At 65.9% G+C, this 114,666-nt stretch carries 105 protein-coding genes, 1 tRNA gene and 1 pseudogene (1 of these 107 only partly in view); 46 read left to right on the top strand and 61 right to left on the bottom strand.

Annotation, left to right across the window (positions count from 1 at the left end; all coding sequences use genetic code 11):
• From ilvG to EGY25_RS02230, 8 genes are all read left to right on the top strand, one after another.
• Positions 1-1,233 carry the 3' portion of an acetolactate synthase 2 catalytic subunit gene (ilvG, locus tag EGY25_RS02265; RefSeq protein ID WP_135193448.1) on the top strand. Its footprint begins 480 nt before the window's first position, so the window shows 1,233 of its 1,713 coding nt (coding positions 481-1,713); its start codon lies off the left edge, out of view; it ends in the stop codon at positions 1,231-1,233.
• A 1-nt stretch (position 1,234) separates the two neighbouring features.
• On the top strand, positions 1,235-1,486 hold the full coding sequence (locus EGY25_RS02260; RefSeq protein WP_135193447.1) for an ACT domain-containing protein: 252 nt from the start codon (positions 1,235-1,237) through the stop codon (positions 1,484-1,486).
• On the top strand, positions 1,486-2,733 hold the full coding sequence (locus tag EGY25_RS02255) for a 2-isopropylmalate synthase (RefSeq protein ID WP_135193446.1): 1,248 nt from the start codon (positions 1,486-1,488) through the stop codon (positions 2,731-2,733). The genes EGY25_RS02260 and EGY25_RS02255 overlap by 1 nt, the downstream gene beginning before the upstream one ends.
• Positions 2,726-4,195, top strand: coding sequence for a 3-isopropylmalate dehydratase large subunit (leuC, locus tag EGY25_RS02250; protein WP_135193445.1), 1,470 nt, complete (start codon positions 2,726-2,728; stop codon positions 4,193-4,195). The genes EGY25_RS02255 and leuC overlap by 8 nt, the downstream gene beginning before the upstream one ends.
• The gene (leuD, locus tag EGY25_RS02245; protein ID WP_135193444.1) at positions 4,188-4,772 is read left to right on the top strand and encodes a 3-isopropylmalate dehydratase small subunit; all 585 of its coding nucleotides are present in this window, start codon (positions 4,188-4,190) and stop codon (positions 4,770-4,772) included. Before leuC ends, leuD begins: the two co-directional genes overlap by 8 nt.
• Positions 4,772-5,878 carry a 3-isopropylmalate dehydrogenase gene (gene leuB / locus EGY25_RS02240; RefSeq protein ID WP_135193443.1) on the top strand — a complete coding sequence of 369 codons (1,107 nt, stop codon included), beginning with the start codon at positions 4,772-4,774 and terminating at the stop codon, positions 5,876-5,878. The genes leuD and leuB overlap by 1 nt, the downstream gene beginning before the upstream one ends.
• Before the next feature lie 236 nt (positions 5,879-6,114).
• Positions 6,115-7,458 carry an ammonium transporter gene (locus tag EGY25_RS02235; protein WP_135193442.1) on the top strand — a complete coding sequence of 448 codons (1,344 nt, stop codon included), beginning with the start codon at positions 6,115-6,117 and terminating at the stop codon, positions 7,456-7,458.
• Positions 7,459-7,539: 81 nt separating this feature from the next.
• A complete protein-coding gene (locus EGY25_RS02230) occupies positions 7,540-8,235 on the top strand; it encodes a TorF family putative porin (RefSeq protein ID WP_135193441.1) in 696 nt (231 codons plus the stop codon).
• 57 nt (positions 8,236-8,292) lie between these two features.
• On the opposite strand, the gene EGY25_RS02225 is transcribed toward EGY25_RS02230, so the two are convergent.
• The 3 genes from EGY25_RS02225 to EGY25_RS02215 all read right to left on the bottom strand — a co-directional run bounded on the left by EGY25_RS02225 (position 8,293) and on the right by EGY25_RS02215 (position 14,418).
• Positions 8,293-10,662, bottom strand: coding sequence for a glucan 1,4-alpha-glucosidase (locus EGY25_RS02225; RefSeq protein WP_135193440.1), 2,370 nt, complete (start codon positions 10,660-10,662; stop codon positions 8,293-8,295).
• Between the two features lie 8 nt (positions 10,663-10,670).
• The gene (locus tag EGY25_RS02220) at positions 10,671-12,209 is read right to left on the bottom strand and encodes an MFS transporter (RefSeq protein WP_135193439.1); all 1,539 of its coding nucleotides are present in this window, start codon (positions 12,207-12,209) and stop codon (positions 10,671-10,673) included.
• A 148-nt stretch (positions 12,210-12,357) separates the two neighbouring features.
• Positions 12,358-14,418, bottom strand: a complete 2,061-nt coding sequence (locus EGY25_RS02215) for a glycoside hydrolase family 97 protein (protein WP_245159304.1) — start codon at positions 14,416-14,418, stop codon at positions 12,358-12,360.
• Positions 14,419-14,524: 106 nt separating this feature from the next.
• On the opposite strand from EGY25_RS02215, the gene EGY25_RS02210 reads away from it, so the two are divergent.
• Entirely contained in the window at positions 14,525-15,544 is a 1,020-nt protein-coding gene (locus EGY25_RS02210; protein ID WP_135193437.1) for a LacI family DNA-binding transcriptional regulator, read from the top strand.
• A gap of 8 nt (positions 15,545-15,552) precedes the next feature.
• Here the strand turns inward: EGY25_RS02210 and EGY25_RS02205 are convergent, their stop codons facing one another.
• Together EGY25_RS02205 and EGY25_RS02200 are read right to left on the bottom strand one after the other, a co-directional pair.
• Entirely contained in the window at positions 15,553-17,193 is a 1,641-nt protein-coding gene (locus EGY25_RS02205; protein WP_135193436.1) for an alpha-amylase family glycosyl hydrolase, read from the bottom strand.
• On the bottom strand, positions 17,190-18,983 hold the full coding sequence (locus tag EGY25_RS02200; RefSeq protein WP_167762457.1) for an alpha-amylase family glycosyl hydrolase: 1,794 nt from the start codon (positions 18,981-18,983) through the stop codon (positions 17,190-17,192). Before EGY25_RS02200 ends, EGY25_RS02205 begins: the two co-directional genes overlap by 4 nt.
• Positions 18,984-19,272: 289 nt before the next feature.
• Here EGY25_RS02200 and EGY25_RS02195 point away from each other — a divergent pair, with 289 nt between their 5' ends.
• Both EGY25_RS02195 and EGY25_RS02190 read left to right on the top strand, forming a co-directional pair.
• Complete coding sequence (locus EGY25_RS02195; RefSeq protein ID WP_209307946.1) at positions 19,273-22,173, top strand: TonB-dependent receptor; 2,901 nt, start codon at positions 19,273-19,275, stop codon at positions 22,171-22,173.
• A 196-nt stretch (positions 22,174-22,369) separates the two neighbouring features.
• Positions 22,370-23,644, top strand: coding sequence for a sugar MFS transporter (locus tag EGY25_RS02190; RefSeq protein WP_135193434.1), 1,275 nt, complete (start codon positions 22,370-22,372; stop codon positions 23,642-23,644).
• A gap of 69 nt (positions 23,645-23,713) precedes the next feature.
• Here the strand turns inward: EGY25_RS02190 and EGY25_RS02185 are convergent, their stop codons facing one another.
• A complete protein-coding gene (locus EGY25_RS02185; protein ID WP_280643900.1) occupies positions 23,714-24,283 on the bottom strand; it encodes a TetR/AcrR family transcriptional regulator in 570 nt (189 codons plus the stop codon).
• 171 nt (positions 24,284-24,454) lie between these two features.
• Here EGY25_RS02185 and EGY25_RS02180 point away from each other — a divergent pair, with 171 nt between their 5' ends.
• The 7 genes from EGY25_RS02180 to EGY25_RS16405 all read left to right on the top strand — a co-directional run bounded on the left by EGY25_RS02180 (position 24,455) and on the right by EGY25_RS16405 (position 34,134).
• Complete coding sequence (locus EGY25_RS02180) at positions 24,455-25,657, top strand: efflux RND transporter periplasmic adaptor subunit (protein ID WP_135193433.1); 1,203 nt, start codon at positions 24,455-24,457, stop codon at positions 25,655-25,657.
• A 3-nt stretch (positions 25,658-25,660) separates the two neighbouring features.
• Positions 25,661-28,945, top strand: coding sequence for an efflux RND transporter permease subunit (locus EGY25_RS02175; protein ID WP_135193432.1), 3,285 nt, complete (start codon positions 25,661-25,663; stop codon positions 28,943-28,945).
• Positions 28,945-30,378 (top strand): efflux transporter outer membrane subunit, encoded by a 1,434-nt coding sequence (locus EGY25_RS02170; protein WP_135193431.1) that lies wholly within the window; start codon positions 28,945-28,947, stop codon positions 30,376-30,378. Before EGY25_RS02175 ends, EGY25_RS02170 begins: the two co-directional genes overlap by 1 nt.
• A 122-nt stretch (positions 30,379-30,500) precedes the next feature.
• A complete protein-coding gene (locus tag EGY25_RS02165) occupies positions 30,501-31,076 on the top strand; it encodes a TetR/AcrR family transcriptional regulator (RefSeq protein WP_135193430.1) in 576 nt (191 codons plus the stop codon).
• Positions 31,076-32,788: an MFS transporter gene (locus EGY25_RS02160; protein WP_135193429.1), complete on the top strand. Its 1,713-nt coding sequence runs from the start codon at positions 31,076-31,078 to the stop codon at positions 32,786-32,788. The genes EGY25_RS02165 and EGY25_RS02160 overlap by 1 nt, the downstream gene beginning before the upstream one ends.
• A 13-nt stretch (positions 32,789-32,801) precedes the next feature.
• Positions 32,802-33,896 carry an HlyD family secretion protein gene (locus EGY25_RS02155; RefSeq protein WP_135193428.1) on the top strand — a complete coding sequence of 365 codons (1,095 nt, stop codon included), beginning with the start codon at positions 32,802-32,804 and terminating at the stop codon, positions 33,894-33,896.
• Positions 33,897-33,957: 61 nt separating this feature from the next.
• The gene (locus EGY25_RS16405) at positions 33,958-34,134 is read left to right on the top strand and encodes a hypothetical protein (RefSeq protein WP_167762456.1); all 177 of its coding nucleotides are present in this window, start codon (positions 33,958-33,960) and stop codon (positions 34,132-34,134) included.
• 3 nt (positions 34,135-34,137) lie between these two features.
• Here EGY25_RS16405 and EGY25_RS02150 read toward each other — a convergent pair whose 3' ends face one another.
• From EGY25_RS02150 to EGY25_RS02135, 4 genes are all read right to left on the bottom strand, one after another.
• A complete protein-coding gene (locus EGY25_RS02150; protein WP_245159301.1) occupies positions 34,138-34,341 on the bottom strand; it encodes a hypothetical protein in 204 nt (67 codons plus the stop codon).
• Positions 34,342-34,440: 99 nt separating this feature from the next.
• The gene (locus EGY25_RS02145; protein WP_135193426.1) at positions 34,441-34,950 is read right to left on the bottom strand and encodes a GNAT family N-acetyltransferase; all 510 of its coding nucleotides are present in this window, start codon (positions 34,948-34,950) and stop codon (positions 34,441-34,443) included.
• A complete protein-coding gene (locus tag EGY25_RS02140; protein WP_135193425.1) occupies positions 34,947-37,010 on the bottom strand; it encodes a S46 family peptidase in 2,064 nt (687 codons plus the stop codon). Before EGY25_RS02140 ends, EGY25_RS02145 begins: the two co-directional genes overlap by 4 nt.
• Positions 37,011-37,191: 181 nt before the next feature.
• Entirely contained in the window at positions 37,192-39,285 is a 2,094-nt protein-coding gene (locus EGY25_RS02135; protein WP_135193424.1) for a S46 family peptidase, read from the bottom strand.
• A gap of 214 nt (positions 39,286-39,499) precedes the next feature.
• Between EGY25_RS02135 and EGY25_RS02130 the strand changes: the two genes are divergently transcribed.
• From EGY25_RS02130 to EGY25_RS02120, 3 genes are read left to right on the top strand one after another with little or no spacing between them, the layout of a single operon-like run.
• Positions 39,500-40,672 (top strand): ABC transporter permease, encoded by a 1,173-nt coding sequence (locus EGY25_RS02130; RefSeq protein ID WP_135193423.1) that lies wholly within the window; start codon positions 39,500-39,502, stop codon positions 40,670-40,672.
• Positions 40,669-41,424: an ABC transporter ATP-binding protein gene (locus EGY25_RS02125; RefSeq protein ID WP_135193422.1), complete on the top strand. Its 756-nt coding sequence runs from the start codon at positions 40,669-40,671 to the stop codon at positions 41,422-41,424. Before EGY25_RS02130 ends, EGY25_RS02125 begins: the two co-directional genes overlap by 4 nt.
• A gap of 37 nt (positions 41,425-41,461) precedes the next feature.
• Positions 41,462-42,466, top strand: a complete 1,005-nt coding sequence (locus tag EGY25_RS02120) for an HlyD family secretion protein (RefSeq protein ID WP_135193421.1) — start codon at positions 41,462-41,464, stop codon at positions 42,464-42,466.
• A 22-nt stretch (positions 42,467-42,488) separates the two neighbouring features.
• Here EGY25_RS02120 and EGY25_RS02115 read toward each other — a convergent pair whose 3' ends face one another.
• Positions 42,489-43,286, bottom strand: a complete 798-nt coding sequence (locus EGY25_RS02115; protein ID WP_135193420.1) for a crotonase/enoyl-CoA hydratase family protein — start codon at positions 43,284-43,286, stop codon at positions 42,489-42,491.
• Between the two features lie 117 nt (positions 43,287-43,403).
• Entirely contained in the window at positions 43,404-43,556 is a 153-nt protein-coding gene (locus EGY25_RS16400; protein WP_167762455.1) for a hypothetical protein, read from the bottom strand.
• Positions 43,557-43,713: 157 nt separating this feature from the next.
• Between EGY25_RS16400 and EGY25_RS02110 the strand changes: the two genes are divergently transcribed.
• Positions 43,714-43,935: a DUF1289 domain-containing protein gene (locus EGY25_RS02110; protein WP_135193419.1), complete on the top strand. Its 222-nt coding sequence runs from the start codon at positions 43,714-43,716 to the stop codon at positions 43,933-43,935.
• 75 nt (positions 43,936-44,010) lie between these two features.
• Positions 44,011-44,529, top strand: a complete 519-nt coding sequence (locus EGY25_RS02105) for a retropepsin-like aspartic protease family protein (protein ID WP_135193418.1) — start codon at positions 44,011-44,013, stop codon at positions 44,527-44,529.
• Here the strand turns inward: EGY25_RS02105 and pgsA are convergent.
• Genes pgsA through EGY25_RS02085 form a run of 4 tightly spaced genes read right to left on the bottom strand, consistent with a single transcriptional unit; the run spans position 44,526 to position 46,522 of the window.
• The gene (gene pgsA / locus EGY25_RS02100) at positions 44,526-45,167 is read right to left on the bottom strand and encodes a CDP-diacylglycerol--glycerol-3-phosphate 3-phosphatidyltransferase (protein WP_135193417.1); all 642 of its coding nucleotides are present in this window, start codon (positions 45,165-45,167) and stop codon (positions 44,526-44,528) included. The genes EGY25_RS02105 and pgsA overlap by 4 nt on opposite strands.
• The gene (locus EGY25_RS02095; protein WP_135193416.1) at positions 45,164-45,619 is read right to left on the bottom strand and encodes a PIN domain-containing protein; all 456 of its coding nucleotides are present in this window, start codon (positions 45,617-45,619) and stop codon (positions 45,164-45,166) included. Before EGY25_RS02095 ends, pgsA begins: the two co-directional genes overlap by 4 nt.
• Positions 45,616-45,861, bottom strand: coding sequence for a type II toxin-antitoxin system Phd/YefM family antitoxin (locus EGY25_RS02090; protein WP_135193415.1), 246 nt, complete (start codon positions 45,859-45,861; stop codon positions 45,616-45,618). The genes EGY25_RS02095 and EGY25_RS02090 overlap by 4 nt, the downstream gene beginning before the upstream one ends.
• 37 nt (positions 45,862-45,898) lie before the next feature.
• Entirely contained in the window at positions 45,899-46,522 is a 624-nt protein-coding gene (locus EGY25_RS02085; RefSeq protein ID WP_135193414.1) for a carbonic anhydrase, read from the bottom strand.
• Positions 46,523-46,590: 68 nt separating this feature from the next.
• Here EGY25_RS02085 and EGY25_RS02080 point away from each other — a divergent pair, with 68 nt between their 5' ends.
• On the top strand, positions 46,591-46,827 hold the full coding sequence (locus EGY25_RS02080; RefSeq protein ID WP_135193413.1) for an antitoxin: 237 nt from the start codon (positions 46,591-46,593) through the stop codon (positions 46,825-46,827).
• A gap of 9 nt (positions 46,828-46,836) precedes the next feature.
• Positions 46,837-47,208 (top strand): PIN domain-containing protein, encoded by a 372-nt coding sequence (locus EGY25_RS02075; RefSeq protein ID WP_209307945.1) that lies wholly within the window; start codon positions 46,837-46,839, stop codon positions 47,206-47,208.
• Between the two features lie 4 nt (positions 47,209-47,212).
• On the opposite strand, the gene uvrC is transcribed toward EGY25_RS02075, so the two are convergent.
• The 6 genes from uvrC to EGY25_RS02045 all read right to left on the bottom strand — a co-directional run bounded on the left by uvrC (position 47,213) and on the right by EGY25_RS02045 (position 53,336).
• Positions 47,213-49,078 (bottom strand): excinuclease ABC subunit UvrC, encoded by a 1,866-nt coding sequence (gene uvrC / locus EGY25_RS02070; RefSeq protein WP_135193411.1) that lies wholly within the window; start codon positions 49,076-49,078, stop codon positions 47,213-47,215.
• A 16-nt stretch (positions 49,079-49,094) separates the two neighbouring features.
• Positions 49,095-49,541: a DMT family transporter gene (locus EGY25_RS02065; RefSeq protein WP_135193410.1), complete on the bottom strand. Its 447-nt coding sequence runs from the start codon at positions 49,539-49,541 to the stop codon at positions 49,095-49,097.
• The gene (locus EGY25_RS02060) at positions 49,538-50,119 is read right to left on the bottom strand and encodes a hypothetical protein (RefSeq protein ID WP_135193409.1); all 582 of its coding nucleotides are present in this window, start codon (positions 50,117-50,119) and stop codon (positions 49,538-49,540) included. Before EGY25_RS02060 ends, EGY25_RS02065 begins: the two co-directional genes overlap by 4 nt.
• A 204-nt stretch (positions 50,120-50,323) precedes the next feature.
• A complete protein-coding gene (locus EGY25_RS02055; protein ID WP_135193408.1) occupies positions 50,324-50,794 on the bottom strand; it encodes an NUDIX domain-containing protein in 471 nt (156 codons plus the stop codon).
• Positions 50,795-50,937: 143 nt separating this feature from the next.
• Positions 50,938-51,804, bottom strand: coding sequence for an HNH endonuclease (locus EGY25_RS02050; protein WP_135193407.1), 867 nt, complete (start codon positions 51,802-51,804; stop codon positions 50,938-50,940).
• Positions 51,801-53,336, bottom strand: a complete 1,536-nt coding sequence (locus EGY25_RS02045) for an AAA family ATPase (RefSeq protein ID WP_209307944.1) — start codon at positions 53,334-53,336, stop codon at positions 51,801-51,803. The genes EGY25_RS02050 and EGY25_RS02045 overlap by 4 nt, the downstream gene beginning before the upstream one ends.
• A gap of 448 nt (positions 53,337-53,784) precedes the next feature.
• Here EGY25_RS02045 and EGY25_RS02040 point away from each other — a divergent pair, with 448 nt between their 5' ends.
• The 5 genes from EGY25_RS02040 (at position 53,785) to EGY25_RS02020 (ending at position 56,466) form a co-directional block, all read left to right on the top strand.
• Positions 53,785-54,555 carry an SDR family oxidoreductase gene (locus tag EGY25_RS02040; RefSeq protein ID WP_245159300.1) on the top strand — a complete coding sequence of 257 codons (771 nt, stop codon included), beginning with the start codon at positions 53,785-53,787 and terminating at the stop codon, positions 54,553-54,555.
• 3 nt (positions 54,556-54,558) lie between these two features.
• On the top strand, positions 54,559-54,957 hold the full coding sequence (folB, locus tag EGY25_RS02035) for a dihydroneopterin aldolase (protein ID WP_135193405.1): 399 nt from the start codon (positions 54,559-54,561) through the stop codon (positions 54,955-54,957).
• 83 nt (positions 54,958-55,040) lie between these two features.
• Positions 55,041-55,733, top strand: a complete 693-nt coding sequence (locus tag EGY25_RS02030) for a hypothetical protein (RefSeq protein WP_209307943.1) — start codon at positions 55,041-55,043, stop codon at positions 55,731-55,733.
• Positions 55,734-55,743: 10 nt separating this feature from the next.
• Positions 55,744-56,127, top strand: coding sequence for a hypothetical protein (locus EGY25_RS02025; RefSeq protein ID WP_135193403.1), 384 nt, complete (start codon positions 55,744-55,746; stop codon positions 56,125-56,127).
• Positions 56,128-56,181: 54 nt separating this feature from the next.
• Entirely contained in the window at positions 56,182-56,466 is a 285-nt protein-coding gene (locus EGY25_RS02020; RefSeq protein ID WP_135193402.1) for a GNAT family N-acetyltransferase, read from the top strand.
• 42 nt (positions 56,467-56,508) lie between these two features.
• On the opposite strand, the gene EGY25_RS02015 is transcribed toward EGY25_RS02020, so the two are convergent.
• From EGY25_RS02015 to msrA, 8 genes are all read right to left on the bottom strand, one after another.
• A complete protein-coding gene (locus EGY25_RS02015; protein WP_135193401.1) occupies positions 56,509-57,495 on the bottom strand; it encodes an SDR family oxidoreductase in 987 nt (328 codons plus the stop codon).
• 74 nt (positions 57,496-57,569) lie between these two features.
• Positions 57,570-57,887, bottom strand: coding sequence for a hypothetical protein (locus EGY25_RS02010; protein ID WP_135193400.1), 318 nt, complete (start codon positions 57,885-57,887; stop codon positions 57,570-57,572).
• A gap of 111 nt (positions 57,888-57,998) precedes the next feature.
• Entirely contained in the window at positions 57,999-59,963 is a 1,965-nt protein-coding gene (gene mdoH / locus EGY25_RS02005; RefSeq protein WP_135193399.1) for a glucans biosynthesis glucosyltransferase MdoH, read from the bottom strand.
• A gap of 153 nt (positions 59,964-60,116) precedes the next feature.
• Positions 60,117-61,940, bottom strand: a complete 1,824-nt coding sequence (locus tag EGY25_RS02000) for an acyltransferase family protein (RefSeq protein ID WP_245159299.1) — start codon at positions 61,938-61,940, stop codon at positions 60,117-60,119.
• A gap of 88 nt (positions 61,941-62,028) precedes the next feature.
• Positions 62,029-62,397, bottom strand: coding sequence for a HigA family addiction module antitoxin (locus EGY25_RS01995; RefSeq protein ID WP_348521834.1), 369 nt, complete (start codon positions 62,395-62,397; stop codon positions 62,029-62,031).
• Complete coding sequence (locus EGY25_RS01990; RefSeq protein WP_135193396.1) at positions 62,328-62,615, bottom strand: type II toxin-antitoxin system RelE/ParE family toxin; 288 nt, start codon at positions 62,613-62,615, stop codon at positions 62,328-62,330. The genes EGY25_RS01995 and EGY25_RS01990 overlap by 70 nt, the downstream gene beginning before the upstream one ends.
• 53 nt (positions 62,616-62,668) lie before the next feature.
• Complete coding sequence (locus EGY25_RS01985; protein ID WP_135193395.1) at positions 62,669-63,991, bottom strand: VOC family protein; 1,323 nt, start codon at positions 63,989-63,991, stop codon at positions 62,669-62,671.
• A 71-nt stretch (positions 63,992-64,062) separates the two neighbouring features.
• A complete protein-coding gene (msrA, locus tag EGY25_RS01980; RefSeq protein WP_135193394.1) occupies positions 64,063-64,713 on the bottom strand; it encodes a peptide-methionine (S)-S-oxide reductase MsrA in 651 nt (216 codons plus the stop codon).
• Positions 64,714-64,852: 139 nt separating this feature from the next.
• Between msrA and EGY25_RS01975 the strand changes: the two genes are divergently transcribed.
• A tRNA-Ser gene (locus EGY25_RS01975) sits at positions 64,853-64,942 on the top strand.
• A 28-nt stretch (positions 64,943-64,970) separates the two neighbouring features.
• Here EGY25_RS01975 and EGY25_RS01970 read toward each other — a convergent pair.
• On the bottom strand, positions 64,971-66,065 hold the full coding sequence (locus EGY25_RS01970) for a tyrosine-type recombinase/integrase (protein ID WP_135193393.1): 1,095 nt from the start codon (positions 66,063-66,065) through the stop codon (positions 64,971-64,973).
• A 1,394-nt stretch (positions 66,066-67,459) separates the two neighbouring features.
• The gene (locus EGY25_RS16715) at positions 67,460-67,729 is read right to left on the bottom strand and encodes a hypothetical protein (protein WP_245159298.1); all 270 of its coding nucleotides are present in this window, start codon (positions 67,727-67,729) and stop codon (positions 67,460-67,462) included.
• Between EGY25_RS16715 and EGY25_RS16905 the strand changes: the two genes are divergently transcribed.
• Positions 67,628-67,846, top strand: a complete 219-nt coding sequence (locus EGY25_RS16905) for a DUF2293 domain-containing protein (RefSeq protein WP_432417365.1) — start codon at positions 67,628-67,630, stop codon at positions 67,844-67,846. The two genes, EGY25_RS16715 and EGY25_RS16905, sit on opposite strands and share 102 nt — an antisense overlap.
• 255 nt (positions 67,847-68,101) lie before the next feature.
• Here the strand turns inward: EGY25_RS16905 and EGY25_RS01960 are convergent, their stop codons facing one another.
• The 9 genes from EGY25_RS01960 to EGY25_RS01930 form a co-directional block, all read right to left on the bottom strand.
• Positions 68,102-69,055 carry a hypothetical protein gene (locus EGY25_RS01960; protein ID WP_135193391.1) on the bottom strand — a complete coding sequence of 318 codons (954 nt, stop codon included), beginning with the start codon at positions 69,053-69,055 and terminating at the stop codon, positions 68,102-68,104.
• A gap of 10 nt (positions 69,056-69,065) precedes the next feature.
• Positions 69,066-69,815, bottom strand: coding sequence for a hypothetical protein (locus EGY25_RS01955; protein WP_135193390.1), 750 nt, complete (start codon positions 69,813-69,815; stop codon positions 69,066-69,068).
• Positions 69,816-70,048: 233 nt separating this feature from the next.
• Positions 70,049-70,594, bottom strand: a complete 546-nt coding sequence (locus EGY25_RS01950; protein WP_135193389.1) for a hypothetical protein — start codon at positions 70,592-70,594, stop codon at positions 70,049-70,051.
• 9 nt (positions 70,595-70,603) lie between these two features.
• A complete protein-coding gene (locus tag EGY25_RS01945) occupies positions 70,604-70,804 on the bottom strand; it encodes a hypothetical protein (protein ID WP_135193388.1) in 201 nt (66 codons plus the stop codon).
• Positions 70,801-71,124: a type ISP restriction/modification enzyme gene (locus EGY25_RS01940; protein ID WP_135193387.1), complete on the bottom strand. Its 324-nt coding sequence runs from the start codon at positions 71,122-71,124 to the stop codon at positions 70,801-70,803. The genes EGY25_RS01945 and EGY25_RS01940 overlap by 4 nt, the downstream gene beginning before the upstream one ends.
• Before the next feature lie 183 nt (positions 71,125-71,307).
• Positions 71,308-71,625 (bottom strand): Fic family protein, encoded by a 318-nt coding sequence (locus EGY25_RS16710; protein WP_245159354.1) that lies wholly within the window; start codon positions 71,623-71,625, stop codon positions 71,308-71,310.
• Positions 71,532-71,936 (bottom strand): DUF4172 domain-containing protein, encoded by a 405-nt coding sequence (locus EGY25_RS01935; protein WP_280643899.1) that lies wholly within the window; start codon positions 71,934-71,936, stop codon positions 71,532-71,534. The genes EGY25_RS16710 and EGY25_RS01935 overlap by 94 nt, the downstream gene beginning before the upstream one ends.
• Positions 71,827-72,108, bottom strand: a complete 282-nt coding sequence (locus tag EGY25_RS16830) for a DUF4172 domain-containing protein (RefSeq protein WP_280643898.1) — start codon at positions 72,106-72,108, stop codon at positions 71,827-71,829. The genes EGY25_RS01935 and EGY25_RS16830 overlap by 110 nt, the downstream gene beginning before the upstream one ends.
• 104 nt (positions 72,109-72,212) lie before the next feature.
• Positions 72,213-72,953 (bottom strand): hypothetical protein, encoded by a 741-nt coding sequence (locus EGY25_RS01930; RefSeq protein WP_135193386.1) that lies wholly within the window; start codon positions 72,951-72,953, stop codon positions 72,213-72,215.
• A 394-nt stretch (positions 72,954-73,347) separates the two neighbouring features.
• Between EGY25_RS01930 and EGY25_RS01925 the strand changes: the two genes are divergently transcribed.
• Genes EGY25_RS01925 through EGY25_RS01915 form a run of 3 tightly spaced genes read left to right on the top strand, consistent with a single transcriptional unit; the run spans position 73,348 to position 76,507 of the window.
• Positions 73,348-75,843: a CHASE3 domain-containing protein gene (locus tag EGY25_RS01925; RefSeq protein ID WP_348521824.1), complete on the top strand. Its 2,496-nt coding sequence runs from the start codon at positions 73,348-73,350 to the stop codon at positions 75,841-75,843.
• Between the two features lie 14 nt (positions 75,844-75,857).
• Positions 75,858-76,241 (top strand): response regulator, encoded by a 384-nt coding sequence (locus EGY25_RS01920; protein ID WP_135193384.1) that lies wholly within the window; start codon positions 75,858-75,860, stop codon positions 76,239-76,241.
• Positions 76,238-76,507, top strand: coding sequence for an Hpt domain-containing protein (locus EGY25_RS01915; RefSeq protein ID WP_135193383.1), 270 nt, complete (start codon positions 76,238-76,240; stop codon positions 76,505-76,507). Before EGY25_RS01920 ends, EGY25_RS01915 begins: the two co-directional genes overlap by 4 nt.
• Here the strand turns inward: EGY25_RS01915 and EGY25_RS01910 are convergent, their stop codons facing one another.
• The 5 genes from EGY25_RS01910 to EGY25_RS01890 form a co-directional block, all read right to left on the bottom strand.
• Positions 76,508-76,969, bottom strand: a complete 462-nt coding sequence (locus tag EGY25_RS01910; RefSeq protein ID WP_135193382.1) for a hypothetical protein — start codon at positions 76,967-76,969, stop codon at positions 76,508-76,510.
• Complete coding sequence (locus EGY25_RS01905; protein ID WP_135193381.1) at positions 76,966-77,505, bottom strand: hypothetical protein; 540 nt, start codon at positions 77,503-77,505, stop codon at positions 76,966-76,968. Before EGY25_RS01905 ends, EGY25_RS01910 begins: the two co-directional genes overlap by 4 nt.
• A complete protein-coding gene (locus EGY25_RS01900; RefSeq protein WP_135193380.1) occupies positions 77,502-80,219 on the bottom strand; it encodes a hypothetical protein in 2,718 nt (905 codons plus the stop codon). Before EGY25_RS01900 ends, EGY25_RS01905 begins: the two co-directional genes overlap by 4 nt.
• The gene (locus EGY25_RS01895) at positions 80,216-81,037 is read right to left on the bottom strand and encodes a hypothetical protein (protein WP_135193379.1); all 822 of its coding nucleotides are present in this window, start codon (positions 81,035-81,037) and stop codon (positions 80,216-80,218) included. The genes EGY25_RS01900 and EGY25_RS01895 overlap by 4 nt, the downstream gene beginning before the upstream one ends.
• Before the next feature lie 113 nt (positions 81,038-81,150).
• Positions 81,151-81,678: a DUF4402 domain-containing protein gene (locus EGY25_RS01890; RefSeq protein ID WP_135193378.1), complete on the bottom strand. Its 528-nt coding sequence runs from the start codon at positions 81,676-81,678 to the stop codon at positions 81,151-81,153.
• A 255-nt stretch (positions 81,679-81,933) separates the two neighbouring features.
• Between EGY25_RS01890 and EGY25_RS01885 the strand changes: the two genes are divergently transcribed.
• Positions 81,934-82,563 (top strand): response regulator transcription factor, encoded by a 630-nt coding sequence (locus EGY25_RS01885; protein WP_135193377.1) that lies wholly within the window; start codon positions 81,934-81,936, stop codon positions 82,561-82,563.
• 518 nt (positions 82,564-83,081) lie between these two features.
• Here the strand turns inward: EGY25_RS01885 and EGY25_RS01880 are convergent.
• A complete protein-coding gene (locus EGY25_RS01880) occupies positions 83,082-83,489 on the bottom strand; it encodes an energy transducer TonB (RefSeq protein WP_135193376.1) in 408 nt (135 codons plus the stop codon).
• A gap of 158 nt (positions 83,490-83,647) precedes the next feature.
• On the opposite strand from EGY25_RS01880, the gene EGY25_RS01875 reads away from it, so the two are divergent.
• Positions 83,648-84,325, top strand: coding sequence for a hypothetical protein (locus tag EGY25_RS01875; RefSeq protein WP_135193375.1), 678 nt, complete (start codon positions 83,648-83,650; stop codon positions 84,323-84,325).
• Positions 84,322-85,899 (top strand): hypothetical protein, encoded by a 1,578-nt coding sequence (locus tag EGY25_RS01870; protein WP_135193374.1) that lies wholly within the window; start codon positions 84,322-84,324, stop codon positions 85,897-85,899. Before EGY25_RS01875 ends, EGY25_RS01870 begins: the two co-directional genes overlap by 4 nt.
• A 1-nt stretch (position 85,900) precedes the next feature.
• Here the strand turns inward: EGY25_RS01870 and EGY25_RS01865 are convergent, their stop codons facing one another.
• From EGY25_RS01865 to EGY25_RS01815, 11 genes are all read right to left on the bottom strand, one after another.
• Positions 85,901-86,869, bottom strand: coding sequence for a hypothetical protein (locus EGY25_RS01865; RefSeq protein ID WP_135193373.1), 969 nt, complete (start codon positions 86,867-86,869; stop codon positions 85,901-85,903).
• On the bottom strand, positions 86,866-87,990 hold the full coding sequence (locus EGY25_RS01860; RefSeq protein ID WP_135193372.1) for a GNAT family N-acetyltransferase: 1,125 nt from the start codon (positions 87,988-87,990) through the stop codon (positions 86,866-86,868). The genes EGY25_RS01865 and EGY25_RS01860 overlap by 4 nt, the downstream gene beginning before the upstream one ends.
• Positions 87,987-89,180, bottom strand: coding sequence for a hypothetical protein (locus tag EGY25_RS01855; RefSeq protein ID WP_135193371.1), 1,194 nt, complete (start codon positions 89,178-89,180; stop codon positions 87,987-87,989). The genes EGY25_RS01860 and EGY25_RS01855 overlap by 4 nt, the downstream gene beginning before the upstream one ends.
• Positions 89,177-90,067, bottom strand: a complete 891-nt coding sequence (locus EGY25_RS01850) for a HesA/MoeB/ThiF family protein (protein ID WP_135193370.1) — start codon at positions 90,065-90,067, stop codon at positions 89,177-89,179. The genes EGY25_RS01855 and EGY25_RS01850 overlap by 4 nt, the downstream gene beginning before the upstream one ends.
• Positions 90,055-90,990, bottom strand: coding sequence for a hypothetical protein (locus tag EGY25_RS01845; protein ID WP_135193369.1), 936 nt, complete (start codon positions 90,988-90,990; stop codon positions 90,055-90,057). Before EGY25_RS01845 ends, EGY25_RS01850 begins: the two co-directional genes overlap by 13 nt.
• A 110-nt stretch (positions 90,991-91,100) precedes the next feature.
• The gene (gene treF, locus EGY25_RS01840; protein ID WP_135193368.1) at positions 91,101-92,708 is read right to left on the bottom strand and encodes an alpha,alpha-trehalase TreF; all 1,608 of its coding nucleotides are present in this window, start codon (positions 92,706-92,708) and stop codon (positions 91,101-91,103) included.
• Between the two features lie 93 nt (positions 92,709-92,801).
• Entirely contained in the window at positions 92,802-93,890 is a 1,089-nt protein-coding gene (locus EGY25_RS01835) for an alpha/beta hydrolase (protein WP_135193367.1), read from the bottom strand.
• Between the two features lie 16 nt (positions 93,891-93,906).
• Positions 93,907-95,238 (bottom strand): glycoside hydrolase family 1 protein, encoded by a 1,332-nt coding sequence (locus EGY25_RS01830; RefSeq protein WP_245159297.1) that lies wholly within the window; start codon positions 95,236-95,238, stop codon positions 93,907-93,909.
• Entirely contained in the window at positions 95,238-96,884 is a 1,647-nt protein-coding gene (locus EGY25_RS01825; RefSeq protein ID WP_135193366.1) for a long-chain-fatty-acid--CoA ligase, read from the bottom strand. The genes EGY25_RS01830 and EGY25_RS01825 overlap by 1 nt, the downstream gene beginning before the upstream one ends.
• Positions 96,885-96,887: 3 nt before the next feature.
• Positions 96,888-98,270 carry an alpha/beta hydrolase family protein gene (locus tag EGY25_RS01820; protein WP_135193365.1) on the bottom strand — a complete coding sequence of 461 codons (1,383 nt, stop codon included), beginning with the start codon at positions 98,268-98,270 and terminating at the stop codon, positions 96,888-96,890.
• 11 nt (positions 98,271-98,281) lie between these two features.
• Complete coding sequence (locus EGY25_RS01815) at positions 98,282-100,519, bottom strand: TonB-dependent receptor (RefSeq protein WP_245159296.1); 2,238 nt, start codon at positions 100,517-100,519, stop codon at positions 98,282-98,284.
• Positions 100,520-100,713: 194 nt separating this feature from the next.
• Here EGY25_RS01815 and EGY25_RS01810 point away from each other — a divergent pair, with 194 nt between their 5' ends.
• Complete coding sequence (locus tag EGY25_RS01810; protein ID WP_167762452.1) at positions 100,714-101,439, top strand: TetR/AcrR family transcriptional regulator; 726 nt, start codon at positions 100,714-100,716, stop codon at positions 101,437-101,439.
• A gap of 86 nt (positions 101,440-101,525) precedes the next feature.
• On the opposite strand, the pseudogene EGY25_RS01805 reads toward EGY25_RS01810, so the two are convergent.
• Positions 101,526-102,218: pseudogene (locus EGY25_RS01805) on the bottom strand (IS6 family transposase).
• A gap of 462 nt (positions 102,219-102,680) precedes the next feature.
• Here EGY25_RS01805 and agaR point away from each other — a divergent pair.
• Entirely contained in the window at positions 102,681-103,475 is a 795-nt protein-coding gene (gene agaR, locus EGY25_RS01800) for a transcriptional repressor AgaR (RefSeq protein WP_135193363.1), read from the top strand.
• A gap of 43 nt (positions 103,476-103,518) precedes the next feature.
• Here the strand turns inward: agaR and EGY25_RS01795 are convergent, their stop codons facing one another.
• Entirely contained in the window at positions 103,519-105,426 is a 1,908-nt protein-coding gene (locus EGY25_RS01795) for an NPCBM/NEW2 domain-containing protein (RefSeq protein ID WP_135193362.1), read from the bottom strand.
• Positions 105,427-105,437: 11 nt separating this feature from the next.
• A complete protein-coding gene (locus tag EGY25_RS01790; protein ID WP_135193361.1) occupies positions 105,438-106,541 on the bottom strand; it encodes an amidohydrolase family protein in 1,104 nt (367 codons plus the stop codon).
• A gap of 135 nt (positions 106,542-106,676) precedes the next feature.
• Between EGY25_RS01790 and EGY25_RS01785 the strand changes: the two genes are divergently transcribed.
• The 6 genes from EGY25_RS01785 to EGY25_RS01760 all read left to right on the top strand — a co-directional run.
• The gene (locus EGY25_RS01785) at positions 106,677-108,761 is read left to right on the top strand and encodes a glycoside hydrolase family 36 protein (protein ID WP_135193360.1); all 2,085 of its coding nucleotides are present in this window, start codon (positions 106,677-106,679) and stop codon (positions 108,759-108,761) included.
• A complete protein-coding gene (locus tag EGY25_RS01780) occupies positions 108,758-109,666 on the top strand; it encodes an EamA family transporter (protein ID WP_135193359.1) in 909 nt (302 codons plus the stop codon). The genes EGY25_RS01785 and EGY25_RS01780 overlap by 4 nt, the downstream gene beginning before the upstream one ends.
• 145 nt (positions 109,667-109,811) lie before the next feature.
• Positions 109,812-111,101, top strand: a complete 1,290-nt coding sequence (locus tag EGY25_RS01775) for a D-tagatose-bisphosphate aldolase, class II, non-catalytic subunit (RefSeq protein ID WP_245159295.1) — start codon at positions 109,812-109,814, stop codon at positions 111,099-111,101.
• Complete coding sequence (locus tag EGY25_RS01770; protein WP_135193357.1) at positions 111,094-112,257, top strand: SIS domain-containing protein; 1,164 nt, start codon at positions 111,094-111,096, stop codon at positions 112,255-112,257. Before EGY25_RS01775 ends, EGY25_RS01770 begins: the two co-directional genes overlap by 8 nt.
• A 16-nt stretch (positions 112,258-112,273) precedes the next feature.
• Complete coding sequence (locus tag EGY25_RS01765; RefSeq protein WP_209307942.1) at positions 112,274-113,239, top strand: N-acetylglucosamine kinase; 966 nt, start codon at positions 112,274-112,276, stop codon at positions 113,237-113,239.
• A 343-nt stretch (positions 113,240-113,582) separates the two neighbouring features.
• Positions 113,583-114,666, top strand: a 1,084-nt coding sequence (locus EGY25_RS01760) for a TonB-dependent receptor plug domain-containing protein (RefSeq protein WP_167762451.1), incomplete at its 3' end; no start/stop codon positions are given.

Below are 114,666 nucleotides of genomic sequence, written 5' to 3'. Positions count from 1 at the left end.
ATCGCCGCCTCGGGTCGGCCCGGTCCGGTCCTGGTCGATCTGCCCAAGGACGTGCAGTTCGCCACGACCAGCGAAGATTACGGCTTCCATATTCCCAACGAGACGCCGCGCATCGATCACGACGCCATCGCCGCCGCCGAGGCCGCGATCCGCGCCGCCAAGAAGCCGCTGATCTATATCGGCGGCGGGGTGAAGATCGGCCGCGCGACCGAGGCCCTGCGCGCCTTCGTCGCCGCCACCGGCATCCCCCAGGTCTCGACCCTGAACGCCCTGGGCACCATCCCGACCGACGCGCCGGGCATGCTGGGCATGCTGGGCATGCACGGGACGCGCGCCGCCAATCATGCGGTGCAGGACAGCGATCTGCTGATCGTCGTCGGCGCCCGGTTCGACGACCGCGCCACGGGCAAGCTGGCCGAGTTCGCGCCAAACGCCCGGATCGTCCATTTCGACATCGACGCCTCGGAAGTCGGCAAGCTGCGGGCGGCCAATGTCGCCGTCGTCGGCGAGCTGAAGGACGGGGTCGAGGCCCTGACGGCGCGGATGGCCGGCGGCCCGGCTCTGGACATCCAGCCGTGGGTTGTCGAGTGCGCCCAGGCCGCCGCGACCCATGCCTATCGCTATGACGCGCCGGGCGAGGGGGTCTATGCCCCGGCCCTGCTGAAGGAAGTTTCCGAAGCGGCGGGCGATGATTTCGTCGCCGCCTGCGACGTCGGCCAGCACCAGATGTGGGCGGCTATGCACTGCCGCTTCTCCCGGCCCGAAGCCCACATCACCTCGGGCGGCCTGGGGGCCATGGGCTTCGGCCTGCCCGCCGGCATCGGCGCCAAGCTGGCCGATCCGTCGGCGACCGTCGTCACCATCGCCGGGGACGGCGGCTTCATGATGAACATCCAGGAGCTGGCGACGCTGAAGCGTTACGGCATCCCGCTGAAGATCGTGCTGATCGACAACTCCAGCCTGGGCCTGGTGCGCCAGTGGCAGGAGCTGTTCTTCGCCGAGAACTATTCCGAGATCGACCTGTCCGACAATCCGGACTTCGTGAAGGTGGCCGAGGCCTTTGGCATCGAGGCCTTCCGTATCGATCGCCGCGATCAGGTGTCCGACGGCATCCAGCGCCTGCTGGCCGCCGACGGCCCCTGCCTGGCCCATGTGGTCATCGATTCCCGAGACAATGTCTGGCCGCTGGTTCCGCCGGGCAAGAGCAACGCCGAAATGATGGAGGGCTCCTGAGATGAGCGACACGATCCACATCCAGATCGACCGTGCGGACGGTTCGCTTCAGCGTCTCATCGGCCTGGTGGAGCGCCGGGGCTTCCATATCGACGGCATCAATATGGCCGACGAAGGGGCGTTTCGCCACATCGCCCTGACCGTGCGCGGCCGCGACGCCGGGCGCTGCATGGACAATCTGGGCCGTCAGATTGACCGGCTGTTCGGCGTGCGCCGCATCGGCAACGACATTATTCAATCCGAGGCCGCGTAATGACCGCCGAAAAAGTACGAGTATCCGGCGTATCCCGAACGGCGCAGATCGCCGCCGATCCCAACCGCGTCATCGTGTTCGACACGACGATGCGGGACGGAGAACAGGCTCCGGGCTTCTCGATGAGCGCCCAGGCCAAGGTGAAGATGGCCCAGGTCCTGAAGGACCTGGGCGTCGATGTTATCGAGGCCGGCTTCGCCGCCGCCTCGCCGGGCGACGAGGACTGCATCCGCCGCGTGGCGGGCGAGATCGAGGGGCCGATCTTCTGCTCCCTGTCGCGCTCGAACGAGAAAGACATCGACGCCAGCTTCCGCGCGCTGGCGCCGGCGCCTAAGTCGCATCGCCGCTGCCATGTCTTCATCGGCACCAGCCCGATCCACCGCACCGCCAAGCTGAAGATGTCGACCAACGAAGTGCTGTCGACGGCCGTGCGCTCGGTGGAATACGCCGCCAGCCTGTTCGACGACGTCGAGTTCTCGGCTGAGGACGCCTTCCGCACCGAGCCGGAGTTCCTGGCCGATGTGATGGAGGCCGCCGCCGACGCCGGCGCCCGGACCCTGAACGTTCCCGACACCGTCGGTTACGCCACCCCGGAAGAGGTGCGCAAGACCTTCCGCGCCCTGGCGGCGCGCATTCACAAGCGCCATCCGCACGTGATCTTCTCGGCCCACTGCCACGACGACCTGGGCATGGCGGTCGCCAACTCCCTGGCCGCCATCGAGGGCGGGGCCCGTCAGGTCGAGGGGGCGATCAACGGCATCGGCGAACGGGCCGGCAACGCCTCGATCGAAGAGGTCATCATGGCTCTGAAGGTCCGCGAGGATCGTTACGGCGTCACGACCGGAGCCGACAGCCGCCACCTGGTGCGCGCCTCCAAGATCCTGTGCGAGATCACCGAGACGGTGATCGCCCGCAACAAGTCGGTGGTGGGCATCAACGCCTTCGCCCACGAGGCGGGCATTCACCAGCACGGCATGCTGGCCGACAGTCGCACCTATGAGATCATGCGGCCCCAGGACGTGGGCTTCGAGGGCAGTTGGTTCGTGCTGGGCAAACACTCGGGCCGTCACGCCATCGCCAAGCGCGCAGAGACCATCGGCCGGCCCATCGAGGGCGAACGCCTGGCGGCCGTGGTCGTCGGCTTCAAGCAGCGGGCCGACCAGATCGGCGAGATCAACGACGCCGAACTGATCGCCATCATCGACCGGGTCGACGGCGTGGCGGAGACGGTGGCCCAGTATGCGTGAGATCGGGCCGAACCCCCGGACCCTGTTCGACAAGGTCTGGGACGCCCACGTCGTGCGGTCGGAAACGGCCGATACGCCGGGCGTGCTGTATATCGACCTGCATCTGGTCCACGAAGTCACCAGCCCGCAGGCCTTCAGCGAGATCGAGGCGCGGGGGCTGAAGGTGCGCTGTCCCGACCGGACCTATGCGACCCTGGACCATTCGACCCCGACCCTGCCGGAAGGGCTGAACGGGCTGAAGCCCTATGTCACGCCCCAGGCCGAGGCCCAGGTGCATCGGCTGGAGAAGAACTGCGCCGCCCACCACGTGCCGCTGGCGGGCTGGGACTCCGACGACCGCGGCGTGGTTCATGTCATGGGGCCGGAACTGGGCTTGACCCAACCGGGCATGACGGTGGTCTGCGGCGACAGCCACACCGCCACCCATGGCGCGTTCGGGGCTTTGGCCTTCGGCATCGGCACCTCGGAGGTCGGCCATGTGCTGGCGACCCAGTGCCTGTTGCAGCGCAAGGCCAAGGCCATGCGGGTGACGGTGGACGGACAGCTGCAGCCCGGCGTCTCGGGCAAGGATGTCGCCCTGGCCGTCATCGCCGCCATCGGCTTCGGCGGCGGCACCGGCTATGTCATTGAATACGCCGGCGAGGCGGTGCGGTCGCTGGACATGGAAGGGCGGATGACCCTGTGCAACATGTCCATCGAGGCGGGCGCCCGCGCGGGCATGATCGCTCCGGACCAGACGACCATCGACTGGCTGCGCGGCAGAAAGCATGTCCCCGCCGACTATGAGGCGGCGACGGCCGAATGGCTGAAACTGTCCAGCGATCCGGGGGCGGTGTTCGACAACGAGGTGATGATCGACGGCGCTGCTATCCAGCCGATGGCGACCTGGGGCACGACGCCGGACGCCGGCGCCCCGATCGGTTCGCCGGTGCCGCAGCCGCAGTCGGACAGCGACCGCAAGGCCATCGCCTATATGGGCTTCACCGCCGGGGAGGCGACGACCAGCCAGCCGGTGGACGTGGTCTTCATCGGCTCGTGCACCAACGGCCGCCTGCCCGACCTGCGCGCCGCCGCCGAGGTGCTGCGCGGCCGCAAGGTCAAGCCCGGTCTGCGCATGCTGGTCGTTCCCGGTTCGGAAGCCGTGCGGCGCGACGCCGAGGCGGAAGGCCTGCACGAGGTCTTCATCGCCGCCGGAGCCGAATGGCGGATTCCCGGATGTTCGATGTGTATCGCCATGAACGGCGATTTCGTCGCGCCGGGCCAACTGGCCGTCTCGACCTCGAACCGCAATTTCGAAGGCCGCCAGGGCAAGGACGCCCGCACCATTCTGGCCAGTCCCGCGACGGCGGCGGCTACGGCGGTGGCCGGGGTGCTGACCGATCCGCGCGTCTATCTGAACGAGGCGGCCGCCCTCAAGCAGTCAAGCGCCGTGCGCGAGACGGTAGGAGCGCAAAATGTCTGAGCCCTTCCAAATCCTGACATCGAAAACGGTCACGCTCAGCCAAGCCAATATCGACACCGACCAGATCATTCCGGCGCGCTTCCTGACCACCACCTCGCGCGAGGGCTTGGGCAAGGCGGCCTTCTATGACTGGCGTTATGAGACGGACGGATCGGAAAAACCCGAGGCGATTCTGAACCGGATCGACCCGGCCGAGCACCGCATCCTGCTGGCGGGCAAGAATTTCGCCTGCGGTTCGTCGCGCGAACATGCGCCCTGGGCCTTGCTGGATTATGGGTTCAAAGCCGTGATCTCGACCGAGATCGCTGACATTTTTACATCGAATGCCCTGAAAAACGGCCTGCTGCCGGTCGTCGTCAGTCAGGCCGTGTGGGACGATCTGGCGTCGCAGCCAGATCAGCCGGTCACGATCGACCTCCAGGCCAATCAGATCCAGCGCGGCAATGCCGAACCCGTGTCGTTCGGGGTCGAATCCTTCGCCCGCCAATGCCTGCTGGACGGGGTGGACACCCTGGGCTGGCTGCAAGCAAACATGCCTGAGATCGAAGCCTACGAGCGATCGAGAGAGACTTTGTGATGACCAACGCCGCCCCCAAGACCTATAACATCGTCCTGCTGCCCGGCGACGGCGTCGGACCGGAAGTGACGCGGGCCGCACGCGATGTGCTTGCCGTCATCGGCGACTTCTACGGCCATGATTTCCAGTTCTCCGAACACCTGATCGGCGGCGCGGCCATCGACGAGACGGGCGAGCCTTTGCCCGAGGCCACGCGCGCCGCCTGCGTCGCGTCCGACGCGGTGTTGCTGGGCGCCGTCGGCGGACCGAAATGGGACGGCGGCAAGCGTCGGCCGGAAGAAGGCCTGCTGGCGATCCGCAAGGCCATGGGCCTGTTCGCCAATCTGCGTCCGCTACAGGTTTCGCCGGTGCTGGCGCATCGGTCGCCGCTGAAGAAGGAGATCGTCGAGGGCGTCGATCTGATCGTCTTCCGCGAACTGACCGGCGGGGTCTATTTCGGCGAGAAGACCCGCACCGCCGACCGCGCCACCGACCTGTGCGAATATACGGTGCCCGAGATCGAGCGCGTCACCCGCGCCGCCTTCCAGACCGCGCGACAGCGTCGCGGCAAGGTGACCTCGGTCGACAAGGCCAATGTCATGGAAACCAGCCGCCTGTGGCGCGAGGTCGTGACCCGCATCCACGCCGAGGAATTCCCCGAGATCGAGCTGGAGCACGCCCTGGTCGATTCCATGGCCATGCACCTGATCCGCAAGCCGCGCGAATACGACGTCATCCTGACCGAGAATATGTTCGGCGACATCCTGTCGGACGAAATCTCGGTGCTGGGCGGTTCTATCGGCCTGCTGCCGTCGGCGTCGCTGGGCGCGGGCGGTCCGGGACTGTTCGAGCCGATCCACGGCTCTGCGCCGGACATCGCCGGTCAGGACCTGGCCAACCCGGTCGGAACCATATTGTCGGCGGCGCTGCTGCTGCGTCACAGCCTGAAACTGGAGGATGAGGCCGATTCCATCGAGGCCGCTGTTGCGGCTGTCCTCGCCGCCGGCGCCATGACGGCGGATCTAGGCGGGGCGCTGGGCACCCGGGCCGCGACAGAGGCGGTGATCGACGCCATTCGCGCCATCCACTGGGCGGCGGCGCACCGGGTGCAGATGCACTGGGCCTGAAGCGCGTCGGGCGGAAACGGCCCTAAACGACCGGCGAATTTCCTGCCTCTCAACCTTGGCTGTGAAGACACGAAACTGATCTAAGAGGTGCATGAGCTGCATGGTTCATGCGCCTCATGCTTTTTAATGTGTAACCGTTGCAAGAAAGTTGCACCGACGGCGGTGAATCCCCTTGCGTGTTTCGCGATTGCAGTAAAACCTTCGCAACTGCGAGATTGCATAGGGGGTACTAGCTCATGTCGCGGACAACGAACCGACTTGTGGGGGCCGCAGGGCTCCTTCTTCCAACACTCTGCCTCATGGCCGCCGGAGCGGCCAATGCGCAGGACGCCGCGCCGGCCCTGCTGGGCCATCAGGCTGCGCTTGAGCTGGACAGCGCAGGCACGTCGTGGCTGGGCACGTCCACCGCCCTGGTTCTGCTGATGACCCTCCCCGGTCTGGCGCTGTTCTACGGCGGCATGGTGCGCAAGAAGAACGTCATCGCCACCATCACCCAGTCCGTCGGCGTGTTCGCCGTGGTGTCGCTGGTGTGGTTCATCGCCGGCTACAGCCTGGCCTTCGGCGCCAACGGCAATGCCGGGCTTCAGCCCTATATCGGCAGCCTGGATATGCTGTTCCTGAACGGCGTGTCGCTGCAAACCGCCAACGCTCTGCTGCCGGGCATTCCCGAGTTCCTGTTCATCTCCTTCCAGATGACCTTCGCCATCATCACGCCTGCGCTGGTGACCGGCGCCTTCGCCGAGCGGATGAAATATTCGGCGCTGCTGCTGTTCACCGCCCTGTGGTCGTTGCTGGTCTATGCGCCCATCTGCCACTGGGTCTGGGGCGGCGGTTTCCTGGGTAGCGCCGGCGTGCTGGACTTCGCCGGCGGCGCCGTCGTTCACGTCAACTCGGGCGTCGCGGGTCTGGTCTGCGCCATCTTCCTGGGTCGTCGCAAAGGCTATGGCATCGAGCCGATCCTGGCGCACAATCCCGTCCTGACCATGATCGGCGCCAGCCTGCTGCTGGTGGGCTGGATCGGTTTCAACGCCGGTTCGGCGGGCGCCGCCAACGACCTGATGGGCGTGGCGCTGCTGAACACCATCCTGGCCGCCGCTGCCGGCGCGCTGACCTGGAAGATCGTCGAATATATCGAGAAGAAGAAGGTCTCGCTGGTTGGCATGCTGTCGGGCGTCGTCGCGGGTCTGGTCGCCATCACGCCGGCGGCCGGCTTCGTCGATCCCAAGGGCGCTGTCATCATCGGCCTGATCGCCGGTCCGGTCTGCTACGCCTCGTCGGTGTGGATCAAGAAGCTGCTCCGCTACGACGACAGCCTGGACGCCTTCGGCATCCACGGCGCAGGCGGCCTGATCGGCGCCCTGCTGACCGGCGTGTTCGCCACGACCGCGATCAACAGCCTGTCGGAAGGCGCCAACGTCGGCGCCCAGGCGCTGGGCCTGCTGTGGACCATCGTCTACAGCGCCGTCGGCACCCTGATCATCCTGTTCATCTGCAAGTTCACCACGGGCCTGCGCGTGAGCGAGGCGGAAGAAGCCGCCGGTCTGGACACCTCGCTCCACGGCGAAGCGCTGGAACACTGAGCTGAGATCGGGCGCGGCTCCCGAACCCCGCGCCCGACTTTTCCGACCTCGAACAGAACAAGCACAACAAGGGGATAGATTATGAAGAAGACCACCATCCGCGCGGCCGCCGCCGCAACGCTCGCCATGGGTCTGATCGGCCTCGCCGCGCCGGCCTCGGCCCAGAGCACCGTCGATGTCGCCTGGAACGTCGGCGTCGTCAGCGACTACGTCTTCCGCGGCTTCAGCCAGACCGGCGAGGATCCCGCGATCCAGGGCGGCGTCGACCTGACGTCGGGCAGCTTCTACGGCGGCGCCTGGGCCTCGAACGTCGATTTCGGCGACGACACCGACGCGGAAGTCGATCTGTACGGCGGCTATCGCACCGAGGCCGGCGGCTTCGCGCTCGATTTCGGCGTGATCGGCTACCTCTACGTCGGCGAGCCGGACGGCGCCGACTATAACTATGCCGAGTTCAAGGCTGCAGCGTCGCGCGCGGTCGGCCCCGCCACCTTCGGCGCCGCCGTCTATTACTCGCCCGACTTCTTCGGCATCGACGACGAGGCGACCTATGCCGAGGTCAACGCCGCCTTCAGCCCGGCCGACAAGTGGACGATCTCGGGAGCCGTCGGCAAGCAATGGCTGAACGTCACCGACGACTACACCACCTGGAACGCCGGCGTGGGCTACGCCCTAACCGACAAGGTGGGTCTGGACGTCCGCTACTACGACACCGACGTCGATGGCGTGCCCGGCGCCGAAGACCGGATCGTGGGCGCCATCAAGCTCGCCTTCTGATCTAGCGCACAACTGAAATGGAAAGGCCCCGGAGAGCGCTCTCCGGGGCTTTTTGATTCAGCGGGCGTAGCGATCGTGGACCGGGTCGTAGCTGTCCCACACCTTGCCGTCGGCCAGCGACCGCAGCAGCTTCAGATATTCCGCGTGGGTCCAGGCCAGGGGGGTGGCCGAATCCGTGTTCTGACCCAGGGCGTAGGCCTTGGTCGTAGGATCGCCCACGCCGTCCCAGACCTGTTCGGCCAGCATCAGCCCGTCATTGGCGAACCGCTCCATACCGCGCACATAGGTCTGGCGGATGGCGGCGATGTCAGCGGCCGAGGGGGCGCCGTTCACGCTGACGCGGGCCAGCTCATAGTGACCGCGCTCGCCCGTGAAGAAGGGCCAGACCCGACCGCGCTGGCCAGGGCTCATTTCTCCGCCGACGCCGTAGTTGGCGCCGGTCAGATGATCCTCGCCATAGCCATCGACGCCGTAACGCCGCCAGCCCGGCGTCTTGTCGCCCTCGGGGCCGAAGTCGTAGCGAACGCGGTACAGCGGCTCCAGCGACTGGTCGTCATAGACGGGCAGGGTGGACAGGATGTGCGGATCGTCGGCCTTGCGCACGCCGTAGCGGACCAGTTCCAGGAAGCCGCCATCCACGACCCGGTCCTCGGCCGGAGCGATCTGGCCGTTGGCGGCGCCGATCGGGGCCTTGTCGTTCGGGTTCTCGTTCTGGGTGATGCGAATGTAATAGCGGCCGTCGCCGAAGTCGCCGTTGGTGGTGAACATCCGGTCTTCGATCTTGGACGCATAGCTGTCGGCGGCGATCTGATACCGCGTGGCGCCCGTCGCATCGCCCGAGGCGCGAGCCATTTCGGCCGCGACCGTCAGGCCGGCGACCAGGGCGGCGGTGCTGGACGGCGAATAGCCCTGCTGCTCTTCCCAGCGTTCCTGCTGGGTGAAGGGCGGCTTGATCTCGGAGTCGTTCCACAACAGGCCGATCTTACCGCCGTCCACCAGGAAGTCGGCGGCCGGCTTCAGCATGGACTGATAGTGTTCGGCCATCTGGGCGTCGGACAGCCAGCCCATCTTCCACAGACGATAGCCCAGCATGATCGGCATGGCCGTCTGGTCCAACTGGACCGCCACCCATTCCAGCTCGCCGTCAACGTGGGTCTTTTGCAGGAACCAGCCGCCGACGCCGGTATTGCCCGGCGTGTTCGGTCCAACCTGGACCTGGGGCAGATAGTTGAAGGCCGCCAGCGGCGTCTCCTTGTCGCCCAGCGCCGCCAGGGCCATGGCCACCTGATAGAAGTCGCGCGGCCAGACGGCCTTGTAACCGGTGGAGGACTTGGACGCGTCCACCGTGTCGCCCCAGGGGTTCGACAGCGACGCGATCAGGGCGCCGGCGTGGGTGCGGTCCTCCTGCACCTTCAGCATCAGGGCCGAGGCATAGGCCAGCTTGCCCCCGTCGGTCGCCTGTTGCGCAATGCGCGGCAGTTCGGTCAGGGAGGCCACATAGTCTTCCCAACCCGCACGCTCGCCCTCGCCGTTGAACCGGGCCAACACTTCGTCCAGCCCCGTTGCAAAGGTGCCGTCCGCCGCTGCCCGGGCCTCAGCCTCGCTGTCGCCGAAGCCGATGACGAAGTCGCGGCTGACGCTCTGGCCCATACGGAGGGTCGGCAGGACGCCGGTCATCATCGTGTTGCCGGCCGTCTCGCCGGTCGAGGCGTAGGTCCAGTCCAGCTTGCCGTCCTTCAGATCGGTCAGGCCGTCGGAGGCGCCGACGAAGCCGACGCTGGCGGCGACGAAGGCCTCGCTGGGCTTCAGCACCAGGTGGGTGTCGCCTTCCAAGGCGTGGAACCCCTGAGGCGTCACCGTCCCGCGATCCTCGACGCCGGTGTTGGCGATGTGCGGCTCCAGCAGCAGATAGGGCGTGGCCTCGCCGCTCAGGGCCGTGATGACGACCCGTAGCACCAGGGCGTTGCGGTCGGGGTCGGTGAAGATGCGCTTCTCGATCTCGAACCGGCCGGCCTTGTCGCGGGTCGTGACCTTGTAGGCGGGCGACAGGGGACGCCCCTGCGCGTCCACGTGCAGATATTCGGTCTTGGCCGTCGTGTCCTCACCCTCCAGCGCCAGGCCTTCCGGTGTGACGACGGCAAAGCGCAGCTGCTTGATCTGGGCCTCGTGGATCAGGCCGTACATGGTCTCGGTCAGGACGCCGTCGGCGATGGAGAACCAGACCTTGGACACCGCCCCGGTCGGGCCGCCGTCGCGGTACTGGCCGTCCACATAGGCTTCATAGGATGCGCCGGCGCCGGTCTTGGCGGCGCTGGACCAGACGGGCGGCGCGCCGGGTGCGCCAGGGGCTACGGACTGCGCGGAAGCGGCCGAGGCGAGGGCCAGGCCGGCGACGCCGGCGAGGCAGAGGGTCTTTGACATACGCATGGAGGTCCTCACGGATTGCGCGTGGGGGGAAGCGAGCGGGACTCGCGGACGAACAGCGCGCTGACCGCAGCCAGCACGAAGGAGACGGCGCCCAGCACCAGGGCCCAGATCGCCTGGCCGTCGAACAGGGTCTTCAGGATCAGGCCCAGGACGGTGGCGGCCAGCAACTGCGGCACGACGATGAAGATGTTGAAGACGCCCATATAGACGCCCATCTTCCGGTCCGGCACCGCCGCCGACAGGATGGCGTAGGGCATGGAGACGATCGAGGCCCAGGCGAAGCCGACGCCGATCATCGGCAGCCACAGCAGGGCTGGATCGCGGATTAAGAAGACCCCGAACAGGCCCGCCGCGCCCAGAAACAGCATCAGGGCGTGGGTCGTCTTGCGGCCGATGCGCTTGGCCAGAACCGGCAGGGTGAAGGCCGCCAGGGCCGCCACGCCGTTATAGACGCCGAACAGAACCCCGACCCAGTCGGCGCCGGTCGCATAGGCGGCCGAGGTCGTGTCGGTCGTGCCGTAATGGACGCGGGTCACGGCGGCGGTGGTGTAGATCCACATGGCGAACAGGGCGAACCAGCTGAAGAACTGGACGACCGCCAGGCCGCGCATCGTCTGCGGCATGCGGAAGATGTCGTTCAGGATCTCGGTTGCGGCGTTGACGATGCGGCGGCGTTGCATCACGCCGACCGCGATCTGCAGCAGGCCGAAACCGGCGAAGAAGCCGGCCAGGACCAGCAGCTCCTTTTCCAGATCCAGCACTGAAATCAGCACGAAGCCCAGCCCGCCCAGCACCGCGCAGACCAGGCCCGACGTCATCCAGCCTTGAACGCTGCGGGCCGGCGCCTCGGGGCCGTCATCGACGGATGCGCCCAGAGCCTCCTGCTTGGCGCGTTCGAAGGCGGCGATCTGTTCGGGGCTGTATTCCTTTGTGCTCAGCACGGTCCACAGCACGGCTGCGAACAGGCCCGCCGCGCCGACGTAGAAGGCGATCTTGACCGACAGGGGAACGACGCCAGCTTCGGCCGTCGAGGCGATGTTGAAGACGTTGGACAGAAGCCACGGCAGGGTCGAGGCGAACACCGCACCCGCGCCGATGAAGAAGCTCTGCATCGCATAGCCGGCGGTGCGCTGCTCCTCCGGCAGATTGTCGCCGACGAAGGCGCGGAACGGCTCCATGGTGATATTGATCGAGGCGTCCATGATCCACAGCATGGCCGCGGCGAACCACAGGCTGGGGCTGTTGGGCATGGCGATCAGGGCCAGGGTGGTCAGTATGGCCCCGACCAGGAAATAGGGGCGCCGACGCCCGAACCGGGTCCAGGTCTTGTCGCTGAAATGGCCGATGATCGGCTGGACCAGCAGGCCGGTCAGCGGGGCGGCGATCCACAGGATGGCCAGCGAATCCACCTCGGCGCCCAGGGTCTGGAAGATCCGGCTGGTGTTGGCGTTCTGCAGGCCGAAGCCGATCTGGATGCCGAAGAAGCCGACGCACATGTTCCAGATCGCCAGGCCGGACAGGCGCGGGCGGTGGGCGAGCAGGCTCATGCCTTGCCTCTCCTCATTGCCGTCATCCTAGGCCTTGCGCCTAGGATCCAGAGACTCCGTCGAGGACGTGACGCACCGGCGGACACCGGGAGTCTGGATCCTCGGGACAAGCCCGAGGATGACGGCTTTGGGGTCTGATGGCCGCTAATCACCGACGGCTCCGGCCCAGCGGCACGAAGCGGATCGCCTGGCCGCCGCCGGGGGCCAGGGCCAGGGTCAGGACGTCGGCCGAGGTCACCTCGCGCTGTTCGATGACGATGTCCTCGCGCTTGCCCTTATAGTCGGCGTCGGGGCCGTCGCGGTAGATCTCCGCGCGATAGCGACGGCCGGCGTCCAGGAAGTCCAGCGGCGCGGACAGGACGCGCGGATGTTCGTCGGTGACGGCCCCCAGAGCCCAGATGTCCGTGCCGCGTTCCTTGCGGGCGGTGACGACATAGTCGCCCATTTCGGCGGCCAGGGTGCGGCTCTCGTCCCAGTCGACAGGCACGTCCTTGATGAATTGGAACGGGCCGGGATTGTTCTCGTAATTGACCAGCAGGTCGGCGGCCATCTGGATCGGGCTGTAGATGACGACGTAATAGGCCAGCTGCTTGGCCCAGGTGGTCTGGATGCCCTGCGGGCTGCGCGTTTCCATGCCGAAGATGCCGGGCGTATAGTCCATCGGCCCGGCCAGAAGGCGGGTGAAGACCAGGTTCGGCACGTGCTCGGGCGGGTTCGACGGATTGCCCCAGGCCGAATATTCCATACCGCGCTGGCCCTCGCGGCTGATGATGTTCGGATAGGTCCGGCGCAGGCCGGTGTCCTTGAACGGCTCGTGGGCGTTGATCGCCACCTTGTGACGGGCGCCGGCCTCGACGACCTTCATATGGTGTTGGGCCATCGCCTGGCTTTCGTGCCAAGCCATGACCATCTGGCCGTCCGGCCCGGCGACGCGCGCGCCCTGCGCATCCGCGACATAGCCGGTCTTCACCGAATGGACGCCGAGGCGTTCATACAGGGCCATCGCCGGTTCCAGCTGCTGTTCATAGTGGAAGGCGTTGCCGCCGGTTTCGTGGTGGCCGATCAACTGCACGCCCTTGGACCGGGCGTGGGCGCAGACCGCCTCGATGTCGAAATCGGGATAGGCCTCGGTGAAGCTGAAGTCCGAACCATTGGCGAACCACTGGCCGTCCCAGCCCTTGTTCCAGCCCTCGACCAGGACGCCGCCAAAGCCGTGCTTGGCCGCGAAGTCGATGTGTTTGATCGTGTTTTCGGTGGTCGCGCCATGCTTGGGGCCAGCGTTCCAGCTCTTCAGCTCCAAGTGCATTTCCCACCAGACGCCGACGTATTTCATCGGCTTGAACCAGCTGACGTCGCCCAGCTTGTTGGGCTCGTTGAGGTTCAGGATCAGGCTGGAATCGATCAGACCCGCCGCGCTGTCCGAAATCTGCAGCGTGCGCCACGGGGTGTTGAACGGCGCCTGGCGCACCACGGCGGCGTTGGTCAGGCCAGGCGTCAGCTGGGCGCGGAAGTTGGTGCCTTCGGAGCGGCGCAGGTTCATGCCGGCGTAGTCGATGCAGGCGGCCTCGTGGATCGAGACGTGCAGGCCCGACTGGCCCTTGACCGTCATCGGGGTCTGGGCGCTGCCCACCGCGTCGATCGGCGTGCGGCTGTAGAGGTATTCCTCGCGGTTCCATTCCCAAGCCGGGCACCACAGGGCCTCGCCGTTTTCGGCCAGGTTGAACTCGGTGATTTCCGACCCGATGCGGACGGTTTTCAGCGCGGCCTGGTCCGGGAACTCGTAGCGGAAGCCCAGGCCGTCGTCGTACAGGCGGAACACCACGTCCACGCGGCGTTGCAGACCCGAACGCTCGGCATAGGACACGCGCCATTCGTTGTAGTGGTTGCGGATCAGGCGCCGCTCGCCCCACGGCTGCTGCCAGGTCTCTTCCACGGTGACCGGCTGACCGGCGGTGATGGCCAAGCCGCGCTCGATGGCGGGGGCGTCGGTCAGCAGGAAGCCCAGCTTGGACGGGGCCACCACGACCCGGCCCTGGCGCAGCACCGAATACATCGGCCGGCCGTCGTTGTCGGTGAAGGCCTCGACCGTCAGCATGCCGCCCGGCGAGCTGGCGCGGGCATGGGTCGGCGTGGTCTGGGCGCGCACGCCGGTCGCTCCGAAAGCCAGGATCGAAGCGCCGCCAAGGGCCAGGAAGGATCTGCGTTGCATCATGGGAACTCCGTTACGCCGCCTCTTGCCAACCGCCGCGAACGGTGGCTGAAATATTTGCAGAAAAATTTGCAGCGTCGCCATGCTGCTGTGAGGACCCGCGACCTTGAGCCGCAAGACTACCCGTCTGGAAGACATCGCTCGCTTGGCCGGCGTGTCCATCGCCACCGCCTCGCGCGCGCTCAATGACAGCCCCGCCGTCAACGACCGCACCAAACAGACGATCTGGAAGCTGGCCAAGGAGCACGACTATCCGTTCCGCCGCCACATGCCCGCCGGCCCCATCGGCGCCCAGGGCACCATCGCCCTGGTCGTGCCGCGTCCGCAGGGTCGGGAAGGGCGCCTCAGCGATCCCTTCTTCCTGGAACTGCTGGCCGGGGTGGGCGAGGCGGCGCGCGAGCGGGGTTGCGACCTGCTGATGAGCCATATCTCGCCCGCCAACTATGACGAGCTGTCGGGCGCCCTGAACACCAGCCGCGCGGACGGGGTGATCTTCCTGGGTCAGTCCAGCCTGCATTCGGCCTTCAACCGGCTGGTGGACGCCGACCATCGCTTCGTCGTCTGGGGCGCCGAACTGCCCGATCAGGACTATTGCTCCATCGGCTCGGACAATATCTCGGGCGGACGGCGCGCGACCCTGCATCTGGCGCGGCTGGGGCGAAAGCGCATCGTCTTCCTGGGCGACCTGGATCCGCCCGAGTCGATGCAGCGGCATCGCGGCTATCTGGACGCCCTGGCCCAGGCCGGACTGGCGGTCGAGCCGGACCTGATCGTATCGGCTCATTTCGAGGTCGAGTCGGCCGAGGCCACGGTGGACGCCCTGATCCGACGCGGCGTCGCCTTCGACGGGGTGGTGGCCGCCTCCGACCAGATCGCCCTGGGCGCCGTGCGCGCCCTGTTGCACGCCGGTATCGACGTGCCGGGCCAGGTCTCGGTCATCGGTTTCGACAATGTGCCGTTCAGCCGCTACTCGCGCCCGGCCCTGTCCACCATCGCCCAGGACACGATGAAGGCCGGACGGCTGATGGTGTCCAAACTGCTGGACCACGGCGGCGCCGACGTCGGCGCCGGCCGGTCGGAGCGGGTGCCCACCGAGCTGATCGTGCGCGAGACCTGCGGCGGCTGAACCCATCCTCAGACCGCGAACAACAGGCCGGCGAGGGGCGCCAGGGTCTGTCCGTCCGCCTCGGTCCAGTTGATGGCCTCAAGGCGACGCGCACCCGCAGGCGGCGACCACCCGATGGGGGCGTGGCTGAGGTTGAAGACGCACAACAGGCGTTCACCGCCGTCAACGCGTTCGAAGCGGTGGAAGACAAGCAGATCCTGCGGTCCTTCGACCAGCTCCAGCCCGCCGGTGCGCAGCGCAGGGTGCGCATGACGCAGGGCGATGATGCGGCGGGCGACGTGCAGAACCGAGGTCGGATCGGCCTCCTGCGCGTCCACCGCCAGCGGCAAATGGCGCGGATCGACCGGCAGCCAGGGCTCGACCGTCGAGAAGCCGGCGTTGGGCGCCGACGCCACCCAGGGGATCGGCGTGCGGGCGCCGTCGCGACCCAGGGTCAGGGGCCAGTTGGCGATGGCCTCGGGATCGACCAGCCGTTCGAACGGCACCTGGGCCTGGGGCAGGCCCAGTTCCTCCCCCTGATAAACGAAGACATTGCCGCGCAGGCTGATCAGCAGCAGCAGGGCCATTTCCGAAAAGGCCTTCTCGTCGCGGCCTTGCGCCCAACGGGACACCGCACGCGGCGCATCGTGGTTCGAGAAGGTCCAGGACGGCCAGCCTTCACCCTGCTGGTCCGGCCACATGCTGTCGCCCAGGCCGATCAGTTCGCTCTTCAGCGTGTCGGCGTAGAGGTAGAGGAAGCCGTAGGCCGAGTGCAGGCGGTCGTTTCCGGCGGTGAATTCCTTCATCTCGCGGTCGGCGTGATCGCCGCCGACCTCCGCCACCGTGAACCGGCCTTCGTAACTGTCGGTCAGGGCGCGAACGCGGTTCAGGAAGCCGATGATGTCCGGGTGGGACTGGTTGTAGATTTTGTCCTGGAAGTCGAACGGGCGGGTCCGCTTCTTGCCGTCGGCGATGGGCGGATTGTCGCGCAGGGACGGGTCGTGGATGGCGAAGTTGATGGCGTCAAGGCGGAAGCCGTCCACCCCCTTGTCCAGCCAGAAGCGGGCCGCCGCGATCAGGGCGTCCTGCACCGCCGGGTTCCTGACGTTCAGCTGAGGCTGGGAGGCCAGGAAGTTGTGCATGTAGTACTGGCCGCGCCGCGCATCCCAGGTCCAGGCCGGGCCGCCGAACACCGACTGCCAGTTCGACGGCGGCGAGCCGTCCGGCTTGGCGTCGGCCCAGACATACCAGTCGGCGTGTTCGCCGTTTCGGCTGGCGCGGCTGTCGATGAACCAGGGGTGTTCGTCGGAGGTGTGGGAAAAGACCTGATCGATGACGACCTTCAGGCCCAGGGCATGGGCGCGCGCGATCAGGGCGTCGAAGTCGGCGAGGTCGCCGAAGATCGGATCGACGTCGCAATAGTCCGAGACGTCATAGCCGAAGTCCTTCATCGGCGACGTGAAGAAGGGCGACAGCCAGACCCCGTCCACGCCCAGCGACGCGACATGATCCAGATGCTCGGTGATCCCCTTCAGGTCGCCGACGCCGTCGTCGTTGGAGTCGGCGAAGCTGCGCGGGTAGATCTGATACAGGACCGCCCCCCGCCACCAGTCGTGGGCAAGGGCAGGGGCGGCGTCAGCCGTGGAAAGATCGAGAGGCTGGGCAGTCACGGGACGCTCTTGCAGACGAGGTAATCGAGGGGAGGGACGCGGACGACGACACTGGCCGGAGCCGACGACTCGGCCGCGCAGTCGCCGCGCAGAGCCTGCCACCGAAGCGAGCGGGGCTCCACCTCGACCTGGGCGGCGACGGGCGTGGTCGAGGTGTTGAACAGGACCAGGATTTCACTCCCGTCCTCGCCCATACGCGAAATGGCGAACAGGCCCGGCTTGTCGCCATAGGCGCGCACCACCTGACGGCCGCGTCGCAGGGCCGGTTCGGCGGCGCGGATGCGGGCCATTTCAGCGATGGCCTGATACAGGGGCGCGTCGGTGGAATAGGCGGGCTGGCGACCGCCGACCGGCGTCTCGTTCGCATAGACCGGGGTCTGGCTGGGCCACATGTCCTGGCGCGAGTTTCCGTATCCGCCCGCGCCGGCGAAGCCCTGTTCGTCGCCGTAATAGAGGGTCGGCACGCCGCGGCTGAACATCATCAGGGCATGGGCCAGCGCGATGCGCGACTGCAGCTCTGCGTCGCCCGCGTTCGGATTGGCCTGTTTCACGAAGAAGCCGACCCGGCCCATGTCGTGATTGCCCAGGAAGGTCGGCAGGATGGCGGCCGTGTCGGCGCCCTTGTCGTAAATCGTGTCGGCGTCGAACAGCTTGGCCAGGGCGTCGGTGCCGACCTTGCCCGAGGCCGCGTCCACCGCCTGTTTCTGGAACGGGAAGTCCAGCACGGCGGGATAGCCGTCGACCCGCGTAAACCGCGCCGTCACGGCCGGATCGGGGTCATAGACCTCGCCGAAGATATGGAAGTTCGCAATGCCCTTGGCCTCGGCGCGGGCGATCATGGCGGGGATGAAGGCCTGCCAGAAGGCGGGGTTCACGTGGCGGGCCGTGTCGATGCGGAAGCCGTCGATGCCATATTTGTCGATCCAGCCGCCGAAGACGTCGATCATGCCCTGGATCACGACCGGATCCTCGGTCAGCAGGTCGTCCAGACCGGCGAAGTCGCCGTCCAGCGAGCTTTCGCCCGAAAACGTGCTCTCGCCCCGGTTATGATAATGGATCGGGTCGTTCAGCCAGGCCGGAACCTTGGCGTTCTCCTCGCCCGCCGGGACGTAGGGCGTGTAGGCGTAGTCGGGCCGGGTCAGGCGCGAGAAGTCGCGGCCGTCGAAGCCTTGGTTGATCGGCGCGCCATCGACGCCGCCGCGACGCGTGTAGGGATAGTCGGCGCGGCTGCGATAGGCGCAGCGCCCCTCGGGACATTCGCGGTACTGGATCACGTCGGCGGTGTGGTTGGCGACGATGTCCAGATAGACCTTCATGCCGCGCGCATGGGCCGCCTCGACCAGGGCGCGCATCGCCGCCTCGTCGCCGAAATGCGGGTCGACAGCCGTGAAGTCGGTGATCCAGTAACCGTGATGCGCCGCGCCGGTGTAGTTGCCGTGCGACTGGACCGGCTTGTTCTTGAAGACAGGCGCCAGCCAGACGGCGGTGGCGCCCAGACCCTGGATATAGTCCAGCCGCTGGGTCACGCCCGCCAGGTCGCCGCCATGATAGAAGTCGGTGTCGGCCGGGTCGAAGCCGCTCTTCAGTCGCTCGGCCGGATAGCCACCGTGGTCGTTCGATGGATCGCCGTTCGCGAACCGATCCGGAAGCAGGAAATAGATCACTTCGTCCTGAGGCAGGCGCTGGCGCAGGTCGGTGAGGCTGTCGGCGCTGGCGTTGGAGGCGACCAGCAGGCTCGCTGCGGCCGCCATGGCGTGCAGTCCGTTTCGGACGGCGGTCCTCTTCCTCATAACGCTGGCTCCCTGCTGTCTGGAAAGTGCAAAGCTTTCCAGATCGATTTGCAAGATTTTGCAGCAATGGCCGGGCCTGTCAACGCGGGTTTAATTTGCTGCAATGCAGCGTAAGCGTCGCCGTTCGTTGCTGCTTGTCCAGTATGTAAGGGCTTGAAGCGACGCCAGGGGAGGGCCGAAATCAGGCGCTCACATTAACTGCTTGCAACCTTGCCAAAGATTTGCATATTTTTGCGACGGTTTCAGATCGCGACGCTCAGAATCGCGATCAGCCCCAGGGAGGATGACCATGTTCCAACGTCTCAACCGGCGCGCGCGCCTGCTATCCGGCGTCGCCTTCGGCGCAGCCGCCATGATGTCGGTCGGCGCGGCGCAAGCCCAGACCGCCGCAGCCACGGCCCAGGCCGATGATCAGGCGACCGAGGTCGGCGAGATCGTCGTCACCGGCATCCGCCGCTCCATCGAGGCGTCGATCAACGCCAAGGCCAACAACACCTCGATCGTCGAGGTCATCTCGGCCGAAGACATCGGCAAGCTGCCGGATGTTTCGATCGCCGAATCCCTGGCTCGCCTGCCGGGCGTGACCTCGCAACGCCTCGACGGCCGCAGCCAGGCCATCTCGATCCGCGGCCTCGGCCCCGATTTCACCACCGCCCTGCTGAACGGCCGCGAGTTGGTCACGACCGGCGACAACCGCGGCGTCGAGTTCGACCAGTTTCCGTCGGAACTGCTGGGCGGCGTGACCGTCTACAAGACCCCTGACGCGGCCTTGGTGGGCCAGGGCCTGGCCGGCACCGTCGATCTGCGCACCGTGCGCCCTCTGGCCTACGGCCGTCAGGCCCTGGCGGTGAACTATCGCCACGAGTGGAACGACATCGGCGCCCTGAACTCGGGCACGACCGACAAGGGCGACCGCTACACCATCTCCTATATCGACCAGTTCCTGGACGGCACGCTGGGCGTCGCCCTGGGTTACGCCCACATGAGCTCGCCCTATCAGTCCGAGCGGTTCAACGCCTGGGGCTATCCGAACATCGACATCAATGACGACCGCTTCGGCCAGACGGTCGGCGGCGCGCGGGTGGCGCGTCCCGGCTATGAAGACGAAATCGGTCAGCTCGTTACGGGCGGCGTCAAGCCCTACGTCATGTCCTCGGAGCTTGAGCGCGACGGCTATATGGGCGTGCTGGAATGGCGTCCGAACGACCGCTTCCACACCACGCTGGACGCCTTCTATTCCGAGTTCAAGAACACCCAGATCCTGCGCGGCATCGAGTTCCCGCTCTATTGGGGCGGCCTTGCGGAAAGCCCCGGCCGCAGCGACACGGTTCTCGGCGGCTGCCAGATCACCAATAACGTCCCCACGCCAAACGTCTGCCGTCCCGCCCCCTCGCTGCGTCCCGACGCCACGATCGAGGACGGCCTGATCGTCGCCGGCACCTGGGACAACATCAAGGGCGTGGTCCGCAACGACCTGAACAAGCGCGACAGCAACATCACGGCCATCGGCTGGAACACCGAGTTCGTCGCCAGCGACGACTGGACCCTGGGTCTGGACGTCAACTACTCGAAGGTCGAGCGCAACGACATCATCCTGGAGACCAACGCCGGTACGGGCCGCAATATCAACGGCGCCTTGGACACCCTGGGCTTCGAACTGACCGACGACGGCGTGACGCGCTTCACCAGCCAGCTCAACTATGCCGATCCGACGCTGATCCGCCTCACCAGCCCGCAGGGCTGGGGCGGCGACGTGATCCCTGAGGGCCAGGTCGGCTATATGAACACCCCGTCCATCGAGGACGAGATCAAGGCCGTGCGCCTGACGGCCACCCGCGAACTGCATCAAACCCCGTTCAAGTCGATCGACTTCGGCTTCAACTATTCCGAACGCACCAAGACCTTCGTCAACGACCAGTATTATCTGGGCGTCCCCGGCGGCGGCGATCTGGCGGTGCCTTCCGAGTTCCTGCTGGACCCGACCGACCTGGGCTATCTCGGCATCTCGCAGGTGCTCAGCTATGACGCACTCGGCCTGGTCAACAGCGGCGCGCTGAACCTGATCCGCAACCCGAACGCTGACGTCATTTCCGGCAACTGGGGCGTCACCGAGAAGGTTTCGACCAGCTATGTGCGCGCCAATCTCGATCACAACCTGTTCGGCCGCCGTCTGACCGGCAACGTCGGCATGCAGTTTGTCTACACCGATCAGAGCTCGGACGGCTTCTCGGCCCGCCAGGTCGGTCCGGGCGTGTCCGAGACGGTCGCGGTGTCGGGCGGCGTGGACTATCTGGAAATCCTGCCCAGCTCGAACTTCATCCTGGAAGTCGGCGACGACCTGTTCGCCCGCTTCGCCGTGGCTCGCACCCTGGCGCGCCCGCGGATGGACGACATGCGCGCCTCGCAGAACTACTCGTTCAACATCGCCAACAACAACGACACGGCCCAGCCCGACAACGCCTCGCCCTGGAGCGCCAGCGGCGGCAACCCCGAACTGCGCCCCTACATCGCCGATGTGGTCGATCTGTCGTTCGAAAAATACTTCGCCAACCGCAAGGGCTACGTCTCGCTGGCGGCGTTCTACAAGCACCTGGAAAGCTACGTTTATACCCGTAACGAGATCGTTGATTTCACCGGCTATCCCACGGGCGGCGTGACGCCGGTGATCAACCAGGGCCTGTCGACCCGCGCCGACAACGGCGAAGGCGGCTGGATCAAGGGGCTGGAATTCTCGGTCTCGGCGCCGTTCGACATGTTCCATCCGGCGCTGGAAGGCTTCGGCGGTCTGTTCAGCGCGTCGCAGACGGACAGCGAGGTCCAGCCCGATCCGAACGTGGCCCCGACCACCATGCCCGGCCTGTCGGAAACCGTCATCAACGGCACGCTGTATTACGAGCGTTACGGCTTCCAGACCCGCGTCTCCGCCCGTCACCGGTCGGACTACCTGGGCGAGGTCGCCGGTTTCGGCAATGGCCGCACCCTGCGTTCCGTCGCGGCGGAGACCGTCGTCGACGCCCAGATCGGTTACGAGTTCCAGTCGGGTCCGCTGGAGGGTCTATCGATCCTGGCCCAGGTCAACAACCTGACGGACGAGCCGTTCAAGACCTTCGAGAACGGCGATGAGCGCCGGACCATCGACTATCAGAGCTACGGCCGGACCTTCGCGGTCGGCATGAACTACCGGTTCTGATTTCTCCCCTGAGCAAACTTGGGCCGCCGCGTTCGCGAGGCGGCCCTTTTCTTTGCTCGCGCCGTCGAATGACGGAAAAGTTTCGTTACAGAGCGTGCTTTTCGGCTGGACGCATGGTGCGCGATGTCGGAACCAAGCCCTGCGAGAACCGCGCGGGCACAGCGCGGCCGTTTTTGTTCACTGGGGGATCACATCCATGACCGTTCCGGACGCCGGAAAACGCCAGGGCGCGGGCCTGGCCTTCGCCTATGTCACCACGCTGTTCTTCGCCTGGGGCTTCGCCACCTCGCTGATCGATCCGCTGATCGCGGCGGTGAAGCGCGTGTTCGACCTGAACAACGCCGAGGCCTTCCTGACGACCTTCGCCTGGTTCATCGCCTATGGGCTGATGTCCCTGCCGGCCGCCTCGGTGCTGAGCAAGCTGGGGTATAGCCGTTCGATCATCGGCGCCCTGATCGTGATGGTCGCGGGCTGTCTGATCGTGCCGGCCGCCACGGCCGCCGACTGGTATCCGGGCGTGTTGATCGCCCTGTTCGTCATCGCCTCGGGCGTGACCCTCTTGCAGGTCGCGGCCAATCCGCTGGTCGCCGAACTGGGCAGCCCCAAGAACGCGTCCAGCCGTCTGAACCTGTCCCAGGCCTTCAACTCGCTGGGCACCACGATTGGTCCGTGGCTGGGTTCGCACGTCCTGCTGACGGGTGGCGTCTTCGCCGCCGGCGCGGTCGTCACCGTGGCCACGCGCACGGAATCTCTGCGCAGCATCGACATGGCCTTCCTGGGCATGGGCTCGTTCTTCGCCTTGGTCGCCGTCTTCATCTTCACGGCGCGCAAGAAGATCAACGCCGCCGCCCCCGCCACGACCAACGCCGTTTCGCCGCTGAAGGCGCTGTCGTCGCCCTGGGCCGTCTTCGGCGCCCTGGCCATCTTCCTTTATGTCGGATCGGAAGTCGCCATCGGCGGCATGCTGACCAACTTTCTGGAAAGCCCCGACGTCCTGAACGCCCCCATCGAGACGGCGGGCAAGATGGTCGCCCTCTACTGGGGCGGCGCGATGGTCGGTCGTTTCATCGGCTCGGCCATCCTGACCAAGGTTCGCCCTGGCGTCGTTCTGGCCTGCTGCACCGTTGCGGCGGCCGTCCTGTGCCTGATCGTGAGCCAGATCGGCGGCCCCACGGCGGCCTATGCCGTCCTGTCGATCGGTCTGTTCAACTCGATCATGTTCCCGACCATCTTCACCCTGACGCTGGAGCGTTCGACCGCGCCGACCTCGGCGACCTCGGGCCTGCTCGTCTTCGGCATCATCGGCGGCGCCCTGTTGCCCCAGGTCGCGGCGCACATCGCCGATGCGGCAGGCAGAATTCAGCCGGCCTTCATCGTGCCGATGCTGGGCTATGTCGGCCTGACGGTCTTCGCCATCGCCTGCATCCGCACCAAGCCGCGCGCTGAGGTGGTCTCGACCGCCTCGCACTGAGACCTGGTGTCAGGCAAGACAAAGGGCGCGGAGGTTTCCCTCCGCGCCCTTTTGCATTCCGCGTCTAGATCAGCCGTCGATCAAACCCTGGAGAATGGGGGCCAGCCGGTCGCGCATCCGTTCACATTCGGCGGGCTCCAGATCGAAACTGCCGCCGCCCAGCTCGCGGCTCACCGACATGCCCATCAGGAAGCCGGCCAGCACCCGGGCGCGCACGGTGGCGTCCGGTCCGGCGAGCCAGTCTTCCAACGGGCCGAAAAAGCGCTGGGTGCAGGTGTTCTGAACCATCTCCGACGCCTTGGCCGAGCCGATGGAGCGCAGCATGATCGACATGCCCTTCAGCTTTTCGGCCTTCTTGGGTTCGAAGACGATCTCGTGGGCCACGCGTCGGCCAAAATCGGCCTTCTCGCCGGACATGAGGGCGCTGCCGTCGCCGCAGCTGTCCAGCGCGGCCAGGAACAAGTCGTCCTTGGATCCGAAGTATCGGCTGATCAGCGCAGCATCGACGCCGACGTCGCGCGCGATGTCGCGCATCCCCACGTCGTCATAGCTCTCGGCCGCGAACCTTTCGCGTGCTGCATCGAGAATGGCCGTGCGCGTCGCGGCGGCGTTTCTCGGGCGTGGGCCGGGACATAACAAGGTGATGACACTCCACAGGTGAATAACCGTAGATCACATATGGCTTTGTCAACGCCTGTTGACAAGCGTCACGTCCCCGACCATTAAGTCACCACGCGTTGACAAGGCCGACTCCCCATCGGCCTCTGTCCGCACGACTGGGATTTTACCTCCGACAGGGAGATTGCGCAGATGCGCGGGCTGAAGATTGCGGCCGTATCCGTCATGGCGACGGGTGCGCTTTATGGTTGTTCCCCCAAGGCGGAAGCTCCGGCGCAAGGCGCGCCACCGGTGACGGTGGCGACGCCGCTGAAGCAACAGGTCAGGGACTGGGACGAGTTCACGGGCCGCTTCGAAGCGGTCGAGAGCGTTGAAGTGCGCGCCCGCGTCGGCGGCTATATCCAGGCGGTTCACTTCCGCGACGGTCAGATGGTCCAGCGCGGCCAGTTGCTGTTCACCCTGGACCCGCGTCCGGCCCAGGCCGCTCTGGCCCAGGCCCAGGCCCAGGTGACCCAGATGCAGTCGCAGGTCACGCTGAGCCGCGCCAACCTGGCCCGCAGCGAGACCTTGCTGGCTTCGCAGGCGGTGTCCAAGGCCGAGTATGATTCCAACAAGGCCGCCGTCGATGCGGCCCAGGCCAATCTGGCCGCCGCCAACGCCGCCGTCCGCACGGCGCGTCTGAATCTGGACTACACCCGCGTCACTGCGCCGACCTCGGGCCGCGTGTCCGACCGTCGCGTCGATCCGGGCAATGTCATCGCCGGCGGTTCGTCGGCAGGCGACGTCCTGACCACCATCATCTCGGGCGGCCCGATCCACTTCGTCTTCGACGGTTCGGAAGCGGTCCTGCTGAAGTATCTGCGTGAGGGCGGCGCCAATCAGGGCGCGACGGTCAACGTCCGCCTGCAGGACGAGAGCACCTACAAGCACACCGGCCGTCTCGACTTCTCGGACAACGCCGTGGACACCGCCTCGGGCGTCATCCGCCTGCGCGCCATCCTGCCCAACGCCGACGGCTTCCTGCGCCCCGGCATGTTCGGCAGCGCCCAGGTCGCCGGCGCCGGCGCCTACGACGCCCTGCTGGTGCCGGATTCGGCCATCGGCACGGATCAGGCGCGCCGCACCGTCGCCGTGGTCAACGCCGACGGCACCGTGACGAACAAGGCCGTCCAGCTGGGCCCGATCGTCCAGGGCCTGCGCGTCGTGCGTTCGGGCCTGGCTCCGACCGACCGCGTCATCATCGCCGGCCTGCAACGCGCGGCTCAGCCGGGTTCGAAGGTTACGCCCAAGAACGGTCAGATCCAGCCGGTCGCGGCCGATGCGTCGCAGGCCCCGGTCACCCAGTCGGCCCCGGCGTCCAGCGCCTCGTTCGCCAACTCCATTCCCGCCGGCTAAGCCATGAACATCTCCCGCTTCTTCATCGACCGGCCGATCTTCGCGGCCGTGATCGCGGTGGTGATCACGATCATCGGCGTCGCCGCCTATCCGCTGCTGCCCCTGTCGCAGTATCCGGAGATCGCGCCGCCGACGATCACCATCAACGCCGCCTATCCCGGCGCCTCGGCCGAGACCCTGGCCGAGACCGTCGCCGCCCCCATCGAGCAGGAGGTGAACGGCGTCGAGAACATGCTCTACATCACCTCCTCGTCCACCTCGGACGGGGCGGTGGCGATCACCGTGACCTTCCAGCCCGGAACGGACCTCGATTCCGCGCAGGTGCTGGTCCAGAACCGGGTGGCTCTTGCCGAACCCCGCCTTCCCGAGGCGGTTCGCCAGACGGGCGTCGTGGTCAACAAGGCCGAGAGCGGCTTCCTGATGATCCTGGGCCTGACGTCGCCCGACGGCACTCTGGATAACGACTATGTCGGCAACTACGCCAATTCGACGCTGCGGGACCGCCTGCTGCGCATCGAAGGCGTGGGCGCGGTTCAGGTGTTCGGCGGCGGCAACTATTCGATGCGCGTCTGGATCGACCCGGCCAAGGCGGCGGAGCGCGGTCTGACGGGTCCCGAAATCGTCTCCGCCCTGCGCGCCCAGAACGTCCAGGCCGCGGCCGGTTCCATCGGCCAGCCGCCCTTTGCCAACAACGCTTCCTCATTCCAGCTGCCGGTCCAGGTTCAGGGCCGTCTGAGCGATCCCGAAGAATTCTCCAAGGTCATCCTGAAGACCGACGCCGAAGGGCGCGTCACCTATCTGCGTGACGTGGCGCGGATCGAACTGGGCGCCCAGGACTACGGCATTCGCGGCTTCTTCGACGGTCAGCGCGGCGTCGGCGTCGCGATCGTTCAGCAGCCGGGCGCGAACGCGCTGGGCACCGCCGATCGGGTTCTGGCCGAGGTCGATGCCCTGAAGGCTGAACTGCCCGCCGGCATGAATATCTCCGTGCCTTACAATCCGACCGAATTCGTCGCCGCCTCGGTGGAGTCGGTCCAGCATACGCTGGTCGAAGCCGTCATCCTGGTCGTCATCGTGATCATGGTCTTCCTGCAGACCTGGCGCGCGGCGATCATCCCGATCATCGCCATTCCCGTCGCCCTGGTCGGCACCTTCGCGGTGCAGCTGGCGCTGGGATATTCGATCAACTCCCTGTCCCTGTTCGCTTTGGTCCTCGCGGTCGGCATCGTCGTCGATGACGCCATCGTCGTGGTCGAGAATGTGGAGCGTGCCATCAGCGAAGGGCTTACGCCCAAGGAGGCCGCCTATCGGTCGATGCAGGAAGTGTCCGGCGCTCTGATCGCCATCGGCCTGGTGCTGGTCTCGGTGTTCGTGCCGACCATGTTCGTGCCTGGCATCCCTGGCATCTTCTATCGCCAGTTCGCGGTGGTGATCGCCTCGGCCTCTGTCATCTCGCTGTTCGTGTCGCTGACGCTTTCGCCGGCCATGGCCGCTCTGCTGCTGAAGCCGCACAAGAAGGACCACGAACATGCCCGCAAGCCGGGCGTCCTGGGCACGGTCGTCTATTACGGCGGCTGGGCTGGGCGTAAGTTCAACGAAGGCTTCGACTGGCTGTCGGACCGTTACGGCCGTCTGACCGCGCGTCTGGTGCGCACGGTCGGCCTGGTGCTGATCATCTATGCCGGCCTGCTGGGCCTGACCGCCTGGCGTCTGATCGACACGCCCTCGGGATTCATTCCCGAGCAGGATCAGGGCTTCCTGATCGGCGTCATCCAACTGCCGGCCGGCGCCTCGCTGGACCGTACCGAAGCGGTGATGACCCGCGCCAGCGACATCATCCGCCAGACCCCGGGCGTCGACGGCGCCATCGCCTTCGCCGGCCTGGACGGCTCCAGCTTCTCGTTCGGCTCCAACGCCGCCACCATCTTCGTGCGCCTGAATCCGTTCGAGGATCGCACCAAGGAAGAGGCCGCCGCGGCCCTGGCCGGCGCAATCACCCAGGCCACGGGCCAGATCGAGGACGCGCAGATCTTCGTCATCGCTCCGCCTGCCGTCCAAGGTCTGGGCACCGGCAACGGCTTCTCGATGATGATCCAGGATCGTGAAGGCGCCGGTTACCGTCCGCTGGAAGGCGCGACCTTCGCCATGATGGGCGCGGCCGCCCAGGCGCCGACCGAGGTCAGCCAGGTCTTCTCGACCTACAACACCGCCTCGCCGCGCATCACCGCCGACGTCGATCGTGACAAGGCGCTGATGATGGGCGTCCAGCCCAGCGCCGTGTTCGACACGCTGGGGGTCTATCTCGGCTCATCCTACGTCAACGACTTCAACATGCTGGGTCGCACCTTCCGGGTGACCGCGCAGGCGGAGCCGACGGCGCGCGACGACATCGCCGACATCGCCAACCTGAAGACCAAGTCGTCGTCGGGGGCCATGGTGCCGATCGGCTCGGTGGCCAACCTGATGAACGATTCCGGTCCGGCGCGGATCGTGCGCTACAACCTGTTCCCGGCCGCCGAACTTCAGGGCAATGCCGCAGCAGGGGTGTCGTCGGGCGAGGCGCTGCAGATCATGGAGAACATGGCCGCGCAGACCCTGCCCCAGGGCTTCTCCTACGAATGGACGGGCCTGGCCTATCAGCAGAAGGCGGCCGGTTCGGGCGCGACGGTCATCTTCCTGATGGCGGTGGTGTTCGTCTTCCTGGTGCTGGCGGCTCAGTATGAGGCGTTCACGCTTCCGCTGGCGGTCATCCTGATCGTGCCGATGTGCCTGCTCGCCGCGATCATCGGGGTGAACCTGAGGGGGCTGGACAACAACATCCTGGTCCAGATCGGGCTTGTCGTTCTGATCGCCTTGGCGGCCAAGAACGCCATCCTGATCGTCGAGTTCGCCAAGCAGGCTGAAGAAGAGCAGGGCATGAACCGGTTCGATGCTGCGGTCGCCGCCGCCAAGACCCGTCTGCGTCCGATCCTGATGACCTCGTTCGCCTTCATCCTCGGCGTCGTGCCGCTGATGCTGGCGACGGGGCCGGGCGCGGAGATGAGGCAATCGCTGGGCACGTCCGTCTTCTCGGGCATGCTGGGCGTGACCTTCTTCGGCCTGATCTTCACGCCGGTCTTCTATGTGGTCAGCCGCTGGCTGTCCTCGAAGCTGCCGCAAGGCAAAAAGCCCAAGCCGACCACAACACCCGACAACGCTTCTGATCGGGCCGTGCGTTACGACGAAACCAGCGACCTGACCGATCCGAACGCTCCGGCGCCCGCGACCGGCCGGGGAGGGGACATCTGATGACCCGCAACAAGACCCTCAGCTTCCTGACCGCTGCGGCATCGAGCGCCCTGCTCGCCGCCTGCGCGGTCGGGCCCAAGGCGCCGCCCGCCGACCTGCCTGTCGCCGGCACGGGCGCCTTCGTCGGCTCGGCCAGCCCCACCGTCTCGACCGCTGCGGCGCGCGACGACTGGTGGCGGCTGTATGAAGACCCGACGCTGGACGCCCTGATCCAGCAGGCCTTCGCCGAGAACAATGAGCTCGAAGCCGCCTTCGCCAACCTGCGCGCCGTTCGGGCGTCGCTGTCGGAGGCCCGTGTGGGTCGTTTCCCGACGACGACGACCAGCGCCCAGGCCCAGCGCAGCCGCGCCTCGGCCGCCACGGTCCAGGGCCTGCCCGCCGGTCAGGATGCGCCCGAGATCGACACCTATGACGTTGGTCTTCAGGCGTCGTACGAGATCGACCTGTTCGGCCGGGTGGAATCCACTATCCGCGCCGCCCGCGCCGACGCCCGCGCCGCCGAGGCCGCCCTGGCCACGGTTCAGGTGACGGTCGCGGCCGAGACGACCCGCGCCTATGCCGACACCTGCTCGGCCAATGCGCAGATCGCGGTGGCCGAACGGACGCTGGAGCTGCAACGCAACACCGCTGAGCTGACCCAGACCCTGCTCGACGGCGGGGCCGGCACCGGGCTGGACGTGGCCAGCGCCCGCGCGGCCCTGGCCCAGACGGCGGCGACCCTGCCGACCCTGCGCGCGGCCCGCAACGAGGCGCTGTTCCGCCTGGCCACCTTGACCGGGGTCACCCCCGCCGCGGCCAGCCAGGCCGCCGCCGCTTGCGTGCGTCCGCCGGAACTGACCCAGCCGATTCCGGTCGGCGACGGCGCGGCGCTTCTGGCGCGTCGTCCCGACGTGCGGGAAGCGGAGGCCAATCTGGCCGCCGCCGCCGCCCGCGTGAACGTCGCCACCGCCAACCTCTTCCCGCAGATCAGCCTGGGGGGCTCCATCGGCTCCACGGCGCTGGAATCGGGCGAGCTCAGCGATGACCAGAATTTCCGCTTCAGCTTCGGTCCGCTGATCAGTTGGTCGTTCCCCAACGTCTTCGCCGCCCGCGCCCAGATCAAGGCCGCCGGCGCCCGTTCGGATGCGGCGCTCGCCACCTTCGACCAGACGGTGCTGACGGCCCTGCAGGAGACGGAAACGGCCCTGTCCAACTACGCCAACGAACTGGACCGCCGTGCGGCCCTGACCGAGGCGCGCGACCAGGCGGCCCGCGCCGCCGACCTGTCGCGCCTGCGCTTCAACGCCGGCGCCGACAGCTTCCTGTTGGTGCTGGACGCCGAACGCACCCAGGCGGCGGCAGACGCAGCCCTGGCCCAGTCCGACGCCCTGGTCACAACCTACCAGATCGCCCTGTTCCGCGCCCTGGCCGGCGGCTGGCAAGCCGACAGCTGATCGGTTGGTCCTAGCGACAAGACCGAAGGGCCGGGCGACGCATCGCCCGGCCCATTTTCTTTGATTCCGTCGTAACGGATGACTTGAAAAACGGACACCGCTGTCCATTTAAGCGCGTCACCATGTCGCGCCTCGCCCCCAAACCTGTCCGCAAGGACGCCGTCCACAACCGTGCCGCCGTGCTGGACGCCGCGCGCGCGGTGTTCGGCGCGCACGGTCTGGACGCCCCGCTGGACCTGATCGCCGAAAAGGCCGGGGTCGGGCGCGGCACGCTTTATCGCCATTTCGCCGACCGCACCGAACTGGCCCTGGCGGTGCTGGAGGCCGATGTCGCGGACCTGGGTCGGCGCACCGCCGAACAGGGGGACGATCCGTCGGTCTTCTTCTGGTTCCTGGACCGGCTGGCCGAGGACATGGTTCGCAACGCCGGCCTGGCGGGGGTCGTGCGGAACGTGCGGTCGCCGGATGCGCTTACCTCCTTGCGGCAGAGCTTGATGGAGGCGGGGGCCGCACCGCTGGCGCGGGCCCAGGCCGCCGGTCTGGTGCGAGAGGATCTGCGGCCGATGGACATCCGTCTGATCGCCACCCTGCTGGGCGCCGGCTTTCAGGGCGCCGACGCGGCCGAGCGTCAGGCCGTATCGCTGCGCACACGGGCGGTCATCCTCGACGGACTGAAACCTCGTGGGGGACCGCTCTGATGGCCCGCAACAACTGGCACCTGCCCTGGGAACAGTATGTCGAGACGCTGAAGCCGCACGAGCGGCCGATGATGCCCGGCTCGCCAGCCACCCCCGACCATTCCTGGCCGATGCGGATCCAGTACGCCCTGACCGGCCTGCTGGTCGCCATGGTCGGGTCGCTGGGCAATGCCGCCGTCACCGCCAACATCCAGAACCTTCAAGGGTCGCTGGGGATCACCATCACCGAGGCCGCCTGGCTGCCGGTCGTCTTCGTCATGACCAACGCCTGCATGAACCTGATCCTGGTCAAGTTCAGGATGCAGTATGGGCTGCGGCTGTTCACCCAGATCTTCCTGGGCGCCTTCGTTCTGGTCTGCGCGGCCCACCTGTTCGTCGACAACTATCAGTCGACCCTGCTGGTGCGGGCCATCGCCGGCATGGCGGGCGCGGGTCTCAGCAGCCTGGGCTTCCTCTATATCATCCAGGCCTTTCCGGCGGCGCACCGGCTGAAGGGGCTGATCATCGGCATCGGCCTGGCCAGTTTCGCCGTGCCGATCGCGCGCCTGATCATGCCCAGCCTGCTTCAGCTCGGCGACTGGCGCGCCTTCTACCTGTACGAACTGGGCATGTGCCTGGTCGCCTGGGGCGCGGTACAGGTGGTCAAGCTCCCGCCGTCCGAGCGGATGCGGGTGTTCGACCGTCTGGACTTCCTGACCTTCGCCCTGTTCGCGCCGGGGGTGGCCCTGCTGTGCGCCGCCCTGGGCCTGGGACGGATCGTGTGGTGGACGCAAGCGGCCTGGATAGGCTGGGCCCTGATCGGCTCCATCGTCCTGCTGACCGCCGCCTTTCTGGTCGAGCACAACCGGAAAAATCCGCTGATCAACACCCGCTGGCTGACGGGGCCGGACCTGCTGCGCCTGTTCGGGGCCATCCTGCTGATCCGCATGGTGCTGACCGAACAGACCTCGGGCGCGGTGGGCTTTCTGACGGTCGTGGGGCTGGGGCCGGACCAGCTGCATGGGTTGTTCGTCGTGATCCTGCTGTCGATGATCGCCGGCACCCTGGTCAGCGCCTTCAGCCTGAACATGGGAAAGCTGAACAAGCCGATCGCCATCGCCCTGGCCCTGATCGCCCTGGGCGCCTGGATCGACAGCCATTCGACCGTTCTGACCCGCCCGGCCCAGCTCTATTTCAGCCAGGCCCTGATCGCCTTCGCCTCGGCCATGTTCATCGGCCCGGCCCTGATGATCGGCATCGCCAAGGTGCTGACCCAGGGCAAGCAGAACCTGATCAGCTTCATCGTCATGTTCAGCGTGCTTCAGAACGTGGGCGGTTTAGCCGGCGGCGCCCTGACCGGCACGCTGCAGATCGTCCGCGAGAAATACCATTCCAACCAGCTGGCGGCCGGCATCTCAGCCCTGGACCCGCAGGTGGCGCTGCGCCTGCGCCAGCTCTCGGGCGCCTATGCGTCCACCATCACCGATCCAGCCCTGCTGAACGCCGAGGGCGCGGCCCTGCTGGGCCGACAGGTGACGCAACAGGCCAATGTCCTAGCCTATAACGACGTCTTCCTGGTCATCGCCGTGATCGCGGCCCTGGGCTGCGCCTGGGTGACCGTCACCCATCTTCGCCCGCGCTGGAAGGCGCGCCGCGACGCCAAGAACAACACGACCGACGCTGCGGCCCAAAATACTGCAACTCAGGCCGCCGCCGTCGCCGCCGCCGATTGAACCGAGACCCGCCATGACCGACGCCGCCCCGCCCGCCACCGCACCGCAACCGGCCCCCGCCGCGCCTGCTCCTGCGCCCAAGAAGAACGTGCTGTGGGCCGTCATCGCCGCCGGGGTCGCCCTGCTGGGCGTGCTGATGGTGCTCTATGCGTGGCAGCTTCCGCCATTCAAGGGCGCGGTCCAGCGCACCGACAACGCCTATGTTCGCGGCCAGGTGACCATCATCAGCCCGCAGGTGAATGGCTATGTGGTCCAGGTGCCGGTCCAGGATTTCCAGACCGTTCAACAGGGTCAACTGTTGGCCCAGGTCGACGACCGCATCTATCGCCAGCGGCTGGAGCAGGCCGAGGCCAGTCTGCACTCCGCTCAAGCGGCTTTGTCCAACTCGACCCAGACCCAGGCGTCCGCGCGCGGTTCGGTGGCCCAGCAGCGCGCCTCTATCGCCGCCGCCGAGGCGACCCTGACCCGCGCCCAGGCCGACGCCAACCGCGCCCGCACCCTGAAGGCCGGCGGTTGGGTGGCCCAGGCCAATGTCGACATCGCCGAGGCCGCCCTGCGCAGCGCCCAGGCCCAGGTCGCCCAGGCCCGCGCCGCCGAGGGCATCGCCGAAACCGGCGTCACCTCGGCCGTGGTCGGCCGCGACAGTCTGGCCGCCGCCGTCGAAAACGCCCAGGCCGCCGTGCGCCTGGCCCAGATCGACCTGGCCAACACCCGCATCGTCGCCCCCCGCCCAGGCCGCCTGGGCGAGATCGGCGTGCGCCAGGGCCAGTATGTCACCGCCGGCACCCAGCTGATGGGTCTGGTCCCCGACGTGGTCTGGGTGACCGCCAACATGAAGGAGACGCAGATGAAGAACATCCGCGTCGGCCAGCCGGTCGAGATCACCGTGGACGCCTTGGGCGGCCAGACCCTGCGCGGCCATGTCGAACGCATCGCGCCCGCCGCCGGCAGCGAGTTCAGCGTCATCCGCCCCGACAACGCCACCGGCAACTTCACCAAGATCGCCCAGCGGATTCCCGTCCGCATCCGCATCGATCCGGGTCAGGAAGGGATGGACCGGCTGGCGCCGGGCATGTCGGTGGTGGCGAAGGTGAATACGGCTGGCTAGGCGCCCGTTTCGGAACGCCTCGGTCGCCTTCGCGCTTCCTCTCCCATCAAGGGAGATCATCATGGATCGCGAACAGACTGAAGGCCGGGAGAAGAACGGCGCCGACCCCGCAGGCAAGCCGGACGCCCTGACCTCCGACAAGGATACGAAGAAGGTCGGTCAGGCCGAGCGTCAGAGTGCGGGACCGGATGGGCCGGACGCGACGGAGATCGGCGACACTTTCAAGAAGAAGCCCTGAACTTCAGGCTCTGCGGGGCGACAGGCTGGCGGCGAGCAGATGCACATCATGCGCCCGCATCCGCTCGAAATTGCCCAGCCCCAAGGCCAGGGCGCGCATGATCTCGGTCTGGCGCGTGTGTTCGGGATGGGCGGGCAGAGACGATTCAGCCCGCGCCAGTTCCACATCCAGCTCGGCCATCATATGGGCCAGTATTCCGTCGTTCATCCGATCCTCCATCGTGCCGCCGACCGCCGAGGACGGTTAGAGCATGTACGGAACAAAAGAGGAACATTCTTGGTCGTTCGCCTGTGGACGAAAGACGGCTTAGAGCCCCTTCTCCAGCACCATGAAGTCCAGTTCCGGCCGGGGCGGATCGACGGGGAAGGGGCGGGTTTCGCCGGTGGGGGCGTAGCCGCGCCGTTCGTACCAGGCGATCAATTCGGCCCGGCGGCGGATGACCGTCATCTCCATGCGATGCGCGCCGAACCGGGCGACGGCCTCGACCTCTGCGGCGGTCAGCAGACGACGGCCCAAACCGGACGCCTGCAGGGTAGGCTCGACCGTCAGCATGCCGAGATAGGCCAGTTCCTCGCCGGCGCGGGCGACCTGGACGCAGCCGATCAGGGCGCCGTCCTGATGCGCCAGCAGGACGACCCGGTCGGGATCGGCGATCAGGTCCGACAGCTCCTGGGCGCTGGTGCGGGTATCGAACAGCAGGTCCGCCTCGTGCGTCCAGCCGGCCTTGGCCGTGTCGCCGCGATAGGCGCGTTCGATCAGAGGATGAAGCGCGGCGACATCGTCAGGCGTCGCCGCGCGGAAGACGACCTCGCTCACCTGGAAACGCCCAGCTCCTGGATCAGATGGTCCATGCCATAGACGTCGCGCAGGGCTACGGTGACCGCCTGGGTGGTGACGATGACGCTGCGGTTCACGGCGCGGTCGTAGCCATAGGCGTTGCGCTGGGTCAGGACGGTGGAGTCGAAGTTGGCGCCGATGATCTCGCCTTTCGCATTGATGGCGGGCGAACCGGACGAGCCGCCGATGGTGTCGGTCGAGACGGCCATGTCCATGACGGCGGTGGGATCGATTCGGTCCTTGGCCGCCAGCAGTTTGGGCGCGACGGCGAAGGGCTCGGCGCCGGTGGCGCGGTCCCACAGGCCTGCGAAGGTGGTGAAGGCGGCGAACCGCTGGCCCGGAACGTCGGAGCCTTCGACCTGGCCATAGGTCAGGCGAAGCGTGCCGGTGGCGTCGGGATAGACGGCGTCGCCATAGGCGGCGAAGCGGGCAGCGGCCAGCTGTTCAGAGGCGCGATCGGTCGGGGACTGGACCTGCGTCTCCCAGGCGTCGCGGACGGCGCGGGCGTCGGCGTCTATGGCCAGGGCGTATTGGATCATCGGATCGGTCGAGGCCTGGACGGCGGCGAGACCGCCGGTCCACAGGGCGCGGCGCACGGCCGGATCGGCCAGGGTCGTGCCGGCGACAACGCGGGCCGACAAGGTCTCGGGGCTTTCCTTGCCCAGCAGGGTGCGGACGGAAGGGTTGTCGACCGTCAGCCATTCGCGGGTCTTGGACAGCCACCACTCCAGCCGGATCTGTTCCAGCTCGGGATAGGTGGGGCGTTCGGCGAACAGGCGGGATTCGACGCCCGAAAGGCGGCTGTCGGCGAACTCGGGCAGGCGCTGATCCGACGGCTTGGCCCGCTCCTGGGCGCCGCGCACCAGGGTGCGGGCATAGGCGAACAGCTGCGATCCGCCGGCGACCGAGGTGGTGCCTAGGCCCGTGCCGCCCTCCAGCAGGGCCATGGACGGATAGAGTTCGCGGGCGATGGGCTGGACCGTGCTGAGGCTGGTCCAGGGATCGACGCCGGACGAGGCGGCGCGGGCGCGGAAGTCAGCCTCCTGCTCGGCCTTGCGGGCCATGAAGGCCGGATCGATCAGGGCCGCCATCCGCCCGCGCCCGCGCTTGTAGGTGTTCTCAAGGCCCACGATGGGGTCCATGGCGATGAAGGCCTGGTCCTCGCCCTCTTCCGAATAGCGGATCAGCCGGCCGCGCAGCTCGGACGCGATCAGCTGGTCCAGCGGCAGGACGACGTCGCGGATGGTGGTCAGCTGGTCCATCGTCAGCAGGCGCTGGGTCGAGCCGGGATTGCCGGAGATGAAGACGGCCTCGCCTTCGGTCGGCTTGTTCGGGTTCCAGGCGAAATGGGTCGGGCTCTCCACCGGCTTGCCGTCCTCGTACAGGCGGATGAAGGCCGCATCAATGGCGAAGCGGGGGAAGGAGAAGTTGTCCAGGTCGCCGCCGAAGGTGGCGGCGCGATCCTCCGGCGCCCAGGCCAGACGGACGTCGGAATATTTGCGGTAGGTGTAGAGCTTGAACTGGCCGCCCCGGTACAGGCTGACGACCTGACAGCGAATCTTGGGGTCGTTTCCGCAGGCTTCGCTTTCGATCCGGCCGGCCTCGGCGTCGCGGGCCTGGGTGAAGGCCTGGCCCTCAAGCCCTTCGCCCGCCTTCTGCATCCGCTCGGTCACATCGCTGATGTCGGTCAGGATCTCGGCGGTGGCGCCGGGGCATTTCAGCTCTTCCTCGCGCGACTTCGGCGTGAAGCCGGTCTCGGCGTAGTTGACCTGGGTTGTGGACAGGTTGGCGACGCAGGTGGCGACGCAGTGGTTGTTGGTCATCACCAGACCCTGGCCCGAGACCACGCCCGCCGAACAGCCGCCGAACTTCACCGATGACAACCGCACCCGATCCAGAAACGCCTGGTCGATGTTGGTCCCCAGCGTCTGGTTGGCGCGGGCGATGGGGAAGTTGTCGTAGGTCCACATGCCTTCTTCAGCGCTGGCCGAGGAGGCAAAGGCGAGGACGGCGGTGGAGGCGAGGAGGGCGAGACGCATGGTGACGATCCTATGTCTCCTCCCCATCCGCGCAGCGGATGGGGAGGTGGCGCGGCGCGACTTCGCGCCGTGACGGAGGGGCTCTGCGATACATGACAGGCGCCGGTGCGGTGGTGAAGAGCCCCTCCACCGCTTCGCGGTCCCCCTCCCCGCAAAGCGGGGAGGAGACTTTGGCGTCGTCCTAGCGCCGCACGCCCAGTTCGCGCAGCAGGCGCGGCTGGTTGTAGACGTTGCGCAGGGCTTCAGTGATGGCGGCCGTCGAGACCGTCACCGTGCGGTTCAGCTCGGGGTCGTAACCGAAGCTGCCGCCCAGCGAGTGGATGTTGCCGTCGAAGGCGGCGCCGATGACTTCGCCCTTGGCGTTGATCACGGGCGAGCCCGAGTTGCCGCCGATGATGTCGTTGGTCGAGACGAAGTCATAGACGGTCGACTTGTTCACCTTGTCCTCGGCCGCCATCCAGTCCTCGGCCGCATTGAACGGCTCGGCGCCGGTGTTGCGCTCGTACAGGCCGCCGATCTCGGTGAAGGGCGTCACGGTCACGCCGCGATAGGTCCAGCCCTTCACCTGACCATAGGACAGGCGCAGGCTGAAGGTGGCGTCGGGATACAGGTTGGTGCCGTAAACGGCGAACCGGGCCTGGGCGATCTTTTCGCCGGCGCGGCTGGTCGGGCCGGACACGGCCGATTCCCACTGGGTGCGCACGGCCTGGGCCGCGTCGTCATTGGCCAGGACGAAGGCGATCAGCGGATCGCCCGAGGCGGCCAGCTGTTCCGGCGTCATGGCCAGGGCCTGGGCGCGGAAGGCCGGATCGGCCAGACGCGTGCCCTCGATCAGGCGCTCGGCCACCTGTTCGGGGCTTTCCTTGCCCAGCAGCGCCTTCACATTGGCGTTGTCCACGGTCAGGTATTCGCGGGTCTTGGACAGCCAGAAATCGACGAAGACCTTTTCCAGATCGGTCGAGATCGGCGTCTCGGTCGCCAGGCGGCGGCCCAGGGCGGCGATGTCGGCGTCCGAATAACCGGCACGACGTTCGGCGACCGGCTTGGCCCGCTCCTTGGACGCACGGACGATGGCCTTGGCGTAGCTGTAGAGCGACGACCGCTGGCCGGCGGCCGATTCCAGCTGGCGGTAGGGCAGGTAGAGATCGCGCTGGGCGGTCGAGACGCGCTCCAGATCGGCCCACGGATCGCCGATGCGCTGGGCCAAGGCCGGGTCGGCGGCGACGCGCTGACGCAGTTCCTGTTCTTCCGACCGCTTGGTGGCCATGAAGGCCGGGTCGGTCAGGGCGCCCTGCTGGCCGTAGAAGACCTTGAAGCTGTTCTCCAGGCCGAACAGGGGATCGACGGTGACGCGCTTGGCCTCTTCGCCGGTGGTCGAATATTCGAGCAGGCGCCCACGCAGTTCCGACGACTGGATCAGGGTCAGCGGCATCTGCTGGTCGCGCAGGACCTCCAGCTGGGCCATGGTCAGCAGGCGCTGGGTCGAGCCGGGGTTGCCGGCGACGAAGGTGACGTCGCCTTCCTTGGGCGCATTGGCGTTCCAGGTCAGGTGGTTCGGCGTGGCGACCGGCTTGCCGTCCTCGTAGATGCGCAGGAAACCGGCATCCAGGGCGTAGCGGGGGAAGTTGAAGTTGTCGGGGTCGCCGCCGAAGAAGGCCGCCTGGAACTCGGGCGCGAAGACCAGGCGCACGTCGTCATACTTGCGGAACTTGTAGAGTTTGTACTGGCCGCCGCGGTAGAAACTGATGACCTGGCAGGTCAGCTTTTGGTCGTCGCCGCAGGTCTCCTTCTGGATCTTGTCGATCTCGGCGGCGCGGGCCTGGACGAAGGCGGCGCCTTCAAGCCCGGCGCCGGCGCCGGTGACGCGGTCGGTGACATCGACGATGTCGGTCAGGATTTCGGCCGTCTGGCCGGGGCATTTCTTCTCTTCCTCGCGGGTGGCGGGCATCCAGCCGTTCTTGACGTAGTCGTTCTCGGCCGTGGACAGGTCCTGGATGCAGGACACGACGCAGTGGTGGTTGGTCAGCACCAGGCCTTCGTTCGACACCAGCGAGGCCGAGCAGCCCTGAAGACGAACGGCGGCGTTGCGCACGCGGTCCAGCCAGGCCTGGTCGATGTTAGTGCCGTATTTCTCGTTCACCGTCGCGATGGGGAAGTTGTCGAAGGTCCACATGCCCTCGTCGGCGCGGGCGGAGGTGGCGGGGGCCGACAGGACGGCGGTCGCGGCGCCGAGCGCGGCCAGCGAGGCGGTGAGACGAAGCGAGGGCAGAGACATGGAGGCGTGTTTCCCGGAGCGTGGGACGGCCTGTCCCATCTGTTATGTTGTAACTAACGCCGATAGAGGGCCGGCGCCAAGAGGCTGCACCGCCCTTAATCCCCTGATTTCGAACCCGCAATGTCTGGGAGGCGGAACCCTTACCCCGATTTAACTTGGCGGTGAGGCGGCTCACGCTCAGATAGGCGGACGTACCGGGGGTTTATCGACGACCATGTCGCTTGCGCTTTCAACACTGCTGTTCGAGTGGCGCCGCTATATGGCGGCGGTCATGGCCCTGGCCCTGTCGGGTCTGCTGGTCCTGGCGATGACCGGTGTCTTCATCGGCATCGGCAAGGGGTTCACCGCGACCATTGAACGGTCGAACGCCGACGTCTTCATCATGCAACCCGGCGCCAAGAGCCTGATCGGCGGACCGTCGGGCGTGCCGCGTCGCTTCATTCCCCTTGCCTACAACCATCCCGAGGTGGTCGAGGTCATGCCGCTGGACGGCGCCGGCGGCACCTTCCAGAACATCAAGAGCGTCGATCCGACCAAGAGCCAGGCCGACAACGCCAACCAGGGCGCGCCGCGCCAGAAGTTCGTCCAGGCCAGCATCATCGACACCCGACCGGGTTCGGTGACGATCCCGACCGACTATTCCCAGGAACTGGTCGATGCGCTTCGCCAGCCCTACACCGTCGCGGTGGACGAGACGGCCCTGACGACGCTTGGCGTCAAGCTGGGCGACAAGGCGCTGTACAACGGCCAGACCGTCACCGTCGTCGGCGTCACGCGCGGCTATCCCAACATGATGCAGCCGGGCGTGGTCATGTCGCGCGACACCCTGCGGATGCTGGGCCAGGCCGACACCGGCGCGCGCGTCGGGCCGCTGATGGTCAAGCTGCGCGATCCGGCCCGTGCGCCCGTCGTGGTGGCTCAGCTGAACGCCATGGGCAATGGCCAGTGGAAGGCCTGGACCAAGCAGCAACTGGCCGACGCCAACGCCGGCGCCATGTTCGAGGAAGGCATACTGGTCATCATCATCGGCGGCTGCGTCGTGCTGGGGATCATCATCGGCGTGGCCATCACCTGGCAGACGCTGCGTGGGGCCATCATGGCCAATATCAAGGAGTTCGCCTCGTTGCGGGCCCTTGGCGTCAGCATGGGGTCTTTGCGCCGGATCGTGGTCGAACTCAGCTTCTGGGTCGGCGTCGTGGGCGTGATCGCGGCCATCGTACTGACGTGGCTGGTGTCGTTGCTGGCGATGATGGGGGCGGTGATCATCGCCCTGCCGCTGTCGTTGCTGATCGTGGTGGGGATCGGCCTGATCGCCATCGCCATGGTGTCGGGCCTGCTGTCGCTGGGCATCCTCAAGAACAGCCAACCGGCGGACCTGCTGCGATGAACATTCATACAAAGGTTCACGGCAAGCACGGCGACTTCGCCATCGAGGCCAACGGCCTGGTCAAGCGGTTCAAGTCCGGCAAGGCCTGGGTCGAGGTGCTGAAGGGCGTAGATTTCGATGCGCGCCACGGCGACCTGACCATGGTCATGGGACCGTCCGGCTCGGGCAAATCCACCCTGATCGCGGCCCTGTCCGGCCTGCTGAAACCCGAAGAGGGTCGGGTCGATGTGCTGGACGTCGATGACCTGTGGAAACTGTCCTCGGGTCGGATCGACAAGTTCCGGCTGGATAACTGCGGCTTCATCTTCCAGGGCTTCAACCTGTTCCCCGCGCTGACGGCGCTGCAGCAGGTCGAGACCGTGCTGAAGTTCCAGGGGCTGACGACGGGTCAGGCCAGGAAGCGCGCCACGACGGCGCTGGAAGAAGTCGGCCTGGGCCATCGCCTGCACCAGCGGCCGGCGGCCCTGTCCGGCGGCGAGAAGCAGCGCGTCGCCATCGCCCGCGCCCTGGCCAAGGACCCCAAAATCCTGTTCGCCGACGAACCGACCTCTGCATTGGACGGCGAGAACGGCCAGGTGGTGATCAAGCTGCTGCGTCGGGCCGCCACCGAGCACGGCGCCGCCGTGATCTGCGTGACCCACGACCCGCGCCTGGAGGCCTGGGCCGACCGGGTCATCCATATCGAGGACGGCAAGATCCTGGACGACCAGCGCCGCATTCCCGATCCGAACGCCATCCTGGCGTCCCACTAACCGACACGACGAATTCTCCTCTTAGGACGACACGCCAATGCCCGGCTTTCTGAAGAAAAAACGCACCTGGATCGGCCTGCTGCTGGTGATCGTGCTGGTGGTCGGCTTCATGCTGTTCCAGTCCGCCGCCAAGACCAAGAAGGTCGAGCAGGAGAAGGCGGCGGCCACCAAGGTCGAAAGCCCCTATGCGGCCATCGCCAACGGCAAGGTCGACGTCGAGGGTGGCATCATCCAGATCGCGGCCCGTCGCGGCGGCATCGTACGCGACGTGCTGGTGCAGGAAGGCGACCGCGTCGTCGCCGGCCAGATCCTGGCCCGTCAGGAGGACGACGAGGCCCGCCTCGCCGTCCAGAGCGCCCAGGCCGCCGTGTCCCAGGCCGAGAGCCAGCTGGCCCAGATCCGCGTCGACATCCGCACCGCCCAGCGCGAACGCGATCGTCTGCAACGGCTGGTCGCCACCAACTTCGTCGCCGCCCAGCGGATGGACCAGGCCGAAGACCAGATCGCCACCGCCCAGGCCCGCCTCGGCTCTCAGACCGCCGCCGTCCAGACCGCCCGCGCCCAGTTGAACCAGGCGCGTTACGATCAGGAACTGACGATCATCCGCGCGCCCAGCGACGGCCGGATCGTGCGTCGCTACGCCAACCCCGGCGCCGGCGCCTCGACCCTGAACGTGTCGAACATGTTCGACCTGGAGCCCGACGCCCCACGCATCGTCCGCGCCGAGGTGGTCGAGAGCGACCTGCCCAACCTGACCGACGGCCAGGCGGTCGAGATCAGCCCTGAAGGCGACGCAACCAAGGTCTATATCGGCGCGGTGATGCGTCGGGCGGCGGTGTTCGGCGCCCGCAAACTGGCCTCCGACGATCCGTCGCAACGCACCGACGAGCGGGTGGTGGAAGTGGTCGCCTCGGCGGGCGACGCACCCCTGCTGATCGGCCAGCGGGTGTTGGTCAAGTTCATGAAGCCGGGCGAGACCGCCGGCGCCAAGCGCGTCGCCACGACCGGCGTCGGTCCCAACCAGGCGATGCGCGCTCAGTAGCGCCGAGGATTAGCGGCCCCGCCTAGTTTCCGGTGAAATCGCCCGGCCGCTTTTCCAGCACGGCGGCGACGCCTTCCTGATGATCCTCGGTCAGGTGGGCCAGGGCCTGCATGGCCGCCGACATCTCCAGCATTTGATCGAAGGTCGTGTCGCGCCCCTGGCGCAACAGGGTCTTGGCCATGCGAAGCGCCTGGGGCGGCTGGGCCGCGACCTGGGCGGCGGTGGTCAGGGCCTCGTCCATCAGACTGTCATGGGCGACCACGCGATTGACCAGCCCCCACTCGGCGGCCGTCGCGGCGTCGATGGAGCGCGCGGTGAACAGCATCTCGGCGGCGCGGGCATAGCCGAGATTGCGCGGCAGCAGCCAGGACCCGCCGTCGCCGGGGATGATGCCCAGCTTCAGGAACGGCACGCCGAAGCTGGCGCGATCCGAGGCGATGCGGATATCCGCCAGACCGGCGATGTCGCAGCCCAGCCCCATGGCCGGCCCGTTGACGGCGGCGATCAGCGGAACCTCCAGCCCGTACAGCGACCGCACGATCCGGTGGACGACACGACGATAGCGTTCGCGGATGGCGGCGCCCGACCCCTCGAACAGGTCGCGACGGTCACGCATGGCGGTCAGGTCGCCGCCGGCCGAAAACGCCCGCCCGGCGCCGGTCAGGACCACGCAGCGGATCGACGGATCGGCGTTGACCCGTTCGCACGCCGCCGCAACCTCGTCGCCGTCCGTCAGGTCGGGCAGGGCGTTAAGCCGGGCCTCGCGGTCCAGCGTCCAGATCAGAATCGCTTCCCGTCTGTCTTCGGCGATCAGGCCCATGCGTCGTCTCCGTGTTCGCGTCCGTCATCGGCTGCGAACGCCGCGTCAGGCAAGTCCGGAATTGCAAAAGCCCCGGCCAAGACCGGGGCTTTTTCAGGCTTGGGCCGAAAAGGGCCGTCAGCGTTTCTTGATCGTATAGGGTACGAAGTTCGACGGATGGCTGACCACCCTGCTCGAATTAGACGGCATATGCCGACTGTTGACCAGCATCCCGCCCCAAAGGGCGAAGGACATCATGGCGTGTTGGAGGTTACGCTCCTTATCGTTCATCTTGGCGTCTCCTTTCGCAGAACGAAGAAAAGAGACGCGTCGTACCAATGGGGATTCCACCCTCAGTCGTTTCGCGTCATCTGGCAATATAAGACAGTTTGGTGAATTTGCAAATTTATTCGTCAGGAGTCGGAGTGTATTTCGCTTCGGTGTCACAATGATCGTCCCGACCCCGAGCAGGCCAGGACCGCCCAAGGCCATCGCCACCCCATGCGTCATGGTCTGCGCCGTCGACGGCGAGAGCGGCCTGTGCCTCGGCTGTTTTCGAACGTTGAAGGAGATCGCCGGCTGGCGTGCGTTGAGCGACGCCGAACGCGCGGCGGTCATGGCCGACCTGCCCACACGGCGGTCCCAAGTCGATCCGGCCAAGCTGGGCTAGCGCGGTTCGGGGTTTAAGCTTTCGTCAGCCACGTCGTTTCACGGCATCCAAACGCTGGCGCCTTAGACCGGCGACATGGCTCGTATCGATTTCCAGTCCGTCATCGTGCTCGGCGTCGCCCTCATGGCCTCGTTCGGAACGGCGCTGACGATCCGGCATCTGGAGGGCGACGGCGCCGCCCAGGCGGCGACGCCCGTGGTCGCGGCTTCGACCGCCCCGGCCTCAGGCACGGACGCCCAGGTGGTCAAGGGTGCGGACGGTCACTATTGGGCCCAGGCCAGGATCGAAGGTCGGGCTGTGCGGGTGCTGGTGGACACCGGCGCCAGCGTCGTGGCCCTGACGCGCGCGGACGCCCTGCGCCTGGGCGTCGATCCCGAACCGGCGGACTTCACCGGCCGCGTCCAGACCGCCTCGGGCGTGGTGCGCGCCGCCCCGGTTCAGCTGAAATCGGTCTCGGTCGCCGGGGCGCGAGTGGACGAGGTCGAGGCCCTGGTCGTCGAACAGGGCCTCGAATACTCCCTGCTGGGCATGAGCTATCTGGGCCGGCTGTCGGCCTTCGAGGCCACGCCGGTCGGTCTGACGCTGCGGCCCTAGAGGTCCTTCATCTGGCGACGGGCTTCGCTGAAATACTGCCAGCCCGTCCACAGGGTGATGATGGCGGCGAACCAGATCAGGAAGATGGCGAAGGATTCGAACGCCGGCTGCCAGGCCAGCGGCGAGCCGTCGGGGTTCTGCAGGCCCAGGGCGCTCCACAACAGGGTCAGCTGAAGGGCGGCCAGAGCGACCATCTGCACCGTGGTCTTCCACTTGGCCGCCAGGGTGACGGGCAGCTCGATCCGCCCGGCCATGGTCTCGCGCAGGGCCGAAACGGCGAACTCGCGGAACAGGATCAGACCGCAGGGCAGGGCGATGCCCGGCAGCGAGCCCGAGGCCAGAACGCCCAGGATGGCGCCCGTCACCAGCACCTTGTCGGCGATCGGATCGAGGATGGCCCCCCAGCGCGTGGTGGAATTCCAGCGTCTGGCCAGGAAGCCGTCGACCCAGTCGGTGGACGCGGCGATGACGAAGATCCAGAAGGCCCAGACGCTGAACCTGCCCTGGGTTTCCGGCGAAAGCCAGGCCTCCAGCGCGCCCGGCGCCGCGCCGGCCATCATGGCGAACATCACCACCCCGGCCACAAGGCGCAGACCGGTCAGGATGTTGGGGATGGGATTGGCGCGGTGGGCGGTCATGACGGGGTCTCCAGCAGGGACGCGAGCAGGGGATGCAGCGTCTGCGCGAACGGATTGGCGACGGTGACGCCTCGATAGACGAAGCCGTCCTGCATGTCTTCGGAAAGCAGAAGGCTGCAGCCGGCTTCGGCGGCGATGGTCAGGATCAAGGCGTCCCAGATTTGAAGATTGAAGAAGGCGGCGCCTTCCAGAGCGGTCGTCATCGTCCCAGCCGAATGGGCGGTGAGGCCCACGCCCGCACTCCAATCCTCGACGATCCTGCGCGCGACCTTCGGCGGATGGCCTCCCTTGCGGGTCAGGACGTTGTAGAACTCGCCGGCGACCTGGGTGGGAATGATCACATCCTGCCAAGCCGCCGCCTTCAGGATCTGGACCGCCCGGCGGCGTTTCGGCTCGTCGTCGCCGACGCCGGCCGCATAGCCCAGCACATTGGTGTCGAGCGCCAGCTTCAAGCGTAGCCGTCCTCGCGCGTGATCCGTCCGGGCGCGCTGGCGGGGAGGGCGGCGAGTTCGTCGATCAGGGCGTGAAGACGGGCGACCCGTTCGTCCTGGGGTTCAATCACCGCATTGGCAGGCTCTATCCGCACCAGGGGCTTGCCCCAAGCAGTGACGACATAGGAACCGCCTGCCGCCACTTCTCGGAAGATACGAGAGAAGTCACGATTGGCTTCGGTTGCAGTGATCGTGCGTTCCATCCGAAAGATAGTAGTGATTTCACTACTATTCTGCAAGTCACGCCAACGGTTCGAACCGCGGCTTGTCCGTCATGACCGTCAGGGCGCCCTCGGAGATGCCGAAATGCAGGCCGCTGAGCTTCAGGTCGCCTCTGGCTTCGCGCTCGGCGATCCAGGGGAAGGTGCGCAGATTTCGGATCGACAGGCGAACGATGGCTTCTTCGGCCGCACGTTCCAACTGGTCGTGGGCCACGGTCTCGGCGACGTGCTGGACCACGGGCGTGCCTTGGGCGATCCACGGGCCCACGAAGTCGGCGACGATGTCCGGCGCGCCGTTGATCATGGCGTTGACCCCGCCGCAGTGGGCATGGCCCATGACCACGATGCGCTTGACGCCCAGCACCTTGACGCCGAACTCCAGCGCGGCCGAAACGCCGTGCAGCTTGCCGTCCGGCTCATAGGGCGGAACCAGATTGGCGACGTTGCGCACCACGAACAGCTCGCCCGGCTTGGCGTCGAAGATCAGCGCCGGATCGGCGCGGCTGTCCGAGCAGGCCACGATCAGTGTGTGCGGCTTCTGGCCCTTCGTCGCCAAGGCCTCATATTCGGCATGGGCCGTCGGCCAATGCTCGGCCCGGAAGCGGCGGTAGCCGGCGGTCAGTTCGTCTTCGATGTCGCTCATACTGCGCCTGTAGCGCTTTGAGCGCCGCCAATAAATCGTGTATACGTGTCTATACGAAGGAGCTCGCCATGGCCGTCATCAGTCGAACATTCCGAAGCGGCAACAGCGACGCCGTGCGCCTGCCCAAGGAAATCTCGTTCGGACCCGGCGTCGAGGTCGAGATCGAGCGCAAGGGGGATGTCGTGACCCTGACGCCCAAGCGACCGTCGGTGAAAGAAATGCTGGCCAAGCTGGATGCGCTGCCAAAGCCTTCCAGCATTGGAAAGCGACCGCCTTTCATCGCGCCCATCCGCAAGGGGCTTTGATCGTTGTTGATGCTGGACACCAGCGTCGCCATCCACCTGCGGGATGGCGATCCGACCATACGTGCGCAGATGGAGGACGTCGACGACACGCTGGCTTTCTCCGTCATCACCGTGGTCGAGCTGGAAGCCGGTTTTCTGGACGGGCAGGCGGAAGTCAGGCGCGCTCGACTGTCTGCGCTGCTTGAGACGATCGGTTACAGGGCGTTCGACAGTCGCGACGCCGCCGCATACGGACGGATCATAGCGCGCACCGGATATTCGCGCCGCAAGGTGCTGGACCGGATGATCGCCGCCCAGGCCTTGGTCGATGAAGCGACCCTGGTGACCTGCAATGGCGACGACTTTCGCGACATTCCCGGTCTGACCCTGCTGGAATGGTGAGCGGCTACGCCTTCCTGAAGAAGGCGTGGATGCGTTCGGCCAGCGGCTGGTTGATGCCGTCCACCTTGATCAGGTCCGACACTGATGCGCGGCCGACGCCCTTGGCGGAGCCGAAGGCGTGGAGCAGGGCCTTCTTGCGGCCGGGGCCGACGCCTTCGATCTCGTCCAGCGGGTTCCTCTTGATGTCCATCGAGCGGCGCTTGGCGTGGGCGCCGTTGGCGAAACGGTGGGCCTCGTCGCGCAGCCGCTGGAGATAGTAGAGGGCCGGCGACTTCAGCGGCAGCATGAAGGGCGGCTTGCCGGGCATGAAGAACTTCTCCATCCCCGCATCGCGGTCCGGCCCCTTGGCGACCCCGACCACGGCGATGTCGTCCAGACCCAGATCAGCCAAGACGGCCAACACCTCGGCCAGCTGACCCGCGCCGCCGTCGATCAGCAGCAGGTCGGGGCGGACGGCGTCCTCGCCCTCTTCCTCGTCCTTGACCAGGCGGGCGAAGCGGCGGCGCATCACCTCGCGCATCATGCCGTAGTCGTCGCCGGGCGTCAGGTCTTCGCCCCGGATGTTGAACTTGCGATACTGCGACTTCTGGAAGCCGTCGGGGCCGGCCACGACCATGCCGCCCACCGCATTGGTGCCCTGGATATGGGCGTTGTCGTAGATCTCGATCCGTTCGGGCCGGGTCTCCAGACCAAAGGCCTCGCAGACCTCGTCCAGGATCTTGCCCTGGGCCGAGCTTTCGGCAAGGCGGCGGCCCAGGGCCTCGCGGGCGTTGGTCAGGGCGTGATCGACCAGGGCAAGTTTCTCGCCGCGCTGGGGCCGGACGATCTCGATCTTGCGGTCAGCCTTCATCGAAAAGGCCTCTTCCAGCAGTTCTAGCTCGTGCGGGCGGACGTTGGACAGGATCAGGCGCGGGATCGGCTTGTCCTCGTAGAACTGACCCAGGAAGGCGGCCAATATCTCCGGGTCAGTGTCGGTCTTGTCCACGCGCGGGAAATAGGCGCGGCCGCCCCAGTTCTGGCCGGCGCGATAGAAGAAGACCTGGACGCAGGCCTGGCCGCCGTCGGAGTGCAGGGCGAAGACGTCGCCCTCGGCCACGCTGTCGGCGCTGACGGAGTTCTCCATCGAGATGGCCGACAGGGCGCGGATACGGTCGCGGACGCGGGCGGCCTGTTCGAAGTCCATCTCGTCCGACGCGGCCTGCATCTCCTGCGACAGGCGGCCGATGACGGCGCGCGACTTGCCGCGCAGGAACTGCTCGGCCTCGGTGACCAGTTCGCTGTAGTCCTCAAGGCTGATCAGACCGGTGCAGGGCGCCGAGCAGCGCTTGATCTGGTGCAGCATACAGGGGCGGGTTCGGGTCTCGTAGACGCTGTCGGAACAGGACCGCAGCAGGAAGGCCTTCTGCAGCGTGTTCAGCGTCCGGTTCACCGCCCAGGTCGAGGCGAAGGGGCCGAAGTAGTGGCCGGGGGTGACATGGGCGCCGCGATGCTTCCTGACCTGGGGGGCGCGGTGGTCGCTGCGGATCATCAGTTCGGCGAAGGACTTGTCGTCGCGCAGCAGGACGTTGAAGCGCGGCTTCAGCTTCTTGATGAAGTTGGATTCCAGCAGCAGGGCCTCGGTCTCGGACGCGGTGACCACTAGCTCCATCGACCGGGTCTGAGCCACCATCAGGCCGATCCGCTGGGTGTGGAACCGGCCCTGGGCATACTGGACGATGCGCTTCTTCAGCGACTTGGCCTTGCCGACGTACAGGCACGAGCCGTCCTCGCCATACATGCGATAGACGCCCGGCTTGTCCGGCGCCCGACGCGCCTCGTCGGCGATCAGGGCGGCGGCCGTCAGGTTCGAATCGAGCGTCTCCTCGGTCATCCGGGTGGATATAGGCTCACGACCGGCGAACCAGAAGGACGCCCGCCAGAACAAGCCCGACGCCGGCGATGCGGCCGATGTTCAGCGGCTGGCGCGGCACGCCCAGGGCGCCGAAATGGTCGAGGATCAGGCTGAGCAGCAGCTGGCCGCCGACCATCAGGGTGATGGTCATGGCCACGCCCAGGCGCGGCACGCCCCAGGCGGCGGCGACCACGAAACAGGCGCCGTAAACCCCGCCCAGCCAGGCGTACCAAGGCAGGGCGCGCGTGGCGGCGAAGTCGGGGCGAGTGTGCATCAGGGCGGCGACGATCCCCAGCACCGTCGTGCCGACGGCGAAGGAGATGAAGGCGGCGTTGACCGGAGAGGCGACGGCCGTGGCCAGCTTGGCGTTGGTCGGCGCCTGGAGGGCGGTGGCGCCGCCGGCCAGGATGACGACGAGGATGGCGAGCAGGGACGGGTTCATGGCCCCTGGCTAGCACGGCTTTCGCCGGATGCGGAGGGCGGCTTGAGGCGACCGGCGCGACGCAGGCGACGGCGCTCGGCGCGGTTCAGGGGTTGAGGGGCGGGCGGCGTCGAAACAGGGTGCAATCTGTGCACTTCGTCCAGATCGTCCAGATCGGACGCGGCGGGCGAAAAATCAGAGTGCAATCTGTGCACATTCTGGGTTTCGGCGGGCGGGGTTTCGGCGGGCGTTTCGGGCGCCATGGACGACAGGGTCTCGAAGATCTTGAGCCAGCGCAGGGCCTCGGTCGCCTCGCCGTCCATCAGCGACAGTTGCAGGCGACGGCGCGCCGACAGGGCCATGGCCGACAGGTCGATGTCCTCGATGTCCTCAAGCTCGACGGCGGGATCATACATATCGGGATCGTCCTGATCCTGTAGTCGCCAGCCCGCCTTGCGGGCGCGAACGCGAAAGGCCGAGAGGCCCAGATCGTAGCGGCGGCAGACGACCCGCGCCGGCTCGCCCGCCAGATAGTCGTCGCGGGCCAGGTCCCAGACTTGCTGCGAACGGACGCGATAGGCGGGGGCGGCTTGGGTCATGGGCGAACGCTGGCACGCGCCTGCGTCAGATGCGGACGCACGCGTCTCCTCCCCACGCAGTGGGGAGGGGGACCGCGCGAAGCGTGGTGGAGGGGTTCTTGAAGTCCCACATGCGCCGGTGATGTGGTGAAGAGCCCCTCCGTCACGGCGCGAAGACGCGCCGCGCCACCTCCCCATGAAATGGGGAGGAGACGGCAGCGGGCCTCACCAGTCGGGATCGACCGGGGCGCCGTCGAAGATCTCGGCCAGACGCGCGCGACAGCCCCGGTTGGTGTCGGCGGGCAGGTCGGAGGGAGAGAACCAGCCGACCTCGGCGATCTCGCCATGGCTGGTGCGCGCGCCCCGGTCGAAGTCATCCAGGCGGAAGACCACGACATGGTCGCCGGGAAAGAAGCGGTCGTTGGAATGGATCGAGACCAGGCGCGGCGCCGCCCGCGCGATCAGCCCGGCCTCTTCGTGCAGTTCACGCACCACGGCGGCCTGCGTCGTCTCGCCCCGATCCACCCCGCCGCCCGGCAACCACCAGCCGGCCAGATAGGTGTGCCGCACCATCAGCACCCGCCCCTGCGAATCCACCGCCACCGCCCGCACGCCCAGCGTCTTGCCGCGCGTCAGCCGCGACCAGGCGAAAAAGAGGGGGCGGGTGAAGGGTTCGACGTGGATGCGCCAGGTCATGGGTGTGTGCGCCCCAGGTTTGGTGTGGCGGGATTTTCGATCATCTCTGAGGAGTAGGAGGAAAGGGACAGCACCAACAAAACGGCTAGGCTGCTGTTTGCCAGAGCCGCAAATTTGCTTAGGCGTCTCATCCGAAGTCATGGCTACGTTTGTAGAAAGGTTTGGCTGCAGAACCAGACGTCCCGCGCTAGTGCGGCGAACATCACGCGTCGCCAATGATTGACCGGTAGAGCCAGTGTCTCACTCTTTTCGGAAAGATAGCTGGAAAAGGCCTCAGGCGTGCTTGCTGCCATCGTGGTAACTCGCGTCTGGATGGTTTCGGGCAGATCCGCTGCCGCTTCTACCGAGAATTTCGCAGCGAGACCGTAAGCGTCAAAATGCGCCTTGGCGCGGGATACCTCGATGTCTGACCAGTTCGACGGTGGCGCTGCAAAGAACTCGATCACGGGAATCTTACCAACAATGACGATTGCGTCGACCCACCGCTCTGTGAAGTATCGATCGGCGTCGAAATATGGATGCAACGTTTGCTTATCGGCCGTGAGAGCGAAACTGTTGAGTTTCTCTGTGTTGCAGTCCCGGCAACACGGCACCAGGTTCTTGGGCAGGACTGAATAGAGAGGAAAGTTCGCCTTGGGGAGGTAGTGGTCTAGGGTGCGAACGTGACCGACCCCACCGCACAAGGGACATTTTCCGTTCGCCGTAACCTTGAGTGCTTCGTAGAGCCGTCGCGCAGGTTTTTCGGCTGGCACAAAATACTTGCTATAAAGGGCGGTGAGGTCAGATTTGTGCAGACCACCTAGGACGACTGGATCCGCGGGGCCGGATGCAACGCGCGACATGGCATGAAGCGAACCCGCAACTGCGTTGTCGCAATACGCCTTTTCTAGCTGTGCGAAGTCCGCAAAGGCGGAGAAATGTAGGTCCCTACGGTTCTCGTCGGCTATGCCCTGAAAGGCCGCCTCTAAGGCTGTTCGGAACTCTATCATCGGCAGAGGCAACCTGTTCATTCTGCCTTCCCAGCCCGGTGCATAATGGACTGAAGGATTGCCCTCCCCTCAAACCCGAGTTGGCCGCCGAAACTCGCCAAGACCTCCTCGTAGGATTTGGCGCGCGCCGCCTCGCTAGATAGCAGGCTGTTGAAGCCGGACTTGGCGACCTCAAGGCCAAACACCTCCTTGGTAAGCAGGCCAACGTTCTCGCCAAAGGTTTCGATCTCTGGCCTTTGGGTATTCGACGCAAGCCCCGAGCGAGTAATTTTCCAAACGCACGAACGCGGGATTTCCTGAAGAACCACTGGAGAGTGGGTCGCGATAATGGCGATAGCATTTCTGTTCGAGAGCAGCCGGCTCAGGCTTCTTATCAGGGCAGACAATAACGGCGGGTGCAAATGGCTTTCCGGCTCATCGAACAGCACTAGAGTCTTTTCGTCGACGCGCGCCACTAGCTTGGTGATCGTCAAAAGAACGATCGCATGGCCCGAGCTCATGCGCTTCAGCAATCCCTGCGCCCGCTCAACGAGCGCGCGACCTTCCAGCGAAGCTAGCTGCCCCAGATTCATCTCGGCAAAGTTATCGTCCGTCTCCAAGTTCTGGATTGCTTCCAACCAGCGGCCGCGCCGCGCCTCCTCGCTGAGACAAATGGTCAGACTTTCGATCAACTCGCCGTCGAGTTCCGTCTGCGACTTGAGAATCGCACCGGACTCATCGGCTAGGCTCTTCAGGCCAACGTAGAAATAGCAGGTTCCTAGAGAAGGGTCAGGCTGTTCCTTTGGGGGATTGAAGGGATCGAACGCACTGAATGAAACCGAGACGAGGGCGCTGAAATAATCCGAGTCAATCGGCCCAAAATCCGGCCCCCATTTCGGCTTTTCGAATCTGCTGCCACCTTGTCCGCTATTGAGTACGGCAGAGGTCATGTTGTTTAAGAGTGTCGTCTTGCCGACACCGTTGCGACCTATGATCGCGTGGATATTCGTTGAAGGCGCTGACGAAGCGACTATGCGGAAATCAAGCTTGTATCCCGCTAAACGCTCGCTTTGGTCTTGTGTAAATCTGAAAGTGTAATCGGTGAGGGGCACGCCCCCATCCAGCACGCGACGGAACTGATCAGTTATGGTGCTGACATTGAGGCTGCGTAGATGAGAAGTCTGAAAAACGCTCTCGGGTAGCGCGATATCTAGAGCATCTTGGCTATGCGCCACATCGCGAAGCGCGGCCAAATAGGCCCGCCTAAAGGGCTGAGAAATGTCCCGAGCGAGCCGGACATAGTACTCAACGTCAATGCCAGCCGAAAAATAATTGGGCGGCAAAATCTCGAAACCGTCGCCTAGTGTAGAATAGGTCGATTGCGTCTCCACCTGCCCAACGAAGCCGATCTTGACGTTCCCAAGCTCATGACGCCGGCCCTTTTCATCGAACGCCACTACCTGAAACATTGTGACGAAGGAGTAGTCGTTCCAATGATCAACGCACAGGAAAATTGTTCTCACCGCCTGGGCAGGCACAACGCCCATACGGGAGATTACAACGAATTTCAGCAAGCCGCCCCTCACAGATCTTCTGCCGTACGAGGCAGATGTCTAGGGCACTGGTAGGTGTCTTCGCAACCCGGCGTTAGATTTGATCGCAGCGGCGCGTCTGATGTTCTACCCAATGGTTCAGCGTAGCAGGCATAGGCATGGCGGATTGGGATCGATCCTCCAACTCTTGGCCCAGTGCCCGTGACCCCTGTAGTCAGCACGGACAGTCTGGGACCAACGTCAGTTTCATTGCAGCCAGTGGTTGGATGTTGACAGGGAGCAGCCGGCTTCAACGTCGCGTGAGAGTCATCTTCCGCATCCCGTCGTTCTGCACTGCTCCCCGCTTGAACCCCGCCCCGGTCCGCTCTAATCGAAGACCAACAACAGGAGCATCCCATGCTGGCTCTCGGCATCATCTTCGGCTTCGTCGCCGTCATCGCGGCTTTCAATGCGTTCGAGTTCGGTCGGGTTGACTGAGACGAGCACGTCCGCGTCCCATCCGGCGAGGGGCGTCGCCCTGGTCACGGGCGGGGCGCGGCGGATCGGGCGGGCCATCTGTCTGAAGCTGGCCCAGGCCGGGTTCGACGTAGCGATCCATCATCATGCGTCGGGCGAGGACGCCCGGACCCTGGCCGACGAGATCGCGGGCCTGGGGCGGCGCGCGTGCCTGTTGCAGGCGGACCTGACGGACGAGGCCAAGGTGCGGGCGCTGGTTCCGGCGGCGGTCGAGGCGCTGGGGCCGGTCGGCGTGCTGGTCAACAACGCCTCGGTGTTCGAGGACGACCGGGTCGGCGGGCTGACGCGCGACAGCTGGGACCGGCATATCGAGACCAATCTGAGGGCGCCCCTCGTGCTGGCCGAGGCGTTCGCCGCCCAGGCCGTCGAGGGGGCCATCGTCAACCTGCTGGACCAGAAGGTGCTGAAGCCGGATCCGCGCTTCTTTTCCTACAGCCTGTCGCGCAACGGCCTGTGGTGGGCGACGCAGACCCTGGCCCAGGCGCTGGCGCCGGGCATCCGGGTCAATGGGGTGGGGCCGGGGCCGACCCTGCCGTCCATCCATCAGACGCCCGAGGAGTTCGCCGCCGAGGCGCGCGCCACCCTGTTGCAGACGCCCGGCAGCCCGGAGGCGGTGGCGCAGGCGGTGCTGTGGCTGATTGACGCCCGCATGGTGACGGGCCAGATGATCGCTGTCGACGGGGGCCAGCACCTGGCCTGGCGCACCCCCGACATCCAGGAGTAGCGCGTGGTTGCATCCTCTCACGTGACGCCGTTTCCGGCGGAAGAGCCGCTGCGTTTCGAGCGGCTGAGCGTGTTCGTGCGCGGGCTGGAGGTCGAGGCCGGGATCGGGGTCTATGACCACGAACAGGGGCGGCTGCAGCGGCTGGTGATCGACGTGACGCTGGAGCTGGAGCCCCGACCCATCGAGCGGCTGGGCGACACCATCAACTACGAGACCGTGGCCAATGCGGCGCGCGCCATCGCGGCCGAGGGGCATGTCGGCCTGGTCGAGACCTTCGCCGAACGGCTGGCGCGGGCGTGCCTGGAAGACCGGCGGGTGCAGCGGGCGACGGTGCGGATCGAAAAGCCGGGCGCCTTGCAGGGCGTGATCGCGCCGGGGTGCGAGATCGTGCTGGGGCGGTAAGGGCGGTTGCGTCGAAACTGACGGACGGCCATTGTCGCGACCTTGAGTCCAGCCGGGCGTCCGGCGTGTGAGAAGCGATGTTCATGGCCGAGCCCGGCGATCCGAAAGACCCTGCGGTCCCCACCGACGATCACGATCACGACGCGCATATCGGCTTCGTCTCGCCGGCGTCGCTGGCCGGACGGGCGCGGGCCCCGGAGCCGGAGTCGGAGCCGGTCGCTGAGGATGCACGCGAGCCGGGCCTGTTCGATCCGCCTGAGCTGGAGCCGGGGCCGTTCGACCTGTCGGGACAGGTGACGCGGCCGACGGCGCCGTTCGCCCCAAGGCCAGAGTTGAGGCCCGAGCCGACGTCTGAGCCGAGCGTGGAGACGCCCGTCGCGCCGACGCCCGTGACCCGCGCCATGCGCGAGCAGATGACCTCCGACGCTGCGCCGCGCCGCGAGGGGCCGGCCGTGCCGATGCGGCTGTATGCGATCTATGTGCTGATCCTGTTGGCGGTGCCGACGCTGGGCGTGTCGTGCCTGGTCGCCTTGCTGGCGGTGATGCGGCGCGACGGGGCGACGGATGCGCTGGAGCACAGCCATGCCGTCTATCAGCAGCGGACCCTGTTCGGGACGTTCGGGGCGGCGGTCGTCGGGGCGGTTCTGATCGTGGTCAATATCGGCGTGCTGGTGCTGTTCGCCCTGGCGATCTGGGTCCTGGCGCGCGGCGCGTTCGGGGTGCTGAAACTGAAGAGCGGTCAGGCCGTTCCCAATCCTCGCAGCTGGCTGTTCTGAAGGACCGACGATGACCAACGAACCCAATTTCATCGCCGGACGCGAGTCCGAGGGCAAGGTCGGGGCGCTGATCGCCTGGGCGCTGTTCATCCTGTCGATCCCCAGCGCGAACGTGCTGGTCCTGGTCGGGCTGGTGGTGTCCTATGTGACGCGCGGGACGGCGACGGGCGTGGCGCGCCAGCATATCGACGCGCAGATCGCGCTGTTCTGGTCGGTGTTCTGGTGGACCATCGCCGCCTGGGTCGGGATCGCGATCAGCGCCGTGGCTTCGGTCGTGCTGATCGGCATTCCGTTCCTGCTGCTGTTCCTGCTGGCGTGGTTCCTGCTGAGCGTCTGGTTCACGATCAAGAGCGTGATCGGCCTGCTGAACCTGCTGAACAACAAGCCCATCTGAGCCTTACGGAACGTCCTCGCAGCCTTGGCGGTTGATCCGTCAAAGGAGAGACGCATGGGACAGTTCAAAGACCTCGAAGGCGACAACCGGTTCGAGCAGGCGTTCGACGACGACAAGGGATCGGGCCTGGTCTGGGCCGACTATGCCGTGAAGGGCGACGCGCGGATGATCCTGCACGTCGAGGCGGAACAGTCGTTGCGCGGATCGGGCGCGGCGGGGCGGTTCATGCAGGCGATGGCCGAACATGCGCGCGAGACGGGGCTGAAGCTGTTTCCGCGCTGCAGCTACGCCGTCGCCTGGCACAAGCGTCATCCCGATTACGACGACGTTCTGGCCTGAGATAACGCCGCCGCCCTGTGACTGCAGGGCGGCGGTCTCGTTTCAACCGCCCGAATAGCCGCCGATGATGGGCAGGATCTCGCCGGTGATGAAGCTCGACATCTGGGGCGAGGCCAGGAAGACGTAGGCGGGGGCGATCTCCTCGGGCTGGGCCGGGCGTTTCATCACCGTCTGGGCGCCGAACTGCGAGGTGTCTTCGGCGTCCTTGTCGGCGGGGTTCAGCGGGGTCCAGACCGGGCCGGGGGCGACGACGTTCACACGAATGCCGCGCGGCGCCAGATGCGTGCCCAGCGAACGGGCGTAGGCGTGGATGCCGCCCTTGGTCAGGGAATAGTCCAGCAAATCCTTGTTGCCCTGAAGCCCCGTCACCGAGCCGGTCATGACGATGGCGCCGCCGGTCTTCATGTGCGGGACGGCCGCCTTGGTCATGTTGAAATAGCCGTAGAGGTTGGTCTTCAGCGTGCGGTCGAAATGTTCGTAGGTCAGATCCTCGAAGGCGCTGACGTGTTCCTGGAAGGCGGCGTTTGGCACCAGGACGTCCAGGCGGCCGAAGGCGTCCAGCGTGGCCTTGACCGCCATCTGGGCGAAGGCGGGATCGGCGACGTCGCCTTTCAGCACCACGGCGCGGCGACCCTCGGCCTCGACGGCGGCCTTGGTGGTTTCGGCGTCGGCGTCCTCGTCCAGGTGGCAGATGACGACATCGCAGCCTTCGCGCGCGAACAGGACGGCGACCGAGCGGCCGATGCCGGAATCGGCGCCGGTGATCAGGGCGGCGAACCCGTCCAGCTTGCCCGAACCCTTCCAGAAGGGGGCGTCGTACATCGGGGCGGGATCGAGCGCGGCCTCGTCGCCGGGCTTGGTCTGATGCTGTTTGGGGAAGGGCGGCACGGGATAGGGACGGGCGCCGGCCTGGACCGCGCCGGACGGCTTGTCGTCGCCGGCCGCCTGATCCTTGGCGTCGATGTCGCGCTGGATGGCGCGTTCGTGTTCGGCGACATCGTCAGCGCGCGCGTGGGTTTGGTCGTCCATGGGGTGTCTCCTGAAGGCGGGGTCTTCAGGAAGCGGACGAGGGCGCCGGTCGTTCCGACGGCTCAGGTTCGGTTTTAGCCGACGCGGTGGACGATGGTCTTGATGGTCTCGGCCTTGGTCGGAAGATCGGCGGCGAGACGCGAGGCGATCTCGCGGGCGCCGACGGGATAGGCGTCGCCGCCGTCGGCGATGGCCTTGGCCTTGGCGGCGGCTTCGAGCAGCAGCTTCTCCAGCGCCTCGATCTCTTCCAGCGCCAGGGAATGCGCCTCCATCTGAAGGCGTTTGACGCGGTCGGCGGTGGTCTCTGGCGCGCGCATCAGATCATAGACGGCGGATTCGCTCTCGACGATCCGCAGGTCGGGTTTGGTGTCGGCGCTGGTCTTCTTGGTCATGGAATCGGGTCCACAGCAGGAGCTGAAAGTCGAGGGTGGACGCGATCCCGTCACACGTCGAGCTTGGCCGTAACGGTTGTGGCGACACTGTGGCCGCCACGCATCGGTGGCTTAAAGCTCGGGCGCGCGGGCCGGGACCATGGCCGGGGCGGCGACGGGGGCCAGGACGCCGCCGGCGACCGCACGCAGCGGCGAGCGGGGCGTGTGCAGGACGGCGGGATTGACGCTGACGCCTTCCTGGACCGGGGTGACCAGATAGCCCTTGGCGGCCAGGGCGTCGCCCGAACGGACGCGCGAGGTCCAGACGACGATGGGCGCGGCCAGCAGCAGCGGCAGGACGATCGGGGCGAACCAGGTGGCCAGGTCGGGGCGGACGCACAGCGGGATCATGAAGCCGACGCCGACGATCATCTGCCAGCGCATGGCGCGGAACGCGTCGGACCAGGCCAGGCCGTCGGCCTCGCGCTGCTGGGTCGACCAGCCGGTGTCGTGGCCAGAGACGATCTGGATGAAGGCCTTGGTGTTGGCGACCATCAGGATGGGGGCCAGGATGGCCGACAGGGCGATCTCGGCCGCCATGCCCTTGGCGATGGCGCGACGGCCGCCGAAGGCGCGCAGCTCGGCCGGACGGCTGAGGACCAGGGCGGCGCCCATGAACTTGGGCCCGATCAGCAGCACGCCCGACAGGAAGGAGGCCAGCATGAAGGGCGTGAACTGGGGGTTCAGGATGTAGAAGAAGCTGGACCAGTCGACCGGATAGAACATCTGGATGAACAGGCCGACCATTAGCGACGCCAGCCACAGGGGCGAGGACAGATAGGCCATGCAGCCCATGGCCAGCTGCAGGCGGCTCATGGGCGACAGGCCCTTGGCGCCGATCAGGCCCAGGTGTTGCAGGTTGCCCTGGAACCAGCGGTGGTCGCGGCGGATGAAGTCGGTGATCGACGGCGGGGTCTCTTCCCAGGATCCGTCCAGGGCGGCGGTGACGTGGACGGCCCAGCCGGCGCGGCGCATCAGGGCGGCCTCGACGACGTCATGGCTCATGACGTGACCGCCGAAGGGCTTGCGGCCCTTCAGGTGCGGCAGGCCGCAGCAGGCGGCGAAGGCGCGGGTGCGCAGGATGGCGTTGTGGCCCCAGTAGCTCGATTCCGAACCGGTCCAGTAAGCGAGACCCGCTGCGGCGACGCGGCCGTACAGGCGCACCGAATACTGGGACACGCGGGCGAAGATGGTGCGGGCCTTGATGATGACCGGGGCGGTCTGGATCAGGCCGACGCCCGGATTGCGTTCCATGGCGTCGACCATGCGCAGCAGGGTCTCGCCGGCCATGGTGCTGTCGGCGTCCAGAACGATCATGTTCTCATAGGCGCCGCCGAAACGACGGACCCATTCGGCCAGGTTGCCGGCCTTGCGCTCGGCATTGTCGGTGCGGCGGCGATAGAAGGCCTTGGAGTTGGCGGCCATGCGGAACGACTGGAACACCGAACGCTCGTCGGCGGCGGCGTCTTCCTTGGTCGAATCGCTGAGCACGAAGATGTCGAAGGCCGAGGACGCGCCCAGGCGGGCCAGCGAGCCGTCGATCATCGCCAGGCGAGCGAAGGAGGCGCGGGCATCTTCGTTATACAGCGGCATCAACAGGGCCGTGCGGGTGCGCGGCAGGGGCGGGTGCGGCGAGAAGGCCAGGTCCGCCTGGTCCTTGCCGCGCAGCATGACGAACAGACCCATCAGGCCGCTGATGAACCAGCAGGAGATGGCGGTGATCAGCACCATGAAGATGCTGAAGGCCAGGATCTCGGTCCCGTCCCAGCCCTTGCGGGCATACAGGTAGAAGGGCGTGATGGCCGACAGGCTGGTCAGGGCGATGGTGCCGGCCAGCAGCATCATGCGGCGCATGGCGACGGTGCGCGGCGAGGTCGCGGGCGTCACGTCGGCGACGGCGTCGGGCGCGCTCAGAGACTGAACCGGCATGGCCAGCGGCGCCTCGTCGGGCAGCCACGACCAGCTTGGCGTGTGAGCGCCGTGGATCGTCGTCTCGATATCAGCCTGTTCGACAGGCCGGATCGCCAGCTTGTTCATGCCGCTCTGGACGCCCCCGTGTGAACCGGATGTCCTCCCGAGGGCTGGGGAAGACGCGGAGTGCTGCACTGCAACACGAAATGCATAATCGATCACATTCGCGCGATTTTCAATCACGCAATGTTGATGAGGGCAAAAAAAGAGGGGGAAAATTTACAGCGGAGCGTCGAACGCGGCGGAAGACGGGCGCGGGGCCGGCGATTCCGAGGCGACCGACAGCAGTTTACGATCCAGAGCCCAGGCTGCAACCCCGACCCAGCACACCAGGACGATGGCGTAGATTCGCTCCCACCAGCCGACATTGGCGTCGTTGACCGTGCCGGGGAAGACCAGATGCTTGGTCAGGACCGTCAGGATCGCCATGACGACGAAGATGACGGCCAGGAAGATCTTGAGCCGCGGCAGGTCCCGACGCTTGGACAGGCCCCATAGCAGCAGAACCGGGGCCAGCTGGATCCCGAGCGCCAGGTTGATGACCATGTGGCGCGGGTCGGGCCAGGGCCACAGGGTCGAGGCCGACATGCCCGCACCCGCCAGGACGAACACCACGGCGATGACGACCCCGGCGACGCGCGCCCCGGTCAGGGCGTAGACCGCCAGGCCGAAACCGATGCCCGCCAGCGCCGCCATGACCCCGGCGACGAAGACCCCGCCGTTGAAGATCACCGGCGCACGCGCGGTCGCCCCGCCCAGTTCGCTGAGATACTGGGTCGCATTGTTGAAGCCGGGGTAGGCCAGGATTGCGGCGGCCACGACGGTCAGGGCCAGGATCGGCGCGGCGACGCCCACGCCCAGCAGACGACGACGGCGGTGATAGCGCAGCCGGGGCTTGAGCAGGGCCTGGAGGTCCAGCGGCCAGGGCCGGTCGTCCAGCGGCTTCAGCCCCCACAGCGGCCGGATGGCGGGAATGCGCCGCACGACCTCATAGACCGCCAGGCTGCCAACGAAGGTGATGGCGATCAGGGACAGCAGTTCGATCGGCGCCGGGAGATTGGCCGGGCGGATGATCCAGACCGCCGCGACAAGCACCGTCTGGTGCGCCAGATAGAAGGGGAAGGTGGCTTGGGTCAGGTAGTTCAGCGCGCGCCCGCCCCGGTCGCGCAGGTGTTTGCTACCGAAGCCCAGGATGGCGACGATCACCGCCCACTGGTCGATTCCATAGACGACGGCCTTGGGCACGCCCCAGAAAGCGCGGCCGCCCGGATGCCAGACCTGGACCATCATGATCGGCAGGGCGACCGCCGCCAGGGCCAGGGCGATCCAGCGATAACGCTCCATCATGCGCCACAGGCTTTCGCGCCTGACGATGCTGAAACCGAACAGGAAGGCGACCAGCGACAGGGCGTGATTGTACCAGTCGTTGTGCAGGGTGTTGGTCAGGCCGAACCAGGGGAACAGGCCGATGCGGATGGCGATCAGATACAGGATCGGCAGGATCAGCAGCCACGGCCCCCTGAGCGTCTTCTCCAGTCCGTCGCCCAGCCGCTCGATCAGGCCCGGCACGCGCCACAGCAGGACGGCGACGAGGCTGTAGACCGCGATATAGACGATGAACCACAAATGGTTGACCGGGACGCCGTCGGCGAGGCCGCTCCAGCTGAACTCATGCCCCAGCCAGGCGACATAGCCCGCGACCCCGCCCGGCCAGCCGCCCTTGTCCATCGACTCGATCCAGGACTGGATCGGCACTAGGACCAGCGCGCCGAAGATCAGGGGCGGGACCAGGCGCGCGAACCGGGTGCGGGCGACCTGGCGCGGGGTGCGCCGGAAGGTCATGAACCGCAGCGCCGCGCCCGACACCAGAAACAGCAGGGTCAGCCGCCAGGGATTGGTGATCAATATCGCTTCGCGCATCCACTCGAAGGTGTGGGCGCTGTGGATGTGCCAGTCGTAGACGCCGTAGACCAGGCCGACATGATACAGGATCAGCAGGCCGAACGCGCCGATCCGGATCCAGTCCAGATCATAACGGCGCACGGACGGGGATACGGACGGGTTCACGGCCGCGTCTATGATCCGGGGACGCGGATCAGGCAAGACGCCGGATGGACGCGGGCGAGACGGATCAGGCGGCGGCCAGCGGCCGGACCGTGATGTCCTGTTCGTGGGCGCGGGCCTTGGACAGGTCGTGCCGGGCCTGCATGCGCATCAGGGTGTCGGCGCTGACGCCGAACAGCTTCTCGAACCGGATGGCCATTTCGGCCGACACGCCTGCCTTGCCGTTCAGCAGATTGCTGGCCGCCTGACGCGTCACGCCCAGCGCCTCGGCCAGAGCGGTGACGCTGAGATCCTTTGGGGTGACCAGTTCGTCCCGCAGCCACGCGCCGGGATGAACCGCGAAGGTGGAATGAAGTTGGATGGCCATCAGTGATAATCCTCCAGGTCCATATCTTCGACGCCGAGCGCCGCGTTGATGCGGAAGGTGAGCCGCCAGTTCCGGGTGAGCGTCAAAGACCAGGTTCCAGCACGATCCCCCATCAGTTTGTGAGCGCCGAAGTTAGGCGGAACGAGCAGTTCGTCCTCCGTTGCGATCACGTCGATATAGGCCAGAATATTGGTGATGCGACCGATCAGGGCGCCGGGTAGACCCTTGGCCCGCCCGGTCTCCGCAAACTGCCGCAGCGCCTTGTGTCTGATGCTCTCGATTTGCACGAGGCAATGTCACTTTAAAAAGTGACGTGTGTCAAGTGACGGTTGATGGCGACTCAGGCTGGGGCGGTCAATCCCAGCGCCTTCAGCGTCGCGGCGATGGAGGCGTTCTGTTCGGCGCGGTAAAGGGCCATTTCGTCCTGCACCGGCCGGCCCAGAGCCTGTTCGAAATCGGTCTTGGCCGGGTCGGCGGCATAGGCGGCGGCGCGGGCTTCGGCGCCCAGGTTGGACTGGAAGATGCCGGCGGCGCTGACGGGCAGGAAGTCTTCGTAGGTGATCGGCTCGGCGACGACGTGGCCCAAGGCGATCAGATCCTCCAGGTCGGCGGTCTCCGCCCGCGCCGCCAGGCCCTGCGGCGTCGCGCGATAGCGGAACCAGGCCAGGTCTCCGCGTCGCAGGGCGTCCCAGTCGTCGGGCAGGGCGGAGAAGTCCTTTGACGCCAGGGCCGCGTCATAGAGGGCGCGCCCGGCGGGGGTCAGGGCGCAGCCGCGCTGTTCGATCTCGCCGAAGCGGGCGGTGTGGGTGCCGGCGGTGGTCCCATCGGCATCGGGGAAGGCGATGGCCTCCTCCAGCGCCTTGAAGCTGGTCTGGCGCAGCAGGATGGGACAGGCGCGGGCGGGCGGGCCCTCGATGGTTTCCTTGGGCGTGATGCCGCGTTCGGGCATGGCCGCCTGGGCTGCGTCGATGTCGAGCGTGCGCGGCGTCAGGTGGTTGATGTGCGGCCCCTTGAAGCTGACCACGTCCGCGATCAGGCGGTGGGCGGCGACCAGCCGTTCATAGGTCTGTGCGCTGACCGTCGCCTGGGCGTGCCAGCGGAAGGTCTCCAGCAGTTCGGCCACGAACCGGTCGGCCTGATCCTCGTCCAGGCCGCCGGCGGTCTCGGCCGTTTCGATCAGCGCCCGCGCGCCGGGGGTGAAGATGTCGCGGCGGGCCAAGGTCGAAGCAGCCTCCTCGCGCAGGGCTTCGTCCTCGATCAACTCCAGCCGCAGCAGAGAGGTGAAGACCCGGAACGGATTGCGCGCCAATGCCGCCGGATCGACAGGACGGAAGGCGGTCGAATGGACCGGCACTCCGGCGGGAGCCAGGTTGTAATAGCTGACCGGCTCCATCCCCATGACCGCAAAGGCGCGGGCGATGGTGGCCAGTTCGTCGGCCGTGCCGACGCGGATGGCGCCGTGGCGTTCCTCCGACAGGCGCGCCAGTTCGCCCGACGCCGCCAGCCGGTCCGCGCCGCTCGCATCGGCCTTGATCGCCTGGGCGTTGATGTCGGCCACCAGCGTCAGAAGGTCGCCATATTGCGGCACCTCGGCCCGGTACATGGCGGACAGGGCGGCCGAGAACCGGCTGCGAATCTCGTCAGGATGGACGACGGCGGACATGATCGCTCCCACTTTTTCGTCGCTCATAAGCCGGTCGGCCGCCGGTTGGAACCCGGCGGCCGTGTCGAACGTCAGGCGTCGACGCCGACCCCGATCGGGCAGACCACGCCGGTCCCCCCGATGCCGCAGTATCCGGCCGGGTTCTTGGCCAGATAGCCCTGATGGTACTCCTCGGCGTAGAAATATTCGCCGGCCGGTTCGATCTCGGTCGTGATCGTCCCGCGCCCGGCCTTAGTCAGGGCCGCCTGATAGGCGTCACGCGAAACTTCCGCCTCGGCCTGCTGTTCGGCGTTCAGAGTGTAGATGGCCGAGCGATAGGTGGTGCCGATATCGTTGCCCTGGCGCATGCCCTGGGTCGGGTCGTGGTTCTCCCAGAAGGCCTTCAGCAGTTCGGCGTAGGTGATGACCTTGGGGTCGAACACGACCTTGACCACCTCGGTGTGGCCTGTGCGGCCGGTGCAGGTCTCTTCATAGGTCGGGTTGGGCGTGATCCCGCCGGAATAGCCGGCCGAGGTCACCCACACGCCCGGCAAGGACCAGAAGATTCGCTCAACGCCCCAGAAGCAGCCCATGCCGAAGATCGCCGTCTGGAACCCCTCGGGATAGGGGCCTTTCAGCGGCTTGCCGCTGACAAAATGGTTTTCGTCGGTCGCCAGGGCCTCAGCGCGGCCGGGCAGGGCGGTCTCGGCCGTGGGCAGTTCGGCGCTTTTCTTGAACAACATGGGGGGCTCCTCGGACGAAAAATGACTTCAACGCCTATATGGGGACGTCAGAGGCGCTTGCCGAGGGGGCGAGTGTGTTCTATCAGGCCCGCCTCCCGCCGGATCGACCTCTGGCGGCGCGCAAGACGTGGCGTGAAACGGACAGGTGGCGGAGTGGTCGATCGCGCACGCTTGGAAAGCGTGTGTAGGTGAAAGCCTACCGAGGGTTCGAATCCCTCTCTGTCCGCCACCCACATGACAATCTCCATTGATTTCAGTTAGTTGTTGGCCTGTTTGGCTAACTTCTCGGTTGGGGTAGCCAAATTCTGTTCGCCTTGCGTGCCGCCGATCAGGGCGAAGGCGTCTTTCGCGAGCCGCTTCTGATCCCGCGCCTTGGTGTACCGTTCGACCTCCTTGGAAGTCTGGTGACCGGTGACGGCCTTGATCTGCGCCTCAGTGCATCCCGCATCGGCAAGTCGCGTCGCCGCCGATTTTCTCAAGCCATGCGCCGACCGCTCGGCGATGCCGGCGGCGCGGCAGGCGTCTCGGAACCAGTTGCCGAAACCGCCCGCCGTGAAGCCTGACCCGCCCTGAGTAACGAGGAACAGCATCTGGCCACTGGGCACCGTCTCCAGCGAGGCCTTGAGGCGCGGGTGGATGGGCAGTTCCAGGAAGGCCTTGGTCTTCTCCTGCCGAACTAGGATGGCAGCGCCCTGGACGTGCTGACGCCCCATCTGACGCACGTCGCCGGAACGCTGGGCGGTATAGAGCAGAAGGTCGAACGCCAGGCGTTCCCGTGTGCTGACGGGCCAGTGAGTTTCGAACTGGGCGATGTCCGCCTCGGACCAGACTGGGAAGCCAGCGGAGACGATTTTGAGCGGCTTGATGCCTACAGCGGGATTGTCCGCCCGCCATTGCCGAGCGACGGCGAAGGCGAGCATCCAGCGGAGAACCTTGACTAGGTTGTTGGCGGCCGTAGGCGCGTCCGCCTTGCGATCGCGCATTTTGAGGATGTGCTGCGCCTGGAGCGCCCGCACGGACCCGTCGCCATGATTGGCCCGCAGGCGCTCGATGATGCCGCGATAAGTGCCCTGAGTGGACTTGGACAGCAGACGCCACTCGGCCGAAGCGTAGATGGCTACGGCGAGAGCGTTGATGGTGCCGGGCGCCGTGCGACTGGCGCCGGGGATCAGTGCAGTCGTTCGTCCGGAACAGGCGGCATCGTATTCGGCGGCGAAGTCGGGCGAGCCCGGTGTGCCGTGCAGATAGACCGGCTTCTGCCCTGCTCGGCGGTATCGATAGCGAACCTTCCCATGCCGGTCCTTAAAGGCGCTGACATGGGGAAAGCCGATCAGCTTAAGGCCTCGTCCCATGAGCTTATTTCCAGGTTGATTTCGCTGGGGATGGCTTGGTTTGAGGAGCCGAGGTGAAGTCGAACCTCGCCATTAGGCAAGAGATCGAGGGTGCCCAGAGGGACGCCACGCTCCTGCAAGGTGTCGATCACCCGGCGGAGATCGGCTTTGCGAACTATGGTCTGCCTGCGCGCCATTGAAACCACCATGACTAAACTAACGTCCTAAGTTAGCCATTTGATCGGCGGAACTGCAAGTCGAAATGAGAGTATATCTATAAATATCAGCTACTTGTATCGGATCCGGTATAGACTTGTATCGGATCCGATATAGGTCTGAGTTCCAATCTTATAGAAAAGCTGACAAATAACCGGCTCTTTTCAGAGAGCTTTCTTCGTAGAAAAAGCGCGTGTTACGGATGCAAGAGGCTAAACTTCGTCTGCCCAAGGAGTTGCTACGCTGGTCAAGCAGTCACGTTGGGCAGGCAAGCGCGCTCGTCTGCGTGGCTAAACGGGCCGGACAGGATGATACGCCCGACACTTCGATCCGCCTCTCGATTCGCAATCGTCCGAGTAGGAGGTCCAGGGCAGACAAGCTTCAGCTTCGTTGGCGACCGTCAATCCGAATGATCTCGATCCAGGATAAGCGAGGCGTCCAGCGTCAGCGCTGGATTGACAGTTGATTTCGTGTCCCAAGGACCGACAATCGCCGGCAAAGGATCGAGCGCCTGCCTGCAACCATGTGATGATGACCCCGGCCTCGGTCCTTCAGACACGTTTCGGTCCTTTCGCGACGTTCTCGCTGATTTGTCCGGCAGCAAACCTGCAATAGCTGGCCCCAACGCTTGCTTCAAAAGTTGTCGGCTTTGCCAGTTCGCTATGCCGCTAGTCATGAACCATGTTGAAAGCCTTCACCTAATGACGGCAGTCGTCGGGCGTCGAACGAAGAGAGTAAGAAGCATTGTTGGCCAACAATGCATATCCTGCCTCGGAACGGCAGGCAAATAGACGCAAAAAGACGCGATACTTCCTAAAGGTGTATCCGGTTTTCCTTGTTTTTCCTTGATTTGCCTTAAATCGCATCTAATCGCATCTGTTCGCCTCTTCCAAATGCATCGGAATGAAGCCATACATTCTTGAGTTGTGGTTGTGATTGTGGGTCTTCTGGTGCCTGTTCGACGTGGCGGGTTGCACGCGTCAGGGGGTGGCTTGGGCGGAAAGGCGGGAAGCATGTCTGGTCCTGACTTTTGCCATTTGGATGAGCCGCATCATCAGTTGAGCGCGACGCGACAGGACGCGGCGTGGTTTGGATTTGGAGCGAGAAGGAGGGAAAGATCGATGGACCAACAGACTGTCCGCCCTATCTCACGCGGCCGATCCGGCCCTGAACTAGGTTTGTGAGGCGCCATGGGACGATCACGTCGCGCCAAGAAGGCCGCTCAATTCTCGATTGAGCGCGTCCTTTCGCACATCGATCAAAAGCACCCAGGCCTTCCAGCGGAACTGCGCCAGCATTTCGGCAGCCAGATCGCTGATAGGACTTGGCAGCCGCCGGTAAGCCTGGGAAAGGCCGTAGGGATCGTGATGTCTACGTACGCCCGGCATGAGCAGACCGACTACGACACCCTCTTGCGACGCCATAAGCTCACTCGGGATGAAGCCCGGCAGGTGGTGAAGGTGGAGCACGACGAGATGCTGCGCTCGTGGGCGAAGCCCGTCGACGGCGGCTCAACGACGAGCCCTGATCGCAAATCGCAATGGCCACCTTGTTCCCCCGGACGTCTGACTGAGCCTGCAACATAGACACTTCCTGGGGGGCCCCGGTTCGGCTGCACGGTCTGCGGATGTAGCGGCACCGCTTGACATTCCGGACCACACTGGCCATTTCTCGCCTCACATGGGTGGATAGCTGGTCAGTCCGGATCTCGATTTGGACTGCCTGTGGGTCGCTCTGTGGTGCGTATCAGCCGTTTTGTCGGTGTAGGGCGCATACGCGGAGGTCGTACTGTGCAGGCGCAGGTTTGAAGCTCTTCTCAGTCCTTCACGAAGGACCCCTCTTCATACCAGTCGATCGCATGGCGTGGCGTTGAGATGTTTCTCCGCCAGGTCGCTGCTTTTCCGGGCCAAGGCGTCCGAAAGGGCCAGGCCGATCGCCCCTCCATCCTTAGCCATCACATCGAAATGAAACCCAGGGTCGTTCGCGACGCCGTACGTATGATAGGCGTTAAGCAGGTGGAACCCATCCTTACGGCTCTCGGGACCTATGATTTGCACTGTCGTGTGCAAGCGGTCTCCCTGGAAGGCGACTCGGGCGTCAAGCATGTAGGCTCCATGGAGGAACCGCTTTTCCGGGTTGCGGAAACCCGCGTCGTAGAGGTTGTCGTGGTAGCGGCGTAGCACGCCCTCTATGGCGGCTGGGTCGGCTTGGATATCTCGGGCGATCGGATGTCCGCCAAGCCGCTGGAAATTGTGGTCCGGCGCGACTGGCGCGAACATGGACCTAGGCCGGTTTCGGATGGACAGTTCGACCAATGCCGCCGTCGGCTCGAAGTCGTCGAGGATTTGCTTCAGCTCGTCTAGCGACGGAAGACGATTACCGGGCATGCGGAGCATCAGCACGCCGCGGCCGAGCTTTTCGAAAACCTCGTCGAACATTTGCGACGCACACACTGCGACCACGAGCCGGGGCCGGGCGCGGCCGCAAGCGATCGAACTTGTTTGCCGGGCACCACACGTCTTCCCGACGCCCTTGGGCGTAGAGGGATCCCGGGCGCATGGCTGGTCAAGCCGGCGGCAGAAGTTAACGGCGGTGCCGACGCCGAAGATCTCGTCGTTTGTCTTGGCCACGAGGTCGGACAAATACGTGGCTCGCTTGGCGGGATTGGCCGGATACTGGCGTGTGACGAAACGAACATCGCCGGACACATACCGGCCCTGGAGTGTCGTTACCTGCCTTGTGACGTCGGCGTCGTCGAACCCGGCGACCATGAACAGTCGCTTGAGCGGTATCATGCGACCGCCATTACCTGGCTGCCCGGAGATGCTTCAATACGCTGGCCGGGATAGACCAGTCCATTGCGATTTCCGGTGGGAGCAGGTCGATGAGGTCGAGGAGCTGGGTTAGCCGGTCGGACGATGTCCGGGTCGGCGCCGAGGTCCGCAACAGCTTGGAAACTTGGACGCCCTCCTTGCTAGCCCAGGCTTCGATCCGATGCTGCAGGTCGGCATCGTCGATGGTCGTGTCGGCCGACACCCCCAGGACGAAATCCGGATTGATTTCCTTCCAGGATCCACTGGAGGGCGGCGCGTCGGCGTCAGTGAAGCCGATTTGGTCGAGGTTGAGGAAACGGCGCTTGCCATCGAGGGGGCGGATGAAGGCGGCCCAGACGGCGCGGTGGAAGCGGAGCGTCGTCACCTCGGCGTGCCGGAGCGGCTGCCCGGCATCTGGTCCGACCGTTTGCTTGGGGACCACGAAGTAGTTCCCCGGGGGATTGGCTGACAGGGACAGGAAGTCAGTGCTGTAGTACTCGATGAAGGGTGCGAGCTTGCGGCGGGACTTGGGGATGGATAGCAGCCCTTGGTCGACGAGCGTGGTCAGGTGCCTGTCGAAGGTCGTGCCAGATGAGCGGACGAACTCGCCGCCCACGAACGTAAGGATCACGGGTTCGCCGGCGCGAGCGTCGGACGCGGTGCGCACGACCCCGACCAGGAATGCATTGATCGCCTCGATCGAGCAAAGCGTTGCAAGGAACTCGGATTGCGATGCAGTCATGGTTGCTTGCTAGCGCAACACACGGCGCAAGCAATCTGATTCTGCTCGGGCGCGTGCGCGACCCTAGGATGGACTGGACCATTGCCCTGCCGGCCACGTAGGTACGTCAAAAACGGCCGCAGGCTTGCTTTGTGCGGGCATTGCCGCTTGCCTGCGCCTCGATAGAGGCCTGCTCCGTGGATATCGGTGGCGATCTGTGCGGTCTGCATCAGTGTTCCATCAAAGCTGAACCTTCACCCGCCGAAGCGGGAGACGCCCGGAATACGAGCGAACACGATTTCGGCCGCATCCCATTTCCCGCTGAAGAATTCGCCGCCAACGCTGCGGAGTTCCTTAGCCGCGATGTCCTTGAAGGCCTTCTCGGCCACCTCGGCCGCCCCGCGATTCTCATACGGTTCGGACACCATCGGAATGGTCCAGCGACCAATGGCGGCCGGAGGGATGCCGGAATTCAGCTCCTGAACCCGCCGCCGTGGATCGTTGGAGACGCCGATTTTCAACAGTACGGACTTATCGCCGCAACGCGGCGTTTCACCCAGCAAGGCGAAACCGTCACCCTCGAAGCGGGCCATATACATGCGCGTCGGCCCATCCTCGTAGAAGCTTGTGCGAGCGCCAAAGCTGCCTGGAAAGGCGCGAGACGGGGTGAAGGCCTGAGCCAGTGGCGCGCGAGAAAGGCTGCCGCCGGACACGGGCAGTTCCCCGAAAACATTGACCTCCGTCAGCCTGATCTTCAGCGCCTGCTCGATCTCTTCGGGCAGAAGCGGCGGGCTCCACACAGCGATCGCCTAGCCCGCTTCGGGGCGATAGGTCTTGGGCGCGATGCGCTCCAGCAGGATCGGCTCATCCACCCGCCAGGCGCGCACGACTGGGATGGCGTTCGTCCAGCGATCGCTCCAGCCCTTCTGGCGCTTGCGTTCCATGCCGGCGGGTGACGCCTTGTCTATATCCTGTATGGGGCGCGCCTCGATCTGGAGGAAGCCGATCACCCTGTTGCGTTCAGTGCGGGCCGTCTCGGCGCTCGAGCGTCGGCCTTGCGGCCGTCGAGCCGGGCCTCAACGCCGTTCGGATTGACGAAGCGCACTGCCGGATCGGCCAGGATCGAGGCGGCGACTGGGTCGAGCAGGTGCAGCGCGATCAGCTCCGCGCCCAGCGAGATCAGAGCGGCAAACAGGGCGCGGTCGCGCGGCAATGGAACGCGCGCGAAGTTGGACTTGAGGAACTCTGCATAGCGCTCGCGATATGCCGGCGAATGCAGCACCGCATAAATCCAGTCGAATGCGTCACGCACGCCGAAGGTGGTGTTCAACCTTCCCGTGAAGAATATCGGTCGCACCCAAGCTTCTGGGTGTCCAGACCGCACCAGCGCTCTTGGGCCACTTGTGCGCCAGAAGCGGTCGCAAAGGCTACCTGCCAATAGGAGTGCGCAGCCTTTTCAATGGCCCCTGATCCTTAAAGCAATTTGCGGCCCTGAACCGCGCTTGCAGCGCTGTCAGGTTAAATCATGGCGGCCCCCAACTGTCCCAACCCGACGAAATCTTATGCGCCGGCCGTCACACACGCCGCCTCGGCTCCGGCGCGAAAGCGTTGGAGGTTCTAGCGGGTGATGAGATGTCGTGCTTTCGGCGCGGGCCAAGGCGAGGTCGGCGATGGCGCGGGCGATGCCGTCGTCGAAGGGGTGGTTAGCGACGAACCACAAGTGGGCGACGCCAGCCTTCAGCACCGGGTCGGGCGTGGCGGTCTCGAACCATTGCAGAAAGGCCGCCATTTCGGCGTTGAGACGGTTGGCAGCCGGGGCCTCGTAGTGAATGTGTTCGCGGCCGATCGGCCTGAGACGACCTGCATCGGGTCACCGTCCGGGGTGCGCCACGCACCGACGGGGATCTTGGTCATGCCGCTGCGTCCGGTCGGGAAGAGGGCGGCGTGCCAGGCACCCAGGCGCTCGGCGGTGAGCGGCGCGGCATAGTTCTGGGTGGCGTCGAGCATCATTTCGACGACGCCCTCGACGTTGCTATCCGCCGGGACCAGGCCAACGACGTCCATACCCAGGCGGCCGGTAATGGAGGAGCGGACCTGGTCTCTGTCCAGGACTTCGCCCTCGATCTCGCTGGACTTCAGCACTTCCTCGGCCAGGGTTGCGGAGGACGGCTGCCTCGCGCAGCGGAAAGCGCAGGGCCTCCATCCGTCCGATCAGCCGGCCCTCGCGATGGCGCATGGCGGCAAGCGGTTGGGCGAGGGCCCTGTCATCCCAGGTCAGGTTCGGCCAGTCGGCTAGATCGTGGATGCAAGTCATATTGGCCGCACTTTCTGCGGTGAATGTTTAGGCTATTCGCCGCAAGGAAAAGTCCTAATCGCCGCGACTAATGCGGTGACGGCGGTTTTGCCGCGCCCATTCGATCAGGCCGCCAGCTGCTGGGTTTCTCGGGGCTGGAGCGCGATAGATATGCCGCTTGCCGCCAGCGGCTGGCCAACGCGTTCCTTTAGTCGGGTAAAGGCCATAGGGCTGGTGCAAAGGATGCGCCGTTGGTCGGGCTCCCACATCGCGCGATCGAGGTAGCTTACCGCCGCGTCTTCCCCTGCGATCTGCACGACCGCTTGGCGGACGTCGGCTTGCGCGAACGGGGTGACACACGCCGGGGGCCGGGCACCGCCGCTCGGTTGTCGGTTTTCGGCGGCGCGAATTTTATTAATGGGTTCGTAAAGGGATTGTCGGACGCCCATGTCCGGTTTTCGTGACGCAGGAGTCCGGTTTTTCGGCGTTTGAACGGCCGCCGATGTCCGCTTTTCTTCGATTTGATCGGTCGCGGATGTCCGCTTTTGAAGCGCGTCGGCCGCTTCGTCGGGCAGGGTGGCGCGGTAGATGTTGGTTCGGCTGCGTCCCTTACGGACTTCGATCTGCAAATAGGCGGCGGCTTCGAGTTGCTTAAGCAGACGTCGAACGTGCCTGTCGCTTAAGCCGAGACTGGCGGCCATGCTGTCCTGACCTCGCCACGAGCCGCCAACGCAAGGGTTTAGATCGTGCATGAGTAGACCCACGATCGATTTGGCGGCCGGGGAGACGGCGGGGTCATGCGAGATCCGCTGATGCCAGGCGAACTTCTCGGCGACGAAGTTCTCGGGATCGAGGAGGCGGCTCATCGGCGAATGTCCGCTTTCCGACCATGGAGCCACGGCCCCGCTGGATCGGCCCAACGCGGACCCTCCTGTCGCCGAATGAGGCGAGTGTGTTGACGCGAGACCATGTGCTGGCGTCCGCTGGACAGTGAACGCCACGGCCGAAAATGGACAGTCATTGCGCCAACTGCTTTTGGGATGGTCAGCGGCTTTCGATCGTTCCTGATCGCCCGATATCGCGCATAGACCAGCGGGGTGTCATCCATGCCCAGCTGGCCGAGTGGAACCCCTGGCAGGCAACCTCTCCTGGAAGGTTGTCCCGCGGCTCAGATCGTGGGAGCCTGACTGCATCGTTCGGCGCAAAAGACGCGCGTCGTGATCGGGTAGGGTACCGTCCGACCTGAACCGGAGACATCGCGTGCCGAACCCGAAGCGCCCCGCAATCCCCCGGCGGTTTCAACATCTCCTACTAGCCGCAGTGGGCATCGCCGTCTTGCTGGGGCTGGCCTTTGTCGGAATAGAGCTTCGGCTTGAGTTTGATCGCGCGCGCGCATTGCGAGCCGAGGTCGAGCGATCCCACGTGGCCCGCGCCCAGTTGCTGCAAATCTTCTCGTCGATGCAGGACGCCGAGACGGGCCAGCGGGGCTATGTGATCACGGGGCGGGTCAGCTATCTGGAGCCCTATGACAGCGCGGCTCGTGCGCTGGGGGCCGAACTGCCGCGCCTGAAGGCGCTCTATCGCGACAATCCCGAACAGGCGGCCAATCTGGCCTGGCTGGAGACCCTGATCGCCCGCAAACAGGCGACGATGCGGGCGGGGATCCTGGCGCACGACACCCAGGGTCGCGAGGCCGGGCTCGACGCGGTCTCCAACGGTGCGGGCAAGGCGGCGATGGACGATATTCGCGTCGCCGTCGACCGGATGGTGGCTGTCGACGCCCAAGCGCTTTCTGATGTGACGCGGCGCGCAGATGCCCGCAGCCGTATGACCGAACGTTTGGTAGCAGGCGTGTTTCTGCTGCTGATCGCGGTGGTCGCGTCGAGCGGTTTTCTGGTCTGGCGTTATGTCCGGACGCGCCGCGTGCTGCTCGACGCGGTGCAAGCGACGGCCGCGCGTCAGACGGCTATTTTCGACAGCGCCATCGACGCCATCCTGACGTTGAATCCCAGCGGCAGCATCGAAACGCTGAACACAGCGGCGACGCGCATGTTCGGCTGGACCGCGCCGGAACTGGGGCGTCGCGATGTTTCGGTTTTGATGGACTTGGCCGGCGATGGAGAAACAGCCTTTCTGACCCGCATCGGCGCCAATCGCGAAGATTTCGAGCAGGGCGTGGTGCGTGAGCTCACCGCCCGCCGGCGTGATGGCACGACCTTCCCCGTGGATGTGGCCTTGAGCCCGATGACCCTGCCGACGGGCGTGCATCTGGTGGCGGTGATCCGCGATATTTCGGAACGCCGTCGCGTGGAGGAGATGAAGCAGCAGTTCGTTTCTACCGTCAGTCACGAGCTGAGGACGCCCTTGACCTCGATCGCGGGGTCTTTGGGCTTGCTGGTCGGGGGGGCGGGAGGCGTGCTGCCTGAGAAGGCGGGTCGGTTGATCGGCATCGCTCATTCCAACAGCCAGCGGCTGGTTCGGCTTATCAACGACATCCTGGATGTGGAGAAGATCGAGTCGGGTCAGATGACACTGGATCTGGCGTCGCTGGACCTGCGCGACATTGCGCTGCTCTCGCTGGACAGCGTGCGGGGCCTCGCCGACAGTCTGGGGGTCAGCCTGACGCTAAGCGAGGGGGCCGAGGCGCCGGTCAGCGGTGACGCCGATCGGCTGGTGCAGGTGGTGGTCAATCTGCTGTCCAATGCAGCCAAGTTCTCGCCCTCGGGCGGGGTGGTCGAGGTCAGCGTCGTGCCCGAGGCGCGGATTGCACGGCTGAGCGTGCGCGACCATGGGCCGGGCATCCCCGACGCCTTCCGCGCGCGCATCTTCACCAAATTCGCTCAGGCCGATGGGTCAGACACCCGCCAGCGTGGCGGGACCGGGCTGGGCCTGGCCATCGCCCGCGAGATCGCGGAACGACACGGAGGGCGGCTGTGGTTCGAATCGACACCCGGCGAGGGAGCGACCTTCCATCTGGACCTCCCGTTGGCCATGGGGGTTTCCGATTCAGTCCCCGGAACTGGCCCTAGACTGCTGATCGTCGAGGATGATCCCGACGCCGCCGAGGTGCTCCGCGTCATGCTGGAGCAGGATGGGTTCGAGGCCCATGTCGTCGCCACGGCGCGCGGGGCGCTCGACGTGGTTCGGCAGGAGCGTTACGCGGCCGTTCTGGTCGATCTGCAACTGCCCGATGCGGACGGGATCGGTCTGATTCGCGCCTTGCGGGGCCATGCGGCGACACGGGATCTGCCGGTCGTCGTGGTGTCGGCGGACGTGGCGGGCGGCAAGGCGCGTGGACGTTTGTTGGAGGTGCTGGACTGGCTGGAGAAGCCGTTCGATCAGAGCCGGCTGAGATCGGCCGTCGCTTCGATCCTGGATCGGCTGGAGACGCGCCGCCCCTCGATCCTTCATGTGGACGACGATCCGGATATCCTCCAGGTGACGGCTTCGACCCTGGCGGGGGTGGCGGAAATGTCGGGGGCGGGCAGCCTGGCCGATGCGCGCCGCGCCTTGGCCATCGCGCGTCCCGATCTGGTGATCCTGGACCTCGGCCTGCCGGACGGGTCGGGTCTGGAGCTTCTGAAAGAGTTGGGAGACGATGCGGGCGGATCGATTCCCGTCGTCGTCTATTCTGCCCAGGAGATGGACGCCGCGCTGGGCGAAAGGGTCGAAGCCGTGCTGGTGAAATCGCGCACCTCGCTGGCGCACCTGGCCCGCACGGTTCGGCGTCTCACCCACAAGGACGTTCGCAACTGAGCACTGGAGCCGCCATGCCGATCACCCTGATGCACGTCGATGATGAGCCCGACATCCGCGAGGTGGCGGCCATGGCGCTGGAGCTCGACCCCGATATCAGCCTGACCAGCATGGCGTCCGGCGAAGCCGCGCTGGAGCAGCTGTCGGCGGGCGCACGTCCCGACGTCATCCTGCTGGATGTCATGATGCCGCAGCTTGATGGACCCGGCGTACTGGCGGCGCTGCGCCGGATGGAGGGGCTGGACGCAACGCCGGTCATCTTCATGACTGCGCGCGCACAGTCCGGAGAGATCGATCGTTTCAAGGCCCTGGGGGCGATCGGCGTCATCACCAAGCCGTTCGACCCAATGACCCTGGCCAGTCAGGTCCGGGATCTTCTGGCCGAAGCCCGCGCTTGACCGTCGATCCTCTGGCCAAACTGCGCGACCAATTTCGCAAGAAGGCGAAAGAAGAGGCGTTGGCCATCCGTCTGGCCTGGGCAAAAGGCGCGGAAGGGCTTCAGGACGTCGAGCATCTGGCCCACGGCCTGGCGGGCGCCGCGGGCATCTTTGGCTTCGTCGAAATCGGAGCAGCGGCCTTGGCGGTGGATGGGCGCTTCGCCGCAGGTGAGGTTCCCCGCGAGGAAGAGGTCGATGCGCTGGTGTCCGCCATCGACGGAATCTGACTATTCGTAGTCGATGGTCAGGGGCAGGGCGGTCAGGACGGCGCCATCCGAAGCCGGCCCCTGTTGTCGCAGCCGCCCCGTAATACGCAACAGATCGCGACCGTCCGCATCCATGTGGGACACGCGCACGGTCGAGACATCGCCGGTATTGGCGCTCCAGATCTGGACATCCTCCACGATCGAAACACCCTGATCCGAGATCAGGGTTTCCGGTACGCGGATGCGATAGACGCGCCCCGGATCGCCACGGACCATCACGACCGACGGCGCATCGGGGCGGCTCGCATCAGACACGACCGATAGCGACGCCGACAAGGTGTCCGGCTGAATCGACCTGACGTGGACGGCCGCGACGCTCAGGCTGCGCTGCACCTCCAGCGAGCCCCGCGCTGTCTGGGCGAAGGCCGGCGCCGCGACCAAAGGGGCGATCAGAGATGCGATCAAGGCGAGACGAGCGATCATTGAACCAGGGCCACGGTGACGATGTAGTCGTAGCTGTGGTTTCCGCTGGCTGCGTTGGCGGCCAGGGTCACGTCCATGCCCAACCGCAGGGTGGCGCTGCTGAGCAGGCCCAGCGGATTCAGGTCGAACACCAAGCTGGCTCCTTCGGATGGTGCAGAACCGCTGCGATAGCTGGCGCCCGACAGAGAGCCGACGCGCAGTTTCGATATGGTGGCGGGTCCTGACCCGGCGACCGGCGTGATCGTGACCCGCACATAGCGCACGGCGCACAGGCCCGACAGGTTCAGCAGACCGCAGTTGATGGTCAGGGTCGGCGTTGTCACCGACGCACTGGACAGGCGGATGGCGTTGCCGGAGATGCGGGTCACAGTTCCTGTGGCCGAGATGCCGAAGACCGTCGTCGCAGCGCCCCGGATTGTCGTACCCAGGGCGGGCGCGGTAGCGGGCGACCGCGTGACCGTCGCCTGGGCCTGCGCCGCCAGAGGCGCGGCCATCAGGATGCCGATCGCGACCAAGGCGGTCAGGATACGGTTCATGGCTGACCGTCCTGGCCTAGGCGCACACGCACCTCGCCGCCGCGAACAAAGCCGCCGTCAGCCGGCACAAACAGGGTCACCGGCGCCGCCAGGCTCATGCCCTGCGTTCGGGCCTGATCCGTCTGGAGGCGTAGGGCATAGGCGCCGGGCGGGACGCCTTCGAAAAACAGGACGCCGGCGTGGTCGCTGCGCGCCCGGATCGCTTGGCCGCCGCGCTCGGCGACCAGTTCGACGTCCAGCGCCGCCAGCGGACGCGCTGCGCCGTCCTCGCGTATGAACAGGGCGGTCAGTTCAACCTCGGCGCTGCGCGCCATAGGCCGGTCGATGACGAGGGTCCGGCCGGCGCGGGGCACGATCTCGATAACGCCGGCGCCGCCGACCAGGAAGGGATCGTCGATCGCCTCGTCGTTCAGGCGGATACGTGCAACGGCGGCGTCCCCGAGGCCGGTGGCGAAGACGCGACCGGCCTCGTCGGTCACCTCGGCGCCGGCAGGCGTGTCCACGACCAAGCCGCCGACGCCCTGTTCGTCCCGCTGGCGCAGACCGTCGCCGTTGGCGTCGATCCAGGCGTTGACCGCTACGGCGCCACCACCGGCTACGCCCGGTCGGGTCATCTCGTAGCGACGCTCAAGCGGATCATAACCGAAGCCGAAGCCCAGTTGCAGACCGATGCGCCAGTCCTTGCGCTCGGTCTCATAGGCGACGTTCAGCGCCAGATCGAAACGCCGCGCGCGCCACAGGTTCGAGGCCTGGAAGCTGGTCGCCGGCCGGGGGCCGATGGCGCGCACGACGCCGAGGCGCAGGGCGTTGGCGTCGCTGATTTGCCAGTCCACGGTCGCATAGGCGGTATCGACGCCCGGATCCGGCGACAGTTCATACGACACGCCCGCACGCGCCTGCAGCCGGGCTGAGATTAAGGTGGTGACATCGCTGGCGCCCAGCCAGCGACGGCGGCTGGCCAAGGCGGTCTTTTCGGCCTCATAGACGACGCTGCTGGAGGCGTAATAGCGGCCTATAGGCGCCGAGGCCCGCAGTTCGGCATTGGTCGTCAGACTATCGTCCGCGCGCTGAAGCCGGCGCACGTTGAACGACAGCGGCACGGCCAGTCCTCGGGGACCCGATACCTGACCGTCCAGCCGCAGGTCGGTGGCGCGGGCCAGCGGCGCCTGGTCGCTGACGCCCAACTGTCGAGTCTCGTCGATAAAGTCGCCGACATATTCCGAATGGCGGCCGACGATAGAGACGCCAAACGGCCGCGCCGCTGCGCCCAGGGTGACGCCTCGCCCGCCCTGATCGTCGAAGGCCGCATCGACCTGGGCCGCCACGGCGCCCAGGGATCCGCGTAGACCGAAGCTGCCCAGGGTGCGGGTCGCCTGACCCTGGGGCCGATAGCGGGCGGCGCCGGCGCTCAGTGTCAGGCCGGGGGACAGCCCATAGTCGGCCAAGGCCACCAGGCGCGCGGCGCCAGCCTCGGCCATCATCGGGGTCTCGCCGCCGCCGACATCGAAGACCGTCAGCCCCTGTTCGGCCGCGCCGAGGCGCAGGACGAACCGGCCGGCCTCGACCTGGCCCGTTCCGAAGTTGATGCGTCGCACCACCTCGCGGCGCTGGCCTTGGGAGCCGTAAAAGACCAGGCGCAGCGTGTTCAGTCCGAACGCCAGTGGCACATCCAGAAATTCATAGCGCCCTTGCACCGGCGAGGTCTGGGCGCGCTGCAGCACCTCGTTGACATACAGTTCGACATCCTCGCCCAGCGCCAGTTCACCGCGCAGGTTCAGCGGCGTGGCAAGGTCCAGATTCTCCAGCGGCGCGGAAGTATAATAGAGGCCGCGTCCCGCATAGCTGGCGGCGCCGATGGCCATGGACGGGGTGAAGATGTCGCCCACGCCCGCCCGCGTCCCGCCCAAGGGCCCCAGGGCCCGGCCGTAGGGATCCTTGCGACTGAGGGTCACGCGAGCATCGCTTATGCGGCCGTCGTCATCGGATCCGGCATAGGCCTCTAGTCCAGCATGCAGCAGGTCGCCGGCGGCGCGGACATCATAGCGGTTAGCCTGATCGACCCCGTCACGCGCCAGTTGGCCGCCGATGTTGACGTCGAAAGACGGGGCGGTGAACAGGCGATAGGGCGTCGCCAGCCGAGTCTCTTCGTCCTGCGGGTCGCCCACGGCGCTGGCGCGACGCTGGTCGCGTTCGGCCCGCTGCTGAAAGGGCAGGGCCTCGGTCGCCGTCAGGGCCAGCACCTGGGCGCTGGCATCGGCCTTGATCCGAACCGGCAGCAGTTGTTCCAGCAGGTCTGCGCGGACATAGAGGTCGCCGTCGTAGATGGCGGCCTGGTCCGTGCTGAAGGGAATGATGCGCCCCTGCAGCGTCGCCTGGCGTGTCGCCAGATCGACGACCAGGCGCCGGTCTGGCGACAGCACCCAGCCTTCGGCCCGGCGTTGGCCAGGGAACACGCCGACGGCCAGCTCCAGCACGCGCGAGAACTCGCCCAGAGGGACGAAGACGCCCGAACGGGAGGCATAAATATTCATCGAATCAGCCAGTTGCAGGTCGCCGGCGCGCACCTCCATCCAAAGCAGGTCGTCGGCGCTGAAAGGCTGGGGATCGGCGGCGATCACCAGATTGCGCACCAGGGTTTGGGCGAACGCGTCCGACGAGCCCATGGCGGCCGCGAGCGCAACCGCGGCAGCGCCGGCTGAGCGGGCGGTGATCACGGAGCGACGAGGGTCGTCATCGCCAAGACCTCGCCCTTGTGCGTGTCGTCGTCGCGATAGATGACCGTCAAGACTTGGCCTGCGCCAATCCCGGCCGGAAGCGCGGCGACCATCGTGCGTCGGGCGACCTCGGGATAGACGGCGACGCCGCGCACGGCGGTGATGATCTTGGCGTCGGCGCCTTGACCCGACAGGATTTCGACATCGCCATAGACCGAGCTGGCGCCCAGCCGAACCAGGTCGAGCGACAGCAGGCGCGCCTCTCCCTCCTGCACGATGGCGGGGTTCTCGATCGCTGCGCGTGCGTCGGCAGGACCGTCGCGCACGATGACGGGAATGCTGACGCTGAACAGGGCCACGACCTGCAACGACACCTCGCCGCCGCCCGGCTGTGTCGCCTGTTGAACGGTGAAGCCGGTGTCTTCGGACGGCAAGGCGGTCACGGTCAGGTGGGTGCGGTATTCGCCCGCGTCCCCGCCGGGCCGGGCCCGCACGCGGATGGCCTGGCTTTCGCGTGGCTGCAAGGTGATGCGACGCGGCGTATACTGAACCAAGTCGCTGGCCGAGTTGACCGCGATCTCCGGCCGGTCGGCGGCGGCGACGATCTGGCCGTCAGCCAGCATGAGCCGGTCGACGGTCTCGACGGTGTAGGTGGCTTCGCTGTCGCCCTGGTTGAAGATGTAGACGGTAGCGCTGCGCTCGCCCGGGCCGAACACGACGCGCTTGGGCGAGATGTTCAGATCCGCCCCGACCTGCGCCTCTACAGGCCCCGCCAGCAGCAGGAGCGTAAAGGCGGGGATCAGGAAACGCAGGCTCATGGTGGACGCCGCATGCAACAGGGACGCGAAACGATGGCCCCAAGACCCTATCGTGGGGTTAATAGGCCCAGCCGTCTCGCTCTCCTGATGCAGCGGAAACATCCCACCTAGCCTTAGTTGTAGGCGGCCGAGACGGTGAACGTCCCGGTATAGGCGCCGGTGGCCGTGGTCGAGGCGACCGGCACGGTTCCACCGACCGTGAAGGCCAGCGAGCCGGCCGAGCCCAGGGCGTTCGACAGGGTCTGGCTGGCCGCCGAACCCGTCAGGCTGTTCGAGGTGGTGACGACCAGAGTGTCCGTGCCATTAGCCATCGAGAAGGAGGCCGGGACAGTGACCGAGACCGACTGTCCGCCTTCGCCGGCGACCGTGAAGGCGGCCGCAGCCGGGGCGTCGCCCGAGCTCAGGCCGACCACGCCGCCGGTGACGGAGCGGGCGCCGGCGGCGCTGATCACGGCCGTGCCTGAACCCGTCGCGGGACGAACCACGGTGCCGAACTTCAGGTCGGCGGTCTTGGTGACGGTCAGGGGGCGGATCACGGTGATCGAACCCGAGCCGGTGGTGGAAGCGCTCTGGGCCAGGGCAGGGGCGGCGACAGCGGTCAGGGCGAGGACGGCGGCGGCGGTCAGCGACTTGATGAACATAGAACTCTCCAACTTTTTTCGGGGTGCGTCACGGAGGGTTCCGCGGCGGCGTTGGAGAGCCAAATCATCCCGATTTCGTCCGGGGTCCACAAGCGGTGCGTGAAAAGCGGGCGAAATCGAACCAAAGTTATAGGCTTTGGCCGTTGTTTTCGGTCAGCGGGCACGCGAACTCAGGGGAAGCTGAAGATATCGGGCGTTCTGAAGACGTTGGATTGATTTTAAGAGACGGGTAACAATCACGGGGTGTAATGATCTATGCGCTGGATCGTCTTGATCGTTGATGACCACCCCTTGGTCGGGCAGGCTTTAGAGTTGTCGATCCGGGCGGCTTACCCCCATTTGGATGTCGGCCGTGTGACGTCCGCCGCTGAAGCTGAACAATACGCCCAATTGTATGGACCCCGGGTGAAACTTGTCATGTTGGACTTGCTGTTGCCCGACGCCGATGGGTTCAGCGCCCTGCTTCGGCTTCAACAACTCTTGCCCGACAGCGCAGTGGCCATCGTTTCGTCGCGCGCCGATTCTCATTCGATCAGCATGGCCCGCGCCTTCGGCGTGCAAGGCTATCTGCCGAAGTCCGCGCCTGTAGAGACCCTGGTCAATGGGGTAGGCGCGCTGCTGCGGGGCGAAGAACTGTTCCCGCCCGACGCCCAGGCCGATGTGGCCGTGATCGACTTCCACAAGCGCGTCGCCCGTTTATCAGCGGCCCAGCTTCGGGTGCTGCGCGCCCTGTCGGATGGCAAGCTGAACAAAGAAATCGCCGGCGAGATGAACCTGACGGAGGGCACGGTCAAACAACATGTGTCGGCTATTTTGAAGAAGCTGGAAGTCAACAATCGCAGCCAGGCCGTTCTGGCCGCAGCCCCCTTTATGCGAACCCTGTAGAGGTCGCATGAGCGTATCCGCACCAACGATCCAATTCGTCGGTAGGCGACGTTTTGCTAAAGAATTAGTCGTGAGAGCGCGGCTACGGCTATCAGGCATTGCCCATTGTGCGCTGAGAGGGGAAATGTCCGCTTTTCCGAGGCTCGCCAATGTCCGGACTTGGCGCATTTCCAACCTGCCAGGTCACGAGAGGAGAGGGCGCTTTCCGCCTAAGCGCCATTCGGGGAAGCCAGGTCGGGGGACGCGGCGGCTGTTCTCCCCTGGTCAGAGACATACAGAAGCCGGGCTGATGACGGGCGTGGCAGACGTTACCGCGTCCAAGGTCGAAAGTTGATCCGTGCGTGGGCCTAGCAGTCATCCTGCTGTTCGGCGCGGCCGAGGACCAAAAGGCTGAACTGGCCATGAAGGTTCGAAATTGGAAATCTGCTTCGTGGCTTCGCGTCATGAACCTCCCTAAGTGGAACGAGGCTGGGAATTTGGGGAACCGCCGGAGGCTGACTTCTCCGCTAGACCGCTGGTCAAAGCGCCCGAAAATCGAGGCGGACGGTGAAGTCTCGCGTGCGCCAGGGCGCGGTGGCGTGCGGCCTGGGGAAGGGCGCGACCTCTTTCAGTTGTGACAGGGCGGCCTGGTCCATCGTCCGGGCGCCGCTGCTCGCTACGATCTCGCTGGCTCTGACGCCGCCGCGACGATCAAGCGTGAAGCGCACGGTGACAATGCCGGCTGCGCCGCCATCCGCGCCCAGTCCCATCAATCGGTTCGCCTTAACGTCGCTGAAGGTCGTGGCGATGGCCCGGGCGCCGGCCGATTTGGCCCGTTGCAAGGTGAAGAGCGAGATCCCGCCGATGCCTTGGATCACCACTGTATCGCCCGGCCCAACACCCTTGATCGCGCCGCATGCCGCCACACCCGCACAGGGCAGGGTCACAGCTTGCTCGAAGCTGAGGTCCGCCGAGGGCGGCGACAGGCCCTCAGATCGGTCCAGTTTTTTCGGGGCAGGTCACCAGCCCGTTGTGCGATGGCTTGAGCGCCTCAGTTCGGACCGCACGTATCGATCCAGCACGCGAGCAGTGCTAGGTCGTTTGCATGAGCGCATTGTCTTTCGTCTTCTACTGTCTGGCCTATCATCCTGTGCTTGTGATGATCGCCGCTTTGGTCGGGACGGTGGCGGTCACGCTTGTTCGCGCCCTTCGCAGAGGCGGCAGTCGGGGGCTGATCTTCGCCTTGGCGGTGTTTGTGGTGGGCATGATCAATGTCTTCACGGGCCAGTTTCTGAACGCCGCCTTCCTCAACGCTGTCGGAACGCGGGGCGAAGGAGTGATCACGGATGCCCAAGAGACATCGTCGCGTCTCAACGACATGCCGGTCTGGCGATATGAGGCCGTGGTCCGGACGCAAGACGGGCCCGATCAACGGGCGCGCTTCTCCACTCTTTCGGCAACCCTTTGGCCGATACGGAACGAGATTCTCGTGCCGCCGCTGGGGGAACGGTTTGCGGCCAAGTTTGTCCCCGGCTTCGCGCGAAACTTCGTCATCCTGACGGATGAGACGCCGTCGGGACGACGGCGTCTGTTGGCCGAGTGGCGAGCGCCTGTCGATAGCGCCGAGCGCCGGCTGCGCGCCAGCCCCGCCAATCGTGAGTTCCGAACCGAATACCGCGAGGCCCTGACACTCTTCCTGCGCGAGCATGCGGAAGCCGATCCTGCGCTGACGGCTGAGTTCCGGGCGCGCTTGGCGGGGCTGAATGCGTCGAGGCCAGAATGAAACGCCGCATCGGTCTGAGCCTGGGGCTCCTCGTGCTGGCGGCGTCGGCGCCGCTGGAGCGGACGCCGGTCGGTGGGGCGGAGGCTTTCGCGCGGCACGATTTCGGGGCTGTACACTTTAGGGCTTTGGACACGGTGGCCGTGCCGTGGAAGCTGGTCGCGGCGGCCCTGGTGCTGGACGATCCGCAGGGGGGCGAGGTCAGTCAGGCGCATCTCAGGGCGCGGCTCCGGACGTTCGGCTTCCTCTGGCCCGAGCGGATCGAGGGGGCGGATGTCCCGATCATGCCCAGCCGCGATCATCCGTTGGGGATCAGCGTCGGCGAAGTCACGCCGGGCCTGCCGCCGGTGAAAGTGACGGTCGCCAACCTGGGCTGCGCCTCTTGCCATGCCGGACCGGCCTATGCCGCCGACGGGTCGCCGCGACCGACGACCGCCTGGCTGGGATCGCCGAACACCAGCCTGGATCTGGAAGCCTATACCCGCGCCGTGACGCAGGCCCTCAAACGCCAGAGCGGCGATACGCCCGCGCTTCTGGCGGCGGTTCGGACGCTGTTTCCTGAGACCGATGCGTGGGAGATGGCCAGCCTGCGCTGGGCGGTCATTCCGCTGGCGCGGCGACGGCTGGCCGAGGTGCCGGACGGAGGCAGTCCCCTGCCGTTCGTCAACGGCTCGCCCGGCCTGACGAACGGGATCGCCGCGTTGAAGCTGCAGGGCCACACCTTGTCCCGCGCGGAGGAGGCGGGCTTCACCTCCATCCCGGATATTGCCGACCGCAGCTTCCGTTCGACCCTGCTTTACGACGGCGCCTATGCGCCGCAGGGGCAGCCGCGCTGGCGGTCGATGGGGCGCGAGGACCTGACGCCGGAACACCGCAACCGCCTGGCGGCCATCACGAGCTTCTTCACCGTACCCAGCATGGGTCAGTCGCCGCGCGGGGCCCATCGCCAGATCCCGGCTGCGGAACGCGCCTTCGCCTGGCTTGAGACGCGTCGCCCCCAGGCCTTTCCGGGTCCGATCGACCGAGCCGGCGCGGCGAGAGGGGCGGTGGTCTACCACCGCGCCTGTTCGTCCTGCCACGGCGTCTATTCGGGTCCTGCGGATCGCCCGCGCCTTGAGCGTTTTCCGAACTGGCATGGTCATGTGGGGTCCGATCCCGCGCGGGCGGCGGCCTTCACCGACGACCTGACGCGCTACGCCGCCAACGGCGGATATGACAAGATTCTGGACGCCAGACCGACCGGCGAATACGCCGCCACCCTGCTGTCCGGCCTGTGGGCCACGGCGCCCTACATGCACAACGGCTCTGTGCCGACGCTGGCGCAGTTCCTGTTGCTCGAACCGCGATCCGAACGGTTTCTCGTCGGGGGTCATCGGTTGGACTTCCAAGCCGTCGGCATTGCGGGACAAGATCAGGGCGGTGTGCGCGTCTATCCGACAGGCTACATACCGTGGTCTCAGCCGGCCGTGTTCGACACCCGCATGCCCGGCCGATCCAATCGCGGTCATGAAGCCGAGGTCGAAGGCCTGACCGTCGCCGACCGCAGGGACCTGATCGAATATCTGAAAGGCCTCTAGCTCAGACGATCAGGGCCTCCAGCCCGAGGCGGGGTTTGGGCGCCAGGTCGCGAACCGGCGCGATCCCCAGGCGGAAGGCGGTGATCAGGCGACGGTCGCCGCCGATGCCGAAATCCGCCTTCACGCGTTCGCGAGCCTCGACATCGTCCGCCAGAACCGCCATCGGCGCGGCTGACAGTCCGGCAAGGGTGAAGCCCAGCCAGGCGCGATGAAACCGTCGTCCTGTGTCGAACGGCGCCTCTTTCGCGGGCCGATGGAACAGGGCGATGGCCGCGGCGCTGCGCACCACCGCCGCCTCGGCGACCAAGGCGCCGGCCAGGCCGACCCGGTCCAATGTCTCGAACACGCCGGGCCTCAGCACGACCCCGGCCCCGGCGGCCTCGATCCCGGACATTTCCATGGCCTCTGCGTTCAGCCCATCCAGCGACCAGGACGGATGGCGTCGCGACAGCCGCATCCACGACACCAGCTCCGCACGATAGGGGGCGTTGCGGAACCAGCGCAGGCTGGCCTCATCGTAAAGGCGGGCCAGTTCGGCGACGGGCTGCGGGGTTTGGACGACGATCAGGTCGTCGCTCCGCTCCAATCGGGCCAGCGCGGCATGGTCGGCCTGACCGCCTTCGAACTTTCCGCGATAGGTTCGCCGCTGCGTCAGATACGCCGCAAGCGGATCGGAAGCCTCTCCAGAGCGGACGGTTAGTTCCGCGACGTGGACCCCGTCACGCGCGACATCGACGATCAGGCCGCGGTGCCCGGCGGCGAGACAAAAACCCTCCACCGCCGAGCCATGGCTGACGTTCAGGTCGCGGCCTTCGGGATCGCCGATGGGCAGCCTGCGGGCTTCGTCCTCCAGCACCTGCACCCGGCCGTCGGGCGTCAGTCGCCACCGCGCCGGCTGAGTGTTGTGCACGCTGGGCGAAAGAGAGGCCTCGGCCACCAGCGCCCGGAAGGTCTCTGCATCCAGCGTCATCGCAGGTCTTTCCTGAACAGATTCAGCCGCTGAAGCCGCCGCGCGCCCAGCTTCTCCATCTGGCGCAGCGAGGCGGTGTTCTCGTCCGCGATCCAGGTCACGCCGCATTGGCTGTAGCCGCCTGCGAACAGGGCCTTGATCACCCGGTGCAGCATGGCGCCGTTCAGGCCTTGTCCGTGCAAGGCGCGCTTCACCGAATAGAAGATGATCACCGCGCGTCGGCGCCTAAGCCGCTCTCGGATGAAATGGACCAGGGTCATCGGCCCCATCCGACCGCGCGTCGCCTTCTGGAACGGATTCAGGTCGGGGATGCAGATCACCACGCCTGCGGGCTCCCCCCTGTAGTGGACGACGCAGGCGATGCGGGGATCGACGATCCACATCATCTCCCCGGCCTGGAAGTCGAACTCCGCCGGGGTCAGGGGCACGAACATAGGATTGTCGCTGAAGCCGTCGTTGAGGCATTGTCGGGCCTCCTCGAACCGGGCCTTGAAGGCGCTGCGGCTGATGGGCTTCCAAGTCCAGTCGGGGTCCGACAGCACCGCGCGCTGCTTGTCGCCCAACACGGCGTCGGCGGTCTTCGGGCCGACATCGAACTCGAAGGTCGACATCGGGAATACGGGTGAGTAGCCGCAGGCCTCCAGCAGGCGCGGCAGATGCGGGGCGCCCCAGATCATGTCGGTATAGGGCGGGTTCTCGAACCCCTCGGTCAGGACGCCGGCCTGTTGCATGGCCGTCAGGTTGAAGGGGCCGATCAGCTCGTGGCAGCCTTCGGCTCGCGCGAAGGCCTCGGCCGAATCGAACAAGGCTCGCGCGGTTTCGATACTGTCCTCGCAGTCGAAATAGCCGAAGTGACAGCGCCGTGTGCCGTGACGCGCATTCGACGACGGATGGGTGTGGGCCGTCAGCCGCCCGACCGGACGCCCGTCGCGCCAGGCGGTGAAGAAGGTCAGGCGTCCGCCGTCGTCGCGCATCAGGGGGTTGCGCGCCGGATCCAGATACCGCCCCAGATCGGCGCGCATCGGCGTCACATAGGGGCTGTCGGGGGGATAGATTTCGAACGGAACCCGGAAGAAGCCTTCCAGATCACCCTCGCGAAGGGTCACGGCAGTGGCGGTCATGCGGGCCTATCCGTCGTCAACCGCGCCATTCGGAAGGCAAGGCCCAGATCGATCTCGGCCTCGGTGTTGCGCAACAGGTCCGGCAAACGAACCAGGCCGATCCGAACGGGCGACCGGCTCAACAGCCCGACATGGGTGGCGTCCGATCGCGCCAGAAGATCAAGCAGCGGCTCGCGTTCGGCCTCGTCTATCGTCCCCGCACCGGCCTGCAGGGCGGCGGCGCTCCACAGAGGCTGGCGATCCAGCGTCTGCGCCATCGCCTCGGGTCGATAGTCGGCGAGATCGTGTTCGGACAGGACCGAAAGGTCCTTCAGCATCGGCTCCTTGGTCAGGTCGCCCAGGAAGCCGTCCAGGGATCGGGTGTTCGCCGAGGCCATGCGCTGGCGCAGACTGGTGCGCCGGCCGGCGGCGCCGAACGGCTGGATGCGGACCACCAGGGTCATGGTGATCAGGGCCGCGCCGATCAGGGCGAACAGTCGAACCCGGTCGTCGAACGCGCCCACATCCAGCTGTTCGATCAGGCCGCAGGTCAGGGCCAGGGTCGTGGCCACGATCACGGCGACGTCGATCCAGACGTCGCGCGCATCGCTGACCCCGTTCGACAGGGCCAGCAGGACGATCACGAGGGCGGCGATGGGGCTGAAACCGATGGGCGAGGCGACCAGTTCGGAAAAGTCCGTGCCGATCAACGGAATGACGATGGCCAGGCCGACGGCAAGGCGGCGAACGGCGCCGTTCTCTGCGCGGGACAGGGCCTTGCGGTCTCTCGCCCATAGCAGGATCAGGATGGCGACCAGCGACGAAAGGATGATGACGGCCAGCGCGCTGCGAGAGCCGAAGGCGACATGGCTGGTCGTGAACAGGGCGAAACCCAGACCCAGGGCGGAGGCCGCGAAGACAGCGATCTTCATCGCGCGCGGCGCATGACGGCGAAGCAGCCCTTCGGCCAGCAGCAGGGCCGCAAGGGGGGCGAGCGATATGGCGGCGTAGGTCGCGCCTTCGAAGATCGGCAGGCCCGTCCGCACGGCCAGGCTGCGGACGCCGTAGAACACCGACATGACCCCGAACAGGAACACCAGTCGCGGCGTCAACGGACCGTCGGCGCGGCGCACGAGAAGGGCTGCGACATAGGCCGCCAGACCCGCCGCCGCGAACCCGTCGAGCAGCGCCTGGGTCTCGACGCGGATCATGCGGCGCCCTTCAGCAGTCGGGTCATCAAGGCCCGCACGACCAGGCTCTTTATGGCGGCGACCGGACCCCACAGCGGCCGTTCGGTCCGCCCCCCAAACGCATTGAGGAACCAGCCTCGGCAATCGGTCCTGGATCGGCGGCCCATCAGCAGCCACAGGACTTCATAGGCCATCAGGCAGCCGGTCGAGATCACCATCGGCGCAAAGGACATCCGCTTGGCCGTTCCGGCGGCAAGGGCGGCTGCGGCGTCCAGATCGACGTGACGGGCCGACGACGAATGGACCATGACGTATTCGAGCTCCTTCATGAAGCTGGCCCGCAGGTCTTCGGGCCGGATCGCGTCCAGCGCCTTGCTGCGCGTCGGATACTTCAGACGCTCCTCCGGGCGCGGGTCGACGGGGCGCACCACGATCACGGAGGGCAGGGGCGAGGCATAGGCGTCGATCACGGTCGCGCCCGCCGCCTTGGCCGCGCGATACAGGGCGATGCCTGCGGCGATGTCGTCGGTTCCGTTGACGATCACCGGGTAGCGCGCGGCGAGGTCAGCGACCTGATCGACCCACTCTGCGCCCAGGCGCTCGATCTGGACCTCGGGGTTGATGCGACGCGCCGCCGCGCAGGCGACCTCGGCCTTGTCCTGGCCGACGGTGTCGGTAAAGGCGAAGACTTGGCGGTTCATGTTCGAGGTTTCGAAAACGTCGATGTCGCAGACGGCGAACCGCCCGACGCCCGCGCGCACCAGGGCCAGGAAACAGGCGCCGCCCATGCCGCCGACGCCCGCGATGAACACGGCGCCGCCTTTCAGGGCCGCCTGTTCCGCCTCGGTCACGAAGCCCAGATTGCGGGTGGTGAACTCGGCGTAGTCGAAGGCCGTCACGTCTTCCATGCGCGCAAACTTCCCCAGGGTTGAGTGTGATCGAGCCAGTGCACCAGCGGCAGCAGGGCCGCCTGGATCATCAGCAGGGCGAACCGGCCGAGCAGGCCGGGAACCGTGTCGGGCGGGGCTACCTTGGCGAGATAACGGCTGGCGGCGCGCATATCGATCTGGCCGATCTGCAGCAGGTCGTCGCCCCGACCATAGTCCAGCTCTGCAGCGCAGAGATCGTTGTAGATGGCGTCACGATGTTTGGCGGCGCTCTCGAACGTCTTCTTCAGTTCATCCGAACCGCCGGTATAGGCGTCGGTGATCACGAACCGATCCGCGTCGAAACCGGCCTCCTCACCGACGCCGAAGGCATGACGCCAGCGGCCCATGATCTGGCGCGCCAGTCTCTCGTGCTGGAAGGATCGTCGCGCGGGCGGCCTGGCGGGATAGACGTCGGAAAAGGTCTCGGCGACCATGCCGACGACGGCTGGAACCTGGGTCACGCTGGACACCCAGACGGCCCGGCATTGCCGACGCACGAACAGCAGCACGCAGGTCAGGCCATAGAGTGTGGCGGACAGACCGCTTCCACGTACATCCGGACGCACCATGACCAGGCCCAGGTGCAGTATCTCCACCGGCCGGCCGCCCAGATTGGCGTCCAGAATGGCCAGGGCGTTGAAGGCGACGGGCCGCCCGCTCTTCTTTTCATAGACTACCGTCAGCACGGTCCGGGACAGAATCTCCGGATCGCCGGCGAATATCCCGTAGGTCAGATCGCGGTCGCCCAGAACGCTGCGTGCGATCGACCGAACATCCTCGATCAGCACCGCGAGATCGGCCGGCGCCAGCGCAAGGCCTGGCCGTTCGACAATCCGGGATCGCAGACCCGGCCCCGCGCCCACCGTCGTATCCAGTAATCGGGGCGTGACAGGTTTGCTCAAGGGAGGCGATCTCGCTTTAGATCTCTAATCCTAATACGTTCGACCTTCGCCTTTATGAACATCGAACGGGCTAGCGAGCGTCAACCCATCCGTTCCCGACCGTCTCGTCCTCAGGATACGGGCCGCCTGGCGTCTTGGAGTGCGTTCGGACTGCGGTCGAGAAGAGCGCGGGTCACCCCGTTCGTCCAGCCGAATCCGTCCTGAAGCGGGTATTCGCCGCCGCCGCCTGGGCGCTGGTCTTCGATGTCGTATTTCTCAAGCATTTTCGCTGTCTCACGGTAGACGCGATCGACCGTGGCGAGCCAGCGCGCCGTGATTGTGTCCGCCGTTTCGCGATGGCCGTAGCGATCCAGGCCGGCGACCGCGACCCATTGCAGGGGCGCCCATCCGTTGGGGCTGTCCCACTGCTGGCCGGTCGAAACGACCGTTGTTCGTAGGCCTCCGGGCGCAACGAGCGTCTCTTGGGTGGACTGCGCCGCGCCTCGCGCCTGATTTGGTGTCGCGAGGCCGACAAAGAGCGGGTAGAGCCCTGCGGCGGACACGGCCTCAGTCATCCGGCCGGTCCGCTGGTCCCAGTCGCCGAACCGCCGCTCGCGAGCGCTCCAGAGATACCGATGCACGGCGCGGCGGCGGTCGTCCGCTCTTCGGTCAAACTCACGGATGCAGGCGCGCTCGGCCAGTTCGCGACAGTGGGCGGCGATCCGGGTTTCAAGCGACCACATCAGACTGTTCAGATCGACCGGGACGATGTCGGTGACGTGGATCGTCGCCAGATCTTGCGGATCATCAAGCCAGCGGGAGCTGAAGTCCCAGCCGCTTTCGGCGCCCGAGCGCAGCTCTCGGTAAACCTCCCGTGGCGCGCGATCGGGCGCCGAGGCGGCGGTCGCCACATCCTCGGCCCAGGATTCGTCGCGCGGCGTCTCGCGTGCGTCCCAGTAGCGATTGAGCAGAGAGCCGTCCGGCATCCGCACGACATGCTGGCAAGGCGCGCTCGCCGTCACACAGGCGGCGCCCTTCATCCAGAAGGCGTGTTCGCGCTTCATGGCCTCCACCTGGGTTCGCCGCGAGGCGGGGTCGGTGCGCTCCGACAGCTCGACCATCAGGGCGAAGAAGGGCGGCTGGGAGCGGCTGAGATAATAGGTTCGCGCGCCGTTCGGGATGTGGCCGTGGTTGGCGATCAGGGTCTCGAAATTCTCCAGCATGGACTCGATGAGCGCCTGCTGGCCGTCGGCCTTCAGGCCCAGCATGGTGAAATAGCTGTCCCAGTAGTAGATTTCGCGGAAGCGGCCGCCGGGAACGACATAGGGCGCGGGCATGGCCAGGGCGGAGGAGCCAGGTTCGGGCGTAAAAGCCGGCCGGGTGAGAATGGGCCAAAGGGCAGCGATGTGGGCCTTCAGGTCCAAGCCTTGCGGCACGGCCGGCGTGTCCGGTGCAGGCGTGTCTCCGGGAATGACGAAGCGGGCTTCGACGAAGGCCTTCAGCGCCGCGGCGTCGGCCGGCGGTGAAGCGGCGTAATCGGCCATGATCCGGTCGACAGGCAGACGGGGCACGGCGTCGACGAAGGTCTTGCCGTCCGGGAAAATCCTCTGTGATTGAACCGCCTCGAACAACGGACCGTAGAGATCAGCCGGGGTCTGGTCGGGTGCGCGCGCCGCCAGGCTGGAGGCGGCCAGGGCGACCAGCAGCAGGCGTCCAAATGGGGGTTTCGCGAAACGCATCGTCGAGATCTCCAATCTGCGGGCAAGGACGCCAGGTTTCTGAACGGAAAAAAGACGCCCTCCGTTCGACAAGAGACGAACGGAGGGCGAGGCTCAGGAGGCGGGGGGAAGCGGGTGTCGGGGCGCGCCGAGATGGCGATCGAAGAAGCGGACGATCAGGCCGTACGCCTCCTTCGATTCCGGCAACTCAGGCCAGACGAAGAAGGCGTGCCACAGCCCGTCGAACAGGAAGAGTTCGGACTCGACGCCGACGGCGGCGAGACGACGATGCATGGTCGTCAGGGTCGAGGCCGCGAAGTCGCGTCCGCCGGCGAGCAGCAGGGTAGGGGGAAAGCGCGCGATGATGGCGGCGTCGGTCACCGGATAGGCTTCAGCGTCATCGAGCGCCACGCCGTCCATATAGGGGTTGGGGATGCCGATCGTATCGGCGGCGGCGGGCAGCGGGGCCGTTCCACCCGTGGTCGCCTGGCCCAGGAAGACGCTGTCGCCGCCATAGCCCGACCCGGTGCCGCAGAAGGTGCCGATCGCCCCGGGCGTCGGTAGGTCGTGGGTCTGGAACCAGGCCGTCGCCTGGGCCACGACGACCCCGCCGGCGGAGCAGCCGTACAGGCCGATATTCTCCGGGCGGTAGGTTTTGAGGAGCTCGCGATAGACCGCTGCGACATCTTCGGACGCTGCGGGATAGCGGTGCTCAGGCGCGAGCCTATAGTCGACGGCCACCACCTTGATCCGACCGACGGCGGCGATGGGAATGGCCTCGACCAAGGCGCCGCTGCCCGAACCCCACATCCAGGCGCCGCCGTGCACATTAATCAGGATGCGGTCCGCGTTTCGCTCTGAAACGCCTTGGCTGGGGACGACAATATCGACCGGCACGCCGCCCAGGGTCTGACGGTCCTCGCGGGTGGCGTAAAGGGCTCTCACCTCGGCGAGGCGCGCGTCGTTGTAGCGGCCGTAGTGGTCACGCGCCTTGGCGATATCGTCGCCGAACACGAAGGGCGGCTCATGCATCAACCGGCCGGCGAGGGTCCGCGCCTCCGGGCTGGCGAAGTTGGAATAGGGCAGGACGATCGGTGGGAGACGCGCCGTGGACGGGTCGTCGAGCACAGCGGTGGTCTGGGCCACGGCCGGCGAGGTCATCATCAGCAGCGCCAGGGCGGCGCAACAGGTGCGGATCAACATGGCGACATGGGCTCCTTTATCGGGACAGGTCCGACCGCGCGATGCGGGCCAGAATCTGTGCGCTGGGCTTGATCGTCCGCTTGAACGTGGCCCGATCTACCGAGACAAGGCCGAACTTGGGACCATAGCCCGAGAACCATTCGAAATTGTCCAGCAGGGACCAATGCAGGTAGCCGATCACCGGCACGCCCTCGTCGCGGGCGGCGAGAACGGCCGCCGTCGCTGCGGGAATGAACCGGGCGCGAACCGTATCGTCCTGGGTCGCCAAACCGTTCTCGGTCACCAGAATCGGTCGGCCGGTCTGGGCATGGGCATAACGGATCGAAGCGCCGATCGCCTGCGGATAGAATTCGTCGCCCATCTGGGTCCGTTCGGCCCCCTCAGGGACCGGCAGCGGTCCCTCAGCGCCGATCAGGCTGCGGCTGTAGGTTTGGACACCGAGGAAATCGTCCTGGCGCGCCTCTACGAAGAAGGGGGCGTAGACCGTCGCCCGCTTCTCCTCGATCCGGCTGTCTGGGCCCACGGCCTGGTCGTCAGGAATGGCCAGGGTCATCCCCACCGGCAGATCCGGTCGGACCCCCTTGATCGCCTGGCGGGCCTGACGATGCGCCTCAAGAACGGGCGCGACCATGGCCGCCGCATCGCCCGTGTTCATCAGTGAGAAACGGTCTGACCCGCTGGCCTTCGCCGCCGCCGCCAGCATGTCGGTCATGGTCTGTCGCACGGCCGGGTCGGGCGTCCTGCCCCATTCGCCCAGAAGCTGAAGGTTGGGTTCGTTGAAGGTAATGACGTGGCTGACGCTTTCGCCCAGATGGCGAATGACCCGCTCGGCGTGACGCGCGAAGACCGTGGGCGCATCCGGATGGAACCACCCGCCCTTGGCCGCGAACCAGCGCGGCGAAGTGAAATGGCTGAGGGTGACGATCGGGGCCAGTCCCGCTTCGCGGCAGGCCAGGACCATACGGCGATAGTGGTCCAACGCCGACAGGGAAACCTGTCCCTCGGCGGGCTCGATACGCGACCATTCGACCGAAAACCTGTAGGTGTTCAGGTTGAGCGACTGCACGATTTCGATGTCTTCGCGCCAGCGTTCGAAACTGTCGCAGGCGTCGCCCGACGGTTCGCTGAACAGGGTCGGTTTGATCTGTTCCAGCAGCCAGATGTCGCTGGCGACATTGTTGCCCTCGACCTGATGACCTGCCGTGGCCGCGCCCCACAGAAAGGGTGTCGCGCTCGCGTGGCCGTCGCGCAACGGCGCAACGGCGGTCGCGGCAGCGCCGGCTCGGGGGGCGAAGGTCGCCGCGAGGGTTCCGGCCGCCAGAACGGCGCGTCGGTTGAGTGAGCGCATCAGAAGCTCCTGCTGTCGAGGACATCGTCTCCGAGGCGAAGACGCAACGCCTTCTTGTCGATCTTGCCGACGCTGGTCCGGGGCAGGGCGTCGATGAGGATCAGGCGATCAGGCGCGGCCCAGCGGCTGAGCTGCCCTGCCGCGACGAGGGGGGTCATGTGATCCTTGAGGGTTTGCAGCCGCGGCGTGCGCCCTTCTCGGGCGACGGCGAACACCACAGGCCGTTCGCCCCAACGGGGATCCGGCGCGCCGACGACCGCCGCCTCGGCGATGTCCGGGTCCCGCAGGGCCAGGTCCTCGATTTCGGCCGAAGAGACCCACTCGCCTCCGGTCTTGATCACATCCTTCAGTCGGTCCCGAATGACGAGATCGCCCGCCGCCTCACGAGTGGCGACGTCCTGGGTGTGGAGCCAGCCGCCAGACCAGAGGGCGGCGCCGGCCTCGGCGCTGTTGGGATAGGTTTGGGCGAGCCACGGCGCGCGTACCACGACCTCGCCTTGGGCGCCGCTTTCGTCCGAGACGTTGTCGCCGTTCTCGTGCTGTAAGTGGACCTGGACCAGGGGGATGGGACGGCCGGCCCAGCGGCGGACCTGCTCAGGCGGGCGAGCGTCGTCGTCCTCGTGGCGCGAGAGCGTGAGCACCGGACCGGTCTCCGACATGCCGTAGCCCGCCACGGCGGTGATCCCGACGGCGGCGGCGGCGCGGAGCAGCGACTCCGGCAGGGCCGATCCGCCGATGATGACGGTCCAGGGACCCAGCCGGGCGTCGGGTCCGACCTCGTCCAGGATCATCTGCAGGATCGTGGGCACGCAGTGCGAATAGGTGACGCCCTCGTCCCGCTTCAGCGCCAGCAGGCGCGCCGGGACGTAGCGGCCGGGATAGACCTGCTTCAGCCCCAGCAGGGTCGCCACATACGGCAGGCCCCAGGCATGGACATGGAACATCGGCGTCACCGGCATATAGACCGATCCGCGCCACAGACCCTGTTCGCAAGGCTGTTGGCCCATGGCCAGCCCGACCGCCAAGGTATGGAGGACCAGCTGTCGGTGGCTGAAGGTCACAGCCTTGGGCAGGCCCGTCGTTCCGGTGGTGTGGAAGGTGGTGGCCAGGGCGTTCTCGTCGAAATCGACGAAGTCGTAAGTATCGCTCCCCGAGGCCAGAAGCGCCTCGTAGTCGCCGAGGCTGTTTGCGACGACGGCGGTCGTTCCGTCATGGCAGGTGATCACGACGCAATCGTCCGGCAGTGCCGTTCGCAACGCCTCAAGTTCGGCGACGAAGTCCGCGTGTACGATGAGGGCGCGGGGGCGGGTGTCGTTGAGTGTGTAGGCGATCTGATCGCGAGACAGCCGCACGTTCACGGTCTGCAGAACAGCTCCCATCATCGGGACGGCGAAATAGGCCTCAAGGTAGCGGTGGCTGTCCCAGTCCATGACGGCCACTACATCACCCGGCTCGACTCCGTGTTGGGCGAGGACGGCGGCGAGACGTCCGACGCGCTGCGACAGCGCCTCATAGCCGTGGCGGCGCCCGTCGGACCCGACGATCTCCTGACCGCTCCGGGCGTCCAGAGCGCTGTGCAGCAGATGCCGGATCAGCAGCGGATAGGCGTAGGCCTCCGGTGCCGGATGGGCGAAACGAAGCGCCATGGATCAGGGCGCCGGAGCGGGGGGCGGCATGACCGGCGTCGGCCGCTGGCCGGTCGTGGTCCAGGTCTGCAAGGCGTCGAAGGCAGCCCCCAACTGGGCCGGGGTGAAGCCGCAGTGCGCGATCCCTTCGAGGCCGGTTCCCGGCAGGGGCGTTTTGATCTCGGGCACAGTGATGGCCAGGAGGCGATCAGCGTTCCCGGCGGCTTGCGTCTTTCGGACGAGGCCTTCGAACTGACTGTAGGGAACCAGGGAATCGACGCGATTGTGAAGGACGACCAGCGGCGTGCTGAACCGCCCTGTCGAGCGCCGCCAGCGATCGGCATAGGCGACGGCCGCAGGATCAGCCGTGATCCTGGCAATCTCATGATTCAGCCGCTGGCTCTCCTCGGACGATAGGAGCGGGCTGGCGTAGACCTTGGCCGAATTGTCGTAGATGAAGCCGCCGAAGGTGGCGTTCATGTCGTCCATGCCCAGGCTGACGGTCATGATCGGGACGATCAGAGACGCCGGTTCGGGCGTTACGCCGGTGATGGAGGCGATCTTGGCGATGATCTGGTCTTCACGCCCGCCGGGGTTATCGCGCGCCGCCTTAAACAGGGCGGCGATCGGGTCTGCGATCCGCTTCATCTGCAGCAGACGATACGGATCGCCCAGCAAGCCGATGGCGTCGGGTGTGGTGGTCGAGAGGGCGGACCGCCGGATGTCCGTTTCTCCCGGCAGGGCGTATTCGGTGTCGCGGGTGTAGAAGTTGTAGAGCGCGCGCAGATCGATCAGCAGGCCGACCTCGTCGCTCCAGTTGTCGACCAGGCCGCATCCCGACATGGCGCCCTTGAAGGCGGTGGGATGCGTCTCGATGATCGCCATGACGATATTGCCGCCCATGGAGCCGCCGGCAACATAGGCTTCCGTGACGCCCATGCGACCGAGGAAGGCGCGCAAGCGAAGCGTGTTCTCCACGGCGGATTCCACGCCCACCCCGGCCTTGTCGAAATCGCTGTGAGCGACGGCGAAGCCTTGGGCGTAGGCGACCGTCATCAGGCCTCCGGAGGGGTCCTTCTCGACCGGGTCCTTCGACACGGCGATCGCGCTGCCGGGCACGGAATATCCGTGAGCGAAGACCAGAGCCTCGCCATTCCAGTTGGACGGCACGGCCATGGCGAAATGATCGCCGTCCAGCCGGCCGTTGACAGTGAAGCCGCCGTCGTCTCGCGTTCGGACATCGACGTCCGTCGCTTGCTGGGCCGTGGCGCGAGCGGCGAAGGCGGCCTGGGCCGGCTGCAGATCGGCGTTGGCCGGGGTGCTGCAGGCGGCGCCCGACAGGACGGCGGCGAACGCCAGGACCGCGACCGCGCTCCCGCTTCGACCGAGCTTGGGCGTCATCGTCATGGCGGTCTCTCCTACCAGCTGTAGCGCAGGGTCACGCCATATTGGCGCGGATCGCCATAGGCCGCACCGACGAGACCCGTCGTGTTGTAGGTGGCGTTCGAGGTGACCCGATATTCCTCGTCGGTGACATTGGTCCCATAGAGCGACAGGGCGACGTCCGATCCCGCGATACGCTCCCAGTCCAAGCGAACATTCAGCAGACCATAGGCCGGGATCACGCCGAAGGGTTGCAGGTCCGAAGCGACCTGCTGATCGTCTTGCCAGGCATAGGAAGCGCGCAGGCTGAGGTCGCCGATCGTCGAGGGGACCGGGAGGTAGAGCTTGGCGTCGAGACTGTATTTGTTCTTGGGAGCATACTGGAACGGGAAGCCGCTACGATCGACGCCAAGACCGTCGATGTATTTGTCGTAGGTCGCGTCATTGTAGGAATAGGTCGCCGTAAGCGTTAGCGGGGCGATGGGCTGGATGACGCCTTCGAACTCGAAGCCCTTGACCGTGGCCTCGGCGGCGTTGGTGATCAGCTGGGTGTTGAACCCGCCAATAAGGGCGTAGTCGCTGCGCTGGATATCCTCATACTTCATGTAGAAGGCGGACAGGTTCGTGCGCGCGTTGATCCCGGAGATCGACCAGTCGTGCTTCAGGCCGATCTCGCCGTCGGTGACCGTCTCGGGCCGGACGCGGAACAGGGGGCTGGTGGCGCTGACCAGCAGGACCGAGGGGTTGATCCCGCCGCTCTTGTAGCCGTGACGGCTGACGCCATAGATCAGGGTGTCCGGCGTAGCCTGCCAGTCCAGGCCGATCTGCCAGGTGTCGCCGTCGCTCTCGCCGTCGAAGGCGCGGCTGCAGTTGGGGAAGGCGAAGCCGGGGTTGGTGCCGCAGGCGTTGCCGAGTTGCGGGATGTAGATGCTGATGTCGCCGCCGAACTCGTCCCAGGTATAGCGATAGCCGGCGTTGGCGGTCAGCGTATCCGTGATCGCATAGGTGAACTGGCCGTAGACCGCCCTGGAGCTGTCGTTGGCGTGGGCGCTGTCCTGAACCAGGCTGACGGCGCCGAGGTTCGCGCGCTGGACGAACGTCAGGGGGGTGACTGTGGAGGTGTCGGAATAAAAGAGGCCGGTCTGGAAGGTCAGACGCCCGAGTTCGATCCGGGCCTGCAGTTCTTCCGTCCAGGTCTCGCTATCGACGTTCCATCGTCCAGGAATGGCGCCGTTCAGATCATTGATCACCAGAGCCGAAGCGTCCCCATCAGAGCCGAAGTTCGCGCGGGTTCGAGTGTAGCTGACGACGTTTTTGAGGGTGACGCTGTCGTTGAGCCGCAAGGTTGTGTTGTTCAGCGCCAGCAGGGTTCGGCTGACATTCTTGGTGTCGGCGCTCAGTGCGATGCGGTCGTTGCCGCGGGCCTGCTGAGCCGCCAGCAGGGGGTTGAGAAGGGCCGCCGCCGGGCCTGCCGGATTGACGGCCAGAAGCACAGTGCCCGGTCCGTTCTCGTCGATGTCGACATAGTTGACGGCGGTATAGCTGCTCAGCCGGTCGTTGGGCCGGAACAACAGGCCGCCGCGCAGGCTGAAGTTGTTGCGGTCGTTGTAGTCCTTGCCCGTGTTGACGTCTTTTACGAAACCCTCGCGCTGATCAAACTGGCCCGCCAGGCGAAGCGAGAGCGTGTCGCTCAGCGGAAGGGTCACCGCAGCGCGGCCCGAGCGGCGGTCCAGACTGCCGACCGTTCCCTCGATATAGCCGTCGGGTTCGAAGCCCGGCTTGACCGGATCGAGCAGGACGGCCCCGCCCGTCGTGTTGCGGCCGAACAGGGTGCCTTGCGGACCCTTCAGGACCTGGATGGACTGCAGGTCGAACAGCAGGCCCGGGCCGCTGGCGGTCGAGGGCACCTCGGCGAAATAGGCGACGACGCCCGGTCCGCCGCCGGTCCCCAGGCTGCCGATCCCGCCGATCCCGCGGATCGTGTAGTTTTCCTGGTTGCGGTTGGTGTTGCCCACGACGCTGAGCGACGGGGTGAAGTTCTGCAAGTCGGTGCCGGTTTCGATGCCGCGCTGACGCAGGCCCTCCTGGCTGAAGGCGGTCACGGCGACGGGCACCTTCTGGATGTTCTCCTCGGTGCGGCGGGCGGTGACGACGACTTCGTCCAGAGTGGCGGCCTCCGGCTCGCCTCTCGGGTCGGCCATCTGGGCGAAAGCCGGCGACCCGGCGAAGGCAAGCGCGAGCGCGCTTGCGCCCATCATTATGGTCTGCCGCATCGCGGTCTCCGTTCCCTATGTGAGCGGCCGGCTTGTCGTCGGCTCATCTGTGTCCGTTGATCGAACGAGCGGATTAAGACCGAGGGGATTTCCGACGTCAACAAACTTTATTGGCGATAAAATAAAGAAGTTATCCATATGGCGCTGCGGCGGCGATGGCCGTATCTAAAGCGTCGGATTTGCAGCGGCGCACCATGACCGACATCGTCACCCCGTCTTCAACATCAAGGTTGAATCTCAAGCCGACGAAACGGCCGCGCCGGCGTCCGCAATCGGAACGGCGCGAGGAAGCGACCAACACCATTCTGGACGCCGCCGAGAAGCTCTTCGCCCTGCATGGTCGCGACGGGGTTACGCTCAAGGCGATCGCCACGGCCGCCAGTGTCGATACGGCGTTGATCCACTACTATTTCGGCGACAAGGACGGGGTCTTCCGGGCGGTGTTCGCCCGCCGCGCCGGTGAAGTGAATGCGGCCCGGATCGCCGCGATGGACGCCTATGAGGCGCGAGTGGGTGACGCGACCACTATCGAAGGCGTTCTCGATGTCTTCCTGCGCCCCATCTATGAAATGGTGATCGAGAAGGGCGAAGGGTGGGTCTATTTCGCCGCCATCGTCGGCCACGCCAACGCCTCGCATTTTGGCGGCAAGGACGTGATGGCCGAAAACTTCGATCCCATCGTCCAGCGCTTCATCGTCATGCTCAAGGCCTTGGCGCCCGAGGCTCCGCCGGAGCGCATCTATTGGTTCTTCGATCTCGTCTCATCCAGCCTGACCCACGGCCTGGCCCAAACCGGTCGTATTGACGACGTTTCCGGCGGTCTGTGTCGATCCTCCGATCTGGCCTCCGTGCTCGAAACGATGATCGCGGTGTTCTCGGCCGGATTCCAAAGCGTGGGAGCCCCGGGGCAAGGGCAATGATCGGCGGCACCCAAGGCCGGCTGCCGGAAGAGCTAGCGTTGTCAGGTTAAGTTGGCTGACCACAGCTCGGTCATGCCGGCGGAATCTCAGGCATTGGCCGCTGCCCAAGCCGCTTCTGCCACCGCGCGAAATCGGCGGAGATGCTGTCGGCTGATGAGGTGTCGTTGCGTGTAGAAGGTGTTGTAGATCGCGGTGTGACTGTTGAGAAAGCACTGGGCTGAAGCCTGAGACTTGAACAGCTGCTGTTGCCGCTCTCGCCGGCGTATCGGCAGGTGCGAGTTTTCCGCTACATTGTTTTCTCGAAGCGGGCCGGGAGAATGTAGGTGCCGCAGGCCAAGTTGGCCTAAGGCCGCCTGGTATGACCCGAGCCCGTGGGGCACGATCTTCTCTGGCTCGCAAAGCTGGTTGCGCAGCAGGCGCCGGAGCAGCTTGAGGGCGCATCGGTATTCCGGCGTCGCTGAACGACAACGTCCAGCACCTCGCCTTCGTCATCCACCGCGCGCCATAGGAACATCCGCTTCCCACCGATCGAGCAAACGACTTCGTCGAGATGCCAGCGGGGAGAAAGGGGCGGGGCGAAGTTTCTTCAGCCGCCGTGCAATCTACGGCCCAAACTTGATCGTCCAGCAGCGGATCGTCTCATAGCTGACGTCGATTCCGCGCGCTGCCATCAGCTCTTCAACGTCACGAAGGCTGAGGTTGAAGCGGAAGTAGAGCCACACAGCCTGGCGGATCACCGCCGCAGGAAATCGATAGCGCTTAAACGATAGTGGCCTCACGAAATGCGATCTCTAATCAGGCGTTTAGGCGGCCCTGAAATGGAGACAAGTTAGCGTTAGACTGACAGCACCGCCGCCCACATAATTATCCTCGATGTCTTTAGTCTTTCAGCAAGGGCCGAGAAGGCGCCGGCTTTGCGACGGCGCGCCCCAATCTTGCTCACCGTCGCTAGCGTTGCAGTGCATGAGGCGGCGATCGTCGATGAGGCCTGCATCGCAATGTCGCCGTTTGTGGATTTGCGACCGAGGCCGGCTGCTTGCGTCTCTGCGATCGTGTCTTCGGTGTAGGTACAGCCGCTGCGCTCAGGGGACTTGGACGGCCGGTCATCCGGGATGGAAAGATCATCTGGACGCGATGAATGTCGTCTCGTCCCAGCTTTCGTTTTGTAGACAAAGTGAAAACCGGATATGCATAGCCAGTAAATATCGGCGCCGCGCGGTGGCGTAGGGAGACATAGTTGCATGGCGGATGGTTCTCGCGTGATGTCGCGCGACACCTCGGAGCGTCGTCGTGAAATCACGACCATGGTTCGAACACGCGGCAGCGTTCAGGTTGCGGCTCTGTCCGAGATGTTTCACGTGTCCATGCAGACCATCCGCAAGGATCTGCAATACCTGGAGGAACGCGGCGTCGCGACGCGCGCCTATGGCGGGGCGATCAGCACCGAGGTGGTCAACGCCCCGGTCGAGCCGGCCATTGAGACCAAGCGGGTCAGCCATACCGAGGCCAAGGAGCGCGTCGGCAGGATGGCGGCAGGCATGGTCAAGCCGGGCGAGTCCATCATGCTGGACTCGGGCACGACGACACTTCAGGTTGCGCGCTTCCTGCCCGACGACGAAGATCTGACCGTCGTCACCAACGATTTCGATATCCTGAGCGTGCTTGCGCAGAAGCGAAAGATAAAGATCGTCATGCTGGGCGGGGAGCTGCGGCGGCGCAACATGGCCTTTTACGGGGCGCAGACCGTGGCCGCGCTGGATGACCTGTTGCTGGACAAGCTGTTCCTCGGGGTCGATGGGCTCGATACCGAACGGGGCATCACCACGCACCACGAACCCGAGGCGCAACTGAACCGTCGGATGGTCGAGACGGCCCGCGAAGTTATTGCGGTCACCGACGCGTCCAAGTTCGGCAAGATATGTCTTCACCGCATCATCGGCTTGAACGACCTGAACGCCCTGGTCACGGACACGGGCGCGCCGGCCTATATCGACGAAGCGGCCGAGCGGCTGGGGTTTCAGCTTCACAAAGCCTGAAGGGGGCGACGCCGCCTGAAAAGGGCGACGCGGCCCGGCCCCATCAGCGGCGCAGGGCCGCGTCGCCCCAGGTGACCACGAGCGGCAGGTCGCTGGTCATGTCTTGCGACCGCGCAACCATCTCCACGATGCGAACGCCGCTTATGTCGGCGGCGAGGGTGCTGGGCGCCGCGCCAAGGCGCATGGGCGCGCTCTCGGCCAGCAGCCGGCCGTCGCCATAGACGGCGAAGCGCACCGGATCGCGCGTGTTGCGGGTGGAATCGTCCACGCCGACGCTGGCCTGGAAGCGTGTGTAGCCCGCGTTTCGCACTTCCAGGCGTGAGTTCGTCAGCACGCCGAGCCCGGTATCGAAGGCCTGGCCCGCGACCTTCAAGCCCTGGTCGTAGGGTGTGGCGTCGGCCTGGGCGCCGCCCCAGCCGGAATAGGTCGGACGCTCGCCCGAACCACGCGTCTCGCCCCACACATTGCGCATCCGGTGCACGACGGGGTCCGGTTCCGGCGCGATCACGCCATCGACCGCCACATTCACGTCGCCCGGAACTTCGGACAGATAGACGCCGTCGGCCAGCTGCCGGACGCCTGCCGCCTCGAACACCAAGGTCTGGCGCGGCGCCAGCATGAATTCGGCCTCTCCGGTGAAGGTCGAGGCGGACTTGTCCCAAAGGTTCTGCAGCTGGACCGGCGCATCGCCTGCGAACTTCAGATGGGCGGCCGTCAGGGTCACCTCGGTCTCGGCGAAGCCGCGGTTGAAGAGGGCCACGGCCTTCTTTCCATTCGACAGCGTCTTGACGATGATCTGCACGTCGTCCGACGCATAGGCGATGACCCCCTGGTGGCCGGCCGGATCCTGGTTCAGCCGCACGATGTCGGCATTGCCCCAGATGTCCATCAGGCTTTGCGGCGCCTGGCGCAGGTCATAGCTGATCAGCAGCGGGGCATTGATCATGGCCCACAGGGCGAAGTGGGACCGGGCCTCGGTCAGATGGTTCTGGTCGAAGTCGCCGTGCCCGACGAAGAGGATGTCAGGATCGTTCCAGGCGCCGGGCTTGGCGTAGAGGGCGCGGGTGGAGGCGCTGTCGAAGTTATGCAGCATCCGCGTCCAGGTCGGGGTGATGTCGCCGCTGGTGCGCCACATATGGCCGACGTTCTTGCCCCAGGATCGGACGTCGGCCGAGCCCCAGTTGCAGATCGCCAGGATATAGTCGCCGTCCGGATTGTGTTTGTGCAGCGACTGGGCAACTTCGCCATAGAGGGCCTGCACGGCAGGCACGTCGGTGCGGTTGATCGAGACCTGATCGATCAGAGGCGGCACGGGGGTGTAGGCGTGCTCGCGCACTAGCGGGTTGTCGGGCCCATAGACATTGATGCCGCATGCATCGACCTTGATGTAGTCGAAGCCCCATTCGGCGAAGTAGAGCCCGATGTCCTGATCGACATGGCCATGGAGACCGACTTCGCGTTCGGCAGTCGTGCCCTCCGGCAGGTTCGGTGAATGCAGGTCATACGCCTGAGAGCAGGCGTTGCGGCCGATGTCGGTGTAGATGCCGGCCTTCAGGCCCATGGCGTGCAGAGTGTCGGTGAAGGGCCGGAAGCTGGAATCCTGGCCCTCGATCCGCGCGGACGGGAAAATCGCCGTGCGAATCTCCAGACGCCCGTCCGACTGCCGCCGTTTGAGCCACCAGCCGTCGTCGATATTGACGTAGGTGTAGCCAAGGTCGGACAGGCCGCTGTCGACCATGGCCTTGGCCGCGCCCAGGACCTTGGCTTCGTCCACCTCGGTGCGAAAGGCGTTCCACGAGTTCCATCCCATGGGCGGCGTTCGCGCCTGCGACCGCTCGGGGATCGACCATGCGCCACGGGTCGCCAAGGGATCGGTTTGAGCGATCGCCGGCCAAGCCAAGCCGAGAAGGCCGCAGACGGCGACGGACGACAGGAGGGTGCGGACGGTCATGGGATCTCCGATCAGCGGCTGGGACGCGAGAAGAACTCGCGCCGTGCATTGGCGTAATAGATTTTGTCGATCACCGACCGGGGCAGGGCCAGCCCCTTCGCATCGGCGTCGATATCCTCGACGCGCTGGGTGTCTGCGGTGGCCAGATAGGTCCAGTCCGACGACCACACCTGGTGGGCCGACTGTCTGAAGGCCTGCGTGTCCTCTCCCGGATTCAGGGTCAGATCGGTGCCGTAGAGAATGCGGTCCTGATACTTGACGAAGAAGTCCCGGACCTTCCGGTGATCGCGAACGGACTGGTATTGAATCTGGGCCATGCGGGCGGCCAGTTCGATGACGGCGTTCGGATGGGCGTCGAGGAATTTCGCCGCCTCGTCGACGTTCCACTCCAGGCTGGCCATATGGGCGCCGACGACTTGCAGGTTCGGATTTCGCGCGGCCATCGCATCGCGTCGGGCCATCAGATCCTGATAGCTCGGCATCTCCGGGTGGAGATACATGTGGTACTCGGGATGGGCGGAAAAATAGAGCCGGTCGTTCCGGGTCGTCATCTGATCGAGCGGCAGCCAGCAGTTATAGGGTTCCCCCTGGTGCGCGATGAGCGGGACGCCCGTGTCCGCCAGGCGGCTGAAGACGGGATCGAAGCCCGCGTCGTCGATGAAGATCAGATGTCCCTCGGCGTCACGTTCGACCATGCCGATGTTCTTCCACACCTTCACGGCTAGCGCGCCGCGGCGGACTTCGGCATCGATCAGCGCATTGGTGCGGTCCGCCCATCCAGCCTGGCCGAACCCCTGCATCGAGAAGGTCGTCGCGTAATGGAAACGCTCGGGGTTCGCCTCGGCGTAGTGGTGCGCCACCTCCGCCTGGTCGCTGATCGAGGGGAAGGCCGGATAGTCGACATTGATCGACAGGATTTCGAAGTTGTCGGCGGCGGCCTGGTCCAGAAAGGCATCGTCGGCGACATTGACGTGCACATGGGCGTCGATCTTGCGCACACCGGCGAAATCCGCTGCGGCGTAGGTTTCGCCCTCAAGGGTGGTGCAGGCGGACAGCGCCGCGCAGGCGAGGAGCGGAGCGGTCACAGCGAGCGCCCAGCGCGTGTTGAACCTCATGATGGTCTCCATCCAACCGAAATCAGCAGACAATGAAACATATCCAGATGTTTCGTTGTGCATCTTTTTGTTTGCCTTTGGAAAGGGGGCTATGCAAGGCTATTTCCAGGATGATCGTCAAAAGAGGGTGCGACGATGATGACGAAACCTCTTCTTCACCGCCGTGGTCTGCTCGCCCTGCTGGGGGGGACGGTCCTGGCGACAGGCGCGACGGGCGCGGGGCGCGCCTGGGCGGGGCCGGCGGTGGCGCGCGTCGGGGACGACGTTCTGACGGTCGAGTTCGATTCGGCCCTGAACAGTCGGCTGATCTCCGGGCTTGCCGGACAGCCGGTCGCCCTGACCGATTTCGCCGCATCCGAGACGGTGACGCTGCAAGACGACCGGATCATCGACAGCTTCGCCTTTGTCGATCGGAGTCAGGCCGCGATCAGCGACGCTCATGGCCAGGGCGTGCGCCATGTGGTGCGCGGTGTTTCCGCCGAGGGGCTGGAAAAGACTGTCAGTCTGAGCTTCTACGACCGCTATCCCGGTTTTCCGCTGGTGAAGGTCGCCTGGCGCCACACGCGCGGCGAACCGCTGGCGATCAAGAGCTGCCGCGTGGGCGCGCATACGCTGAAGTCCTCCGGCGCGGGCTTCTGGTCCTGGTCCGGCTCGACGCACGCCGATCGCCGCGATTGGGTCCAGCCGGTGAAGGATGGCTTCGAGCAGGCCAACTTCATGGGCATGAACGCCTCCGACTACGGGTCGGGCACGCCGGTGGCCGACGTCTGGCGGCCGGACGCCGGCATCGCCGTCGGCCATATCGAACTAACGCCGAAGCTGATCTCGCTGCCGATCATCGCTTCGGCTGTGGGCGCGTCCGTGGCTCTGGAAGAGGCGCGGGCCGTGACGTTGAGCCCCGGCGACGCCATGAGCTCGCTCGACGCCTTCGTCACCGTTCACCGGCGCGACTATTACGCGACGCTCGACGCCTATCGTCGTGTGATGGCGGACCGCGGCCTGGCGGCGCCCAAGGCGCCGGAAGGGTCGTATGAGGCGATCTGGTGCGCCTGGGGCTACGATCGGAACTTCACCGTCGCCGAAATCGAAGGCACCTACGCCAAGGTCAAGGATCTGGGCTTCAAATGGGCCGTGCTGGACGACGGCTGGCAGACCAACGAGGGCGACTGGGCGCTGGACCCTCGCAAGTTCCGCACCGAGGCGGACATGATCGCCTTTGCACGCAACATCCGCGCGGCCGGGCTGAAGCCCCGCCTGTGGCTCGCACCCTTGGCGGTCGATCCGGGGTCGGACCTGCTGCACGACCACACCGACATGCTTCTGCTGGACGAGAACGGCGCGGTCCAGGACGTGACGTGGTGGAACGCCTTCTACCTTTGCCCCGCCTACCAGCCGACGCGGGACTACACCCAGGCGCTGATCCGCAAGATCATCGGCGAGTGGGGCTATGAAGGGCTGAAGCTGGACGGCCAGCACATGAACGGGGTCGCCCCCTGTCACAACCCGGCCCACAACCATGCGCGCCCGGAGGAGTCGGTCGAAAAGCTCCAGGAATTCTGGAAGATGGTCTACGACACGGCGCGCGCAGCCAATCCTGAAGCCGTCGTCGAGTTCTGCCCCTGCGGCACCTCGTACGCCTTCCACAATCTGCCCTACACCAACCAGGTCCCATCGTCGGATCCGTTGTCGTCCTGGCAGGTGCGCCTGAAGGGCAAGTCGCTGAAGGCGCTGATGGGACGCGACGCCGCCTATGCCGGAGACCATGTCGAACTGAGCGACGGCGGCGACGACTTCGCGTCGTCCGTCGGCATCGGGGCGGTCATCTCGACCAAGTTCACCTGGCCGAACGAGGGCAGGGGCAAGGACGCGAACTTCCGACTGACCGCCGAACGCGAGGCGGTGTGGCGCAAATGGGCGGATATCTACAACGCCAAGATGCTGCCTAAGGGCCAGTACCTGGGCGAGCTGTACGACATCGGCTTCGACAAGCCGGAAGCCCACGCCGTCGAGAAGGACGGCCGGCTGTACTATGCCTTCTACGCGCCGGAATGGGATGGGCAGGTCGAGCTGCGCGGCCTGGGTGAGGGCGGCTATCGCCTGACCGATTATTTCAACGGTGCGGACCTGGGTACGGTGACGGCGGAGGCCGCGCGTATTCCTGCCCGGTTCCAGCGGTTCCTGCTGATCGAGGCCGTTCCCATGCAAGGCGCACGCGCGTGACCGACACTCCTACGACCTCTCCCATCACGCCCGCCGTCACTTCGCGTCGCTGGCTTCTGTTCGCCTTCCTGACCGTCGGCCTGTGGGGGGTGTGGGGCGCGTTCGCGGGCATCTCCGCCCAGCGCGGCTTCCCCGAAACGCTGGTCTACTGCGTCTGGGCCGTCACCATGATCCTGCCGGCGGTGGTCGTCATGCAGCGCGAGAAGTGGAAGCTGGATCGCGATCCCAAGTCGATCCTCTTCGGTCTGCTGATCGGCCTGACCGGCGCCGGCGGGCAGATGATCCTGTTCTATGCGGTGACGACGGGCCCGGCCTATCTGATCTTCCCGATCATCTCCCTGTCGCCGCTCATCACCATCCTGCTGTCATTGCTGCTGCTGAAGGAGCGCACCTCGCGGCTGGGGGCGCTGGGTGTGGCGCTGGCGCTGGTCGCCCTGCCTCTGTTCGACTTCTCGCCGCAGGGCTTCTCGTTCACGCAAGGATCGACGTGGTTTCCGCTGGCCTTGATCATCATGGCCTGCTGGGGGGTGCAGGCCTACTTCATGAAGCTGGCCAACAACCACATGAGCGCCGAGAGCATCTTCTTCTACATGATGCTCAGCGGTTTGCTGCTGACCCCGGCGGCTTTGGCGATGACGGACTTCTCCAGGCCCATCAACTGGGGCTGGGACGGACCGTGGCTGGCGGCGGTGATCCAGATGCTGAACGCCGTGGGCGCTCTGTTCCTCGTCTACGCCTTCCGGCACGGCAAGGCGATCGTGGTCTCTCCGCTCACCAACGCCGGCGGACCGCTGGTCACCGCCGTGATTTCGCTGCTGATCGTCGGCGTGATGCCCGGCGAACTGAAGATGGTCGGTCTGGCGCTGGCCTTCATCGCTGCGGCGCTTCTGGCGACCGCCGCCTAGTTCGGCGTCGGCGTTGGAAGGTCCAGGTTCCGGCTGCTGATGTATGAAACGCGCCGTGAAGTTTCGGTTTCATTGCTTTGGTTGCGTTTTAGGTGGACTTCAGTAGAGTGGAAACCTGTTACCGAAAGGATTTCCTATGAAGGCGATGCGCGACCTCGTCGCCCGGCACAAATCCGGGCAGGCTTGTGGCATCTATTCCGTATGCTCGGCGCATCCGCTGGTCATCGAAGCCGCGTGCGTTCACGCGCTCGATACCGGGCTGGACGTGCTGCTGATCGAGGCGACCTGTAACCAGGTCAACCAGGACGGCGGCTACACCGGCATGACGCCGGACAAGTTCCGCGACTTCGTGCACACCATCGCGCGTGACACGGGTCTGCCGATTGATCGCGTACTTCTGGGCGGCGATCACCTGGGCCCCAATCCGTGGACCGGCCTGCCTGCCGAAGAGGCGATGGCGAAGGCGGAAGTGTTGATCGAGCAGTATGTGGCCGCCGGTTTCCGCAAGATCCATGCGGACTGCTCCATGTCGTGCGCCGACGATCCGACGCCGCTGCCGGAGGACACGATCGCTCGCCGCGCCGCGCGGTTGATCAAGATCGCCGAGGCGACGCAGGCGCGCGTCGGCGGCGAGGCCTGCGTATATGTCATCGGCACCGAAGTGCCTGTGCCCGGCGGGGCCGCCGAAGACCTGCCCGAGTTGGAAGTGACCACGCCCGAAGCGGCGCTGGCGACGATCGAGGCGCACCGCATCATCTTCGCGGCCGAGGGCCTGGCCGAGGCCTGGTCGCGGGTCATCGGCGTGGTCGTCCAGCCGGGCGTCGAGTTCGATCATCACAAGGTCATCGACTACGAGCGCGCCAAGGCGGTCGATCTGAGCGCTGCGCTGGACGGGCAGTCGCACATCGTTTTCGAGGCGCATTCGACCGATTACCAGACCGCGGGAGCGCTCAAGGCCCTGGTCGACGATCATTTCGCCATCCTCAAGGTCGGGCCGGGCGTGACCTTCGCCCTGCGTGAGGCGCTGTGGGCGCTGGACGCCATCGAACGCGAGTGGATCGGCGAGGAGCGTGTGTCGCGGTTCCGCCATGTCGCCATCGAGCGAATGAAGGCCGATCCTCGCAACTGGGCCAAATACTACCATTCCGCCGGGGCGGATCTGGAGTTCGATCTGCAGTACAGCCTGTCTGACCGGATCCGCTATTACTGGCCGGACCCGTCCATCGTGGCCGCCCAGGATCGGATGGTCGCCAATCTGACGGACAATCCGCCGCCCATGGCTCTGATCAGCCAATATCTGCCGGCGGCCAACGCCGCCCTGCGCGAGGCCGCGCTGCCCTCAAATCCGACCAATCTGGTGATCGCCCATATCGGCGCGACCCTGGAAGCCTATCGGGTCGCCTGCACCCCCGAGCCGGAGTTCGCTTATGTCTGATGTCACCCAATTGGGTTTCGAGGAATCCGAGCTGGAGCGGCTGGGCGGCCTGTGGACTGCGCGCGAGATTACGCAGCAGCCGGCGATGTTGCGCGAAACCCAGAAGCTGTTGATGGCCCGGCGCGCCGAGATCGAGGCGTTTCTGGATCCGCTTTTGGCCATGCCTGGGCTTCGCATCATACTCACGGGCGCGGGGACTTCGGCCTTCGCCGGCGAATGCCTGGCGCCGGTGGTGTCGGCGCGTCTGGGCAGGCGGGTCGAGGCCATCGCGACGACGGACCTGGTCTGCGCCCCCCACCTCTATTTCGAGGCCGAGACGCCGACCTTGCTCGTGTCGTTCGGCCGCTCGGGCAACAGCCCGGAAAGCGTGGCGGCGATTGAGCTTGCGGACCGCCTGGTGAAGACCTTGAGTCATCTGGTGATCACCTGCAACGCCGAAGGCGCCTTGGCCGCCTATGGTCAGGGGCCGCGTGGTCTGACCTTACAACTGCCCGAGGCGACGCACGACCGCAGCTTCGCCATGACGTCGAGCTTCTCGTGCATGATGTACGCCGCGCTGGCGGTGTTCAGCGGCCTCGCCGTCATGGACGCACGGGTCGAGGCCATCGCGCGCGCCACCCAGGCGGTGATCGCGAACTATACCTCGGCGATGCAGTCCGCCGCAGCGGAGGGCTATCAGCGCGTCGTCTATCTGGGCAGCCACATCTTCAAGGGTCTGGCCAGGGAATCGGGGCTGAAGCTGCTGGAGCTCACCAACGGCGCGCTGGTGACGATGTTCGATTCACCGCTGGGGTTCCGCCATGGCCCCAAGACGATCGTGAATGATCGTACGCTGATCGTCGTCTTCTTCTCGAATGACGCCTACACTCGCAGCTACGACATGGACCTTCTGGATGAGCTGCGCCGCGACAACGACGCCGCCCGCGTCATCGCCATAACGGCCCAGGAGGGGGTGGGATTGTCCGAGCAGGACCAGATCAGCGTACAGGGCCTGACGGCTTCGGACGATGTGGACCTGCTGTTCCCCTATATCGTGGCGCCCCAGATGCTGGCCTTCTTCGAGTCCCTGCAGCTGGGTTTGAATCCCGACAAGCCCAACACGTCCGGCACTGTGAATCGGGTCGTGCAAGGCGTGCGGATTCACGAGTTGAGCTGATGCGGGGGCAGGGAGAGTGAGCCTGGCTGACGGGTGTTATCTAGGCGTGGACGGCGGCGGCACCAAGACCGCCTTCGTGCTGGTTGATCGCGCCGGCCGCGAGCTGGCCCGACACGAGGGCGGTTCCAGCTATCACGTCGATATCGGCGTCGAGAGGCTGCACGTTCTGCTCCACGACGGCGTCCATTCGGTGCTGCGGCAGGCAGGGGCGTCGGCGGATGACGTTCTCTACGCCTTCTTCGGATTGCCCGCCCATGGCGAGGATTCGCAGATCCAGCCCGTTCTGGACGTCATTCCAGAGGCCTTGCTTGGGCATCGCCGCTATGCCTGCGGCAACGACATGATCTGCGGCTGGGCCGGCTCGCTCGCCGGCGAGGACGGGATCAATATCGTCGCCGGCACCGGCTCCATCGGATACGGCGAGCGCCAGGGCCTGTCGGCTCGCGGCGGCGGATGGGGCGAATTGTTCTCGGACGAGGGCTCCGCCTACTGGATCGCCATCCAGGGGCTGAACGCCTTCTCGCGCATGTCGGATGGCCGCCTTTCGCGTGGACCCCTGCATGATCTGCTGGTGCAGGAGTTCACCCTGACGAACGACCTGGATCTGTGCGCCCACATCTATTGCAGGAGCGCGCCCCAACGTGACCGGATAGCCGCCATTTCAAGGCTGGTCGCGCGCGCGGCGGTCCAGGGCGACGAGGCCGCTCGTCGCATCTTCGTCGACGCGGGCGAAGCCCTGGCCCAGATCGTGGACACGATCCGACAGCGGCTGGAGTATCGGCCCGGAGAGCCCGTAAACCTGTCCTACTCAGGCGGGGTGTTCCAGAGCGGCGAGCTGATCCTCGATCCCTTCAGGCAGCGGCTTTCGGCCTGTTCGCCGGACTACAGGATCATTTCGCCACGCTACAGCCCGGCCATCGGCGCCGCCATCTATGCGGCGCGTCTCGACGGCGCATCGCTCGGCATCGCCGTCGCCGCCTGATCGGGCCGTCGCATCTCGATTGTCTGGACTTGCACCTGGACCGCCGACGTCATGAAGCGACCAGGTCGAGAGATGTGGGTAGGCCCCAATTTGAGACCCTTCTGACCTCTTTTGTCCCTGGTTCCGGGTCGGCTCAGGCGAGGCGCGCGCCCCTTGAGCAGGATATTTGCCGAGGGCAGCGGTCATGTCGGTTCTGCGGATGCTCCCGCCAAAAAGTTTCGTTACGTATCTATTTGACAGTTTCGCGAAACCGTAGTTCCCTTTTGTAGCGTTTTCTTGACTGAACCGAAGCTTCGGCAGTTCAAGCGGCGTTCGTCGATCATGCGAGTTAAAGGGGATCGCAATGTCACGTCGTCTATCACTTCGAAAAGCCGCTCTAGCGGGCGTCGGTTTCGCAGCCTTGTTGTCCGTCGGCACGGCTCACGCCCAGTCAGCCGACACTGATGAAATCGAAACAACGGCTGACGAAGCCCAGCAGGTCGATGAGATCGTCGTCGTGGGGACGCGGGGAAGCATCGCCCGCGCGGTGGGTCTGAAACGCGAATCCGGAACGGTGCAGGACTCGATCAGCGCGCTCGAACTGGGCATGTTTCCGGACGACAACGTCGCCGACTCCCTGAGCCACATCACCGGCGTGTCGATTTCGCGCACCGCGGGCGGCGAGGGGCAGAGCGTCAGCGTTCGGGGATTGGGCCCCGAATACACGGTGTCGACCTTCAACGGCCGCATCCTGGCGACCGACGGCGCTGGACGCGACTTCGCGTACGATGTCCTGCCTTCCGACGTCATAAGCGGCGCCGATGTCATCAAGGGCGCCGAAGCGGCGAACACGGAAGGCGCGATCGGCGGCCTGATCAACCTGCGCTCCGCCAGCCCCTTCGACCAACGCGGCCAGCACGGAATCATCCGCGTCGAGGGCGACCGCAACCAGATGTCCGAGCTGGACGGCAGCAAACTGTCCGCCGTCTACAGCAACACCTTCTTCGACGACACGTTCGGCCTGATCCTCGGGGTCGTGAGCGAACGGCGCGACGACCGTTCGGACGTCGCCGGCAATGACGGCGGCTGGACCCGCAACCCGGATCCGACGGATGAGAGCTGGCTGTGGGGGAACGCCTGGGGCGGCAATATCGACCCGAACGGCAATGGCGAACTGGACGTCGAAGAGTACGGCCTCATCGGTCCTGGCCAGTTCCGCGTGGGTTCGATCCTCGAAGAGAAGAAGCGCACCGCCTATACGGCGAAGCTGGAATGGCGACCGACCGACAACTTCCGCCTGGTCGTCGATGGCCTGTCGACCAAGCTCGACTCGCCGCAGGTCGGGTATCAGCAGTCCTTCTACACGCTGTACGCGCCCGGCCGCTGGTCGAACATGGTGATCAACGACGGCATCGTCACCAGCTTCGACATGGCCAACCCTGATCCTG

The sequence above is a fragment of the Brevundimonas intermedia genome, from assembly GCF_004614235.1.
GTDB lineage: Bacteria > Pseudomonadota > Alphaproteobacteria > Caulobacterales > Caulobacteraceae > Brevundimonas > Brevundimonas intermedia_A.
Note: the sequence above shows the minus strand (reverse complement) of the source record. Positions and strands in the feature narration are given on the sequence as shown.

Bases quoted from the DNA above. Each gene is read 5' to 3' on its own strand.
- EGY25_RS01910 (WP_135193382.1), bottom strand. From the start codon at position 76,969: ATGATCGCTCGTCTCGCCTTGATCGCATCTCTGATCGCCCCTTTGGTC.
- EGY25_RS02015 (WP_135193401.1), bottom strand. From the start codon at position 57,495: ATGGACGACCAAACCCACGCGCGCGCTGACGATGTCGCCGAACACGAA.
- EGY25_RS02075 (WP_209307945.1), top strand. From the start codon at position 46,837: ATGCTGGACACCAGCGTCGCCATCCACCTGCGGGATGGCGATCCGACC.
- agaR (WP_135193363.1), top strand. From the start codon at position 102,681: ATGGCGGATGGTTCTCGCGTGATGTCGCGCGACACCTCGGAGCGTCGT.
- EGY25_RS02200 (WP_167762457.1), bottom strand. From the start codon at position 18,983: ATGAGGAAGAGGACCGCCGTCCGAAACGGACTGCACGCCATGGCGGCC.
- EGY25_RS01770 (WP_135193357.1), top strand. From the start codon at position 111,094: ATGTCTGATGTCACCCAATTGGGTTTCGAGGAATCCGAGCTGGAGCGG.
- treF (WP_135193368.1), bottom strand. From the start codon at position 92,708: ATGCGTTTCGCGAAACCCCCATTTGGACGCCTGCTGCTGGTCGCCCTG.
- EGY25_RS02195 (WP_209307946.1), top strand. From the start codon at position 19,273: ATGTTCCAACGTCTCAACCGGCGCGCGCGCCTGCTATCCGGCGTCGCC.
- EGY25_RS02175 (WP_135193432.1), top strand. From the start codon at position 25,661: ATGAACATCTCCCGCTTCTTCATCGACCGGCCGATCTTCGCGGCCGTG.
- EGY25_RS01835 (WP_135193367.1), bottom strand. From the start codon at position 93,890: ATGTTGATCCGCACCTGTTGCGCCGCCCTGGCGCTGCTGATGATGACC.
- EGY25_RS02125 (WP_135193422.1), top strand. From the start codon at position 40,669: ATGAACATTCATACAAAGGTTCACGGCAAGCACGGCGACTTCGCCATC.
- EGY25_RS02110 (WP_135193419.1), top strand. From the start codon at position 43,714: ATGATCGTCCCGACCCCGAGCAGGCCAGGACCGCCCAAGGCCATCGCC.
- EGY25_RS02065 (WP_135193410.1), bottom strand. From the start codon at position 49,541: ATGAACCCGTCCCTGCTCGCCATCCTCGTCGTCATCCTGGCCGGCGGC.
- EGY25_RS02230 (WP_135193441.1), top strand. From the start codon at position 7,540: ATGAAGAAGACCACCATCCGCGCGGCCGCCGCCGCAACGCTCGCCATG.
- EGY25_RS02215 (WP_245159304.1), bottom strand. From the start codon at position 14,418: ATGCAACGCAGATCCTTCCTGGCCCTTGGCGGCGCTTCGATCCTGGCT.
- EGY25_RS01790 (WP_135193361.1), bottom strand. From the start codon at position 106,541: ATGAGGTTCAACACGCGCTGGGCGCTCGCTGTGACCGCTCCGCTCCTC.
- EGY25_RS02090 (WP_135193415.1), bottom strand. From the start codon at position 45,861: ATGGAACGCACGATCACTGCAACCGAAGCCAATCGTGACTTCTCTCGT.
- EGY25_RS16905 (WP_432417365.1), top strand. From the start codon at position 67,628: ATGTCTACGTACGCCCGGCATGAGCAGACCGACTACGACACCCTCTTG.
- EGY25_RS01785 (WP_135193360.1), top strand. From the start codon at position 106,677: ATGATGACGAAACCTCTTCTTCACCGCCGTGGTCTGCTCGCCCTGCTG.
- EGY25_RS02190 (WP_135193434.1), top strand. From the start codon at position 22,370: ATGACCGTTCCGGACGCCGGAAAACGCCAGGGCGCGGGCCTGGCCTTC.
- EGY25_RS02120 (WP_135193421.1), top strand. From the start codon at position 41,462: ATGCCCGGCTTTCTGAAGAAAAAACGCACCTGGATCGGCCTGCTGCTG.
- leuB (WP_135193443.1), top strand. From the start codon at position 4,772: ATGACCAACGCCGCCCCCAAGACCTATAACATCGTCCTGCTGCCCGGC.
- leuD (WP_135193444.1), top strand. From the start codon at position 4,188: ATGTCTGAGCCCTTCCAAATCCTGACATCGAAAACGGTCACGCTCAGC.
- EGY25_RS02140 (WP_135193425.1), bottom strand. From the start codon at position 37,010: ATGCGTCTCGCCCTCCTCGCCTCCACCGCCGTCCTCGCCTTTGCCTCC.
- EGY25_RS01850 (WP_135193370.1), bottom strand. From the start codon at position 90,067: ATGGAAGACGTGACGGCCTTCGACTACGCCGAGTTCACCACCCGCAAT.
- EGY25_RS02105 (WP_135193418.1), top strand. From the start codon at position 44,011: ATGGCTCGTATCGATTTCCAGTCCGTCATCGTGCTCGGCGTCGCCCTC.
- EGY25_RS01795 (WP_135193362.1), bottom strand. From the start codon at position 105,426: ATGACCGTCCGCACCCTCCTGTCGTCCGTCGCCGTCTGCGGCCTTCTC.
- EGY25_RS01920 (WP_135193384.1), top strand. From the start codon at position 75,858: ATGCCGATCACCCTGATGCACGTCGATGATGAGCCCGACATCCGCGAG.
- EGY25_RS01985 (WP_135193395.1), bottom strand. From the start codon at position 63,991: ATGTCCGCCGTCGTCCATCCTGACGAGATTCGCAGCCGGTTCTCGGCC.
- EGY25_RS02165 (WP_135193430.1), top strand. From the start codon at position 30,501: ATGTCGCGCCTCGCCCCCAAACCTGTCCGCAAGGACGCCGTCCACAAC.
- EGY25_RS02025 (WP_135193403.1), top strand. From the start codon at position 55,744: ATGACCAACGAACCCAATTTCATCGCCGGACGCGAGTCCGAGGGCAAG.
- uvrC (WP_135193411.1), bottom strand. From the start codon at position 49,078: ATGACCGAGGAGACGCTCGATTCGAACCTGACGGCCGCCGCCCTGATC.
- EGY25_RS02050 (WP_135193407.1), bottom strand. From the start codon at position 51,804: ATGAACAGGTTGCCTCTGCCGATGATAGAGTTCCGAACAGCCTTAGAG.
- EGY25_RS02255 (WP_135193446.1), top strand. From the start codon at position 1,486: ATGACCGCCGAAAAAGTACGAGTATCCGGCGTATCCCGAACGGCGCAG.
- msrA (WP_135193394.1), bottom strand. From the start codon at position 64,713: ATGTTGTTCAAGAAAAGCGCCGAACTGCCCACGGCCGAGACCGCCCTG.
- EGY25_RS16400 (WP_167762455.1), bottom strand. From the start codon at position 43,556: ATGAACGATAAGGAGCGTAACCTCCAACACGCCATGATGTCCTTCGCC.
- EGY25_RS02130 (WP_135193423.1), top strand. From the start codon at position 39,500: ATGTCGCTTGCGCTTTCAACACTGCTGTTCGAGTGGCGCCGCTATATG.
- EGY25_RS01885 (WP_135193377.1), top strand. From the start codon at position 81,934: ATGCGCTGGATCGTCTTGATCGTTGATGACCACCCCTTGGTCGGGCAG.
- EGY25_RS02180 (WP_135193433.1), top strand. From the start codon at position 24,455: ATGCGCGGGCTGAAGATTGCGGCCGTATCCGTCATGGCGACGGGTGCG.
- EGY25_RS16405 (WP_167762456.1), top strand. From the start codon at position 33,958: ATGGATCGCGAACAGACTGAAGGCCGGGAGAAGAACGGCGCCGACCCC.
- EGY25_RS02150 (WP_245159301.1), bottom strand. From the start codon at position 34,341: ATGAACGACGGAATACTGGCCCATATGATGGCCGAGCTGGATGTGGAA.
- EGY25_RS02170 (WP_135193431.1), top strand. From the start codon at position 28,945: ATGACCCGCAACAAGACCCTCAGCTTCCTGACCGCTGCGGCATCGAGC.
- EGY25_RS01865 (WP_135193373.1), bottom strand. From the start codon at position 86,869: ATGACGCTGGATGCAGAGACCTTCCGGGCGCTGGTGGCCGAGGCCTCT.
- EGY25_RS01870 (WP_135193374.1), top strand. From the start codon at position 84,322: ATGAAACGCCGCATCGGTCTGAGCCTGGGGCTCCTCGTGCTGGCGGCG.
- EGY25_RS02220 (WP_135193439.1), bottom strand. From the start codon at position 12,209: ATGAGCCTGCTCGCCCACCGCCCGCGCCTGTCCGGCCTGGCGATCTGG.
- EGY25_RS01810 (WP_167762452.1), top strand. From the start codon at position 100,714: ATGACCGACATCGTCACCCCGTCTTCAACATCAAGGTTGAATCTCAAG.
- EGY25_RS02225 (WP_135193440.1), bottom strand. From the start codon at position 10,662: ATGCGTATGTCAAAGACCCTCTGCCTCGCCGGCGTCGCCGGCCTGGCC.
- EGY25_RS02080 (WP_135193413.1), top strand. From the start codon at position 46,591: ATGGCCGTCATCAGTCGAACATTCCGAAGCGGCAACAGCGACGCCGTG.
- EGY25_RS01960 (WP_135193391.1), bottom strand. From the start codon at position 69,055: ATGATACCGCTCAAGCGACTGTTCATGGTCGCCGGGTTCGACGACGCC.
- EGY25_RS01830 (WP_245159297.1), bottom strand. From the start codon at position 95,238: ATGCGCTCACTCAACCGACGCGCCGTTCTGGCGGCCGGAACCCTCGCG.
- EGY25_RS02020 (WP_135193402.1), top strand. From the start codon at position 56,182: ATGGGACAGTTCAAAGACCTCGAAGGCGACAACCGGTTCGAGCAGGCG.
- EGY25_RS01815 (WP_245159296.1), bottom strand. From the start codon at position 100,519: ATGCGGCAGACCATAATGATGGGCGCAAGCGCGCTCGCGCTTGCCTTC.
- EGY25_RS02055 (WP_135193408.1), bottom strand. From the start codon at position 50,794: ATGACCTGGCGCATCCACGTCGAACCCTTCACCCGCCCCCTCTTTTTC.
- EGY25_RS01930 (WP_135193386.1), bottom strand. From the start codon at position 72,953: ATGAGCCGCCTCCTCGATCCCGAGAACTTCGTCGCCGAGAAGTTCGCC.
- EGY25_RS02260 (WP_135193447.1), top strand. From the start codon at position 1,235: ATGAGCGACACGATCCACATCCAGATCGACCGTGCGGACGGTTCGCTT.
- EGY25_RS01860 (WP_135193372.1), bottom strand. From the start codon at position 87,990: ATGACCGCCACTGCCGTGACCCTTCGCGAGGGTGATCTGGAAGGCTTC.
- EGY25_RS02085 (WP_135193414.1), bottom strand. From the start codon at position 46,522: ATGAGCGACATCGAAGACGAACTGACCGCCGGCTACCGCCGCTTCCGG.
- EGY25_RS02115 (WP_135193420.1), bottom strand. From the start codon at position 43,286: ATGGGCCTGATCGCCGAAGACAGACGGGAAGCGATTCTGATCTGGACG.
- EGY25_RS02060 (WP_135193409.1), bottom strand. From the start codon at position 50,119: ATGACCCAAGCCGCCCCCGCCTATCGCGTCCGTTCGCAGCAAGTCTGG.
- EGY25_RS16830 (WP_280643898.1), bottom strand. From the start codon at position 72,108: ATGACTTGCATCCACGATCTAGCCGACTGGCCGAACCTGACCTGGGAT.
- EGY25_RS02030 (WP_209307943.1), top strand. From the start codon at position 55,041: ATGGCCGAGCCCGGCGATCCGAAAGACCCTGCGGTCCCCACCGACGAT.
- EGY25_RS02010 (WP_135193400.1), bottom strand. From the start codon at position 57,887: ATGACCAAGAAGACCAGCGCCGACACCAAACCCGACCTGCGGATCGTC.
- EGY25_RS02155 (WP_135193428.1), top strand. From the start codon at position 32,802: ATGACCGACGCCGCCCCGCCCGCCACCGCACCGCAACCGGCCCCCGCC.
- EGY25_RS02235 (WP_135193442.1), top strand. From the start codon at position 6,115: ATGTCGCGGACAACGAACCGACTTGTGGGGGCCGCAGGGCTCCTTCTT.
- EGY25_RS01875 (WP_135193375.1), top strand. From the start codon at position 83,648: ATGAGCGCATTGTCTTTCGTCTTCTACTGTCTGGCCTATCATCCTGTG.
- EGY25_RS01775 (WP_245159295.1), top strand. From the start codon at position 109,812: ATGCGCGACCTCGTCGCCCGGCACAAATCCGGGCAGGCTTGTGGCATC.
- pgsA (WP_135193417.1), bottom strand. From the start codon at position 45,167: ATGACCGCCCACCGCGCCAATCCCATCCCCAACATCCTGACCGGTCTG.
- EGY25_RS01820 (WP_135193365.1), bottom strand. From the start codon at position 98,270: ATGACGATGACGCCCAAGCTCGGTCGAAGCGGGAGCGCGGTCGCGGTC.
- EGY25_RS02160 (WP_135193429.1), top strand. From the start codon at position 31,076: ATGGCCCGCAACAACTGGCACCTGCCCTGGGAACAGTATGTCGAGACG.
- EGY25_RS01890 (WP_135193378.1), bottom strand. From the start codon at position 81,678: ATGTTCATCAAGTCGCTGACCGCCGCCGCCGTCCTCGCCCTGACCGCT.
- mdoH (WP_135193399.1), bottom strand. From the start codon at position 59,963: ATGAACAAGCTGGCGATCCGGCCTGTCGAACAGGCTGATATCGAGACG.
- EGY25_RS01855 (WP_135193371.1), bottom strand. From the start codon at position 89,180: ATGATCCGCGTCGAGACCCAGGCGCTGCTCGACGGGTTCGCGGCGGCG.
- EGY25_RS01955 (WP_135193390.1), bottom strand. From the start codon at position 69,815: ATGACTGCATCGCAATCCGAGTTCCTTGCAACGCTTTGCTCGATCGAG.
- leuC (WP_135193445.1), top strand. From the start codon at position 2,726: ATGCGTGAGATCGGGCCGAACCCCCGGACCCTGTTCGACAAGGTCTGG.
- EGY25_RS01905 (WP_135193381.1), bottom strand. From the start codon at position 77,505: ATGAACCGTATCCTGACCGCCTTGGTCGCGATCGGCATCCTGATGGCC.
- EGY25_RS02135 (WP_135193424.1), bottom strand. From the start codon at position 39,285: ATGTCTCTGCCCTCGCTTCGTCTCACCGCCTCGCTGGCCGCGCTCGGC.
- EGY25_RS01895 (WP_135193379.1), bottom strand. From the start codon at position 81,037: ATGAGCCTGCGTTTCCTGATCCCCGCCTTTACGCTCCTGCTGCTGGCG.
- EGY25_RS01825 (WP_135193366.1), bottom strand. From the start codon at position 96,884: ATGGCGCTTCGTTTCGCCCATCCGGCACCGGAGGCCTACGCCTATCCG.
- EGY25_RS01970 (WP_135193393.1), bottom strand. From the start codon at position 66,065: ATGGGACGAGGCCTTAAGCTGATCGGCTTTCCCCATGTCAGCGCCTTT.